Below are 115,343 nucleotides of genomic sequence, written 5' to 3' on the forward strand. Positions count from 1 at the left end.
AACGGGTGGAGCTGACTGGTACTAATAGGCCGAGGGCTTGTCCTCAGTTGCTCGCGTCCACTGTGTTAGTTCTGAAATAACGAACAGTCCTGTGAAAACAGCCAGGTGTTCAAATTTTCATAGTGTTTCGGTGGTCATAGCGTTAGGGAAACGCCCGGTTACATTCCGAACCCGGAAGCTAAGCCTTTCCGCGCCGATGGTACTGCAGGGGGGACCCTGTGGGAGAGTAGGACGCCGCCGAACAATCATTGCGAAGAGCCCCGTACCGGGGATACCGGTACGGGGCTCTTCTGCGTTCACCGGGCTTTTTCTGCGTTACGCGCCGGCGCGGGAAGCGGCCGAGGCCAGGCCCAGCCAGGTGTGGGGGTTGCCCTCCCAGCACCAGCCCAGCTTGGGGGCGCCCTTGCTGATCCAGAGGGCCGGGACCCGCTTGTCCTTGGTGCCGAGGCGGGAGCCGGAGAGGGAGTAGCACTTGTTCTTCGCGAGGGTCTCCGGGAAGAGGGTGAGGAGGGCGATGCCTTCCTCGATCGTGAGACCCGTACGGCCGCGGGAGGCGAGTGTGGCCATGGCGTCCAGCGGCACGACGTCGCAGAACTCTTCGCCGCGTTCGACATCGAAGACGACGTACGCCTCGCCCTCGGGGAGTCCGAGCGCGTCTATCGAGACGAACTGTTCCAGCTCGCCAGGCTTGTAGAAGCGCTCGATGACACCGGGCTTGGTGGACCTACCGGCCAGCGTCGTCAGCGGGACGGACTCCTCGACCGGTACCAGTGCGCGGGTGACGACCACGACGAAGGGGACATGGCTGTCGGACGGTGCGGCCATCGTCGACGCACGCTTCAGCACCGGCGCGCGCAGAGGTTCGAGCAGCTCGCGGAAGGCGGCTCCTGACCTGCCCGAGAGTTCGGCGTAGCCGAGGCCCAGCAGGGCCTCGACCTGGCGGTCGAACTCGGTGCCTGCGTCGAATGTGGTCATGCATACCTCCGTGTCGAAAACTTACGATGGACGTAAAGTTAGCCGCAGTGGTTGAGTGCGTCAAGGGTAAAGTTATGTCGGAGGTATGATTCTCGTATGGCCATCGATTCCGGAGGACTCCGCGAGTCCAAGAAGCAGGAGACCAGACAGCTGATCTCCGACCACGCGACCAGGCTGTTCGTCGAGCGCGGCTTCGAGGCGACCACCATCGCCGACATCGCCGCCGCCGCCCGGGTCGCCAAGAAGACCGTGACCAACTACTACGCCCGCAAGGAGGACATGGCGCTCGACCGGCACGAGGAGTTCGTGGCCGGTCTCGCGCGCACGGTGCGGGAGAGGGGGCCGGGGGAGTCCGCGCTGGCGGCCCTGCGGCGGGACTTCCTGGCGGGGGTGGAGCGGCGCGATCCCGTGATCGGTTTCTCCGGGCCGGTGTTCGCGCGGATGATCGCGGACAGCCCGACCCTGCTCGCCCGGCTTCGCGATCTGCACGACCAGCGCGAGCGGGCCCTGGAGGGGGTCCTCGCCGCGGAGACCGGGGCCGACACCGGCGACCTCGTGCCTCGGGCAGCCGCGGTTCAACTGGGCGGTGCACACCGGGTGTTGTTCCAGTGCGTGCTCGACATGACCCTGTCCGGGCTGGACAACGACCGCATCGCCGCCGAAGCGGCGGACGCGGGGCGTGCGGTCTTCGGGATGCTGGAGGGGGCGCTCGGGGAGTACGCCGTGCGGTGAGGGCCGCCGGGTGGGGGCCGGCCGCCGCGCCGGCGCCGGTGTGGCTCGGTCGGGTCAGTGGGTCGCGTCGAGGCGGGTCCGGTGCTCGGGTGACAGCTCGAGGGCCAATGCACCGAGGGTTTCGTTCAGTTGGGTAACCGATGAGGCACCCGCGAGCGGGATCAGCGGCAGCTGGTGACCCAACTGCCAGGCCAGAACCACCTGGTTGACTGTTGCACCGGTCTCCGCCGCGATGTCGCGCAGCACCGCCAGGCGGGCCGGTGTGCCCGGGTGGTCGTAGTCGTCCGGCACCGGCTTGTCCTCGCGGACGTACGCGCCGCCCAACAGCGGGGAGTACGCCACCAGTGTCAGGTCGGGCTCGGCGAGCAGATAGCTCGCCAGGTCCGGGCCGACGTGGCCGAGGCTGCCCTCGGGGAAGAGTGGGGTGGGGACGTCGAAGCGGGGGCGCAGATAACTGTGCTGGTACTGGAGGACCTCGTAGCCGGGCAGTCCGGCCGCCCTCGCCAGGGTGCGGGCGCGCTCGATCCGCCAGGCGGGGTGGTTGCTGACGCCGAGGAGGCCGACGGCCCCCTCCCGAACCGTCGCGCCCAACGCCTCGACGGTTTCGGCGAGTTCGACGGTGCGGTCCTCGATGTGGGTGTAGAGCAGGTCGATCTTCTCGATGCCGAGCTGGTCGCGGCTGCGCTCGACGGCTTCCCGGACGGTCTTCGCGGACAGGCCCTCCGGGTTGTCGATGAAGCCGGTGCCCGGGGCCTGCGGGCGGGCGCCCACCTTGGTGGCGACCACCATGCGGTCGGCGACGCCCCGGCTGCGCAGCCAGCGTCCGAGCAGCCGCTCGCTCTGGCCGCCCTGGCTGTCGTCGTGCCAGTAGGAGTACGTGTTCGAGGTGTCGAGGAAGGTGCCGCCGGCCTCGGCGTACCTGTCGAGGATCTCGTACGACGTTCTCTCGTCGGTGTACGTGCCGAAGAGCATCGCTCCGAGGGCCAGGACGCTGACCTCGCGGCGGGTGGTGGGGTCGGTGCCGAGGGTGCGGTAGCGCATGGGCGGGTTGGCGGATGTGGCGGTGGACATGCGAACTCCCCTTCCGTGGCCCGGGTTTCGGGCCACGCGCCTGGTGCTGGGCACTGCGTGCTCAGCGCTTCGGAGGGGAGTCTGCTTGTTGGAGAGCACTCCAGGTCAAGGCCCGGCGTCAGGGTCTCGCCAGGTCGTGGCGCAAGGAACGTGCCGCCGGTGACTCTCACATGCGCAGGAGATGTTCCGTGGACTCCTGGTAGTGGCGCAGGGCGAGGCGCAGGTCCTCGGTCGGCGCGTCGACCTCCTGGTTCTGGTCCTGCCAGGCCGCGCGCAGGGTGCGGCGCCGTTCCGCGAGGGTCTCGGTGAGCTGGGTGACGGTCTCGTCGAAGACGCTGTCGGCCTCCTGGACCGCTTTGCCCGGGTCGGCGACGAAGGTGTTGAGCGCCTGCTGGAGGCGGAGGGTGAGCTTGTCCCGGTCGCCCTGCGGAAGCAGGACGGCGCTCTTGGTGGGGTCGCTGCGGAGCCCCGGGGCAACTGGGTCGCGCGGGGGGTGGGCCGGGTCGGTACCAGGTGTGCCGGGCGGGGCGCCGGGGACCTGTGGGGCGTCAGGGGCCTGCGGGGCGCGCTGCTGTACGGCGCCCGGGGGGCCGGTCTGGGGCTGCTGTGCGCGTTCTTGGTCGTAGTGCATCAGTGGCTGCTTCCCGTCGGGTGGTGCGGGGCGGTACCTGGACGGTGCGCTGGGAGCGGCGGGCGACGTCTGCGCGGGGCGTGGCGCCGCCCGGGGCGATGTGAGGTCGGTGCGTGCAGGCAGCCTTCGCCTGGTCGCCTACCGGGCCGAGAAGGAGGACCCACCCTCGCCGGGCCTCCGCATCGCGGGAGCGTTCCGGAATTCCACGGGGACCGGGCGAAAGTGAGAAGCGGCATGCGTCGCCCGGAAGATCCGTAGCGCCATCGCCCGGAAAGTCCGGAGCGGCATCGTCACGCCGTGTCGTGTCTTGCCGTCAGTCAACGCCCGGCATTTCACCCTGTCAACGGCGCCTGGTGCCGGAGGGGCCGGGCATGCCGAGGCGGATGAAAGAGGCGGCAGGGAGACGGGAGAACGGCCCTCGGGCGGTTGGGGCGCCGCCGCGCGGGCACCCGGACCGCCGGGGAGGGCGAAGGCGCGCTCCGCCGCTTTCCGTAGCGGATGCGCACGACAGCGGACCGGCGGTACGACATGCCGGTCCGGCCGTAGGACAGGTCAAGGGAGCGATCATGATTCATGCGGCGGACGTACGGGAGTGGCGCGGACTTGACGTCCTTGACCCCGACTCGCACAAGATCGGCGTACTGGAAGCGGTCTACGTCGACACCACCACCGACGAACCGGCCATGGCCACTCTGCGCACCGGCCTGCCGACCCGTCACCGCCTGGTCTTCGTTCCCCTCACGGAGGCGGTCGTGGGCCCCGGATATCTCAGGGTGTCGTACGCGAAGGCGCTGGTGAAGGAGGCCCCTTCGATCGGCATGGACGACGTACTGCCGGCCGGGGAGGAGGAAGCGGTCTTCCACCACTACGGACTGCCCTACCGGCCGGGGACCGGCGGCGAGCGCTGTCTGGCCCGGCGGTGACCGGGGGTACGGCAGGGGCGGGCCGGTTCACCGCCGCGATGCGTGCGCGGGCGGCGTGAACGGGCCCAGGCCGAGAACCGTAGCCCTGGGTTCGATGTCGACAGTGAGCACGAGGTTGCTGAAGTCGGCCGGTCCCAGGCCGTCGCTGCACGCGAAGCGGTGCGAGGTGGGGGTGGGTGAGGTCAGGAGGAAGCCGGCGTTGCCGGTCCAGGAGTGGCGGACTCCGCGCTCGTCGCGCCAGCAGTTCCAGACGTTCAGGGTCGCCGGGACGGCTGCGGGCTTCAGGATTTCGAGGTGGACGAGCGGCGGTGTGGTGTCGGCCCACAAAGTGATCCCGGACGCCTGTAAGCCGTTGATCAGCAGGTCTCCTTCCGACATGTCGAGGCAGACGCCCTGAACCGGGCGACGGACGTACGCCACGAAGCGCAGCGTCACCCGCGCCGTGGCCCATGCGACGGGAGTGCCGAACGTGAGGTGCACCGTCCGGCCGTCCACCACGATGGGCCGGCCACGCGACGTCGCGAATTCCTGCTCGAACTTGGGGGGCCGGTGGGGGGAGTGCAGCATCGGATTCTCCTTGCGGTACGGGGTGCGGATGCTGCCGAGGGGCGGCGCCCGGCTGTCCCCTGTCACGGGTGGGCGGGCCTCGGCAGGTCGCGTCCCGGCGCCATGTATCCGGCGAGCCACAGGACGAGGGCGACAGCGGCGAAGCGGCGGCGCAACTGCCGCGCGGTGAAACCGAATCCGGAGGAGAGCAGGACGGCGAGGAGCAGCGGGATCCACAGCGGCATGGGCGGGCCTCCGGAAAGCGAACGGTACGTTCCTGGCTTCCGCGGGGTCCGGGCGAAGCGGACAGACGATGCGCCGCGCACCGTGACGGTGCGTGGTGGCACGGGCCTGTGCCGTACCTGTCAGTGAACGCCTCGCCTTCGGTCATGTCAACGCCCCTGCTCTAAAAGGAGGTTGAGAAGGCGAAGGCCTGTTGCCGTGAGGGAGGCGGGTGCGCGCGGCGGGCGTTTCCCGGCGCGGGCCGAGGGCCGGTACCGGGGGCTGAAGCGCGCGCTGCACCCTGCGAGGGGGCGATCGTGATGCGGTGCCGCCGGGGCCAGGGCCGCTGGTCGAACGCTCATGCTGCCGGGGGTTCGGGCCAGATGGGGACGGGGACCCGCGATCCGGCCGGACGGCAGGAGGGGGCGTGTCCTGGCCGGGCGGCGAGGGTTTCTGCGCCCACCTCAGTAGCCGTGTCTCCGTGCCGCCACCGGAGGACGCTCGATGGCGCTACGCTATGGGGTCAGGCCCCAGCCCCGGCTGCCAGCACTTCTCCGCGCCGGGAGGGCCTTCGTGAAGCTGCTTCTCCTTCTCGTCCTCGCCGTTCTTCTCGGTCTGGGATTCCTGAACTCGCTCTGGTGGGTGGCCGCCGCCGTCCTGGTGTTCGGCCTGCTCCGGTACGGCCGGAACGAGCGGCACCACCGCCGCGGCAGCTACCGGGACTACGAGGAGTACCGGGACCACCGGAACCGCGAGGACCACTGGGGGCGCCGGTACGCCAGAGAGCGCCGCTACGGCCGGCCGCGCCATGACCGTGAGCGCCAGGCCTGACGCCAGGTGAATCCGTGACCGACAGCACAAGGGCTGACGCAATGTGAATCGAGGAGCCGTGTCCCTGCCACAGTTGAACGCCTACCGGCACGACCGGGGGGACCGCGCGCTGATCACGCTGGCGGGTGAGATCGACCTGGACACCGTCCCGCTGGTCCGGGCGTCGGTGGAGAAGTGCCTGCGCGAGGGCATCCGCGTCATCGACGTCGACCTCACGACCGTGACCTTCTGCGACGTGAGCGCCCTCAACGCGTTCCTGGTCGTCTCGCAGCAGACCGTCGATGCCGGCGGCGCCTTCAGACTGCACCATCCGCCCCCGGTACTGGCCCGGGTCGTCGACCTCACCGGCAGCCAATTCCTCGTCGAAGGCCTGCCGTTCACGGAACACCGTGCGCCATTGCCCTCGTGGTCCGGTCAAGGGGACCGGGGCAGCCAGGTCGTCAGGTCGCGCGCGGACCGGTCGGTATCCAGGTGCAGCCGAGCCCGCGGGAGACCCGGATCTTGATCTCTGCGGGGCGACCATGGGCGTAGCCGGCGCGGAACCGCACCCCCGCCCTTGCGGTGATCCTCCTCGGGTGGCTGTTTCTCAGCACTCGATGACGTTGACCGCAAGACCGCCCCGGGCCGTCTCCTTGTACTTGACCTTCATGTCGGCGCCCGTCTCCTTCATGGTCTTGATGACCTTGTCGAGGGAGACCTTGTGGCTGCCGTCGCCGCGCATGGCCATCTTGGCGGCGGTGACGGCCTTGACGGCGGCCATGCCGTTGCGTTCGATGCAGGGGATCTGGACCAGGCCGCCGACCGGGTCGCAGGTGAGGCCGAGGTTGTGTTCCATGCCGATCTCGGCGGCGTTCTCGACCTGCTCCGGGGTGCCGCCGAGTACCTCGGCGAGGGCGCCGGCCGCCATGGAGCAGGCGGAGCCGACCTCGCCCTGGCAGCCGACCTCGGCGCCGGAGATGGAGGCGTTCTCCTTGAAGAGCATGCCGATGGCGCCGGCGGCGAGGAGGAAGCGGACGATGCCGTCCTCGTCGGCGTTCGGCACGAAGTTCATGTAGAAGTGCAGAACGGCGGGGATGATGCCGGCGGCGCCGTTGGTGGGGGCGGTGACCACGCGGCCGCCCGCGGCGTTCTCCTCGTTGACCGCCATCGCGTAGAGGGTGACCCACTCCATGGCGTGCGCCTTCGGGTCGCCGTCGGCGCGCAGCTGGCGGGCCGAGTTTGCGGCGCGGCGGCGGACCTTGAGGCCGCCGGGGAGGATGCCTTCGCGGGACATGCCGCGCGAGACGCAGGCCTGCATGACGCGCCAGATCTCGAGGAGGCCCTCGCGGATCTCCTCCTCGGTGCGCCAGGCCTTCTCGTTCTCCAGCATCATCGATGAGATGGAGAGGCCGGTCTCCTTCGCCATGCGCAGGAGCTCGTCGCCCGTGCGGAAGGGGTGCTTGAGGACCGTGTCGTCGGGGACGATCGGGTTCTCACCCGCCACCGCGTCCTCGTCGACGACGAAGCCGCCGCCGACGGAGTAGTAGGTCTTCTCCAGCAGGGGCGCACCGCCCGCGTCGTACGCGAAGAGGGTCATTCCGTTCGCGTGGTACGGCAGGGAGCGGCGGCGGTGGAGGATCAGCTCGTTGGGCTCGTCGAAGTCGATCTCGTGGGCCGAGCCGATCTCCGTCCCGAGCAGGCGCAGCTTGCCGGTGGCGCGGATGCGCTCGACCTCGGCGTCGGCCGTCTCGACGTTGACGGTGCGCGGGGAGTGGCCCTCCAGGCCGAGCAGGACGGCCTTGGGGGTGCCGTGGCCGTGCCCGGTGGCGCCGAGCGAGCCGAAGAGCTCCGCCCGTACGGCGGTGGTCTGGGCGAGCAGGCCGTCCTTCTTGAGACGTCCCACGAACATGCGGGCGGCCCGCATCGGGCCCACCGTGTGGGAGCTGGACGGGCCAATGCCGATCGAGAACAGGTCGAAGACCGAGATGGCCACAGCAGAACTCCTCAAAAAGGTGGCGGACGCCGTTGTCCGTCGGGCAGAACAGGGCGGAACAGGTGCGCGGGCTCGTCCCGGCCGGGAGGCCGGGGCAAGGGGCGGGGCACCGCGCTCACTGTCCAGTGTGCGCGGTGCCCCGTATTTACGTATTGCTGGGAGTCGCCTACCACGCGACGCCCAGATGAAGCCTACGTAACCGGACCGAATTACTTCAGGCCGGGGTAAAGCGGGTGCTTGTCGGCGAGGGCCGAGACGCGCTCCGACAGGGCCTTGACGTCGTACGAGGGCTTCAGGGCCGCCGCGATGATGTCGGCGACCTCGGTGAAGTCCTCCGTCTGGAAACCGCGGGTGGCAAGCGCCGGGGTGCCGATGCGCAGGCCCGAGGTGACCATCGGGGGGCGGGGGTCGTTCGGGATGGCGTTGCGGTTGACCGTGATGCCGACCTCGTGGAGGCGGTCCTCGGCCTGCTGGCCGTCCAGCTCGGAGTTGCGGAGGTCCACCAGGACGAGGTGGACGTCCGTGCCGCCGGAGAGGACCGAGACGCCGTGCTCGGTGACGTCGGCCTGCACCAGGCGCTCGGCCAGGATGCGGGCGCCGTCCAGGGTGCGCTGCTGGCGCTCCTTGAACTCCGGCGAGGCCGCGACCTTGAAGGAGACGGCCTTGGCCGCGATCACGTGCTCCAGCGGACCGCCCTGCTGACCCGGGAAGACCGCGGAGTTGATCTTCTTGGCCAGCTCGGCCGTGGAGAGGATCACGCCGCCGCGCGGGCCGCCGAGGGTCTTGTGGGTGGTGGTGGTGACCACGTGGGCGTGCGGGACCGGGTTGGGGTGCAGCCCGGCCGCGACGAGGCCCGCGAAGTGCGCCATGTCGACCATCAGGTACGCGCCGACCTCGTCCGCGATCTCGCGGAACCTGGCGAAGTCCAGCTGGCGCGGGTACGCGGACCAGCCGGCCACGATCAGCTTCGGCTGGGACTCCTTGGCGAGGCGGGCGACCTCGTCCATGTCGACCTCGCCGGTCTCGTCCACGTGGTAGGGCACCACGTTGTAGAGACGGCCCGAGAAGTTGATCTTCATGCCGTGGGTCAGGTGACCGCCGTGGGCCAGGTTCAGGCCCATGATCGTGTCGCCCGGCTTGATCAGCGCGTGCATCGCGGCGGCGTTGGCCTGCGCGCCGGAGTGCGGCTGGACGTTCGCGTGCTCGGCGCCGAACAGCGCCTTGATGCGGTCGATCGCGATCTGCTCGACCACGTCGACGTGCTCGCAGCCACCGTAGTAGCGGCGGCCCGGGTAGCCCTCGGCGTACTTGTTGGTGAGGACCGAGCCCTGGGCCTCCATGACCGCGACCGGAGCGAAGTTCTCCGAGGCGATCATCTCGAGGGTGGACTGCTGGCGGTGGAGCTCGGCGTCGACGGCGGCGGCGACGTCCGGGTCCAGCTCGTGGAGGGAGGAGTTGAGAAGCGACATCAGGCGAGTCCCTAGGGGTGTCAGTTGCCGGAGAGCGCGGAGTACTCGTCAGCGGAGAGCAGGTCGTCCGGCTCCGCGGTGACGCGCACCTTGAACAGCCAGCCACCCTCGAACGGGGCGGAGTTCACCAGCGACGGGTCGTCCACCACGGCCTGGTTGGCCTCGACGACCTCACCGGTCACCGGGGAGTACAGGTCGCTGACGGACTTGGTCGACTCCAGCTCGCCGCAGGTCTCGCCCGCGGTGACGCTCTCGCCGACCTCAGGGAGCTGGGCGTAGACGACGTCACCGAGCGCGTTGGCCGCGAACTCCGTGATGCCGACCGTCGCGACGCCGTCCTCGGACGTCGCGAGCCACTCGTGCTCCTTGCTGTAACGCAGCTGCTGGGGGTTGCTCATGGCTGAATTCTCCTGGATGCGGGGGAGTGCTGATGAACCGGGTCTTGACAGATGAGACGGGGGTACTTCCGCGAGTATGCGGCGTTCGTCACTTCTGGCGCTTGTAGAAGGGCAGAGCCACGACCTCGTACGGCTCGTGCGTGCCGCGGATGTCCACGCCGACGCCCTCGGTGCCGGGGGCCGCGAAGGCGGCGTCGACGTACGCCATGGCGATCGGCTTGCCGAGGGTGGGGGAGGGGGCGCCGGAGGTGACCTCGCCGATGACCCGGCCGTCGAAGACGACGGGGTAGCCGGAGCGCGGGACGCGGCGGCCCTCGGCGACCAGGCCGACCAGCTTGCGCGGCGGGGCGCTCTCGGCGCGCTCGGCGGCGGCCTTCAGGGCCGTGACGCCGACGAAGTCCGACTCGTGGGAGGTCTTCTCGAACTTCACGACCCGGCCCAGGCCCGCGTCGAACGGCGTGAGCGCGGTCGTCAGCTCGTTGCCGTACAGCGGCATGCCGGCCTCCAGGCGCAGCGTGTCGCGGCAGGACAGGCCGCAGGGGATCAGGCCGACGCCCGCGCCCGCCTCGGTCAGCGCCTGCCAGAGCTTCTCGGCGTGCTGCGGCTCGACGAACAGCTCGAAGCCGTCCTCGCCGGTGTAGCCGGTACGGGCGATCAGGGCAGGGACGCCGGCGACGGTGCCGGGCAGGCCCGCGTAGTACTTCAGTCCCTCCAGGTCGGCGTCGGTGACCGCCTTGAGGATGCCGGGGGACTCGGGACCCTGCACGGCGATCAGCGCGTACGCGTCGCGGTCGTCGCGGACCTCGGCGTCGAAGCCGGCCGAGCGGGCGACGAGCGCGTCCAGGACGGTCTGGGCGTTGCCCGCGTTGGCGACGACCAGGTACTCCTGCTCCTGGAGCCGGTACACGATCAGGTCGTCGACGATGCCGCCGTCCTCCTGGCAGATCATCGTGTACCGGGCGCGGCCGGGGCCCACGGTGCCGATGTTGCCGACCAGCGCGAAGTTCAGCAGGTCGACCGCCTGCGGGCCACTCACCGTGATCTCGCCCATGTGGGACAGGTCGAAGAGGCCCGCCCGGGTGCGTACGGCGTTGTGCTCGTCGCGCTCCGACGTGTACCGCAGCGGCATGTCCCAGCCCGCGAAGTCGGTCATGGTCGCACCGAGCGAGCGATGCAGGGCATCGAGGGCAGTGCGGCGGGTGGTGCTCATGAAATGACTCCCAAGGCAGAACGACGGCATGACGACGAGGACTGTCCTCCCCATCTGTCATCGGAACCTGAGAGGTTCGCCGACGCAACGCGTGCGTCAGGCTTGCACCTTGGGTGGGGCCCCGAATGCCGACTTGTCGACAGGGAGGGCCCGCTTTTCAGATCTGCCTCGCCCGCGCGGTACGGGGCCTGAGAGATTCAAGGGAGGAGCTTGCTCCTTCGGCGTCCCGGGCGCTGCGGCCCCGGACTCTCCCGCGCGGATTCATACGGCCGTTGTGAAGTTGGGGGTGCACAGGGGGTGCCTGGCGCGCACATCATTGCACGCCCCCTTCGGTGCACGCCCCCCTCGGTCGGCAAATCGCTTGTCCCGCATTACCTTTTCTTTACACTTCTTGGGCAAGGGTGAGGTGGTACCCAGCAGGGGGAGGGGTGAGGGCGTTGCAGCAATCCAGCGGTATTGCCACGGCGGGTGTGACGGGGGCGAAGCCGGGCGTGCGCGCGGCGCGGCCCGTGCCGGTGCCGGTCGTGCGCGACTGGCGCGAGCGGGCCGGGTGCAGTCCGCACCGGCTGATGTTCGCGGCCGGGGACGTGGTCGTGGTGTCCGGGCTTCCCGGCAGCGGCAAGAGCACGCTGATCGGGCGTACGGCGACGGGGGTGCGCACCATCGACTCGCAGGACGTGCGCGAGCGCTGGGAGAACAGGACGCCCGGCTGGCTGCCGTACGCCCTCTACCGGCCCCTCGTGCGGGTCGCGCACTACGCGGGGCTGCGCAAGGTGCTGCGCTCCGGACAGAGCGTGGTCGTGCACGACTGCGGTACGCAGACCTGGGTGCGGCGGTGGCTGGCGCGTGAGGCGCGGCGACGCGGGCGCGGGCTGCGCCTCGTGCTGCTCGACGTGACGCCCGAGGTGGCCAGGGACGGGCAGCGGGAGCGCGGACGCGGAGTCTCCGGTTACGCCTTCGCCCGGCACCGGCGGGCCGTGGGCACGCTGGTGCGCGACGCGGAGGGCGAGCGGCTGCCCGCCGGATGCGCCTCGGCGGTGCTGCTGGACCGGACGGCCGCGGGGGTGCTGAAGGAGATCGGGTTCGAAGCGGAGTGACGTGTGACGTCCTGGGCGCCCCGGCGCGGTCGGCCGCACCGGGAGCCGAGGGGGCCGGGCCCGCGCCGCTGCCGCGCGGATAGGGTCGTGCGCGCAGGACGGGGACGGGTGGAAGGCGAGAAGGGGACGGTCCGTGGAGATACCGGAGACGACGGGGCAGTACGGCACGGAGGGTGCGGGCGGGGCCCTGGGCCCTCAGGGGGTGAGCGGGGCCCAGGGTCTGGGAGGGCCGCAGAGTCCGGGTGGACCTCAGGGTCTGGGTGACCCCCATGGGCTTGGGGGCCCCCAGGACCTGGGTGACCCCCACGGGCTTGGTGGACCCCGGGTGTCGGGCGGCCCCCACGTGTCGGGCGGCCCCCACATGTCGGGCGGCCTCAGCGGTCCGGGCGGCCTCGGCGGTCCGGGGGCCGCTTCGCACGGCCCGGCCGGGGCCGGTGGCGGATGGCCCGGCAATGAGCTCGAAGAGGTGCTCGCGGCCTCGCTCGGCAACCCTGCCGCCGGGCCCCGCCTCGTCGAGGTGCTCGGCCGGAGCCCCCTGTGGATCCCGCTGCCGAACGGCGGCGGCCCCGACGGCGGCCCGCTCGACCTGCCCACCACCGAGCTCGAAGGACAGGCGTACGTGCCCGTCTTCAGCTCCGAGCAGCAGTTCCTCCAGTGCGTGGGCGCCCACATGTCCTTCGCGGTGGCGCCCGCCGTGGAGTTCGCCCGCGGGCTGCCTCCGCAGCTGGGCATCGTGGTGAACCCCGGCGGCGCCGTCGGCACCCCGCTGCCGCCGCTCGCCGTCGCCGAACTGTGCAGGACCGGCCGCACCCCGCTGGACGGCCCCGCAGGCGGCGGCCGGGTGCGGCTCTTCGAGCCGGACTGGCAGGACGAACCGGTCGACTTCCTCGCCGCCGCCGCGGGGGAGTTCCAGCAGAGCGCGGTCGTCGTCACCGCCCGGCGCGCGCTCGCGAGCGTCGAGGGCGACGCGCCCGTGCTGTTCGTCGGCGTACAGCTGTCGTCGTGGGAGGGTGCGGACCGCAACGCGCCCATGGACGCGCTCGGCCGGGCGCTCGGGCGCGAGTCCGCTCCGTGGCCGGTGCACCTGCTGCTGCTCGACATGGCCCAGGACCCGGTCGCCGACTGGATGCTGGAGCGGGTGCGGCCCTTCTACCAGAGGGAGCACTGAGGCCGGCGGGAATCCGGCACCTCGGGGAAGAAGTCTTCGAAACCGGTACCGGCTCGGTGTCAGTGCTGCCGCTTAAGCTGGTTTGATGACCTCGCCGCACGGGGGCGAATCGTTCGTGTGCGGCCGGCGTCGACACGGTGGATCGAAGAGGGGCGGGACCCAGGGTGAGCGTGTCAGGCACCGCGGCGGCCGGACAGGTCGAGCACATGCTGCGCCAGGTGACCCCCGGGCGGTACGACGCGTACGAGGCGCTGCTGCACGCCCTGGTCGACGGCAAGCTCTGGATGCTGCTCTGGCACGGCACCGCCGGATCACCCGACGCCCAGTACGGAAACATGGAGGTCGACGGTTTCGGCTACGCCCCCTGCGTGACCTCCGCCCAGGAACTCGCCGCCAGCGGCTGGAACCGGGCGCACGAGGTCGCCACCGGAGCGGAGCTGTCCCGCGCCCTGTTTCCCGACCGCTGGGGCGTCTGGCTCAACCCGCACGCCCCCGGCGGCGGCCTCGGCATCCCGTGGCTCGACCTCAGGCGCATCGCCACCGGTCTCGACCGGATGCCCGCCGGTCCGCTGCGGATCTCCGAACCCGCCCTGGAGATCCCGCAGTTCTACGCCCGCCTGGCACAGAACGCCCATCACACCCCGGCCGTGCGCGCGCTCAGCCGGGCCTGGGTGCAGCCCGCGCTCGGGGCGCCGTACCTCGCCATCGGTCTCGACCTGTACGACACCGGCCGGCAGTCGGTCGAGGCGGTGCGCGCGATGATGCAGCAGTCCATCGGGGTCGTCCCGGACGGTCTGCCGGTGTCCACGGTCGCCATGACCGACGAGCTCGACCCGGTCGGGATGTGGCTGCGCGCCAACGCCCGGCCCTTCTACACCCGTGACGCGCACGCCCCGGCACCGACCGGTGCGCCGGGGTACGGCTACCCGCCGTCGCGGGCGTACTGAGCGGGTTCTTTTCCGCGGCTGCTCGCAAATGCCCCTCTGGGGGTCAATTCGCATGTCCGCACGCTCAGTTCGACCCTCGGGGACGTGAAGTACACGTCTGCCCCAATTTCATTGCTCTGGACAGCAGTTGCGCGGTCTTGTCGGGCACTGCGCTCAATTGCCCACTGTTCGGCCCTGGTTAAGGGCCGTCCGGATAGCGGAAAACCGCAGAGAGCATCACGGTTGCGCATCCTTTGGCCGGGGGGGCTGGCGGGTCGGTACGCCCGCGTTGAAGACTCCCCGAACCAAGGGGCGTTCGCCCTGTGTTCGACAAGCTCCAAGCCGCCACAGCGGCGGGCAAGGGCCGACCACCGTCGGCCGAGAGGGGTCCCCACCACGATGACGGCACCATTGCACGACACCTCGCCGGACGCGGACAAGGCCGCTGCCGCCGACGTCGCCGCCGATGTTGCAAGGAAGTCGGTCGAGGGGCGGTCACTGCGCCAGATCGCCTGGACCAGGCTCAAGCGCGACAAACTCGCGCTGGCCGGCGGCGTGGTCGTCGTCCTCCTGGTGCTGACGGCAATCTTCGCTCCACTGATCGTGAGCATCCTCGGTCACCCGCCCGAGCAGTTCCACCAGGACAAGATCGACCCGCTGTTCGGTGTGTCCCCGGGCGTCGAGGACAGCATCTTCGGCGGTATCAGCTCGGACTTCCTGCTCGGCGTGGAGCCGGGCAACGGCCGCGACGTGTTCAGCCGCGTCGTCTACGGCGCCCGGATCTCCCTGCTGGTGGCCTTCCTCGCCGCCATGGTCGCGGTCGTCATCGGCACGGTGCTGGGCATCGTCGCCGGGTTCTTCGGCGGCTGGATCGACGCGGTCATCAGCCGCGTGATGGACATGCTGCTGGCCTTCCCGCAGCTGCTCTTCATCATCTCGCTGGTGTCGGTGCTGCCGGGCAACCTCCTGGGCATGACGGGCAGTACGGTCCGCATCTTCATCCTGGTGATGGTCATCGGCTTCTTCGGCTGGCCCTACATCGGCCGCATCGTGCGCGGCCAGACGCTGTCGCTGCGCGAGAAGGAGTACGTCGAGGCCTCGCGCAGTCTCGGTGCGGGGCGTGCGTACATCCTGTTCAAGGAACTGCTGCCCAACCTGGTGGCGCCGATCACCGTCTACACGACGCTGATGATCCCCACCAACATCCTCACCGAAGCGGCACTCTCCTTCCTGAACGCCGGTGTCAAGCCGCCGACGGCTTCCTGGGGGCAGATGCTCGACAAGGCCGTGGACACCTACCAGAGCGACCCGTTGTTCATGATCGTGCCTGGTCTGGCGATCTTCATCACAGTGCTCGCCTTCAATCTCTTCGGTGACGGGGTGCGCGATGCGCTCGACCCGAAGGGCACCCGCTGATCACGGGGCCGGTGGCCCGCGAGGGCCGCACAACCCCTTCCGTGCCGACCGGCCACAACGGCCGAACGGCTCCCCGCAGGTTCCCGGGCAACGCGCCGGAAACCGCACTCTCCCGGAGGTTGCAGAACCAATGAACACCCAGCGTTCGTCGGCGAGGATCAGGCAGGTCGCCGGAGCGGCGGTCGTCGTGGCCGCCCTCATGTCCACCGCGGCGTGCGGTGGCGGCGGTGGCAAGAAGGACGAGGGCGGCAAGGCCGGCAAGGGCGCGGGCTTCAACGCCGCAACCGCCGCTGTCGCCAACCCTTCGACGAAGAAGGGCGGCACGCTCAAGTTCATCGGCAAGCAGGACTTCGACTCGACCGACCCGACGCGTCAGTACTACGGCTTCACGTGGGACCTCGCCCGGTTCTACTCCCGTCAGCTCGTGTCGTACGCGCCCAAGCCGGGCCCCGCGGGCGCCGAGCTGGTGCCGGACCTCGCCAAGGCGAACGGTGTGATCACCAACGACGGCAAGACCTACACGTACGAGCTGCGTGACGGGATCACCTGGGAGGACGGTTCGCCGATCACCTCCAAGGACATCAAGTACGGCATCGAGCGCGTGTGGGCCGACAAGGTTTTGCCCGGCGGTCCGATCTACCTCCAGAAGGCCTTGGACCCGAAGAAGGAGTACAAGGGCCCCTACGAGGACAAGGACCCGGAGAAGCTCGGTCTGAAGGCGATCGAGACGCCGACCGACAAGAAGATCGTCTTCAACCTGGCGACGCCCAACGTCGACTTCGAGCAGATGCTGGCGATGCCGGCCGGTTCCCCGGTGAAGCGCGAGAAGGACACCGGCGCCAAGTACCAGCTGAAGCCGTTCTCCTCGGGCCCGTACAAGTTCGAGTCGTACACGCCCAAGCAGGGCGCCGTGCTGGTGCGCAACGACAAGTGGAAGAAGGAGTCGGACCCGATCCGACCCGCCCTTCCGGACAAGATCACCATCACGGTCAACACCAACATGGAAGCGATCGACAAGCTTCTGATGAAGGGTGACTACGACATCGACATGAACGGCACGGGCATGACCCAGGCCGGTCGTACCGAGGCGCTCAAGAAGCACAAGGAGAGCCTGGACAACATCCAGACCTCCTTCACGCGCTACGTCGACTTCACCCCCGTCGCGCCGCTGAACAACGAGCACTGCCGCAAGGCCGTGATGTACGCGACCGACTACAAGTCGCTCCAGGACGTGCGCGGCGGCGAGGCGGCCGGTGGCCCCATCGCGACCACCATGCTGCCGACCACGATCAAGGGCGCGGACGACTACGACCCGTACGGCGTGAAGTCCCGCGCCGGCAAGCCGGACCTGGCCAAGGCCAAGGACGAGCTGAAGAAGTGCAACAAGCCCGAGGGCTTCAAGACCGTCATCAGCGCGCGCAGCACCGCACCGGCCGAGAAGGAAGCCGCCGAGGCGCTCCAGGAGGCGCTGAAGAAGGTCAACATCTCGCTCGAGGTCGACACGATCGACGGTGCCGAGTCGTCGTCCATCACCGGCTCGCCCACGCAGGTCCGCAAGCGCGGCTACGGCATGATCATGACCGGCTGGGGTCCCGACTTCCCGACCGGCCAGGGCTTCTCGCAGCCGCTGATCGACGGCCGTTTCATCACGCCGAACGGTAACTACAACGGCTCCGAGACGAACGACCCGAAGATCAACGCTCTCTTCGACGACGCCCTCAAGGCGACTGACCCGGAGAAGGCCGCGGGCTACTACAAGGAGATCAACCACAAGACGGCGGACATCGCCGCCCAGATGCCCTTCCTCTACGAGAAGAACTTCTCGTGGCGCAGCCCGCGGGTGACGAACGTCTACTCCTCCGTCGCCTACAACGGCCGTTACGACTACTCCTCGCTGGGCGTCGTGAAGTAACGCCGAACCAGGACTCGTTGACCCCCACCATCGCCAACCCGCCAAGCCCGAAGGGCAGGTGAGGGCCGCGGGCAGTGGCCGGGAGACCCCGTAATCCGGAGAGTCTCCCGGCCACCGCCGGGCCGCGCACAGTGCTTGCTTACGTCATCCGGCGCTTGTTCGCCGTCGCCATGATGTTGTTGGTCGTCACACTGACGACCTTCGTCATCTTCTTCGTACTCCCGAAATGGGCGGGACAGGACATCGCGCTCCTGTTCGTCGGAAAAAATACCGATCCCGCGTCCGTCGAGGGCGTCCGGGAGAAGCTGGGTCTCGCCGATCCGGTCATCGTGCAGTTCTGGCACTTCGTCCAGGCGCTGTTCGTGGGCCGCGACTACTCCAGCGGCGTGGATGTCACGCGGTGCGCGGCTCCCTGCTTCGGCTACTCCTTCCGTACCGAGCAGGAAGTGTGGCCCCAGCTCACCGCTGCCATGCCGGTCACGCTCTCCCTCGCCGCCGGCGCATGCCTGCTGTGGGTCACCGGTGGTGTCGCGGCGGGCGTGCTCTCCGCGCTGCGCCGGGGCACCATCTGGGACCGCACCGCGATGACCGTCGCCCTCGCCGGCGTCTCGCTCCCCATCTACTTCACCGGCCTGCTCTCGCTGGCCGTCTTCAGCTTCCAACTGGAATGGATCGAGGGCGAGTTCACTCCCTTCGCCGACGATCCCGGGCTCTGGTTCCAGAGCCTGCTGCTGCCCTGGATCACCCTCGCCTTCCTGTACGCCGCCATGTACGCCCGGCTCACCAGGGCGACCATGCTGGAAATCCTGGGCGAGGACTACATCCGTACCGCCAGGGCAAAGGGCCTCACCGAGCGGGCGGTCATCGGCAAGCATGCGATGCGCTCCACCTGGACGCCCGTCATCACCCTGCTCGGCCTGGACCTCGGCGCCCTGCTGGGCGGCGCGATCCTGACCGAGAGCACGTACAACCTCCCGGGTCTCGGGCGCCTCGCGGTCGACGCGATCACCCAGAAGGACCTGCCGATCATCCTCGGCGTCACGCTGATCGCAGCGATCTTCATCTGTGTCGCCAACCTCCTCGTGGACATGCTCTACGCCGTCATCGACCCGCGAGTGAGGCTCGGATGACCAACCTCGACAAGTCCGGCACGTCCGGCACCTCCGACACGACGGACACCTCCGCCGCGACCGGCACCTCCGCGGCGTCCGGCACCCCCGCCGCGGCCGTGGGCGTGCCCCAGGCCGTCGGCTCCGAACCCTCGACGTCCTTCCTGGAAGTACGGGACCTGCGCGTCCACTTCCCGACCGACGACGGTCTGGTGAAGTCGGTCGACGGCCTCAGCTTCAAGCTGGAGAAGGGGCAGACCCTCGGCATCGTCGGCGAGTCCGGCTCCGGCAAGTCGGTCACCTCGCTCGGCATCATGGGCCTGCACACCACGGGCCAGTACGGCCGCAGCAAGGCCCGCGTCACCGGCGAGATCTGGTTCGACGGCCAGGAACTGCTCACCGCCGACCCGGACGAGGTGCGCAAGCTCCGCGGCCGCGAGATGGCGATGATCTTCCAGGATCCGCTGTCCGCGATGCACCCGTACTACACGGTGGGCAAGCAGATCGTGGAGGCCTACCGGGTCCATCACAAGGTCGACAAGAAGGTCGCGCGCAAGCGGGCGATCGAGATGCTCGACCTGGTCGGCATCCCGCAGCCGGACAAGCGGGTCGACTCCTACCCGCACGAGTTCTCCGGCGGTATGCGCCAGCGCGCGATGATCGCGATGTCGCTGGTCAACAACCCCGACCTGCTGATCGCCGACGAGCCGACGACCGCCCTGGACGTCACCGTCCAGGCGCAGATCCTCGACCTGATCCGCGACCTGCAGAAGGAGTTCGGCTCCGCGGTCATCATGATCACGCACGACCTCGGCGTCGTCGCGGAGATGGCCGACCAGCTGCTGGTGATGTACGGCGGCCGGTGCGTGGAGCGCGGCACGGCCGAAGAGGTCTTCTACAACCCGCAGCACCCGTACACCTGGGGCCTGCTGGGTTCGATGCCGCGCATCGACCGCGAGCAGACGGAACGGCTCATCCCGGTCAAGGGCTCGCCGCCGTCGCTGATCAACATCCCGGACGGCTGCGCCTTCAACCCGCGCTGCCCGTACGCCGACGTGCCCAAGGACAACGTCACCCGGACCGTACGCCCCGAGCTGGAGCAGGTCAGCACCGGTCACTACTCGGCCTGTCACCTCTCGACCGAGCAGCGGACCCGGATCTGGACCGAAGAGATTGCGCCGAAGCTGTGAGCGATAACGAAGTGAAGACGCAGGAGCAGCCGGAGGCCCCCGAGCCGGCGTCCCCCGCCGTCTCCCGGGGCGAGCCGCTGCTCAAGGTCGAGAACCTGGTCAAGCACTTCCCCATCAAGTCGGGGTTGATGCAGCGCCAGACCGGCGCGGTCAAGGCCGTCGACGGGCTGTCCTTCGAGGTGTACCCGGGGGAGACCCTGGGCGTCGTCGGCGAGTCGGGCTGCGGCAAGTCGACCATGGGCCGGCTGATCACCCGCCTGCTGGAGCCGTCGAGCGGCAAGGTCGAGTTCCAGGGCCACGACGTCACGCACATGTCGACCGCGAAGCTGCGCCCGCTGCGCCGAGACGTGCAAATGATCTTCCAGGACCCGTACTCCTCGCTGAACCCGCGGCACACGATCGGCACGATCGTCAGCGCGCCCTTCAAACTCCAGGGCGTCAAGCCCGAGGGCGGGATCAAGAAGGAGGTGCAGCGGCTGATGTCGCTCGTGGGCCTCAACCCCGAGCACTACAACCGCTACCCGCACGAGTTCTCCGGCGGCCAGCGCCAGCGCATCGGCATCGCACGGGCGCTCGCGCTGAAGCCGAAGCTGGTCGTGGCCGACGAGCCGGTCTCCGCGCTCGACGTGTCGATCCAGGCCCAGGTGGTCAACCTGCTGGACGACCTCCAGCAGGAGCTGGGGCTGACGTACGTGATCATCGCGCACGACCTCTCGGTCATCCGGCACGTCTCCGACCGGATCGCGGTGATGTACCTCGGCAAGATCGTCGAGCTGGCGGACCGCAACTCGCTCTACAAGGCGCCCATGCACCCGTACACCAAGGCGCTCATGTCGGCGGTGCCGGTGCCGGACCCGAAGCGGCGCGGCGTCAAGAGCGAGCGGATCCTGCTCAAGGGCGACGTGCCCTCGCCGATCTCGCCGCCGAGCGGCTGCCGGTTCCACACCCGGTGCTGGAAGGCGACGGAGATCTGCAAGACGCAGGAACCCCCGCTGCTGGAGCTCAAGCCGGGCCAGCAGGTGGCCTGCCACCACCCGGAGAACGCCGAGGACCAGGCGCCGGGCGAGAAGATCCTGGCGGAGGCGAAGGACGCGGTGAAGACCGTGGACGTCGCCAAGGACGCTTGAGGGACTGCGGGAGATCTGTGGGGGAGGGCCGTCCGGTCGAGCACCGGGCGGCCCTCGCCTTTTGGGCAGAGGTGCGGGGGCGCGGGGGTGCCGGGGTGCGGGTGGACGGAGGGGGACAAGCCGGCGGAAGGTGGCCGTTCCCGGGCTGTCCGGCCCGGCAGCGGGCTTGAGCGCCCCGTCGGGCCCGGCCGTAAGTAACAATGTCGGGTGCTCCAGGAACTCTTCAACCCCTCCGTCCACCACGTGCTGGACCTCGTCGGGATCTTCGTCTTCGCGATCTCCGGTGCCCTGCTCGCCGTGCGCAAGAACTTCGACGTCTTCGGCATGGCAGTGCTCGCGGAGGTCACCGCGCTGGGCGGAGGGCTGTTCCGCGACCTGATCATCGGTGCCGTGCCACCCGCCGCCTTCGTCGACCTCGGGTACTTCGTCACCCCGCTCGTCGCGACCGCGCTGGTCTTCTTCCTGCACCCGGAGGTCGAACGGATCCAGCTCGGGGTGAACGTCTTCGACGCGGCGGGCCTCGGGCTCTTCTGCGTGTCGGGCACGGCCAAGGCGTACGACTACGGGCTCGGGCTGACCGCGTCGGCGACGCTGGGCCTGGCCTCGGCGGTCGGCGGCGGCGTGCTGCGGGACGTGCTCGCCAACGAGGTGCCCTCGCTGCTGCGCTGGGACCGGGACCTGTACGCGGTGCCGGCGATCGTGGGAGCGGCCATGGTGGCCCTGTGCATCCGGTTCGACGTGCTGAATCCGTTCACCAGCGGACTGGCGGTGTTCACCGCTCTGTCGCTGCGGCTGCTCGCGCTGAAGTACCACTGGCGGGCGCCGCGGGCGTGGCACCGGTCCTCGGTGAAGGCGGACGAGCCGGATCAGGTGGGGTGAGGGGGAAGTGGAGGGGGCCTGCCCGGGGCCTGCCCGGGAGGCTTCGCGGTTGCTTCGCTCGGAAAGCTACCGCTTAGTAATGAGGCGGTGTAGCGTTCCTGCCATGGCACAGACACCCATCGGGTCCCTCGGGGACAGCGAGTTCGACCGCGACACCGCCGTGACCCGGCGCGAGCCCGGCGTGTACGACGCGGAGCTCTCCGCCGGCTGGACGATCATCAACGCCGTCAACGGCGGATACCTCCTCGCCGTCATCGGCCGCGCCCTCGCCGACGCCCTGCCGCACCCGGACCCGTTCACGGTCTCCGCGCACTACTTCTCCCCGTCGCAGCCCGGCCCGGCGGTGGTCCGGACCGAGACCGTCCGCTCGGGCCGCACCCTCTCCTCCGGCCAGGCCTCGCTCCTGCAGTACGACGAGGAGGGCCGGGAGGTCGAGCGCATCCGCGTCCTCGCCTCGTACGGCGACCTCGACGCCCTCTCCGACGATGTGCGTACGTCCGCCAAGCCGCCCGCCATTCCGCCGCTGGAGCACTGCCTGGGCGCCTCCGACGGTCCGGCCCCGAAGATCCCCGGCAGCAGTGCCATCACCGAGCGGCTCGACCTGAGGCTGGACCCGGCCACGGCCGGCTGGGCGGTCGGCGCACCCTCCGGCAAGGGGGAGATGCGCTCCTGGTTCGCTCTCGCGGACGGCCGCGACGCCGACGCGCTGTCGCTGTTGCTCACCGTCGACGCCCTGCCCCCGACCAGCTTCGAGCTGGGCCTCAAGGGCTGGACGCCGACCGTCGAGCTCACCACGCACATCCGCTGCCGCCCGGCACCAGGACCCCTGCGCGTCTCCATCGTCACCCGCAACCTGGCGGGCGGCTTCCTGGAGGAGGACGCGGAGGTCTGGGACAGCGCGGACCGGCTGGTCGCCCAGTCACGGCAGCTGGCGCGCGCACCGCGTCCGTAGGGGATGCGGGGCACGCGCCAGTTCTGGTGCGGTGTGCGGGCCGGAGTGCGGGGCCGGCCTCAGCGGCGGCTCCGGCTTCCGCCCCAGTTGGAGCCGATGCCCGCCACATGCAGGGCGAGGAAGGCGAGGCCGAGCAGCATGAGGCTGGTCGGCATGAAGATCTCGTTGGCGGAGATGTCCGCGGCGTTGATGATGAACGCGATGACGAAGAGCACGGCACCCACGATTGCCAGCATCACAAGTCCCCTTCCTTGACTGTCCGGTGACTCCTTACGGAATCCTTATGCAGCTGGTGCCCCGGCTCGCGGCACCCATGCGGGGGGCGCGGAAACCCGTGCGTGGCGGGCCCGCCGGACCTGCCACGGGTTCCGGGGGGACCGCGCCGGGGCGGGGGCCCCGGGTGGCCTCGTACAATTTGCGCACCATGGCTTACCTCGACCACGCCGCGACCACGCCCATGCTGCCGGAGGCGGTCGAGGCGATGACCGCCCAGCTGACCGTCACCGGTAACGCGTCCTCCCTCCACGCCGCCGGACGGCGGGCCCGCCGTACCGTCGAAGAGTCCCGGGAGGCCTTCGCCGACTCGCTCGGGGCGCGCCCCAGCGAGGTCGTCTTCACGGCGGGCGGCACCGAGGCCGACAACCTCGCCGTCAAGGGCCTGTACTGGGCGCGCCGCGCCGCCGACCCGCGCCGCACCCGCGTCCTGGCCAGCCCCGTCGAGCACCACGCGGTGCTCGACGCGGTCGACTGGCTGGCCACCCACGAAGGGGCCGACGTCGAGTACCTCGACGTGGACGCGTACGGCCGGGTGCACCCCGAGACGCTCCGCGCGGCAATTGCGCGCAACCCCGAAGACGTCGCGCTCGCGACCGTCATGTGGGCGAACAACGAGATCGGCACCATCATGCCGGTACGTGAACTCGCCGATGCGGCAGCCGAGTTCGAGGTTCCGCTGCACGCGGACGCCGTGCAGGCGTACGGGCAGCTGGAGGTCGACTTCGCGGCGTCCGGGCTGGCCGCCATGACCGTGTCCGGTCACAAGATCGGCGGGCCCTACGGGATCGGCGCGCTGCTGCTCGGACGGAGCTACGCCCCCGTACCCGTGCTGCACGGCGGCGGCCAGGAGCGCCATGTGCGTTCCGGCACCCTCGACGTGCCGGCCATCGCGTCCTTCGCCGTCGCGGGCGTGCTGGCCGCCGAACGCCGTGCGGACTTCGCCCGGGACATCGGCGCTCTCCGCGACGATCTGGTGAAGGCGGTACGGGAAGCCGTTCCCGACGCGATCCTCGGCGGCGACCCGGCCCCGGGCGGCCGGCTGCCGGCCAACGCGCACTTCACCTTCCCCGGCTGCGAGGGGGACTCGCTGCTGCTCCTGCTGGACGCGCAGGGCATCGAGTGCTCCACGGGATCGGCGTGCACCGCGGGGGTGGCCCAGCCCAGCCACGTACTGCTCGCCACCGGAACCGACCCCGACCTGGCGCGCGGCACCCTGCGTTTCACCCTCGGCCACACCTCCACGGCCGAGGACGTGGCGGCGGTCGCCGCAGTGATCGGCCCGGCGGTGAAACGGGCCCGCACCGCGGGCCTCAGCTGACCCGCCCGGCCCACGGAACCCTTGCTGACCTGCGGATCAGTACGGTGGACCGGGCAGTCACCGCAAAACGGAGGGTGTCTCGGTTTTGTGTAACGCTAGTCACGCTCAACCCTAGAGGCCCACAATCGCTCTTTATACTTGATGCCTCTGAAGTCCCTCAGAAGTCAAGGAAGTCCGCGCCGCGCGTTTGGGCCGCACGACGACCCATGGAGTCCACGTTGAAGGCGACCCTCCGTTCCCGCATCACCGCGCGGATCGGGCGCATGTACCTGGCCAGGATCCAGAAGCACGGCATCAGCTCCTCGCTGATCAACCGGCTGCCGGAGAACCTGCTGCTTCCCATGCGCCGCGACGGCCTCGACCCGGTGGCCAAGCTGTCCGCGCGGCAGGAACAGTCCCCGATCTACCAGGTGCCGCTGCCGTTCGGCATGGACGCCTGGGTGGTCACGGGGTACGACGAGGTGAAGGCGGTCCTCGGCTCGACCGACGGTTTCAGCAGTGACTTCACCAACCTCGCGGGCAACGCGGGTGTCGTCGCCGAGCACAACCCCGGCGGCCTCGGCTTCAGCGACCCGCCGGTCCACACCCACCTGCGCCGGATACTCACCCCCGAGTTCACGATGCGCAGACTGCGGCGGCTCACCCCGCGCATCGACGAGCTCATCGAGGCGCAGCTCGACGTGATGGAGGCGGCGGGCGCGGGCGGCGAGCCCGTCGACCTGGTGAAGGACTTCGCGCTGCCGATCCCCTCGCTGACCATCTGCGAGCTGCTCGGCGTTCCCTACGAGGACCGGCACGACTTCCAGCAGCTGGCCATGGAGCGGTTCGACCTGTTCTCCGGGGCCACCGCCCCCTTCGGCGCCATGTCGGAGTCCCTCTCGTACTTCCGCGACGTGGTCAAGAAGCAGCGCGAGAACCCGGGCGACGGCCTCATCGGCATGATCATCCGGGACCACGGCGACACCGTCGGCGACGAGGAGCTGGCGGGCCTCGCGGACGGCGTGCTGACCGGCGGCTTCGAGACCACGGCGAGCATGCTGGCCCTCGGCTCGCTGCTGCTCCTCCAGAACGACACCGCCTTCGCCCGGCTGCGGGACGACGACGCGGCCGCGGCGCCCTTCGTCGAGGAGGCGCTGCGCTACCTGACCGTGGTGCAGGTGGCCTTCCCCAGGTTCGCCCGGGAGGACACCGAGATAGCCGGGGTGCGGATTCCCAAGGGGGACCTGGTGCTGTGCTCGCTGGCGGGGGGAAACCGGGATGCCGGGTACACCCCGGACAAGGGGGGCTTCGACCCGGACCGCAAGGCGTCGGGCCACCTTGCCTTCGGGTACGGAATCCACCGGTGCATCGGCGCCGAGCTGGCCAGGATGGAACTGCGGGCGGCCTATCCCGCGCTGGTCAGGCGCTTCCCGGAGATGAAGCTGGCGGTGCGCCCCGAGCAGCTCGACTTCCGCAAGCTGTCGATCGTGTACGGGGTGGACTCCCTGCCGGTGCGGCTGCGCTAGCGGGGCGGCTGCTCTGGCCGTACGGGTGCGTGGGCCCGGGGACGACGGCCGGGCCGGACGACGGCCGTACAGGCGCGCCGGTCACGCCTTGGACGTCGAGGCGGCCCTCACCAGTTTGAGATAGCGGTCCCAGTCCCAGTACGGCCCCGGGTCCGTGTGGTCGGTGCCGGGGATCTCCACGTGGCCGATGATGTGCTCGCGGTCCACCGGGATCTTGTACCGGGCACAGATGTCGGCGGCCAGCCGGGCGGACGAGCGGTACATCACGTCGGTCAGGGTGCCCCTGCGGTGGGCGTACGCCTCGTGCTCGATGCCGATGCTGCGCTCGTTGAAACTCCGGTTGCCCGCGTGGTACGCCACGTCCAGCTCCCGGGCCATCTGCGTCACCTGGCCGTCCTTCGCCCGGATCACGTAGTGCGCGGCCGCCGCGTGCAGCGGGTCGCGGAAGACCCGTATCGCCGTGTCGTAGCTGCCCTCGGTGGTGTGGATCACGATGCGGTCGATGGTGTAGTCGTCAGGGCGGTCCGCCGTCCGGAGGTTTCCCGCCGAGGCCGCCACCCACCGGGCCCCCTTCTGGTCCACCGCCCCGTCCGTGCGCTGTTTGTCGACTCCCGGCACCTTCCACCACAGCCGGGACGCCTCGTCGCCCCACACCACGGCCGCGCCGGTCACCACCAGCCCCGTACCGATCAAGAAGCCCCGTCTGCTGGGTTTCTTCCTGGCCCCGTCGCTCATCTGCCGGCCCCCTGTCCCCGTCCTGTACGCAGGTAACGCTTGGGACTCCCGCGTTGGTTCCGATTACCCTGGACGAGCTATGACCGATACCCCGCGCCCCCTCCGTGTCCTCGCCGCCATGTCCGGCGGGGTCGACTCCGCCGTCGCCGCCGCCCGAGCCGTGGAGGCCGGGCACGACGTGACCGGTGTCCACCTCGCGCTCTCCGCCAACCCGCAGTCCTTCAGGACAGGGGCCCGCGGCTGTTGCACCATCGAGGACTCCCGGGACGCCCGGCGGGCCGCCGACGTCATCGGCATCCCGTTCTACGTCTGGGACCTCGCCGAGCGCTTCCGCGAGGACGTCGTGGAGGACTTCGTCGCCGAGTACGAGGCCGGGCGCACGCCCAACCCGTGCCTGCGCTGCAACGAGAAGATCAAGTTCGCGGCGCTCCTCGACAAGGCCCTCGCGCTCGGCTTCGACGCCGTGTGCACCGGCCACTACGCCACCGTCGTCGTGAACGAGGACGGCAGCCGTGAGCTGCACCGTGCCTCGGACATGGCCAAGGACCAGTCGTACGTCCTGGGCGTCCTGGACGAGAAGCAGCTCGCGCACGCCATGTTCCCGCTCGGCGACACCCTCACCACCAAGGAAGAGATCCGGGCCGAGGCCGAGCGCCGCGATCTGGCCGTCGCCAAGAAGCCCGACAGCCACGACATCTGCTTCATCGCCGACGGCGACACCCAGGGCTTCCTCGCCTCCCGCCTCGGCGGCAAGGCCGAGGGCGACATCCTCGACGAGGAGGGCGCCAAGCTCGGCACCCACGACGGCGCCTTCGGCTTCACCATCGGCCAGCGCAAGGGCCTGCGCATCGGCCACCCGGCCCCCGACGGCAAGCCGCGCTACGTCCTGGACATCTCCCCGGTCAACAACACGGTGACGGTCGGCCCCGCCGAGGCCCTCGACGTCACCGCCCTCACCGCCATCCGCCCCCGTTGGTGCGGCTCCACCCCGGCCGCCCCCGGCACGTACACCGCCCAGCTGCGCGCCCACGGCGGGGAGACCGAGGTGCACGCCGAGGTCGTCGACGGCGAACTCCACGTCACCTTCACCGGGGAGCCGATGCGCGGAGTCGCCCCCGGCCAGGCGATCGTGCTGTACGACGGCACGCGCGTGGTCGGCTCGGCGACGATCGCGACGACGGTGCGGCGCACGCAGACCGCGGAGGCGGACGCCACCGTCTGAGCGCTCCCGGCACCCCGGGGGTGGCGCCGCGACGTGAGGTCCCGCAGCCCCCGGTACCCCTCACGCGGCGGCCGAGAAGAACTCCTTCAGCACCGGTGCCAGCCGACCCGGGTCCACGTCGTGCGTCTGCTGCGGCAGGGTGCTCCGGCGGCCGTCCGGCAGGGCCGTCGCCGTCAGCCGGGCCGCGTCGCGCATCAGCGGCGGGCTCGCGCCGCCGTCCACGACCAGGACCGGACGGTCCAGTGCGGCCAGCCGGTCCGTGGGGACCGTCCCGTCGCCCATCACGGCGTCGTCGTACGCCAGCGAAGGCGCCAGACGCTCGAAGGAGCGCCACACCGGGGCCCCCTTCATCTGGGCGACGAACTGGCGGGGCATGCCGACGACCGACAGGAACAGCTCGACCGCATCGCTCCTGCGTCCCTCGCCCAGCGCCGCGGTGAGGCTCTCGGTGTACGCGGCCTTCTCGGCGCGGGTGTCCTCGCGGACGGTGAACGGCGGCTCGTAGACCGCGAGCCGCGGAGCGGCCAGCCCGGCCGATGCCGCGCGCAGCACCAGCGCGCCGCCGGAGGACATCCCGTACAGGAAGGCGCTGCCGCCGACCTCCTCGATCAGCGCCGCCAGGTCCTCGACCTCACGGGCCACCGCGTACGGGGCGGTGTCGCCGCTGGCGCCGCGGCCCCTGCGGTCGTACGTGACGACGTCGAAGTCCGCGGCCAGGAGCCCGGCCAGCGGCCCCTCCGCCGTACCCGTGCTGAACGCGCCGCCGACCAGGATCAGCGGGGGGCCTTCCCCCCTGCGCTCGTACGCGAGAGGGGTGCCGTCACGCGAAATCACTTTGCTCATACCGACTTGGACCGCGGGCGCGCACGGAACTCATCGGTCGGCGGGGCAAAGTCGCGAGAAGTTTTTCCGCGGGGCTCCGGGGCGCCTTTCCGGCCGCTTCCCGCGCGCCCCCGGGCGGCTGCGCACCGGGGGACCGGCGTTAGGTTGGGAGCCATGAACATCTGCGTCTTCCTCTCCGCCGCCGACCTCGACGAGCGCTACACCCGGCCCGCCCGCGAGTTCGCCGAACTCCTCGGCAAGGGCGGCCACACGCTCGTCTGGGGCGGCTCCGACGTGGGCCTGATGAAGGTCGTCGCGGACGGTGTCGAGGCGGCGGGCGGCCGGCTCGTCGGGGTCTCCGTCGACTTCCTGCACACCAAGGCACGCGCGCGTGCCGACGAGATGGTCATCGCCAAGGACCTCGCCGAGCGCAAGGCGCTGCTGCTCGGCAAGTCCGATGCCGTCGTGATCATGGTGGGCGGCACCGGAACCCTCGACGAGGCGACCGAGATCCTGGAGCTGAAGAAGCACGGACTGACCGACAAGCCGGTGGTGCTGCTCAACGCCGACGGTTTCTACGACGGGCTCAAGCAGCAGTTCCAGCGGATGGAGGCAGAGGGCTTCCTGCCCGTCCCCCTCGGCGACCTGGTCTTCTTCGCCGAGGACGGAGTGGCCGCACTGGCCTACCTGGAGGAGTCCACCGGAGTCCAGTAGCCCCTGGTGAGGTGCGGTGAGGGGGCCGGTGAGGTGCGAGCATGGGGCGCATGGCTACTCATGTGATCACCGGGGCGGGGTCGGGCATCGGCGCCGCCGTCGCCCGCCGTCTCCACGCGCGCGGCGACGACGTCGTCCTCATGGCCCGCGACGCGGGCCGCGCCAAGGAACTGGCGGCCCAGCTGCCCGGCGCCCACACCCTCGTCGGCGACCTGTCCAACCCCGACCGGCTGTCCTGGGCGTTCTCCCACCAGCCGATGCCCGAGCGGGTCGACACCCTGCTGCACATCGCCGGCGTCGTCGACCTCGGCAAGGTCGGTGAACTCGGTGTACGCGCCTGGCACAGCCAGCTCAACACCAACCTCATCGCCCCCGCGGAACTCACCCGGCTCTTCCTGCCCCAGCTGCGCCTCGACAAGGGGCACGTCGTGTTCGTGAACTCGGGCGCCGGCCTCTCCGCGGGCCCCGAGTGGAGCGCGTACGCCGCCAGCAAGCACGGGCTGAAGGCGCTCGCCGACTCGCTGCGCGCCGAGGAGCACGAGAACGGGGTGCGCGTCACCTCCGTCTACCCCGGCCGCACCGCCAGCCCCATGCAGGCGAAGGTGCACTCGCAGGAGGGCAGGGCGTACGACCCGTCGAAGTACATCGACCCCGAGTCGGTGGCGACCACCGTCCTGATGGCCCTCGACCTGCCGCGCGACGCCGAGGTCAACGACCTGACGGTGAGGCCCGGACGATGACCGGGAACGCGACGACGACCGAGGACGCCGGGAAGAAGTGGTGGGCGCCGGCCACCGGTGTCGGCTCCATGCCCGGCACCGACGCCCGGGAGACCGCCAAGACCGTCGTCGGCTCCTTCGAGGACTTCCCCCACCTCGCCGAGCTGCCCGCGCGCGGCCCCGGAGCGGACATGCTCGGCCGCACCGCGGGAATGCTCGCCGAGATGTACGTGCACCTGGAGCCCAGCGGCTGGCGCTTCAGCGACCGGCCGGGACGCGACACCCGGCGGGCCCGCTCCTGGCTGGGCGAGGACCTGGACGCCCTGGAGGAGTTCACCCAGGGATACACGGGACCGGTCAAGGTGCAGGCCGTCGGTCCCTGGACACTCGCCGCGGCCCTCGAACGGCGCGGCGGCGAGGCGGCGGTCGGCGACCCGGGTGCCTGCCGCGACCTGGCGGCCTCCCTCGCCGAAGGGCTGCGGGAACACCTCGCGGACGTGCGGCGGCGGATCCCGGGCGCGCAGCTGGTGCTCCAGCTCGACGAGCCCTCCCTGATCGCCGTACTGCGCGGACAGATCAGGTCCGCCAGCGGATACCGCACCTACCGGGCGGTCGACCGGCAGGTGGTGGAGAGCGCGCTGCGGGACGTGATGGCGGTGCACGAAGGACCCGTGGTCGTGCACTCCTGCGCACCCGACGTGCCGATCGCTCTGCTGCGCAGGGCGGGCGCGTCCGGTATCTCTCTCGACTTCACCCTGCTCACCGAGCGTGACGACGACGAGATCGGTGAGGCCGTCGAAGGAGGCACGAAGCTGTTCGCTGGCGTGGTGCCGAGCACGGAAGGGCCATTGTCAGACCCGGGCGGTAGCGTCATGGGTGTCAGGCAGTTGTGGCGCAGGCTGGGGCTGAATCCCGGACTTCTGTACGAGTCCGTGGTGATCACTCCGACGTGCGGGCTCGCCGGGGCTTCCCCGGCGCACGCCCGGGCGGCGCTCGCCCACAGCAGCCGGGCGGCACGGTCGCTCGCGGACAACCCAGAGTGACGAGAAATCCCCTCACGGGGCCAACGGGAGGATGAAGACGGTGGCTGGCGAACAGCACGCAGCGGTACCCGCAGAGGCACGGGAGAAGCACGCGCGGCTCGCTGAGCAGATCGAGGAGCACCGCTTCCGGTACTACGTCAACGACCAGCCGGTCGTCAGCGACGCCGAGTTCGACAAGCTTCTCCGCTCCCTGCAGGCGCTGGAGGAGGAGTACTCCGAGCTGCGCACGCCCGACTCGCCGACCCAGAAGGTCGCCGGGGCGTACGAGACCGAGTTCACCTCCGTCCAGCACCGCGAGCGGATGCTCTCCCTGGACAACGCCTTCGACGACGAGGAACTGGCCGCCTGGGCCGAGCGCCTGGCCACAGAGCTCCACGGCATCGAGTACCACCTGCTGTGCGAGCTCAAGGTCGACGGCCTCGCCGTCAACCTGACGTACGAGAAGGGCAGGCTGACCCGCGCCGCCACCCGTGGCGACGGGCGCAGCGGCGAGGACATCACGCCCAACGTGCGCACGATCTCCCAGATCCCGCAGACCCTGAAGGGCGACCGCATCCCGGACCTGGTGGAGATCCGGGGCGAGGTCTACATCCCGATGGAGGAATTCGGCGAACTGAACGCACGCCTGGCGGAAGCCGAGCGGGCGGCCAAGGCCGAGGGCAAGGCGGCCAAGGAGAAGCCCTTCGCCAACCCGCGCAACGCGGCGGCCGGTTCGCTGCGGCAGAAGGATCCCCGCGTCAGCGCCAGCCGCCCGCTGCGCATGGTCGTGCACGGCATCGGCGCCCGCGAGGGCCTCGACATCGCCCGGCTCTCCGAGGCGTACGCACTGCTGGGGGAGTGGGGCCTGCCCACCGCGCAAGCGAACCGGGTGGTCGACGGTCTCGACGGAGTACGGGAGTTCATCGCCGACATCGGCAGGAACCGGCACTCCGTCGCCGAGCACGAGATCGACGGCGTCGTGATCAAGCTCGACGAGATCCCCCTCCAGGGCAGGCTCGGCTCGACCTCGCGCGCCCCGCGCTGGGCCATCGCGTGGAAGTTCGCCCCCGAAGAGGTCAACTCCAAGCTGGTCAACATCCGCGTCGGTGTCGGCCGCACCGGCCGTGTCACCCCCTACGCCCAGGTGGAGCCGGTGACGGTGGCCGGATCCGAGGTCGAGTTCGCCACCCTGCACAACCAGGAGGTGGTGAAGAAGAAGGGCGTCCTGATCGGCGACACGGTCGTGCTGCGCAAGGCCGGCGACGTCATCCCCGAGATCCTGGGCCCCGTCGCGGACCTGCGGGACGGCACGGAGCGCGAGTTCGTGATGCCCGTCGACTGCCCCGAGTGCGGGACGGCGCTGCGCCCCATGAAGGAGGGCGACATCGATCTGCGCTGCCCCAACGCGCAGACCTGCCCCGCCCAGTTGCGCGAGCGGCTGTTCTACCTCGGCGGCCGCAAGAGCCTCGACATCGAGAACTTCGGATACGTCACCGCGACCGCGCTCACCAAGCCGCTGGAGCCCGCCGAGCCGCCGCTGCTCGACGAGGGCGACCTCTTCGACCTCACCATCGAGCAGCTGCTGCCCATCAAGTCCCATGTCCTGGACTCCGATTCGGGCCTGCCCAAGGTGGACCCGAAGACCGGTGAGGAGAAGGTCGTCACCGTCTTCGCCAACCAGGACGGCGAGCCCCGCAAGAACGCCCTGGCGATGCTGGAGAACATCAGGGCGGCCAAGGAGATGCCGCTGGCCCGCATCCTCACCGGGCTCTCCATCCGGCACGTCGGACCGGTCGCCGCCGAGGCGCTGGCCCGCGAGTTCCGCTCGGTCGACCGGATCCAGCAGGCCACCGAGGAGGAGATGGCCGGGGTCGACGGCGTCGGCGGGATCATCGCCGCCTCCCTCAAGGAGTGGTTCGCCGTCGACTGGCACCAGGAGATCCTCCGCAAGTGGCGGGCCGCCGGGGTCCGGATGGAGGAGGAGGGCGCCGACGAGGACCAGGGGCCGCGCCCGCTGGAGGGCCTGACCGTCGTCGTCACCGGGACGCTGGAGAAGTACACCCGGGATGGCGCAAAAGAGTCCCTGCAGAATCTCGGAGCGAAAGTGACCGGTTCCGTTTCGAAGAAGACCTCCTTCGTGGTGGTCGGGGACAGCCCCGGTTCGAAGTACGACAAGGCCATGCAGCTGAAGGTGCCGGTGCTCGACGAGGCCGGCTTTGGGGTGCTGCTCGCAGAAGGGCCGGAAGCCGCACGTGAAGCGGCGGTTCCGGTGCAGCCGTAACGGGAAGAACAGCGGCCGGAGGGCCACCCGTTCGGCGCATACCAGACGTCTGCGGGTGGTCGGGTCGCATTCGGGCAACAGCGGTCTACCGCTGCCCGGGAGAGCCTGCTGCGGCCTACTGTTGGGATGTGCGCCTGCCGTGCACCGCTGGGGAACCGTTTCCTGTCCCCGGAATGTCTGCTCCTGAGGAGACGTCCGGGGCGGCGGAGGCGGGGCGAGCCGTGGTGACATGGCAACGGGGCCATCTCGCGTGACACGGGCACCGCCGGCTGTGAGAGGGACGGAATGAAACCGACCGAGAGTGCCGACCCGGCCTCACGGCTGCGCGGTCTGGCAGGACGGGCCGGGCTGTCCGCAATGGCGGGCCGGTTCGGACGGGCCGGGCAGTCCGGCCGCGGGGCCGAAGGGCCCGCAGGGCCCGGCCACCGGACCCAGGCCCCCGGCCGGCCGTCGCCGCAGCCCTCACCCGCACGGCTGCAACAGCCCTACGGCGCCTACCCGGCGTACCCGGCCCGTGGCCCGCGGCCCGCACCGCCGGAATCCGGACACGGCGCGACCTGGCCCCAACTCTGGGGTCCGCTGCTCCCCGCGGTGCTGACCGGGCTGGCCGGCGTGGTCCTGGCCGGCGGCATCGCGCAGGCGGTCGGCGCCCAGCGCGCCCTGTTCCCCAGTGGCACCGCGGGCTGGTCCCTCGCCGCCCTGACGGGAATCGTCGTCGGTCACCTCGTCGCGCTCGGCAGGGACCGGTGGTGGGGCGGCACCGGATCGGGGGCGGCGCTCACCCTCGCCGTCCTGCTGCTGTACGGATGGCTTCCGGCCGGGCTGGTCAGCCTGGCCGTCGTCGTGCTGGTCGGCACCGCCCGCCGACGCCGCTGGCGACAGGGCGTGCTGCACGGCTCCGCCGACATCCTCGGCCTCGCGGCCGCGGCCCTCACCCTGAGTGTCTTCGGTCAGGTGCCCACGGTGGAGCGCCCCTGGCAGCCCACCGGCTGGGACTGGCAGGCCCTGCCCGAGGTGGTCCTGGCCGCTCTCACCTACCTCCTGGTCACCCGGCTGCTGCTGTGGTGCGTCCAGGCCCCGCAGACCGGACGGCTGCCGTCGGCCGCCAAGACCGCTCTGGTGCGGCAGGGACTCGTGGCCGGCGCGCTGCTGGGCATCGCCCCGCTGATCTGTGTCGTGGCGATATCGCTGCCGGTGCTGCTGCCCCTGTTCGCCGTACCGCTGATAGCGCTGGACTCCACGCTGTGGATAGCCAGGGCGCGGGCCGAGGAGCAGCTGCGGGACCCGCTGACCGGGCTGCCGAACCGGCAGTGGCTGCTGGAGCGCGCCCGGCCGGCGCTGGAGGAGGCCGAGGGGCTCGGGTCGCGGTCCGCGCTGGTGCTGATCGACATGGACCGGTTCCGCTCGGTGAACGACACCCTCGGCCATCTCGCCGGGGACCGCCTGCTGTTGCAGATAGCCGACCGGCTGCGACGTGCGCTGCCCAAGGGGGCGGAGGCCGCCCGGCTGGGCGGCGACGAGTTCGCCGTACTGCTGCCGAAGACCGAGTCCGCGACGGGCGCGCAGCGCATCGCCCGCCATCTGGTCGCGGAGCTGGGGTCCCCGCTGGACCTGGACGGGCTGACCTTGGTGCTGGAGGCAAGCGCGGGCGTGGCCGTCTTCCCCGACCACGCGCTGGACGCGGAGGGCCTGCTGCGGCGGGCGGACGTCGCGATGTACCAGGCCAAGCGGGACCGCAGCGGGGTCGAGGTCTACGAGTCCAAGCGGGACTCCAACACCCCCGACCGGCTCGGCCTGTTGGGAGACCTGCGGCGGGCCCTGGACGCGGGGGACGTGGAACTGCACTACCAGCCCAAGGTGCGCTTCGACGGGCAGGTTGCCGGTCTGGAGGCACTGGTGCGCTGGGTGCATCCGGAGCGCGGGCGGGTGCCTCCTGACGAGTTCATCGCCATCGCCGAGTCGTCGGGGCTGATGCCCCACCTCACCGAGTACGTACTGGAGACGGCGCTGGCGCAGGTCGCCCGGTGGCGCGCGCAGCAGCTCTACGTACCCGTGGCGGTGAACGTCTCGCCGCGCGACGTGCACACCCCCGGGTTCGCCGGAGCGGTGGCGGCGCGGCTGGCCAGGCACGGGGTCCCGGCCGGATCGCTCCAGCTGGAGATCACCGAGCACGTACTCCTCGAGGACCCGCAGCGGGCGGCCGACACCTTGGCCGGGCTGACCGGGCACGGCGTGAAGATGTCGCTCGACGACTTCGGGACCGGCTACTCCTCGCTGGTGCACCTGCGGCGGCTGCCGGTGAGCGAGCTGAAGATCGACCGGTCGTTCGTCGCCCGGCTGGCGGTGGACACCGAGGACGGCGAGATCGTCCGGTGCACGATCGACCTCGCCCACTCGCTGGGGCTGCTGGTGGTGGCCGAGGGCGTCGAGGACGACGAGACGTGGGAGCGGCTGCGGGACCTGGGGTGCGACGCCGTACAGGGGTGGCTGGTGGCGGCCGCCATGCCGCCCGAGGAGGCCACGGCATGGCTGCTGGCCCGCGGGTCGCGCGGCTGGCAGCGCCCGGCCGAGCTGGCCGCCGCGGCGGCCGCCGCGGAGGCCGAGCGGGAGTAGGAGCGTTCGGCGGCAGCGGGGGCCGTGCCCCCTCACCGCCGGCGGCGGCGCGGTCAGTGCCCCGGACCGGGTGGAAGCGAGAGGTGCGAGTGAGGGCCCCGGCGGCGGCGCCGGGGCCCTCACTCGTACCGCCCGCCGGAACTGTTTCGCAGGCATACGACCGTGCCCCATAGGATTGGGCGCAACAACCCACATCGCACACCAACCCCTGAGGATCGCTGCATGCCTGGCATCACGCGCGAGGAGGTCGCACACCTCGCTCGGCTGGCGCGTCTGGAGCTGAAGGCCGAAGAGCTGGAGCACTTCGCCACTCAGCTCGACGACATCATCGGCGCGGTCGCCCGCGTCTCCGAGGTCGCCGACCAAGACGTTCCGCCGACCTCCCACCCGCTGCCGCTGACGAACGTTATGCGCGCGGACGAGGTACGCCCGTCGCTCACCCCCGAGCAGGCGCTTTCCGGCGCCCCGGCCCAGGAGCAGCAGCGTTTCAAGGTGCCGCAGATCCTGGGGGAGGACTAAAACAGCATGACGACCGACATCATCAAGCTCACCGCGGCCGCGACCGCCGAGAAGATCGCCTCCGGCGAGCTCACGGCCGTCGAGGTCACCGAGGCCCACCTGGCCCGGATCGAAGCCGTCGACGAGAAGGTGCACGCCTTCCTGCACGTCGACCGCGAGGGTGCGCTCGCGCAGGCCCGCGCCGTCGACGCCAAGCGCGAGGCCGGCGAGAAGCTGGGCCCGCTGGCCGGCGTCCCGCTCGCGCTCAAGGACATCTTCACGACGGAGGGCATTCCCACCACCGTCGGCTCGAAGATCCTCGAGGGCTGGATCCCGCCGTACGACGCGACGCTCACCAAGCGCCTCAAGGCCGCCGACATCGTCATCCTCGGCAAGACCAACATGGACGAGTTCGCCATGGGGTCCTCCACCGAGAACAGCGCGTACGGTCCTACCGGCAACCCCTGGGACCTCACCAAGATCCCCGGCGGCTCCGGCGGCGGCTCCTCCGCCGCCCTCGCCTCCTACGAGGCCCCGCTCGCCATCGGCACGGACACCGGCGGCTCCATCCGCCAGCCCGCCGCCGTCACCGCCACCGTCGGCGTCAAGCCGACCTACGGCGCGGTCTCCCGCTACGGCATGGTCGCCTTCTCCTCGTCCCTCGACCAGGGCGGGCCCTGCGCCCGTACGGTCCTGGACGCGGCGCTCCTGCACGAGGTCATCGCCGGGCACGACCCGCTCGACTCGACCTCCATCGACGCCCCGGTCCCGCCGGTCGTCGAGGCCGCCCGCAACGGCAGCGTCGACGGCATGCGCGTCGGCGTCGTCAAGCAGTTCCGCGGCGAGCACTACCAGGCCGGCGTCCTGCAGCGCTTCGACGAGTCCGTCGAACTGCTGACGAAGCTCGGCGCCGAGATCGTCGAGCTGGACTGCCCGTCCTTCGACCTGGCGCTCTCCGCGTACTACCTGATCGCGCCCTCGGAGTGCTCCTCCAACCTGGCCCGCTTCGACGCCATGCGCTACGGGCTGCGCGTCGGCGACGACGGCACCCGCTCCGCCGAGGACGTCACCGCCCTCACCCGCGAGGCCGGATTCGGCGACGAGGTCAAGCGCCGCATCATCCTGGGCACGTACGCCCTGTCGAGCGGCTACTACGACGCGTACTACGGCTCGGCGCAGAAGGTCCGTACGCTGATCACGCAGGACTTCGAGAAAGCATTCGAGCAGGTCGACGTCATCGTCTCGCCGACGACGCCCACCACCGCCTTCCCGATCGGCGAGCGCGCCGACGACCCGATGGCGATGTACCTCGCCGACCTGTGCACCATCCCGACGAACATGGCGGGCAACGCCGCCATGTCGCTGCCCTGCGGGCTCGCGCCGGAGGACAACATGCCGGTCGGGCTCCAGATCATCGCCCCCGCCCTGAAGGACGACCGTCTTTACAAGGTCGGCGCTGCCGTTGAGGCCGCCTTCGTGGAAAAGTGGGGGCACCCGCTGCTTGAGGAGGCACCGTCGCTGTGAGCCCCATGCCCATCAAGGCCAAGGGATTCAAGAATTCCAAGGCTGCTACGTACCTGTCGATCGGCTCCACCGCATTCGGCGCGATCAGCGTCGTCAAGCAGGCCCGGATGGCCCGCAAGGACAACGACACGCTCCGTCTCGTCGACGCCGCTGTCTCCGCCGCCGCCATCGTCACCGGCCTCGCTCTGCTCTACCGCGAGCTGAAGAAGCTCGGCGACGACGACGTCCTGCTGGGCTGAGAGGGAAAGTTTCACCGTGACTGTCACTACCGACCTGGTGTCGTACGAGGATGCCCTCGCGACGTACGACCCCGTCATGGGTCTTGAGGTCCATGTCGAGCTCGGCACCCGGACCAAGATGTTCTGCGGCTGCTCCACGGAGCTGGGCCAGGACGCCAACACCCAGACCTGCCCCACCTGTCTCGGCCTGCCCGGCGCCCTGCCGGTCGTCAACGAGATCGGCGTGGAGTCGGCCATCAAGATCGGTCTCGCGCTGAACTGCGAGATCGCCGAGTGGTGCCGCTTCGCCCGGAAGAACTACTTCTATCCGGACATGCCGAAGAACTTCCAGACCTCCCAGTACGACGAGCCCATCGCCTTCAACGGCTACCTCGACGTACAGCTGGAGGACGGCGAGATCTTCCGGGTGCAGATCGAGCGCGCCCACATGGAGGAGGACACCGGAAAGTCCACCCACGTCGGTGGCGCGACGGGCCGCATCCACGGCGCCTCGCACTCCCTGCTCGACTACAACCGGGCCGGCATCCCGCTCATCGAGATCGTCACCAAGCCGATCGAGGGTGCGGGCGCGCGCGCTCCCGAGGTCGCCAAGGCGTACGTGGCCGAGCTGCGCGAGGTCATCAAGGCGCTCGGCGTCTCCGAGGCCCGGATGGACAAGGGCCAGATGCGCTGCGACGTCAACCTGTCGCTGCGCCCGCACGGGCGCGAGGAGTTCGGCACCCGCAGCGAGACGAAGAACGTCAACTCGCTGCGTTCCGTCGAGCGGGCCGCCCGCTTCGAGATCCAGCGGCACGCCGCCGTCCTCAACGGCGGCGGCACGATCATCCAGGAGACCCGGCACTTCCACGAGGAAGACGGCTCGACGACGTCCGGCCGCATCAAGGACAACGCCGAGGACTACCGCTACTTCCCCGAGCCGGACCTGGTCCCGGTCGCCCCGGCCCGCGCCTGGGTCGAGGAACTGCGCAGCGGCCTCCCCGAGATGCCGCGCGTGCGCCGCAACCGGTTGCGCGAGGAGTGGGGGGTCAACGAGCACGACATGCAGTCGATGCTCAACGCCGGTGCGGTCGACCCGATCGTCGCCACCATCGAGGCCGGTGCCGACTCGGCGTCCGCCCGCAAGTGGTGGATGGGCGAGCTGGCCCGCAACGCCAACGAGACCGGCCGGGCGATCGACGAACTGCCGATCACCCCGGCGCAGGTGGCCCGCGTCGCCGCTCTGGTCTTGGCCGGCGACCTGAACGACAAGCTGGCCCGCCAGGTCATCGAGGGCGTCCTCGCAGGTGAGGGCGGCCCCGACGAGGTCGTGGAGAAGCGCGGCCTGAAGGTCGTCTCCGACGACGGCGCACTGGGTGCGGCGGTCGACGAGGCCATCGCGGCCAACGCGGCCATCGCGGACAAGATCCGCGGCGGCAAGGTCGCCGCGGCGGGCGCGCTGGTCGGTGCGGTCATGAAGACCACCCGGGGCCAGGCGGACGCGGCACGTGTACGCGAGCTGATCTTGGAGAAGCTGGGCGTCGAGGGCTGACGCAGGCTGACGCACGGAGCGAAGGGCCCTGGCCGGGACACACCGGCCGGGGCTTTTCGGCATACGCCTGCGGAGTACCGTCACAGCCTTCCCCGTGTCCTCACCAGGAGCGGCGCACGGGACTGCACGCAACTACGGGGGAGCGCGGTGTCCAGGACGTACGGCAGGGACTTCGGCCACGGGGGTGACGTCGGCCTCGACCACAGGGGTGACGACGGCCCCGGCCACAGGGATGACGTCGGTCAAGGCCGCAGGGGTGACGACGGCCCCGGACCCGGCGGGGGTAGCGGCCCCGATGACGGTGACCGGCGGGAGTCCGGCCGTCGCGGGGAGCGCCCCGGCGACGCCGGGAGCAGGCCCCGCACCTGGCCCGGGGGTCGGCACTGGGGCGAGGACGGCAGGGGCCGCGGCTCCTGGCGCAGGGGCCGGCTGGTCGCCCTGTGCGCAGTGCTGCTCGGTCTGCTGCCCGTACTCCATCCGCTCGTCCCCCAGGTCCGGGGCATGGGCAGCCTCTTGGAGACCCTGCTGCCCTGGGCGGGCCTGCTCGTCCTGCCGCTGCTGATGCTCGCGTGGCGGCGGCGCTCCGCCCTCGCACTGGTGGCACTGCTGGTGCCCGCCGGGGCGTGGGGCGGCATGGTCGGCGGGGCGGTCACCGCGTTCGACGCCGACCCGGTGCACGACTTCAGCGTGGTGCAGCACAACATCGCCGACGACAACCCCGATCCGGCGGGCGCCGCCCGGGCACTGGCGGCGACCGGGCCCGCGATGATCGCGCTGGAGGAGGTCACCGGAGAGGTGGCGGCGAAGGTCTCCGGCGTACTCGGCGCGAAGTACCCGCACCACGCGGTACGGGGGACCGTCGGGCTCTGGTCGGCGTACCCGCTGCGGGACGTGCGCCCGGTCGACATCAAACCGGACTCGATCGCCGGGCCGTGGCAGCGCGCTCTGCGGGCGACGGCGTCCACCCCGCAGGGGTACGTCGCGGTGTACGTCGCACATCTGCCCTCGGTACGGGCGTCCTGGCCACAGGGGCTGAGGACGGGACCGCGCGACGAGGCGGCGCGACGGCTGGGCGCGGTGCTGGAGGCGGAGAGCGTGGACCGGGTGATCCTGCTGGGCGACCTCAACGGCACCTCGGACGACCGGGGGCTCGGCCCTGTGGTCACCCACTTCGACGATTCCGGGAAGGGGTTCGGCTTCAGCTGGCCCCGGAGGTTCCCGGTGGCACGGCTGGACCACGTGATGGTGCGCGGCGGCGAGATCCTCCACTTCGCCACCCTGGCCACCACGGGCAGCGACCACGTCCCGGTGCGCGCGAAGCTGGCCTTCTAGCGCGCCCGCCGTGGCGCCCCGACCGCAGTCACCAGGGCTTCGCCGGCGCTTGGACTGCCGTCACCAGCGCTTGGACTCAAGCCCGCCGCCACCTGGACGTTAACCGCCAGTCCTGTCGCAGTACTTCTCCTTGCCACGCCGCCTCAGTACTTTCCCGGCATCACCACTGACTCGGGAGGAACCCCTTGGCCACTGACCTCACACGGCGCCGGCTCTTCGCGATCGGCGGCGGGGCGCTGGGCGCCGCCGCGGCGGGATCGCTGCTGCCGCCGTCGTTGCAGGCCGCGATCGCCGCGGAGAAGCCGGCCTCCGGCGGGCTGCGGGCGATCAAGCACGTCGTCGTACTGATGCAGGAGAACCGGTCCTTCGACCACTACTTCGGCACCCTGCGCGGCGTCCGTGGCTTCGGGGACCGCAACGCCATCGAACTGCCCGACGGGAAGCCGGTGTTCGAGCAGCCGGGGCCGCTGAAGAGCGTGCTGCCGTTCCCCATCAGGGACGCGGCGGCCGCGCAGAAGAAGGACCTCCAGTACATCGGCGACCTCGACCACTCCTGGGACGGCGGGGCCAAGGCCTGGGGTCAGGGCTGGATGAACGGCTGGGTGACCGCCAAGACCGGCGCGACCATGGCCTACTACGACCGGCGCGACCTCCCGCTGCACTACGAGCTCGCGGACACCTTCACCATCTGCGACGCCTACCACTCCTCCATCCACACCTCCACCAGCCCCAACCGCAACCATCTGTGGTCCGGCTGGACGGGTTACGAGGCCAACGGCAGCCGCGCCGTGACCAACGCGGCGTACGCCGAGGGCACCCACCCCGGCTACCCCTGGCCGACGTACGCCGAGCGGCTGGAGAAGGCGGGCAGGAGCTGGCAGACGTACACCGAGTGGGAGAACTTCACCGACAACAACATCGAGTTCTTCACCAGCTTCAAGACGATCGCCCGTAAGGCTCTGGCCAGGACCGGCGGCCACACCTTCATGGAGTCCTTCTACGCGGCGGTGCGCGACACCAAGGACGCCGCCGAGCGGACCCGGCTCCTCGCGCTCCTCGAAGAGGGCGTCGCGACTCTCGACAAGCACGAGCGCTCCCTCTTCGAGCGGGGACTGCGCCGGGGCGAGACCGGCAGCCTCGCCAAGAACTTCCGCGCGGACGTGGCCGCCGGGAAGCTGCCCGAGGTCTCCTACCTGGTGCCCTCGGCGATCGACTCCGAGCACCCCGGCTCCTCCTCGCCCGTCGCCAGCGCCTCCCTCGTGTACCAGGTGCTCGACGCGCTCGCCTCGCACCCCGACGTCTGGCGGCACACCGCCGTCCTGATCAACTACGACGAGAACGACGGCTTCTTCGACCACGTGCCGCCGCCCGTCCCGCCGGAGAACAACACGGACGAGCGGTGGAAGGGCAGGCCGACGGGGCTCGGCATCCGCGTTCCGATGCTGGTCGTCTCGCCGTGGACGGTCGGCGGCCACGTGTGCTCGGAGACCTTCGACCACACCTCGGTGATCCGTTTCCTGGAGAAGTGGACGGGGGTGCGCGAGCCGAACATCACCCCGTGGCGCAGGCAGGTGACCGGTGACCTCACCTCGGCCTTCGACTTCCGCAGGTCCTACCGGCAGCCCGCGGTGGACCGGCCCGGCGCCGTTCCGCCGTTCACCGGCAGGTGGCGTCCTGTGCCGCCGCTGCAGCAGCACATGCCCGTGCAGGAGCCGGGGCAGCGGCGCGCGAGGGCCCTGCCGTACCAGCCGGACGTGGACGGGAAGGTGGCACCGGGCGGATCCTCGCTGCGTCTTTCGGTCCGCAACTCCGGGCGTGCCAGCACCCACTTCGCGCTCTACCCGTACGCCGGTGAGTTCGCCGTGCCCCAGCACCTGGACGTCGAGGGCCGGGGCGAAGCGGCCTGGACGGTGCCGCTGGCCCAGGACGCGTACCGCTTCACCGTCACCGGACCGAACGGCTTCCGCCGCGAGTTCGCCGGTACGAAGGCGGGGACGGCCGAGGTGTCCTCGCGGATCGAGGCACGCGACCGGGACCTGCACCTGACCCTGACGAACCGGGGACGCAGGGCCGTCACCTTCACCGTGCAGCCGCTCGCGTACGCCGACGAGGACGACCTCGACGAGCGCCGCCCGCGCCGGATCAGCGTCCGGCCGGGCCGCAGCCGCAGCATCGTGCACTCGGCGGACGACGCGCACGGCTGGTACGACCTCGCGGTCACCGTGGAGGGCGAGCCGGGCTTCCGGCGCCGGCTGATGGGCCACATCGAGAACGGGCGGCCCAGCGTCTCGGGCTGACCCGCTCCCGCGCGGCGCCGGCGTACGCGGAGCCGGCGCACCCCCGCGCGGAAATGAAGTGCCGGGCAGGGTGCCGGACATGCGAGGATCCCCGCAACCAGAAGGCGAACGGGAGCGCGAACGACAGCACGCGCGCGCGAACGGGAGCACGAACGAGAACGGGGAGCAGCATGTTCGGCACAGACCTGGCCGGCCGGGGTGACGGCGAGAAGGCGGTGCTGCGACCGCTGGAGCCGTGGCGGGCCGAGGAGTTCCTGGCGCACATCGACCGGGGCCGGGCACACATCGGCAAGTACATCGGCATGCCCGACGTCAACAAGGACCTGGAGTCCGCGCGGGCCTTCCTCCAGCGGTACGCGCAGAAGACCGCCGACGACGCGGGCGGGATCTTCGGGATCTGGCTGGACGGAACGCTCGTCGGCGGGGTGATGTTCCGGCTCTTCGACGCGGCGGCGGGCACCTGTGAGGTGGGCTGCTGGCTGGAGCCCTCGGCCACCGGGCGCGGGCTGGTCACCCAGGCGTGCCGGGTACTGATCGACTGGGCGGTCGAGGAGCGCGGCATCCACCGCGTCGAGTGGCTCTGCGACGCGGAGAACACCGGCAGCATCAACACCGCGAAGCGGCTCGGCATGCGCATGGACGGGGTGTTGCGCGAGGCGTACCTGTACCGGGGGGTGCGGCACGACGAGGAGATCTGGTCGGTGCTGGCGCCGGAGTGGCGGGCGGCGCGGGACGGCTCGGGGGCGGGGGCGGGTTCGCGGTGACGCGCGGGGGTGCGTCGGTCTGCGAGCGACGCGTTAAGAGGACTCTCAGATACGGGACCTAGCGTGCGGCACATGGACGCCACGACCCGTACCGGGAGCAAGACCACCACGACCGAGGCCACGGCCGACGAGTCCGCAGCGACGGGCACCGTCACCGCGGACTCCACCTCGAAGGAGACCGCTTCGGAGGCCTCCACTTCGAAGGAGACCGCTTCGGAGGCCTCCACCTCGAAGGACGCCGTCTCCAAGAGCACCAACCTGCCGCCGCAGGGCGGCGCGTCGAAGACCTCCCTGGCGAAGGACGTTCCCGCCGCGGAGTCCGCCGAGGGCGAGCTCACGGAGGAGGAGTCCGCCGAGCTGGAGGCCGAACTCGATGCCGAGGAGGCCCGGGCAGCCGCGTCCTCCGCCGGGGTCGGGGCGGGAGCCGGAGCGGTCGTCTCGGCCGGTCTGGGTCTGGTCGCCCTCACCGGCGGCTGGATCGGGCCGGTGCTCGGTGACCGCGAGAAGCTCGTCAGCCAGCTGACGCTGTCGCAGTCGAGCTCCCCGACCGCGCAGATCGACGGACTGTACGGCAACGTCTGGCACATGACGGCGCTGGTCAACGGCGGATTCGCGCTGCTGGCGCTGGTGTGCTGCTGGCACTGCGCGCGGCCACCTCCACCTCCTCGCCCGCCTCGCCCACCGGCGTGGCCGGGCGGCCCGTGTGGATGCGGTCGGTGGCCTGGGGCGGTGTGATCCTGGGCATCATCGGGCTGCTGCTCTCGACGGGGATGTACTTCGACCTGTTCGCCGCCATCCCCACCCCGCCGTCGGCCTGACCCGCCCCCGGCCGCGCGTGGGGCAACCCGACCGCCCCTCGGCCTCCTCTGCGGCAAGGGGCGTGGGGACTAAGGCCCTCCGGCCGTACCCGGGCTTCGCCTAAGGCCCCCTGAGGACCCGGCGGGGCCCGCGGCGGCCCCCGATATCCGGCAGTCTCCCGATGTGGCGGCACCCCCTGGGAAGCGAAGGTTGAGGCATCGCAAGAACCGCGATGCACAGCCAATTCACTCCGGGGGAGCCCCAGATGTTCGAGTACGAGATGCACCAGAGCCGCCACGCCCACCTCGTGGAGGAGGCCCGCAGGGACCACCTCGTCCGCGAGGCCCGCGACGGCGCCCGAGCCGCCCGCGAGGACCGGGCGGCCCGTACCGGCGGCACCGGTCCGCAGACCGAGGGCCCGGCGGGGCAGCGTCGTTCGCTCCGTTCGCACTTCACCCGCGCCGCGTGACCGGCGGTCCGCCGTGCGGACAGTGGGAGTGGGTACGGACTCCTCGCAGCGGGACTTCCCGGAGGCGGACGCCTCCAAGCGGAGCTCCTCGCAGCGGGACTTCCCGGAGGCGGACGCCTCCAAGCGGAGCTCCTCGCGGCGGGACTTCCCGAAGCCGGACTCCTCGAAGCCCTGTGCGATGCTCAGCGGCGTGGAGACCAGGTCTGTCAGTCCCGTGTTCGTCGGCCGTACCGGCGAACTGAGCATCCTCACCGACGCGCTCGCCCGTGCCACCACGGGCGAGCCGCAGGCGTTGCTGCTCGGCGGCGAGGCGGGGGTCGGCAAAACCCGTCTGGTCGAGGAGTTCCTGGCACGCGTCACGGGCACCGCGAGCAGCCCCGCGTCCGCGAGGCCGGGCCCGGCACCGGACACCTCCGGTACCGCGGCCGGCGCGGGCACCGCGGACCAAGACCCCGCCGCGAGCCCGCACCCCGCACCGGACGCCCCCGTCGTGGCCGTGGGCGGCTGCGTCGAGATCGGTGCCGACGGCCTTCCCTTCGCACCCTTCTCCGCGGCCCTGCGCACCCTCTACCGCCAGCTCCCCGAGGAGATGGCCCACGCCGCCGCAGGCCAGGAGGACGAGCTGGCCCGGCTCCTCCCGGAGCTCCACGAAGCCCCCTCGTACCCCTACGGCACACCTGGCCCCACGAGCAGCCAGGACCTCTCCGGCCCCACTGGACTCACCGGCATACCGGGCCTGCCGGGCCCCCGTACCCCCACCGAGGACGCCCCGGCCCGGCTCTTCGAGGTCGCCGCCAGGCTGCTGGAGCGGATCGCCGCCGTCCGTACCGTCGTTCTCGTTCTGGAGGACCTGCACTGGGCGGACGCCTCCACCCGCAACCTCCTCTCCTACCTCTTCCGCACCCTGCGCACCGGCCGTCTCGTCGTCGTCGGCACCTACCGCGCCGACGACATCCACCGGCGTCACCCGCTGCGCCCCCTGCTCGCCGAGCTGGACCGGCTGCGTACCGTGCGGCGCATCGACCTGCCGCGCTTCACCCGCGACGAGGTCGACCGGCAGCTCACCGGCATCCTGGCCGGCGCGCCCCGGCCCGACCTGGTGGACGAGGTGTTCGGCCGCTCCGACGGCAACGCCTTCTTCGTCGAGGAACTGGCCGTCTCGATGGGCAGCGGCTGCCGCACCGGGCTCACCGACTCCCTGCGCGACCTCCTCCTGGTACGCGTCGAAACGCTGCCCGAGGACGCCCAGCACGTCGTGCGGATCGTCGCCGAGGGCGGCTCCACCGTCGAGTACCGGCTGCTGCTCGCCGTCGCCCAGCTCGCCGAGGACGACCTGATCGGGGCCCTGCGCGCCGCGGTCGGCGCGAACCTCCTCCAGGCCGCGCCCGCCGACGACGGCTACCGCTTCCGGCACTCCCTCGTCCGCGAGGCGGTCAGCGACGACCTGCTGCCGGGGGAGCGGTCCCGGCTGAACCGGCGGTACGCCGAGGCCCTGGAGGCCGACCCCTCGGCCGTACGGAGCGGGGAGCGCGCCACCCGGCTCGCCAGTTACTGGTACGCCGCCCACGACGCGGCCAAGGCGCTGCCCGCCGTGCTCAGTGCCGCCGTCCAGGCCCGCAAGAGGCACGCCCGCCTCGAACAACTGCGACTGCTGGAGCGGGCCATGGAGTTGTGGGACGAGGCGCCGCGCGAGGTGCGTGCCGTGCTGCGGCCGATCGACTTCGCCGAGGTCTACCCGCCCTGCGGCTGCGACCCGGCCGCCACCCCGCTGCGCTATCTCGACCTGATGGCAGAGGCCACCGTCGCCGCCCGCCTCGGCGGCGAACGCGAACGCGCCCTCAAGATCGCCAAGCGGGCGCTGCGGCTCCTCGCCGAGGACGCGGCACCGGGCCAGGACGGCAGCCCCCGCTACGACGAACCGGCCGCCCTGCGCGCCGCCTGGTTCTGGCTCCAGCGCGCCAAGGTGACCTCCGCCCTCGCACGCGGTGACGGCCGCACCGAACTGGTCACCGCCCAGGAGCTGGTGCGCGGCCTGCCGCCGTCCGCGGTGCACGCCGACATCCTGGCCTACGCCGCGGCCTGGGCCATGCTCCACCAGCCAGGACCCGAAGCCCTCACCACCGCCGAACAGGCCGTCGGGTACGCCGGGATGGTCGGCGCCGAGGAAACCGAACTGAACGCCCGCCTCACCCTCGGCGGCCTCATGGCCGACGCGGGCGACATCGACGACGGCCTCGCCGCGATGCGGGCCGTACGGGAGACGGCCCTGGCCCGCAAGCTGGTCACGCTCGCCAACCGCTGCCACGCCAACATCCCCTCCGTCCTGGAGGCCGTCGGCCGCTCCCGTGAGTCCGCGGAGCTCTGCGCGGAGGGGCTGGAGTACGCCCGCGCGCACGGCCTCGTCGACAGCGAGCACTGGATCCTCGCCAACCAGTCCGAGTCCTACTTCTCGCTCGGACGCTGGGACGAGGCCGCCGCCAACTGCCTGCGCACCGAACGCGCGGCCCCCAGCGCCAAACCACGCGGCAGCTCCGCGCTGCGCCGCGCCGAACTCTCCCTCGTCCGCGGCCATCTCGACGACGCGAAGGCCCAACTCGCCGCCGCGGCGGACCACTACGGCCTGCGGGACCTGATGCCCCAGCACACGGTCCCCCTGCACCGGGTCGCCCTCGCCATCGCCGCGCACGAGGGCCGCGTCCTCGACGCCCGCGCCGAACTGGAGCGCGCGGCCGAGGGCGGCTTCCGCCTGGGCACGCACCGCTACGCCTGGCCGCTCCTCCTGGAGGCCGCCGCCCTGGAAGCCGACGCCCGCTCCCTCGCCGCAGCGGAGCCGGGCCGCACCGCGGCACTTCAGCTGATCAGGGACCAGACAGGACGGCTGGCGACCGGGGTGCCCCTGTGGCAGGCGTACGACAGGTGGGTGGGGGCCGAACTCCGCCGCGCAGAATGCCGCGACACCCCCGAGGACTGGTCCGCCATCGCGACGGCCTTCGCTCCCCTGGAACGGCCCTTCGACCTGGCCAGGGTCAGGCTCCGCTGGGCCCAGGCCCTCCTGGAATCGGGCCCGCGCGCCACCGCCCGGACCCCGGACACCGGCCGGGCGGACAGAGCGGGCGCGCCCGACACCGCGGACGCGACCGCCACCGCCGACGCGACCGCCGACGGGCCCGACATCGCCGACGGGCCGGGCGGCACCGACGGGCCGGGCGGCACCGACCGGGAGCGCGGGGCCGACCGCGAGCGAGCCGCCGAGCTGCTCCGGCTGGCGGGTGCCACCGCCGCACAGCTCGGTGCCCGGCCGCTCGCCGACCGGGTCGCCGACCTCGCCCGGCGCACCCGGCTGGCACCCGCCGCCGGGCTCTCCCGTACGGACGGGGACGACTCCTCCGGCACCCCGGCCTTCCATCTCACCCCGCGCGAACGGGACGTGCTGCGGCTGGTCGCGGCGGGCCGCAGCAACCGGCAGATCGCCGAGGAACTGTTCATCTCGCCCAAGACGGCCAGCGTCCACGTCTCGAACATCCTGGCGAAGTTGCAGGTCGCGGGCCGGGGCGAGGCGGCGGCAGTGGCACACCGCCTCGACCTGTTCGGCGGGGAAGCGGCCCCCGGCCCGGCGCGCGAGGCCGGTGCCACGGCCGGGTGACCCCGCGGAGCCGCCCCGGACCGTGGGCGTTGGCCCGTGGCCGCCGGGCTCGTGGACGCCGACCCGAGGACGCCGGCCCGAGGGCGCAGTCCTGCGGACACCGGGCCGGTGCCGTGGCTAGGTGACCGTCACCTTCAGGATCCGGTCGTCGCCCGTTTGGGGCGAACCCCGGGAGTCCGTCTCGTTGGTGACCAGCAGCAACTGGTCGCCGCCGACCGCCAGTACCGTCCGCAGCCGCCCGTACTTCTCCTCGAAGAAGGCCTGCGGCTCCGCCACCGGCTTCGCGCCCGCCAGCGGCACCCGCCACAGCCGCTCACCGCCCAGAGCGGCCACCCACACCGAGCCCTCGGCGACCGCGATGCCGCTGGGGGAGGCGTCGGATGTCTTCCACTGCGCGACCGGGTCGACGAAGCCCGGCTTGCCCGCCTTGCCCTCGGCCGTGGGCCAGCCGTAGTTCTTGCCTGGCTCGATCAGGTTCAGTTCGTCCCAGGTGTCCTGGCCGAACTCGGCCGCCCACAGCCGCCGGTCCGCGTCCCAGGCCAGGCCCTGCACATTGCGGTGACCCAGCGAGTACACCACCGAGTCCGCCGACGGGTTGTCCTTCGCCGGGTCGCCCTCCGGCGTCATCCGCAGGATCTTCCCGCCGAGCGAGGCCGGGTCCTGGGCGAGACCCCGCTCGCCCGTCTCGCCGGTACCCGCGTACAGCATCTTGTCCGGGCCGAAGGCGATCCGCCCGCCGTTGTGCGTGTGCCCCTTCGGGATACCCTTGAACACCGTGTCGGGGGCGCCCAGCTGCTGGCCGGCCGGGCGCTTCTCGTCGTAGATCATGCGGGCGATGCGGTTGTCCGACTCGGTCGTGAAGTACGCGTAGACCTGATGGTCGGTGGCGTACGTGGGGGACAGCGCGAGCCCCATCAGACCGCCCTCGCCCGCGGGCGACACACCCACCACCTTGCCGACCGCGGTGACCGCGCCCGACCGCGCGTCGACCCGGGTGAGGGACCCCTCGTCGCGTGACGACACCAGCAGGTCGCCGTCCGGCAGGGCGACGAGCCCCCACGGCGACTTGAGGTTCTTCGCGACGGTGGCCGTCACCGCGGCCGAACCCTTCGCGGGCGCGCCCGAGGGGCTCGGGGCGGCCGACGGGATCGCGCTGCCGGTCGGCTCGGCGCGGCCGGGCGCCGAACCGCCGTTGCTCTCCGGAGGTCTGGGGGCACCGCCCGGACCGCCGTCGGAGCACCCCGCGGTGAGCAGGAGCGCCGCGGCGGCCAGGACGGCTGTCACAGCAGGACGTCGCACGATGTGATCCCTTCGATTCGCTTCGAGCGGGAGAGCTCCCTTGAGTTCATACACCGACTTCCCCTGTTCGTGTCCCGTCGCGGACCTCGCGCGGCGCGCCCCGGGGACCGCCCGCGCCGCCGCCGCGCGGCACACCTCAGTCCCACGACCCCTGCGCCGCGGGCAGTTCTGCGATCGCCGCCAAATCCCTTTCGGTCAGCACCAGTTCGCAGGCCGCCGCGTTCTCGGCGACCCACCGCTCGTGCTTCGCGCCCGGCACCGGGATCACGTGCGGGCCCCGGGACAGCACCCAGGCCAGCGCCACCTGCCCCGGAGTGACCCCGGGCCCGTGCCGCTCCGCGATCCGCCGCAGGCCGGCCACCAGTGGCTGGTTCGCCGCCATCATCTCGGCGGTGAACCGCGGGTGGCGGGCCCGTACGTCCTCCGGTTCGAACCCCTGACCGGGTGTCAGCGTGCCGCTCAGAAAGCCGTTCCCGAGCGGCATCGCCGCCACGAACCCGACCCCGCGCGCCTGGCACCACGGCAGCAGCCGGGTCAGCGCCTCCGGCGACCACACCGACAGCTCGGCCTCCACCGCCGCCACCGGGAACACCTGCTGCACCCGCTCCAGCTGACGGACCGTGTCGTCGTGCAGCCCGCCCGTCAGCGGCCGTCCGATGCCGGTGCCGGAACGCCGCGAGGCCCGCGCGCCCACCGCGCACAGGCCCAGCGCCCGCACCTTCCCGGCCCGCACCAGTTCGGCCATCGCCCCCCAGGTCTCCTCGACGGGTATCTCCGGGTCCGCGCGGTGCAGTTGGTAGAGGTCGATGACATCCGTCTGGAGGCGGCGCAGCGAGGCGTCGCAGGCCCGGCGGATGTAGGAGGGCCGCCCGTTGGCGACGATGTGCTGCTCACCCACCAGCAGTCCGGCCTTGGTCGACACGAAGGCGTCCCGACGGCGCTCCCGCAGCACCCGCCCGATCAGCAGCTCATTGGTGAACGGGCCGTACATGTCGGCCGTGTCGAGCAGATTCGCCCCCAGGTCGAGCGCCGTGTGCAGGGCCCGCAGCGACTCCTCGCCCCGCTGCCGGGAGGCGGTGTACGCCCAGCTCATCGGCATGCAGCCGAGCCCGATCGCGCCCACTTCGAGCGCTGTCGCCCCGATTGTCCTGCGCTCCACCTTGCCCGTACCCCTCCGTATGACGCACCCCCCGACGCACCCCCACCAAACTAGCCGCTGCTGGTCAGAGCAGTTCGCATAGCCTCCTGACCATGACTGCTGACGTATGGCTGCCCATGGAACCCGCCGAGATCGACGGCCTCCCCGACCCGGCCGCCGTCCCCCTGGCCTACCGCGTCTGGGACGGCCACGCCGACTACCCCGCCGACCCCGCGGACTGCGTCTTCTACGTCGTTCCTTACATGCTGGAGGCCCGGGTCGCCCAGCAGCCGCTGGAGCGGATGACCTCGCTGCGCGCCGTCCAGACCCTCACGGCAGGCGTCGACCACGTCCGCGACGGACTGCGGCCAGGACCGCACACGGGCGTGACGCTGTCCAACGCCCGCGGGGTCCACGAGGCCAGCACCGCCGAACTCGCCCTCGCCCTGACTCTCGCCCAACTGCGCGGCATCCCCGGCTTCGTCGAGGGGCAGCGGCACGAGGAATGGCGCTCCGGCTTCTACCCGGCGCTCGCCGACAAGTCCGTCCTGATCGTCGGATACGGAGCCATCGGCGCGGCCGTCGAGGACCGGCTCGCCCCCTTCGAATGTGCGCGGGTGGCGCGCGTCGCGCGCTCCGCACGCACCACGGAGCGCGGCGCCGTGCACGCGTTCACGGACCTGCCCGCGCTCCTGCCGGACGCGGACGTGGTGATCCTCTCGACGCCGCTCACCGAGGACACCCGGGGTCTGGCCGACGCGGGGTTCCTCGCCCTGATGAAGGACGGCGCCCTGCTGGTGAACGTCGCACGCGGCCCCGTCGTGGACACCGCCGCCCTCCTCGCCGAGACGGAGCGGGGCCGGCTGCGGGCCGCGCTCGACGTCACGGACCCGGAGCCGCTGCCCGCCGGCCACCCGCTGTGGCACGCGCCCGGTGTGCTGATCAGCCCGCATGTGGGCGGCAGCACCTCCGCCTTCCTGCCGCGCGCGAAGCGGCTGCTGGCCGCCCAGCTGACCCGGTTCGCGGCCGGCGAACCGCTCGCCCATGTCGTCCGCACCGTGGCCTGAAGAGCCTGCCGGGCGCTCGCCCACGTCGTCCGCACCGTGGCCTGAGGAGCCCGCCGGGCGGGTGCCCCGTACGCCCGGAAGCACCCTGCGGACACGCTCCGGAGCCGCCCGACAGCGCCCAGTTCCGGTAATGCCGCAGGTAGTTACTGAGCGTAGAGGAGCTATGTCCCTGAGTGACGAGTCTGGTGTATCGTCCCGACCTAGGGGCTGCGCCGTGCACCACGACGGCGCGGGGGAGCACGACGGACAATGCGAGGGGGGCGACGGGCGATGCACCACGGCCAAGGGAGAGACGATCCGACGCGGCTCGGACACCGGCCCGGTGACCGAGGGCCGGGAGTCCGCCGCAAACCCCCGTGCGGGGAGGTCCGGTGAGTGCCTCGGGGGCCCTGCTGGCCCCTCACTCGGCCGCCGAGGAGTACGACAGCGGCGGCGGGTCGAGCCTGCTGACCCAGCTCGCCCTCGCGGTGGTCTGCGGAGGATACGCCGCCGGATCCGCCCTCGGCTGGGGATCCCCCCGACTGGCGCTGATCATGGGCGACTTCGGACTCGCCGCGGCAGCGCTGGTCGCCGCGGTCTCCTGCTTCCTCTACGCCAGGTCCCGGGAGAGCGGCTTCAAGCCCGCTTGGCTGCTGTTCTCGGCCTCCTCGCTGATGGCGGCCGGCGGCAACGCGGTCTGGGGCTGGTACGAAGTGGTGCTCGAGCGCCCCGTGCCGGCCCCTTCGTTCGCCGACTTCTTCTTCCTCTGTTTCGGGCCGCCCGCCATCGTCGGCCTGCTGGTGCTCGCCAAGCGGCCCGTCACCAGGGCGGGCTGGCTCTGCCTGGCCCTGGACTCCTGGCTGATCGCGGGCTCCCTGCTCACCCTCTCCTGGAGCCTGGCCCTCGCGCACTCCACGGCCTTCCAGGGCGCCAGCGTGGCGCACGCCGCACTCTCGCTGGCCTACCCGCTCCTGGACATCGCCCTGGTCAGCATGGTCCTGGCGCTGCACTTCCGGCGCTCGTCGGCCAACCGTGCGGCGATCAACACGGCGATCGCGGCCCTCGCCATGACCGTGCTGTGCGACGCCCTGTTCACCTCGCCGCTGCTGCGCGAGAGCTACCACTCGGGGCAGATCCTCGACGCGGGCTGGTTCGCGGGCTCGCTGCTGCTCGCGTACGCCCCGTGGGGCGCCCGCCGGGCCGCGAAGCCGTGGACCGGCACCGCGAAGGCACCCGGCCGCCCGGCCGGCCAGGACCGGCCCGCACCCCACCCGCCGCACGCACCGGCCCCCCACCCGCAGCGCGGGGCCGCCGCCCATCCCGCGCGAGGCGCCGCAGGCCACCTGCCGTACGCCCGGTCGGCCGTCCGCAGCCCCAGCCGCCCCATCGCCGGGTCGCTCGCCGCACTCACCCCGTACCTCGCCGCGGCCGTCTGCGTCCTGGGGATCCTCTACAACGTCATGGACGGCCACAAACTCGACCGGGTGGTGCTCTTCACCGGCTGCACGGTCGTGCTGGCCCTGGTCGTCCGCCAGGGCATCATGCTCGTCGACAACATCGCCCTCACCCAGGAACTGGCCCAGAAGGAGAACCACTTCCGCTCCCTGGTGCAGGGCTCCAGCGACGTCATCATGATCGCCGCTCCCACCGGCATGCTGCGGTACGTCAGCCCGGCCGCCTCCGGGGTCTACGGGCGCGACGCGGACGAGCTGGTCGGCTCCGAGCTGGCCTCGATCATCCACCCCGCCGACCTCGGCCAGGTCGTCCACGAGGTACGCCGCTTCCTCGCGGCATCGCCCCTCGACGAGCCCACCACCCGCATCGAGTGCCGCTTCAAGTCCGGCACCGGCGACTGGCTCAACGTCGAGTCCACCGTCAACCGGCACCAGGGCGGTCTCATCTTCAACAGCCGGGACGTCACCGAACGGGTGCGCCTCCAGGCCCAGCTGCAGCACAACGCGGAACACGACCCGCTCACCGACCTGCCCAACCGGGCGCTGTTCACCAAACGGGTCCGGCAGGCGCTGGCGGGCCGCCGCGCCACCGATCCCGGCACCGCCGTCCTCTTCATCGACCTGGACGGCTTCAAGGCGGTGAACGACCGGCTGGGTCATCAGGCGGGCGACGAGCTGCTCATCCAGGCCGCCCGCCGCCTCCACGACTCGGTCCGGGCCGGCGACACCGCCGCCCGCCTCGGCGGCGACGAGTTCGCGGCCCTGATCCTCGGCGACGGCACCCGCGACCAGGCCGCCCGCGAGTACCAGGTGCACGAGATCGCCGACCGGCTCCGCCTCACCCTCTCCCAGCCCTACCGGGTGGACGGCAACGATGTCCGGGTCGCCGCGTCCATCGGCGTCGCCTTCGCGGAACCAGGCATCAGCCCCACCGACCTCATGCGCAACGCGGACCTCGCCATGTACCGCGCCAAGGCGGCGGGCAAGGACCGTGTCGAGCTCTACGCCCCCCAGATGCAGGCCGAGGTGGTACGCCGCACCGAACTCGCGGCACGCCTGCGCTCCGCCCTGCACGACGGCGAGTTCGCCCTGCTGCACCAGCCGGTCGTCAGCCTCGCCACCGGGCGGATCACCGCCGTCGCCGCCCAGGCCCGCTGGCGCTCCGCGCAGGGCATCCTCTTCACCCCCGCCGAGTTCCTGCGGGTCGCCGACGACAGCGACCGCACCGCCGAACTCGGCCGCTGGCTCCTGTCGGAGGCCGTCGAGCAGGCCGCCGAGCGCTACCACGCGGGCCACCCCGTGCCGGTCACCGTCCGGATGACCGCCCGCCGGCTGCTCGACAGGTCCCTGCCGCTCGGCTCCGTGGAGTCCCTGCTCACCCGGCACGGGCTGCCGTCGGGGGCCCTCGTCATAGAGATCTCCGACAGCGACCCCAGGGTCTCCTTCGACGACCTGGAGCAGCGCCTGGCGGCCCTGCGCAGGCTCGGCGTACGGATCGCCCTGGACGGCTTCGGCAGCGGGTACGCGGCCGTCAACGCCCTGCGCAGGCTGCCCATCGACATACTCAAGCTCGACCGCGGCCTGGTCGAGGGCGTCGTCGAGTCGGCCCGGCTCTACAAGATCACCAGTGGGCTGCTGCGGATCGCCACCGACCTCGGCATGCAGTCGGTCGCCGAGGGCGTCGACCTTCCCGAACAAGTGGTCGCCCTGCGCACGATGGGGTGCACGCACGGGCAGGGCATGGCGTTCTCAGGACCCCTCGACGAGTACCGGCTGCGCCGGGCCCTGGCCCGCGGGGACTTCCCCGTACCGGGCGGCACCGGCGGCGGACTCCCCGTCCTGACCGGCGGGGCGCTGCCCGTACGGCACACCGGAACCCCCGGCGCGGACTCGTTCACACATCCGCCATTGCGCTCACATTCTGAGACGCCCGTCCCACCCACTTGACACACCCGGTGCGCCGGAGGGAGGGTCAATGCCATGCGCACCCGAATTCTCGTACTTGGAAAGCGCGTCGGCTGAAGCAGGGCTCCTCATCGGACCCGCTTGTCCCGCCCCGACGCGCTCCCCTCGCTTGCCTCACGGCACGGGGGGTTTTTTGTTGCACCGGCACCGCCCAAACCCGCATAAAGCACCCTCAGACACACGTAGAACCTCGCTTCACCTCAGCAGCTCCCACCCTCAGCTTCGAGAAGAGAATGCCGATGACCGAGCAGGCCTCCGGGGCCCACCATCCGCAGCCCCGACCCCGTAACACCGGATCCCAGAGCAGCCCGATCGAGCACGTGACCGGCGCGAAGTCGCTCATCCGGGCGCTCGAAGAGGTCGGGGCCGACACGGTGTTCGGCATTCCGGGCGGAGCGATCCTGCCGGCGTACGACCCGATGATGGACTCCACCCGGGTCCGGCACGTGCTGGTGCGGCACGAGCAGGGCGCGGGTCACGCGGCCACCGGTTACGCCCAGGCCACCGGCAAGGTCGGCGTCTGCATGGCCACCTCGGGGCCCGGCGCCACCAACCTGGTCACCCCGATCGCCGACGCCCACATGGACTCGGTGCCGCTGGTCGCCATCACCGGCCAGGTCGCCTCCAAGGCCATCGGTACGGACGCCTTCCAGGAAGCGGACATCTGCGGCATCACGATGCCGATCACCAAGCACAACTTCCTGGTCACCGACCCGGCCGACATCCCGCGCACCATCGCCGAGGCCTTCCACATCGCCTCCACCGGACGCCCGGGACCGGTCCTCGTCGACATCGCCAAGGACGCCCTCCAGGCCCAGACCACCTTCTCCTGGCCCCCCGTCAACGACCTGCCCGGCTACCGGCCCGTCACCAAGCCGCACGCCAAGCAGATCCGCGAGGCCGCCAAGCTGATCACCGCCGCCAAGCGGCCCGTGCTGTACGTCGGCGGCGGCGTCCTCAAGGCGCGGGCCACCGCGGAGCTGAAGGTCCTCGCAGAGCTCACCGGAGCGCCCGTCACCACCACACTGATGGCGCTCGGCGCATTCCCCGACAGCCACCCGCTGCACGTCGGAATGCCGGGCATGCACGGTGCGGTCACCGCCGTCACCGCGCTCCAGAAGGCCGACCTGATCGTCGCCCTCGGCGCCCGCTTCGACGACCGCGTCACCGGCAAGCTGGACAGCTTCGCCCCCTTCGCGAAGATCGTCCACGCCGACATCGACCCGGCCGAGATCGGCAAGAACCGCGCCGCCGACGTGCCCATCGTCGGTGACGCCCGCGAGGTCATCGCCGACCTGGTCCAGGCCGTCCAGGCCGAGTACACCGAGGGCAACACCTCGGACTACACCGCCTGGTGGAAGGACCTCAGCCGCTGGCGCGACACCTACCCGCTGGGCTACGACCTCCCCGACAACGGCCAGCTCTCCCCGCAGCAGGTCATCCAGCGGATCGGCGAGCTCGCCCCCGAGGGCACCATCTACGCGGCGGGCGTCGGCCAGCACCAGATGTGGGCCTCGCACTTCATCCAGTACGAGCAGCCCGCGACCTGGCTCAACTCCGGCGGCGCCGGAACCATGGGCTACGCGGTCCCGGCCGCCATGGGCGCCAAGGCCGGCATGCCGGAGCGCACCGTCTGGGCGATCGACGGCGACGGCTGCTTCCAGATGACCAATCAGGAACTCACCACCTGCGCCCTGAACAACATCCCCATCAAGGTCGCCATCATCAACAACGGCGCGCTGGGCATGGTCCGCCAGTGGCAGACGCTCTTCTACAACCAGCGCTACTCCAACACCGTCCTGCACAGCGGCCAGGACTGCGAAGGCAACGAGGCCAAGGGCACCCGCGTCCCCGACTTCGTCAAGCTGTCCGAGGCGATGGGCTGCTACGCGATCCGCTGCGAGCGCCCCGAAGACCTCGACAAGTGCATCGAAGAGGCCAACTCCATCAACGACCGCCCGGTCGTCGTCGACTTCATCGTCCACGAGGACGCCATGGTCTGGCCGATGGTCGCCGCCGGCACCTCCAACGACGAGGTCATGGCCGCCCGGGGCGTGCGCCCCGACTTCGGCGACAACGAAGACGACTAGAGCCAGAGAAGAGCAGAGAGAGAATCATGTCCAAGCACACGCTCTCCGTCCTGGTGGAGAACAAGCCCGGCGTCCTCGCCCGCATCACCGCCCTCTTCTCCCGCCGCGGGTTCAACATCGACTCCCTCGCGGTGGGGACCACCGAGCACCCCGAGATCTCGCGCATCACCATCGTGGTCAACGTGATCGAGGCGCTGCCGCTGGAGCAGGTGACCAAGCAGCTCAACAAGCTCGTCAACGTACTGAAGATCGTCGAACTCGAACCGGCGGCCGCCATCCAGCGCGAACTCGTCCTGGTGAAGGTCCGCGCCGACAACGAGACCCGCTCCCAGGTCACCGAGATCGTCCAGCTGTTCCGCGCCAAGACCGTCGACGTGTCGCCCGACGCGGTGACCATCGAGGCCACCGGCGGCGCCGACAAGCTCGAAGCGATGCTCAAGATGCTGGAGCAGTACGGCATCAAGGAGCTCGTGCAGTCCGGCACCATCGCCATAGGGCGTGGCGCCCGGTCCATCACGGACCGCTCGCTGCGGGCGCTGGACCGCAGCGCCTGACCGCTCCGCCGGGGGCGCCCCGCCCGGGGCGCCCGCATGGCGAGACCCCAGAACTTTCCGCCCGAAGCCCGCCGTACGGTGGGACGCACAACACGCACACCTAGGAGATTCCCAGTGGCCGAGCTGTTCTACGACGCCGACGCCGACCTGTCCATCATCCAGGGCCGCAAGGTCGCGGTTCTCGGTTACGGCAGCCAGGGCCACGCCCACGCGCTGTCCCTCCGCGACTCGGGCGTCGACGTGCGCGTCGGTCTGCACGAGGGCTCCAAGTCCAAGGCGAAGGCCGAGGAGCAGGGCCTGCGCGTCGTCACCCCGGCCGAGGCCTCGGCCGAGGCCGACGTCATCATGATCCTCGTCCCGGACCCGATCCAGGCCCAGGTCTACGAGGAGTCCGTCAAGGACAACCTCAAGGACGGCGACGCCCTCTTCTTCGGCCACGGCCTGAACATCCGCTTCGGCTTCATCAAGCCCCCGGCCGGCGTCGACGTCGCCATGGTCGCCCCCAAGGGCCCGGGCCACCTGGTCCGCCGCCAGTACGAGGAGGGCCGCGGCGTTCCGTGCATCGCCGCCGTCGAGCAGGACGCCACCGGCAAGGGCTTCGAACTGGCCCTGTCGTACGCCAAGGCCATCGGCGGCACCCGCGCCGGCGTCATCAAGACGACCTTCACCGAGGAGACCGAGACCGACCTGTTCGGTGAGCAGGCCGTGCTCTGCGGTGGCGCCGCCGCCCTGGTCAAGGCCGGCTTCGAGACCCTGACCGAGGCCGGTTACCAGCCGGAGATCGCCTACTTCGAGTGCCTCCACGAGCTGAAGCTCATCGTCGACCTGATGTACGAGGGCGGCCTGGAGAAGATGCGCTGGTCGGTCTCCGAGACCGCCGAGTGGGGCGACTACATCACCGGCCCCCGCATCATCACCGCCGACACCAAGGCAGAGATGAAGAAGGTCCTGGGCGAGATCCAGGACGGCACCTTCGCCCAGCAGTGGATGGACGAGTACCACGGCGGCCTGAAGAAGTACTCCGAGTACAAGAAGGCCGACGAGAACCACCTGCTGGAGACCACAGGCAAGGAGCTCCGCAAGCTCATGAGCTGGGTGAACGACGAAGAGGCGTAGGCCTCACGGGAAGAGGGGCCGCGCGCGGGGACGCCGCGGCCCCTCTTCCCGCCCGCCGGGGACCGTACAGAACGTCGAGCCCCGGACGGGTGATTCTTACGAAGAGGCGGACACGGGGTCCGCCGACAGCACTACACTGCTGAACCAATACACGCGTCAGGCCCACAGCGTCGTGCGTCTTCCACGCGGCTCGGGGGGCACCTGCATGCCCCACCCCCTCCACCGCCTGCGGCCGTCGGGACGGCCGTCCGCAAAGGACCAGTGAGGACTCACGTGAGCACTGCCAAGCCTGTCGTACTCATTGCCGAAGAGCTGTCGCCCGCCACCGTCGATGCCCTCGGGCCGGACTTCGAGATCCGGCACTGCAACGGGGCCGACCGCGCCGAACTCCTGCCCGCGATCGCCGACGTGGACGCGATCCTGGTCCGCTCCGCGACCAAGGTCGACGCGGAGGCCATCTCCGCCGCGAAGAAACTGCGGGTCGTCGCCCGCGCCGGAGTAGGCCTCGACAACGTCGACGTCTCCGCCGCCACCAAGTCGGGCGTGATGGTCGTGAACGCCCCGACCTCCAACATCGTCACCGCCGCCGAGCTCGCCTGCGGCCTGATCCTGGCCACCGCCCGGAACATCCCGCAGGCCAACTCCGCGCTGAAGAACGGCGAGTGGAAGCGCTCGAAGTACAGCGGCGTCGAGCTGGCCGAGAAGACCCTCGGCGTCGTCGGCCTCGGCCGGATCGGCGCGCTGGTCGCCCAGCGGATGTCCGCCTTCGGCATGAAGGTCGTCGCCTACGACCCCTACGTGCAGCCCGCCAGGGCCGCGCAGATGGGCGTCAAGGTCCTCACCCTCGACGAGCTGCTCGAAGCCTCCGACTTCATCACCGTGCACCTGCCCAAGACCCCCGAGACGCTGGGTCTGATCGGCGACGAGGCCCTGCACAAGGTCAAGCCCGCGGTACGGATCGTGAACGCGGCCCGCGGCGGCATCGTCGACGAGGCCGCGCTGTACTCCGCCCTCAAGGAGGGCCGCGTCGCCGGCGCCGGCCTCGACGTGTACGCGAAGGAGCCCTGCACGGACTCCCCGCTCTTCGAGCTCGACCAGGTCGTCTGCACCCCGCACCTCGGCGCCTCGACCGACGAGGCCCAGGAGAAGGCCGGCGTCTCCGTCGCCCGCTCGGTGCGCCTCGCGCTCGCCGGCGAGCTGGTCCCCGACGCGGTCAACGTCCAGGGCGGCGTCATCGCCGAGGACGTACGGCCCGGCCTGCCGCTCGCCGAGAAGCTCGGCCGGATCTTCACCGCGCTCGCGGGCGAGGTCGCGGCCCGGCTCGACGTCGAGGTGTACGGCGAGATCACCCAGCACGACGTGAAGGTCCTCGAACTCTCCGCGCTGAAGGGTGTGTTCGAGGACGTCGTCGACGAGACCGTCAGCTACGTCAACGCCCCGCTGTTCGCGCAGGAGCGCGGTGTCGAGGTGCGGCTGACGACCTCCTCGGAGTCCCCCGACCACCGCAACGTGGTGACCGTACGGGGCACCCTCACCGGCGGCGAGGAGGTCTCGGTCTCCGGCACGCTGGCCGGTCCGAAGAACCTCAAGAAGATCGTCGCCATCGGTCAGTACGACGTGGACCTGACGCTCGCCGACCACATGGTCGTGCTGCGCTACCAGGACCGTCCCGGCGTCGTCGGCACGGTCGGCCGGGTCCTCGGCGAGGCGGGCCTCAACATCGCGGGCATGCAGGTCGCCCGGGCGGACGTCGGCGGCGAGGCCCTCGCGGTGCTGACCGTGGACGACACGGTTCCGCAGACGGTGCTCAACGAGCTGGCCGAGGAGATCGGGGCGGCCTCGGCGCGCTCCGTGAACCTGACCGACTAGGTCCCCGGCGCGGTGCGGCGGCCGTCGCACGTACGCAGGTGAAGTCCCTGAGCACCCCCTCCCTCGCGGAGGGGGTGCTCTTGTGCGTGTACGGGGGGCCGGTGCGGGGGAGCGGGATGGGCCCCGGGTAGGGCCCACGGGCCCATGACGCCCACCCGGGGCAGCCCTAGCGTGAGCCGTCCTCCGCTGTGCGTTCCGCCTGCGGAGTACGGCGGTTGGGGTGGCGCATGTCGGCGATCGGTGGCATACCCGTGGGGCCGGTAGCGGCAGGTGCCGGGCGGGCACCCCGGCCACCGCTGCCCGGACCGCTGTACGCGGTGCGCGGGCTGGTCCTGCTCCTGTTCGCGGTCACCGTGCTCGGCGGACTCGGCCTGCTCGGCTCCGCGCTCGCGGCGGACGGGCCGTTCGCCGGGGTGTTTGGCCTCGTGCTGTACGGGGCCGCGCCCGGGGTCGCCGGATTCCTGTTCTCGCGGCGACTGTGGACCGGCGGGCGGCGGGTGTGGGCCGGACTGATCGGCGTACAGGTCTGGCTGGTCCTCGGGGGCATCGGCAGCATCGGCGGCGGGTCCCTGCGGGGGTTCAGCCAGTTACTGGTGCCGCTGGTGGTGCTGTGGCTGCTGACGCGCGCGGAGAGCCGGGCGTGGTTCGCCCGCCCGGACCGGCCGGCGCCGCCCGCACGCCGCTGGGACTGGCGCTTCTCCCTGCCCCGGATGATCACCTGGCGGCGGGACCGGGGGCAGTCCACGGCCGAGTACGCGGGTCTCGTCGTGATCCTCGCGGGGATCGTGCTGGCGCTGACCCTGACCGGGTTCGGCGGCCGGATCGCGGAGGGGATCGGACAGGCGGTCTGCTCGATCACGGGCGGGACGGACTGCGGGGGAGCGGACCCGGCGGACGGCGCGACCGGGGGAAAGGGCGGTGACCAGGGCGGTGACCAGGGCGGTGACCAGGGCGGTGTGCGGCCGTCGGCGGGCGGGGTGGACGGGGGAGCCGGAGGGGCCGGGGGAGCGGGTGGGCCTGGAGGGGCCGGGGGTGATGCGGGGGGTGCCGGGGGACCGGATGGAACTGGCGCTGCCGGAGGTGCAACCGGGGCCGGCGGGGCTGGTGATTCCGCAGGTGCAGCCGGCGCGGGTGGCACGGGCGGGCCCGGCGGGACCGGGGGTGTGGGCGACACCGAGGACGGAACACCTGTGCCCGGTGGCCCCGGTGGGCCCGCTGGCCCCGGTGGTCCCGGTGGGCCGGGCGACACTCCGGTCCTGGCGGGCCCCGAGACCGAGGCTGAATACGACGAGATGCCCGCGCCCGGCGAGGAGGCCGAGGAGCCCCCGCGGGAGGAGAAGCAGGAGGAGCCCGAGGAGGAGGACTGCTCCGGCTGGGGATTCTTCTCCTGCGCCGGAGACCGCATCACCCAGGTGGTCAAGGGCGTTGCGGTGGACGGTGTGTGGGGCGACGTCACCGGGTTCTTCGACCTCTTCAAGGGCGAGACCTGGGAGGGCATCGGCGCGTACGGCAAGCAGCTCGGCGGCCAGTGGCTCCAGGACTCCAAGGACGCGGCCGGCAAGTGGGACGACGGCGACTACCCCGGTGCACTCGGCGACTGGGGCAAGGCGTCCTGGAACACCGCCTTCCGCGTCGGCGACGACCTCTTCGTCGGCGACGAGGTGCGCCGGCGCTGGAACAACGGTGAGAAGACCCGCGCCGTCACCGACGTCGTCTGGAACGTCGGCTCGCTCTTCATCCCCGGCTACGACGTCGCCAAGGTGGCCGGCAAGTTCTCCCACCTGGGCAAGGCGGCCAAGGGAGTTGCCGAGGCGGCGGAGGCCGCCGACAAGGCGGGGGACGCGGCGAACCGCGCACGCAAGGCCGCGGACGCGGGGGACGTGGAGGGAGCCCGCAAGGCCGCCAAGGAAGCGGACGAGGCGGCGGACCTCGCGGAGGACCGGGCCCGCAGCACGGGCTGCCCCATCGCGAGCGGTCCTGGCTCGGGCGGGGTCCCCGGCTCCGGTACGGGCCTGATCGCCGCAGGCCCCGCGCCCGGGGTCCGCTACCTCGCCGACGACGGCTGCGACACGACCGCCAAGGCCGAGGCGGAGAAGGCCCGCAAGGCGGAGCGGGACGCCTGGGTGGCGAAGAAGCGCGCGGAGGAGCCCGCCCGGGCCGCAAAGGCGGCGGCGAAGCGCAAGCAGTGGCCCGCACCCGAGCACAACGACGCGATGGACCCGCGCAACTTCGAGAAGCCCGACTGGGCGGCCGGTCTGAAGGCCCCCACGCTGGGTTCGGCGGACGGTGGGGACGGCTACTGGGCGTCGCGCGACCGCAATCCCCAACCGGTCCAGAAGAACGAGTCGTGGCTGCGCTACCAGGAGCAGGTGACCGGCACGGCCCGCGGCCACGAGTACATCGTGCCGCACCCCGGGAAGAGCAAGCCCCCGGTGGAGTACGACGGATGGGACTCCTCGCGGCAGACGTTCCTGGAGGCAAAGAACGGCTACGGCGACAACGCGAAGTTCGTGGCCCCCGACACCGGCAAGCTCACCGAGTACGGAAGGAAGAAGTTCCTGGACGAGGCCCAGCGGCAGGTCGACGCGGCCGATGGACGTGCCGTCGAGTGGCACTTCTCCAACGAGCGTGCGGCGAACGCGACTCGCGAGGCGTTCGAGAAGGCGGGGCTCGACATCGAGGTCGTCTGGAGCAAGCCGAAACAGGGAGGACCCAGGAAGCCCGGGGCGTTTGACTAACCTGCCCGGGAACGCAACCGGCCGGACGTTCGGCGCGCACGCACATCGAGGGTGGAGGCATCGGATGGAACGAATGGTGCGGGGATTCTGGGGCCCCCGCCGGCAGCCGCTGGAGGAACTGGCCGCCGCCTGGAAGGCAACGCTCGACGCGGTCGCCGGGCTGCTTCCCGCCGCGTGGAGCGAGCCGGGCGGGGCGCGGTGGCTGCTGATCCGCAGTGACGGCGGCTCCGACGAGTTCGTCGCGGACGAACCCGCCCTCCTCGCCGTGCTCAGCGAGGAGGAGGCGGGCGAGGGCTGGACCGAGCGGACGGGTGTCGGACCGAGTCTGGTCGCGGCGAGTGCGCCGGGCTGGGAGATCTCGGTGAGTGGCCGGACCGGCGGCGCGTCGCCGAACCTGCTGCAGGCGATGCTGATCGAGATCGGGTCCCCGGAGGGCGCCGCCGTCCCGGAGGCCGCACTCCTGCGTGCCGTTGCGGAGGTGTGGAATCCGGACTTCGGGGACGTCGTCGACGGCGCGGAGCGCGACGCACTGCGGGGAGCGGGAGCGCGGGTGGCCAGGCCGGCCGTGGGCCGTATCGGTTACCTGTCGCCGGCCCGCGCGGCCTTGGTCCCGGCCGACCTGAAGGCGGTACGCACCCCCCTGCCGACCGGCGGCGCGCTGCTGGACATCGCCCCGCCCGGCGCCCCCGGCACCGTGGCCGCCGCCCATCTGCGGCTACGCGATGCGGGCGCCCTGGAGCCCCTGCCCAAGCCCATGGACCGGAGCATCCTGTGAACACACACGGCGGCGGGACCTTCGACGCCGCCCGCGCCCTCGCCGAGGTCGACGCGCTGCTCGCCGCGGAGATCCCGGCGAGCGGGCCGCCGGAGTACGCACGTAAGCCGCACACCGGGGAGTTCCTCTCGGTGCGCGGCGAGGGATACGCCCTCGCCGAACTCTGGTCGGGCGAGGACCTGCTCGGGGTGTACGAGAAGGAGTGGGAAGAGGCACAGGAGCGGGCGTACGGGTACCTCGGCGAGCTGGTGAAGCAGCTGGACACCCGCTGGGGCGCCCACCGGGACCTCGGCAACCGGGTGGCCGTCCGGTGGTCGGAGGGCGACCCGGCCCTGCCCCCGCTCTTCGAACAGCTGCGCCATCTGGACGCGTTGGGCACCCTGCACGTCTGGGGCCCCGTCCGTCCGCCCGGCGGGGACGCGGACCGCTGGGTCGCCCTCTCCGTCCACCAGATCGACGGGGACTGCCCGTTCTTCCTGACCGCGGTGGTGAGCGACCGGCCGATCGAGGAGCTGGAGGACTGACGGGGGCAGCCCCCGGAGCCGCTACAGCCTGGCCGCCTTCAGCGACATGTGCAGCAGCAGCCGGTCCTCGCCGTCGTGCAGGTCGAGGCCGGTGAGCTGTTCCACCCGGGACAGGCGGTAGTAGAGGGTCTGGCGGTGGATGTTCAGGGCGGTCGCGGTGCGGCCCGCCTGGCCCGCGCAGTCGAGGAACACCTCGGCGGTGCGGGCCAGTTCCGTGTGCGCGGGGGTGAGGAGCGGGGCGACGGCCGGGTCCACCGGGTGGCCGGGGCCGCTGTCCGGGAGGGCGGCCAGCAGGCGGTACGGGCCGATGGCCGACCACTCGGCCACCGGGCCGAGGTGCGGGCGGGCCAGTGCGGCGCGGGCGGCGGCGGATGCCTCGCGCCACACGGCGGGGAGGTCGGCGAGGGTGCGCACCGCCGTACCGATGCCGACGACGACGGGGGAGGCGGGGGAAGTGGCGGGCGGGGCTCCGGTGGCGCCCGCCAGCAGTGTCTTCGCCGCCGCCACGGCCGGCCCCGGGTCCGCCCCCGCCCCCAGCCTGACCAGTACCGCCAGCCGGGGCCCGGCCGCCCCCGGCACCGGTACGAGGGTGAGTGCCGAGGCGCCCGGCACCGTACGCAGACCGGGCAGGGCGGCCGTCCAGGGCGCGGCGCACAGCAGGGCGTGGGGCCCGCCCGCCGCCAGGGGGCCGGTCAGTGTGGTGAGCGCGGCCTCCCTGCGGTCCTCGGAGTCCGAGGTGAGCAGGGTGTTCAGGTGCGGGCCGAGGTCGGCGCGGGCACGGGCCTCGTCGGCGAGCTGCGCCCCGATCCGGCCGCACACCGCCATCGCCGCGTCCAGGTCCGCGTCCGCCAGTTCGGTGTAGGGCAGCGTCGGCACGGGTGCGTCCCCCGCCAGCAGCCACACGTACCCGAACACCGTCCCCCGGTGCCGCACCGGCAGGCACAGCCGGCCGCGCAGCACCCCGGCGTCCGGGTCGGCGGGGATGCGCACAGGTCCTGGGGCCGTCGCGATGCCGAAGCGCTCGAACCAGGCCCTGACCTCCGCCGTGGAGCGGCGGGTGAGGATCGAGCGGGTGCGGACGGGGTCCATCGCGCCCGCGTCGTCGCTGTCGTGCGCACCGAACGCGATCAGCCGGAAATCCCGGTCCTCCAGGGTCGCGGGCGCGCCCAGCAGGGCGGAGATCTCATCGACCAGGTCTTGGTAATCGGCGTTCACGGCGCCATTCTCGCACCGTTTCAGACATATGTATGAGGTGAGGCCTCCGGATGCGTGACAGCTGTCGATAGTCCAGGGTCGGCGCGCTACCTAGATTTCACCGTGGTTATCCGTGCCGTCCCAGTTCTGTCACAAAAGGGCTGGTCACGGCCCCTTCGATGAATTTTTTGTGGAGGTGCCCCGTGCTGGGTCCCGTGATCCTCGCCGCGTCGCGCAGCGACCGGATGCGCCGTTTCGTGTCGGCCGCGCCGGGCACCAAGCAGGTCGTGAGCCGGTTCATCGCCGGTGAGTCCGTCGACCAGGTCCTGCCGATCGTCCGCGAGGCCGCCGACAACGGTCTGGAGGTCACACTCGACGTCGTCGGCGAGGACATCACGACCGTCGAGCAGTCGCACGCCGCCCGCGACGCGTACCTCGACCTGATCGCGCACCTCAAGGACCTCGGCCTGGGCACCGCCGCCGAGATGTCCGTGAAGCTCTCCATGTTCGGACAGTCCCTCCCGTCGCCCGCCGCCACCCTCGACGGAGAGCCCTCCGGGCTCGACCCCCGGTTCCCGGGCGGCCACGAGCTCGCCCTCGCCAACGTCCGTCCCGTCGTCGAGGCCGCCGCCGCGATCGGCACCACGGTGACACTGGACGCCGAGGACCACACCACGCTGGACTCGATGTTCGCCATCCACGAGGAGCTGCGGAAGGACTTCCCGCAGACCGGCTGCGTCATCCAGGCGTACCTCTTCCGCACCGAGGACGACGCGCGCAGGCTCGCCGCCGCGGGCAGCCGCGTACGCATCGTGAAGGGTGCGTACAAGGAGCCCGCGTCCGTCGCGCTCCAGGACAAGGGCGAGATCGACAAGGCGTACGTCCGGATCACGAAGATCCTGATGGAGGGCGACGGCTACCCGATGATCGGGTCCCACGACCCGCGTCTGATCGCCATCGCGCAGGAGCTCGGCCGCCGCGCCGGGCGCAAGCTGGACGAGTACGAGTTCCAGATGCTGTACGGGATCCGCAGCGAGGAGCACATCCGGCTCGCCGCCGAGGGACACCGGATGCGCGTGTACACCGCGTACGGCACGGACTGGTACGGATACTTCATGCGCCGCCTCGCCGAGAAGCCGGCCAACCTGCTCTTCTTCGGCCGCTCCATCATCACCAAGAACTGACGACCGACGACTGAGGCAGAGCCTCCCAGTCTCCCCACCCCTCACGAAGGAGCCACGGAAACCATGGACGCCGTAACCCAGGTCCCCGCCCCGGTCAACGAGCCTGTGCACTCCTACGCCCCCGGCTCGCCGGAGCGCGCCCGCCTGGAGGCCAAGCTCAAGGAGCTGGCCGAGAACCCCATCGACCTCCCGATGACCATCAACGGGGAGAAGCGGATGGGTGGCGGCGAGACCTTCACCGTCGTACAGCCCCACCACCACAAGGCCGTGCTCGGCACCGGCGCCCACGCCACGAAGCAGGACGCCCAGGACGCCGTCGACGCCGCGCTCGCCGCCGCTCCGGCCTGGCGCGCGATGTCCTTCGACGACCGCGCCGCGATCATCCTGCGCGCCGCCGAGCTGCTGAGCGGGCCGTGGCGCGAGACGCTGGCCGCCTCCACCATGCTCGGCCAGTCCAAGACCGCCCAGCAGGCCGAGATCGACACCCCGTGCGAGCTCATCGACTTCTGGCGCTTCAACGTCAAGTACGCCCGTGACCTGCTCGCCGAGCAGCCCCCGGCGAACGCGCCCGGCGTGTGGAACCGGCTGGACCACCGCCCGCTGGAGGGCTTCGTCTACGCGATCACGCCGTTCAACTTCACGGCCATCGCGGGCAACCTGCCCACCGCACCGGCGCTGATGGGCAACGTCGTCGTCTGGAAGCCGTCCCCGACCCAGACGCACGCCGCCGTCCTGCTGATGGAGCTCCTCGAAGAGGCGGGACTGCCCAAGGGCGTCATCAACCTGGTCACCGGCGACGGCATCGCCGTCTCCGAGGTCGCCCTCACCCACCGCGACCTGGCCGGTATCCACTTCACCGGCTCCACCCCGACGTTCCAGTACCTGTGGAAGACGGTCGGCGAGAACATCGCCAACTACCGCACGTACCCGCGCCTCGTCGGCGAGACCGGCGGCAAGGACTTCGTCGTCGCCCACCCGAGCGCCGACCGCGCCATCCTGAAGACCGCGCTGACCCGCGGCTCCTTCGAGTTCCAGGGCCAGAAGTGCTCGGCCTCCTCGCGCGCCTACGTCCCGGCGTCGATCTGGAACGACGGCTTCAAGGAAGAGTTCGCCGCCGAGGTCGACTCGATCACCATGGGCGACGTCACCGACCTGGACAACTTCATCGGTGCCGTCATCGACGAGCGTTCGTTCGCCAAGAACAAGGCGGCCATCGACCGCGCCAAGGCCGACGACTCCTGCACGATCGTCGCCGGCGGCACCTACGACGACTCGGTCGGCTACTTCGTCCGCCCGACGGTCATCGAGTGCACGGACCCGGCCAACGAGGTCTTCACCACCGAGTACTTCGGCCCGATCCTCGCCGTCCACGTGTACGAGGACGAGAAGTACGACGCCATGCTGGAGCAGATGGAGTCGGTCTCCGACTACGCCCTGACCGGCTCGGTCATCGCGGGCGACCGCGCCGCCGCCGCCCACACGATGGACAAGCTGCGCTACGCCGCGGGCAACTTCTACATCAACGACAAGTCGACGGGCGCCGTCGTCGGCCAGCAGCCGTTCGGCGGAGGCCGCTCCTCCGGTACGAACGACAAGGCCGGCGCCCCCCAGAACCTCCAGCGCTGGACGCTGACCCGCGCCATCAAGGAGACCCTGGTTCCGCCGACCGACTACCGCTACCCGCACCAGGGCTGATACCGGCCCTGGGGGCAGCCACCCCCTGATCCCCGCCCCCGTCCGGCCCCACATCGGACGGGGGCGGTGCTGTGTCCGCAGCGGGGGCTACATCTTGCGCCAGCGGGCCATCGCGAAGGAGAAGACGCCGAACAGCATCAGCCCCACGGCCAGCACCACCAGCAGCCACGGTCCCACCGGGGTGTCCCGGAACGACTTGATCGTGTCGTCCATGCCCTTGGCCTTCTCCGGGTCGAACGTCACCGCCGCCGCCAGCGCGAAGCCGCCCGTCACCGCGAAGACCAGGCCCCGGGAGACACCGCCGCCGACGCCGGTGACATCCACCAGCTTCCGCGTCCGGGGCGACATCTCGCCCATCCTCATCTCCTTGTGGTACTTCCGCCTGGCGGCGTTCACGGCGATCCACACACCGGCGCCGGCGATCACCAGCGCGACCGCGCCGACCAGCCACTGCCCCGCGGGGAGGTCCATCACCTTCGCCGTGACGTCGTGGGACTGCTTGTCGCTCTTGCCGTCGCCACTGCCCTTGCTGCCGACCGCGAAGGCCAGCACCGAGTAGGAGACGAAGCCGTAGAAGACGAACAGTCCTGCGGCCAGCAGCCGCTTCTTCGGCTTGTTCCCGTCCGGGCCCACCGAGCCGAACAGGGCCTCCGTCAGCTGCCACAGGGCCATCGCGACGAGCCCGATGCCCAGCGCCCACAGCAGGACCTTGCCGAACGGCTTCTCCGCCAGTTCCGCCAGCGCCCCGCCCTGGTCGGCGGACTTGCTGCCGCCGCCCAGGGCTATCTGAAGCGCCAGTATCCCGATGAGCAGGTGGATGACGCCCCGCGCGGTGAAACCCGCCCTGGCCGCGTACTTCATGGTGTCGCTGCGGGCCGCCCGCCTTGCCGTTCCGGTCGCACTCGTGGCGTTCATCGGGTTCGCCTCCAGCTTCTTCTCGTCGGCAGGCGTGTGCCCCGGGCGGGGGTGCGGAAACGAAAAGGTGGACGGGCGGTGGGGGACGGGTGGTGGACGGACCGCGCGGGTGCACGCGGTCTTGTGAGTTCGTGATGAGCATGTCAAATTCAACGCGGGTGTCCCCCACGGCACCAAGGCGCTCCACGGGTGTCCCCTACGGCACCACAGCGCTCCACCGGTGTCCCCGCGACACCACAGCGCTCCGCCGCCGCCCTCAAGGCAATGCGGCGTTGTGCTGTCCTCCGCACGGCGCCCCCCGCACGCGTACCTCCCTCGGCCGGACAGCCCAGAAGGAGATCCCCACATGCGCATCAGACGTCACGCCGCCCTGCCCGCCCTGCTCCTCCTCGCCACCCTCGGCCTCGGCGCGACCCCCGCCGGGGCCGAACCCACGCCCGCCGCCGCACCCTCCCTCTACGCCCGCGACTCCGCCGCCCGTGCCGAACTGGGCGCCGACAGCGCGGGTACCTACGTGGACGCGAAGACCGGCGCCCTGGTCGTCACCGTCACGAGCGAGCAGGCCGCCGCGAAGGTGCGCGCCACAGGCGCCACACCGGAACTGGTCGCCCGCAGCGCCGCCCAGCTCTCCGACGCGATGCTCCGGCTGGAGCAGCAAGCGAAGATCACCGGCACCTCCTGGGGGCTGGACCCCCGTACCAACCAGATAGCCGTCGAGGCCGACACGTCCGTCTCCGCCCGGGACATGGCCAGGCTGCGCAAGGTCGCGGACTCGCTGGGCGGTGCGGTCCGGATTGCCAGGGCGCCCGGCGTCCTCACGAAGGAAGTGCTGGGCGGCGACGCCATCTACGGCGGCGGCTCCCGCTGCTCCGCCGCCTTCAACGCCAAGAAGGGCACGGCCACCTACTTCGTCACGGCGGGCCACTGCACCAACCTGGCGGCCAGTTGGTCGGCGTCCTCCGGCGGAGCCGCGGTGGGCACCCGCGAAGGCACCAGCTTCCCGACCAACGACTACGGTCTTGTCCGCTACACCAACGGCTCCAGCCCGGCGGGCACCGTGAACCTCTACAACGGCTCCGCCCAGGACGTCTCCTCCGCAGCCAACGCCGTGGTCGGCCAGGCCCTCAAGAAGAGCGGCTCGACCACCAAGGTCACCAGCGGCACCGTCACCGCCGTCAACGTCACCGTCAACTACGGCGACGGACCGGTCTACGGCATGGTCCGCACCACCGCCTGCTCGGCCGGCGGCGACAGCGGCGGCGCCCACTTCGCGGGCACGGTCGCGCTCGGCATCCACTCGGGCAGCTCCGGCTGCACGGGTACGAACGGTTCGGCGATCCACCAGCCGGTGAAGGAGGCGCTCTCGGCCTACGGAGTGAGCGTGTACTAGGCGCACCGCCGGGCCACTGCCTCCCGGCCCTGGGCAGTGGCCCCCACGCGGAAAGGGCGCACCTGGCTCACCGCGATACTGAGTACCCGTCACGGCCGGGGCCTGCGAGAGTGCTGGGCATGACTGAGTACGGGACGACCCTGCGCACCGTCCACACCGCCCACCTCACCCCCGCCGAGCTCACCGCGATCCGCGCGCTCCTCGACGTCGCCTTCGACGGCGACTTCGCGGACACGGACTGGGACCACGGGCTCGGCGGAATGCACGCCCTGATCACCGAGGGCGGTGAACTGCTCGCGCACGGCAGCCTCGTCCAGCGGCGGGTGCAGCACCGGGAGAGTTCGCTGCGGACCGGTTACGTGGAAGCGGTGGTGGTGCGGGCCGACCGCCGCAGGGAGGGCCTGGGCGGCCGGATCATGGCGGCGCTCGAAGAAATCGTCGACCGTGCCTACGCGCTCGGCGCGCTGTCCGCGTCCGACGCCGGGGCCGCGCTCTATGACGCACGCGGCTGGCAGGTGTGGCCCGGCGCGCTGGCCGCGCTCAGCCCGGTGGGCCTCGTACCGCTGCCGGACGAGGAGGGCTCGACGTACGTGCGGCCGGCGGCCGGGCGGAGCCTGCCGGACGCCGGGGCGGCGCTGATCTTCGACTGGCGGGACGGTGACGTGCTGTGACTGCCGGAGTGGCGGGGGCGGCGGGCTGCGGCACCCCGGCGGAGCCGGGCAGCGGCAGGACCACCCGCCGGGAGTGACCGCCCCCGGGGCTACTCCTCGACGCCGCGCGCCACGTCCCGCCTGACGCCGCGCCACGCGGCCACCCCGCCGGCCGCTCCCGCGGCCCCCCACACCGCCGGCATCCACGGGTGCTCCGCCACGAAGTCCCCGTAGCCACAGAGGAAGAGCACCGCCAGCGCCAGGACGCACAGCCCGAACACCAGCAGCATGCGGTGCACCCGCCGGCCGAACATGTGGTGCGCCGTGGGCACAGGAGCCACCGTGTCCAGGGCGCCCGCCGGGCCCGCGCTCGCCGCCTTCGGGCGCTTGAAGTACATGTAGAACGTCCAGTGCCCGCACGGCTCCCAGGCGTCCGGCGCCAGCTCGGCGCTCCGGGCCGCCCGCTCCTGCGCGTCGTGCGCCAGGTCACGGCGGTACTCCCAGCGCAGGGCCGCCGACGGGTCGCGGCGGCACACGAACCGGCCCAGGCGGTCGACGCGCTCGACCTCCCAGCCCTGGTCGCCGTAGTGGTCCAGCAGTCTGCGGTCGTTGTAGATGTCGGTCGTCCACCGCCAGGACTCGGCACCGGCGGCCGGTTCCGTCACCGCCGCCCCGCCCCGCAGCCGGGCCGCGAACTCCTCCGGGTCGCCGAACTCCGCCACCGGATCGGTCCCCTCGCCGTCCGTGACGTACGCCGTCAGGTCGGCGACGGTCGCCGTGACCTCGTCCTCGGGCATTCCGGCCGCGCGCAGAGCGGCGCCGAGCCGGACGAAGTACGTGTCGTGGGCATTGCTCATGATTCCCCCGTGCGGTGCGATGCGGTGAGCGTGTGCGAGACGGTCGCGTGGAACTCCAGCCAGGCGCCGGTCTGTTCGGACAGCGCGGCCCGCCCCTGCTCCGTCAGCCGGTAGTAGCGGCGGCCGGGGCCGCGCTCGGCGACCCGGAACTCCCCGACGACGTACCCGGCTTCCTCCAGCCGGTTCAGGACCGGGTAGAGCGTGCCGCCCTTGATGTCCCCGAGGCCCGAGCCGGCCAGTGCCTTGGAGATTTCGTACCCGTAGCTCTCACCACCGGTGAGGCAGGAGAGGACGAGGAGGTCAAGGACACCCTTGAGCCAGCTGGATCTGCGGTCTGCGGCCATGGCCGGAGTTCACCACTATCTAGATAGGAATGCAACCTAGGTGGGGAAGTTGATTCCGGCGCGCACAAGGGATCCGCGGTGATCGCGTCTCAGATAGTAGGAAGTCCGAGTAATTGTGGAGACAGCTGCCCGGACCTGTCCTAGCTTTGTAGGAGCCGAACGTCTCGCTCCATCAGCGAACGGCGGTCGCGAGCCGGTGCCCCGAAGCAGGCAATCCCTGCGGCGCCCGCTCCCCGCCTCATTCCGGCGCCTCACAGATGCAGCAAGCCCCTCCAGCACGTCCATGCCTCTGAAGGAGTCGATCCCTCATGTCCGAGACCTCGATGACCATGCACTCCACCACCTCCCGCCGCGTCCGCCACGCCTCCCGCTCCGCCGAGGCGGCCGACCGCAAGCAGGCCGCCGCCGCCCTCCAGCGGGCACTGGACCGCCGTGACAACGGCGGCGAGAGCGGCCACTGAGGTTCCGCGGGAGGGTGGTGCGAGCGTCCACATGGCGGACGCGACGTGTCATGTGCTGGGACGCGGAGTAGGGTCCCAGCCATGTCTCGCAGCATCAATCTCGCAGTGATCCCCGGTGACGGCATCGGCCAGGAGGTCGTGGCCCAGGGCCTGAAGGTCCTCAACTCCGTCCTTGCGCAGGACGTGAAGCTGGAGACCAAGGAGTACGACCTCGGCGCCCAGCGCTGGCACCGCACCGGGGAGACCCTCCCGGACGCGGAGATGGACGCGCTCAAGCAGCACGACGCGATCCTGCTCGGTGCGATCGGCGACCCGTCCGTGCCGTCGGGCGTACTGGAGCGAGGGCTGCTGCTCAAGCTCCGCTTCGCCTTCGACCACTACATCAACCTCCGCCCGTCGAAGCTGTTCCCCAACACCTCGACCCCCCTCGCGGGCCGCCCCGAGATCGACTTCGTCGTCGTCAGGGAAGGCACCGAGGGCCCGTACACCGGCAACGGCGGCAGCCTGCGCACCGGCACCCCCGCCGAGGTCGCCACCGAGGTCTCCCTCAACACGGCGTACGGCGTGGAACGCGTGGTCCGCGACGCCTTCGAGCGCGCGGCCGCCCGCCCCCGCAAGAAGCTCACCCTCGTGCACAAGAACAACGTGCTCGTCTACGCCGGCCACCTGTGGAAGAACACCTTCGACCGCATCGCCGCCGAGTACCCGTCCGTCACCACGGACTACCTGCACGTCGACGCCGCGACGATCTTCTTCGTCACCCAGCCGGAGCGCTTCGACGTCATCGTCACCGACAACCTCTTCGGTGACATCCTGACCGACCTTGCCGCCGCCGTCTCCGGCGGAATCGGCCTGGCCGCCTCCGGCAACATCAACCCGACGGGCGCCTTCCCGTCCATGTTCGAGCCCGTGCACGGCTCCGCGCCCGACATCGCGGGCCAGGGCAAGGCGGACCCGACGGCCACCATCCTGTCCGTCGCGCTCCTGCTCCGGCACCTCGGTCACGAGGCCGAGGCCGCCCGCATCGAGGAGGCGGTCACCGCCGACCTCGCCGAGCGGGACCCCGCACAGGTCCGCACGACGGACGAGATCGGCGACGCGCTCGCCGCACGAGTAGCGGGCTGACCCGGCGACTCACCTCACGACAGCCGCCGGGTTCCGACACCCGGCGGCTGTTCCTGTGCGGCCACCGGGTGCGACCATCGACCTCCTGGGCCGCACTTCGCACCGCACGTCGGAACACGCCGTTTCGTACCCGCCCCCGCACGCGCGATAATCGAACGCAGGGTCGCGGTATGAGAGGAAGCTCGGACGTCCTACATGTGACCGCAGAGACGCGCATGTGACCGAAGGCGTGGCGCGGCCCTCCCCAGACAACCGGTGAAGGACACGCACTCATGACGACGCCCCTGACGATCGAGCTCAAGCCCTCCTCCAGCCCGCTGGCCGACGCCGAGCGCGCGGCGAACATGGCGAACCCCGGGTTCGGCCGCTACTTCACCGATCACATGGTGACCATCAAGTGGACCGAAGGACGCGGCTGGCACGACGCCCAGCTCGTCCCGTACGCGCCGCTGTCCATCGACCCGGCGAACATGACCCTGCACTACGCGCAGGAGATCTTCGAGGGCCTCAAGGCCTACCGCCGCCCCGACGGCTCGGTGGCCACCTTTCGGCCCGAGGCCAACGCCAGGCGCTTCCAGACGTCGGCGAAGCGCCTGGCCATGCCGGAGCTGCCGGTCGAGACCTTCATCGCCGCGTGCGACGCGCTGGTCAAGCAGGACCAGGCCTGGGTGCCGCCGCACGGCGGCGAGGAGTCCCTCTACCTGCGCCCCTTCATGATCGCGACCGAGGTCGGGCTCGGTGTCCGGCCGGCCAACGAGTACCTCTTCCTGGTCATCGCCTCCCCGGCAGGCGCCTACTTCCCCGGCGGCGTGAAGCCCGTCTCGGTCTGGCTCTCGGAGAACTACGTCCGCGCCGTGCCCGGCGGCATGGGCTTCGCCAAGACCGGCGGCAACTACGCGGCCTCCCTGCTCGCCCAGGCCGAGGCCGCCGAGAAGGGCTGCGACCAGGTCGTCTGGCTCGACGCGATCGACCACAAGTGGGTCGAGGAGATGGGCGGCATGAACCTGTACTTCGTGTACGGGGACAAGATCGTCACACCGGAGCTGACCGGGTCGCTGCTCGCGGGCGTCACCCGTGACACGCTGCTGAAGCTCGCCGCCGACCTCGGCTACACCTCCGAGGAGGGGCGCATCTCCACAGACCAGTGGAAGCGCGACGCCGAGTCCGGCGCCCTCACGGAGGTCTTCGCGTGCGGCACGGCGGCCGTCATCACCCCCGTCGGCCATGTGAAGTCGGCCTCCGCGGAGTGGACGACGGCGGACGGCGAGCCGGGCCGCGTGACGATGGCGCTGCGCAAGGCGCTGCTGGAGATCCAGACGGGCAAGGCGCAGGACACCCACGGCTGGATGCACGAGCTGGCCTGACCCGCCGGGCGGACGGCGAAGGTGGTGCGTGGCGTTGGGCGTCCCGGGAGTTGACGGGACGCCCATCCCGCATGCCCCCGCGCCCGCCGACCCTGCCCCCGCACGCCCCCGCACCGGCCCCTCCTCCGCATGCCCCGCCCCCGCCGGCCTCACCCCCGCACGACCCGCCTCAGGCGAGCACGGCCTCCAGCTCGCCCGCCCAGGCCAGTAGCTGCTCGTCCGCGCCGGCCGCCGCCACGCACTGCACGCCCAGCGGCAGCCCGTTCCCGGCCCGCCCCGCAGGCAGCGACACCGAGGGCAGGCCCGCGTTGCTCCACGGCAGGGACATCACGGCGGAGCCCGTCGTGGTCAGACCGGCCGGGGCAGGACCCGTCGCCGCCGGGGTGATCCACAGATCCACCCCGGCCCCGTCCATCGCCTCGGCGAGCTGCTGCCTGAAGACCTCGCGCCGGGCGCGGGCCGCCGCGTACGCCGCGCGGTCGATCGACGCGCCCTCGCGGAGCACGGCGATCGTCTCCGGCCGGTAGAGGTGGCCGTACTCCTCGAACCACGGCTCGTGCGAGCGCACCACCTCGTACCGGTTCATGGTGAACAGCTGGCGGCGGATCTCCTCGAAGCCGGCCATCACCGGCACCCGCCGTACCTCGTACCCGGCCGCCCGGAGCGACTCCACCCGCGCCTCGAAGGACGCCAGCGCCGCCGCCTCGGTCTGTGCGAGGTACGGGCCCTCCGGGACCGCGAGCACCGGCCGGCCGGGCGGTCCCGGCAGGGGCTGCCAGGCGTCGCAGACCACCGCGGCAGCCGGTCCGACACCGGCCACCTCCCGCGCGTACAGCCCCAGGGTGTCGAAGGACGGGGCGTTCGGGATGACGCCGTCCACCGGGATGCGGCCGAAGCTGGGCTTGAAGCCGACGACTCCGCAGTAGGCGGCGGGGCGGATCATCGAACCGACCGTCTGCGTGCCCACCGCGAGCGGCACCATCCCCGCCGCGACGGCCGCCGCCGAGCCGCTGCTGGAGCCGCCCGGGGTGTGGTCCCGGTGGTGCGGGTTGCGGGTGGGACCCGGGGCGAGGATCGCGAACTCCGCCGTCACCGTCTTGCCCGCCACGTAAGCACCGGCCGCCAGCAACCGGCTCACCACCGTGGCCTGGGGTCCCGCCAGGGCGCGGGGCGGCAGTGCCGAGCCGCCGCCGGTCGGCAGTCCGTCCACCCGGACGATGTCCTTCACCCCGACCGCGATCCCGCTGAGCGGGCCGGGAGCGGGAATCTCCGGCGGGTCGGCGAGCGTCACGAAGGCCCGCAGGGCGGCGTCCCGGTCCGCGATCTCCGCGCGCCTCATACCGGCACCTCCCTCAGGTCCACCCGTACGCCCGCGTGGTCCGAGGGCCACACGCCCTCCACAGCGCCGTGCCCGAACCGGGCCACCGCGCTCACCGAGCCGAACCCGCCACGGCCCGGCACACCCACGTACACATAGTCGATCCGGGTGCTCGGGCCCGGGGCGTGGTAGGCGTTCGAGGAGTCCCAGGTGGCCCACGCGGCTCCCGGTTCCGCGAACTCCCACGCGTCCACGAAGACCTGCCCCGGCACCGGCGGCGCGGTCCGGTAGCCACCCATCAGCCGCATCTCGTCCGAGTCGGGCCAGGCGTTGAAGTCCCCGGCGACCACCGGCGGGAACGCCCCCTCGCCCCGGTGCTCCGCCACGAAACGGTGCAGCGCGCGCACCTGCGCGCAGCGTGCCGCGGAGTCGTACACCGCCGAGTTGAGATGCGTGGTGAACACCGGGACCGGCCCGAACGGGGAGTCCACCCGGGCGTACAGCGCCATCCGCCCGTTGTCCACGGCCCCGGCGGCGGGCAGCCGCTCCGCCGCCTCCTCACCGATCGGCCACCGGCTGAGGACGGCCACGCCGATGTCCGAGGTGTCGCCGCCGGTCCGCCGCTGCCAGTGGTGCGGCTCGGCGAACCGCATCCACGTCCAGTGGAGCAGTCCGAGCTCCTCGGCCAGCCACCCCGCCAGGTTCTCCTGATCGTTGGCCCACACCTCCTGGAGCGCGACGACGTCAGGCCGTTGCTCCCGCAACACGTCGAGGACGGCCTTGCGGCGGGCGTCCCACGGACCGAACCGCCACCAGAGATTCCATGTCAGTACGCGCATGGGCCCGAACCTACCCGGACGCCCACCGCCCGGCCCCGGGGGCGTGAATCCCCGGGCACGGCACGGGGGTTGTCCGTCGCACCGGCCCAAGTGACCTTTCCCGGGAGCGAACCAATCGCGTCCAGGCCGCGTCCTTCTGTTCCGTACGGCTCAACGACCGCACAAAAATCGGGGAGTTCCACCATGCGCAGCACCACCCGCACCACCCTGGGCGCGGCTCTCGTCGCCGCCCTGACCGTCCTGACCCTGCCCGCCGCGTCCGCAGGACCGCTCGCGCCCCACACCGAGAAGGTCAGCACCGCGCCCGGCGGCGCGCAGGCCGACAACTCCTCCAGCGACCCGGTGCTCAGCGGCGACGGCAAGGTCGTCGCCTTCGCGTCGGACGCCACGAACCTGGTGGCGGGGGACACCCCGCACACCTTGGACGTCTTCCTGCGGCCCGCACCCGGCGCCCCGCTCCAGCGGGTGACCGTGGCCGGGGCGTCGACCTCGGGGGCCTCGCTCAGCCGTGACGGCCGGGTCCTGGCCTTCGTCTCCAGCAGCAACGACACCAACGAGTACGGCGTCCACCTGCGCGACGTGCGCACCGGCCGCACCGAGCGCCTGGCGCCGGCCCTCGGCGACGCCTACGCCGTCTCGTACGGCAAGCCCGCGCTCAGCGCGAACGGCCGGTTCGCGGCCTTCACCGCCCGCCCCACCGACGCCACCCCGGCCGCCGCCGACGACGGCCCCCGGGTCTACCTCTACGACCGGACCACGGGGAAGGCCGAGCGGATCAGCCACTCGCCCGACGACGCGGACGGGGCGCGCGGCTGCTTCGTCGGGTCGGTCAGCGACGACGGCACGAAGGTCGTCTACCAGGACTCCTACCTCAACGGCCCGCGCGGCGACGACTGGGGCGACATCTTCGTGTACGACCGCACCAGCAAGAAGACCGTGCAGGCCGACGCCACGTACAACGGCGCCGAGGCGGACAAGGCGTCCACCACCCCGCTGCTCAGCGCAGACGGCCGGACGGTCGCGTTCCAGTCGTTCGCCACCAACCTGGTGCCCGGCACCGACCCCAACCGGGGCTGGAACCCCTTCGTGTACGACCTGCGCACCAAGAAGCTGACGCGTGTCGACGCACCCACGCCGACCGACATCAGCGCGGTCCAGGGTCTCTCCGCCGACGGGAGCAAGCTGCTGTACTCCCGCTCGGGCAGCGCCGAGGGCCACTACGTGCGCGATCTGCGCACCGGCAAGGACGTCCTGGCCACGCCGGGACTGGACGGCAAGGGCAAGGGCGCGGGGAGCTCCGTGCTGAGCGCCGACGCGTCGGCCGTCGCCTTCTCCGGATACGACGAGAGCCAGTTCGTCGCCGGGGACACCAACGGCGAGGCGGACGTGTTCCTGCGCCGGCTGAAGTGAGACCGGGCCCCGGGCGGCCCGCATCCTGAGACGCCCTGAGACGCGGGGGCAGTCGTGTGCCAGACTGCCCCCGTGTCCTCGTTCGCCATGATTATCGGCAGCAGGCGCGCCGGTCCGCAGTGACCGTCCCGTACCCACCACCCCGTACGGCGCGGCCACCGAGCTCCAGACCCGCGCGCAGACCTCTCGCACCCGCGAGGGGTTTTTTCGTTTTCCGGCCCCGACCGGGCCGGGAGCGAGGCGCACGCGAAGATGGGGGCAAGTGGAGCAAGCCATTCCGACTGTGTTGAATTCACCGCCCGGGCGCAGCCCCGGGCCCTGACAGGAGTCAGACGCATGACGACCGCAGACAGCCCGGGCAGTGCAGGCAGTGCAGGCAGCACGGACGGTCCCGACGACGGTTTCCACGTCTTCGACACGACGCTGCGCGACGGCGCGCAGCGCGAGGGCATCAACCTCACCGTCGCGGACAAGCTGGCCATCGCCCGTCATCTGGACGACTTCGGGGTGGGCTTCATCGAGGGCGGCTGGCCGGGCGCCAACCCCCGCGACACCGAGTTCTTCGCCAGGGCGCGGGGGGAGATCACCTTCCGCAACGCCCAGCTGGTGGCCTTCGGCGCCACCCGGCGGCCCGGTGCCACGGCCGCGGAGGACCCGCAGGTCCGTGCGCTCCTGGAGTCCGGGGCCCCGGTGATCACCCTGGTCGCCAAGTCGCACGACCGCCATGTGGAACTGGCCCTGCGCACCACCCTCGACGAGAACGTGGCGATGGTCGGCGACACCGTCTCCCACCTGGTGGCGCAGGGCCGGCGGGTCTTCGTCGACTGCGAGCACTTCTTCGACGGCTACCGGGCGAATCCCGAGTACGCGAAGGCGGTCGTGCGGGCGGCGAGCGAGGCGGGCGCGGACGTCGTCATCCTCTGCGACACCAACGGCGGCATGCTCCCCGCCCAGATCCAGGCCGTCGTCGCCACCGTCATCGCCGACACCGGCGCGCGTCTGGGCATCCACGCCCAGGACGACACCGGCTGCGCCGTGGCCAACACCCTCGCCGCGGTGGACGCGGGCGCCACCCACGTCCAGTGCACCGCCAACGGCTACGGCGAACGGGTCGGCAACGCCAACCTCTTCCCCGTGGTCGCCGCCCTGGAGCTGAAGTACGGCATGCGGGTCCTGCCCGAGGGCTCGCTCCGTGAGATGACCCGGATCTCGCACGCGATCGCCGAGGTCGTCAACCTCACGCCCTCCACGCACCAGCCGTACGTCGGCATCTCCGCCTTCGCCCACAAGGCGGGACTGCACGCCTCCGCCATCAAGGTCGACCCCGACCTCTACCAGCACATCGACCCCGAACTCGTCGGCAACCGGATCCGGATGCTGGTCTCCGACATGGCAGGCCGCGCCTCCATCGAGCTCAAGGGCAAGGAGCTGGGCGTCGACCTCGGCGACGACCGCGAACTGGTCGGCCGGGTGGTCGCCCGGGTCAAGGAGCGGGAGCTCCGGGGCTACACGTACGAGGCCGCCGACGCCTCCTTCGAGCTGCTGCTGCGCGAGGAGGCGGAGGGCCGTGCCCGCCGCTACTTCCGCGTCGAGTCCTGGCGCGCCATCGTCGAGGACCGCCCCGACGGCACCCACGCCAACGAGGCGACGGTGAAGCTGTGGGCCAAGGGCGAGCGCATCGTCGCCACGGCGGAGGGAAACGGCCCGGTCAACGCCCTGGACCGGGCGCTGCGGGTCGGCCTGGAGCGGATGTACCCGCAGCTCGCCAAGCTGGAGCTGGTGGACTACAAGGTCCGCATCCTGGAAGGCACGCACGGCACCGAGTCGACCACCCGCGTCCTGATCACCACCGGCGACGGCGGGGGCTCCGGCGGGGACTGGTCCACGGTCGGCGTCGCGGAGAACGTCATCGCGGCGTCCTGGCAGGCGCTGGAGGACGCGTACACCTACGGACTGCTGCGGGCGGGCGTCGAACCGACCGAATGAGGGCCGCCCGGCCGGGGGCCGGCGGGCATAGGCACCCCGAATATGTACAACATGCAACGAGTAAGCGCTCGTTCACCCTCCGTCAAGGGGGAGGAATGCGCCAGTCCCGCTGTTGATCAAGCCACAAACGGTGGCTGGGGGTGCACAGGGGTGTGCGGACTGCGATCAACTGTCCCAGGCCGTCACGGAGTTCACACGGGTCACACCGTTCACTTCCGCAACGGCTTTCCTATTGCTCGGTATACCCCTACTCATGGAGAGGACGTGACGAGGATGAAGAAGACCTACGTCAAGCCGTCGCTGTTCAACCAGGGCGACTTCAGCAAGAAGACCGCGGGCATGTTCTATGCCTCCTGCAAGGAGTTCTGGTCCCGTCGGCTCTGCATCTGAGTCAGCGGGTAACTGAGCGATGAAGATGCCCGGTCACCTGCCTCTGCGTGACTTCTTCGTGGTCCTTCCCGACACGGCCGAAGGCGAGGCGGCGGCCGGGCATCTTCGCTCGGCGGCCGATGCCGCCCCCGGCCCGGCGGACAGGGGAAGCTGGCACACCGCCGCCCACCCGTCCGGCCGCCCCTGGATCCTCGCCCGCCTTCTCGTGCGCAACCTGGTGAAGGTCACCCGGGGCGACGACGCCCTGGTCCTGATCGGCTCCCACCGCACCCCGGCCGTGACCCTGGACGCCGTCCTCGGCCCGGCCCGCGACACCCTCGATCTGCACCGCAGGCTCACCGCCCTGCCGGGACTCGGCCACGTCGTCTCCCGGATCGCGGGCGAAACCTGCGTACGGGGGACCGCTTCCGGCCACCGCCGCGTCTACCACGCCGCGCACGCCGGCCACCGGGTCGCCTCCGACCGCCCCGCCGTGCTCGCCCACCTCACCGGCGCCGCACTCGACGAGGGAGCCCTCGCCCTGCGGCTGCTCGACTACGTACCGCACCCGCTGCGCGAGAGACCCCTGTGGCACGGCATCGAGGAGATCGACCCCGCGTACGCGCTGCTGCTGGCCGGCGGCGCCCCTGGAGCGGTTCCCGGTTTCTCGGTACGCCGCTGGTGGCAGCCGCCCGTACCCCGCCTCACCGCGGCCGAGGGCGCCCCGCTGGTCGCGGCCGCGCTCGCCGCGTCCGTCGCCGCGCACCTGGAGGGACGTACCAAGGTCAGCGGCGAACTGTCCGGCGGGATGGACTCCACCTCCGTCACCTTCCTCGCCCAGCGGGCCGGGGCCCCCGACACCACCCTGCTGACGGTGGCCGCCAGGGACAGCAGGTCCGAGGACGAGGTGTGGGCCGAGCGCGGAGTGCGCGAAGCGCGCCGAGCCGCCGAGAGCGAGGGCGGCACGCGCAGAATCGAGCACACCGTCGTCCCCGCCGAAGAAGCCCCGCTCTTCTACGCCGACCTGCGCGGCACCGGCGGCGAACTCCTCGACGAGCCCTTCCCCGTGGCCCCCGCACGGGCCCGCGCCGCCATGCTGCTGGGGCGGGCCGCCGCCACCGGATCCGAGTACCACCTCACCGGCTACGGCGGCGACGAACTCTTCAACGGTCTCGCCTCCGCCTGCCAGGACCTCCTGCCCGGCAAGCCCCTCAAGGCCTGGAACCGGATCAGCGCCCTGCGCCACCAGTCCGGCTGGCCCCTGCTGCCCACCCTGCGCGGCATGCTCTTCCCGCCCGCCTTCGGCAACTGGCTGGCCGGCTCCCTCATCGACACCGCGACCGCCGACTCCCGCACCCCGCAGGTCTCCTGGGGGATGCGGCAGGCGATGCGGCCCTGGCTCACCCCCAAGGCCAAGGAGCTGATCCGGGAGGAGTTCCGCCGGGCGGCACAGCGCGCCCAGCCCATCGCACCGAGGCCAGGACGCCACATGGACCTGGACACCGTGCGGCTCGGCGCCCGCTACTTCCAGGCGATGGAGGACGTGGGCGCGGGCCTCGGGCTGCCCGTCGCCGCACCCTTCTTCGACGACCGGGTCGTCGAAGCGGTCCTGGCCGTACGGGTCGAGGACCGCGTGGTGCCCTGGCGCTACAAGCCGCTCCTGGTGGAGGCCCTGCGCGGGGTGGTCCCCGACGGGCTGCTCTCCCGCACCACCAAGGACCACATGTCCGCCGACGACATCCAGGGGCTGCGCGAGCACGCCCCACAGCTGCGGGAACTGTGGGAGGGCTCGCTGCTCGCCGAGCGCGGACTCATCGACGCCGGCCAGCTGCGCAAGCTGGCCGACGACCCCTACTCGCCGCTGCTCCAGCAGCACCCGATCGACTCCACGGTGTCCTGCGAGGCCTGGCTGCGCACCGCCCAGGACGCCTGGCCCGCACCCGGTCCCGCCCTCGCACCCGCACCCACCCCCGCACCCGACTCCGAAGCGAACAGCGAGGCACCCGCATGAGCCGGCAGCTCCAGCCCCCACTCCAGCTCCGCAAGGGCATAGCCGTCACCACCACCGAGTACGGCGGCGTCCTGCTCGACGAGAAGGACGGCACCTACTGGCAGCTGAACGAGTGCGGCACCCTCGTCGTCACCGCCATCTCCGAGGGCCGCTCGCCCGCCGACGCGGTGGAGCGCCTGCTCGCCGAGTACGACGTGGAGCGCGCCGAGGCCGAGGCGGACGTCGCGGAGCTGACCGACCAGCTGATCAGGGCCAAGATCGTGGTGCGGGGCGGTGCCCGGTGACCACCGAGATGACGATGCCCCGACGCGGGGCAGGACCCGGCGGACTCAAGCTCCGCGCGGCCGTCGCGGCGGCCCTGCTGCTCGCCAGGCTGAAGCCGGGCAGACTGCGCAAGGTGCTCACCCGGCTGAGCGCGGGCGCGCGCCCCGCGAGCTACGACCGGACGCTGGAGACCTACGAGAGCGTGGTCGCCACCAGCCGCAAGTGCGCCGGCTGGTACGGGTGCCTGCCGCGCTCGATCGCCATCGCCCTGGTCTGCCGGATGTCCGGCACCTGGCCCGACTGGCACGCGGGGGTCCGCAACGCCCCGCCGTTCCAGCCGCACGCCTGGGTGGCGGCCGGGGGCCGCACCGTCGGCGAACAGAACGTCACCGACTTCCGCCCCCTGATGAAGGTGGCAGTGGGTGGCGACTGAGCACGACCGGGCCGGCAACCGGGAGGGGCGTCCGGCGGCCGCCGGACGCGACCCCGGCGCCACCACCCCCCAGCCGCCCCACCAGCTCCTGCTCGCCCGCATCCGCCCGCACTGGAAACTGCTCCTCGTGGGCAGCGTCCTCTCTCTCGCGGGATCCGGCGCGAGCCTCGCCATGCCCCTGATGGCCAAGTACGCCGTCGACGCCTTCGGCAGCGGCCGGCCGACCACAGGGCCGCTGATCGCCCTCACCGCCGTCGTGATCGCCGGCGCCCTGCTCGCGGCGGCCGGCCGCTATCTGATGGCCCGCACCGGCGAGGCCGCCGTGCTGCGGGCCCGTCGGCGGCTGGTCGAGCGGATGCTCCGGCTCAAGGTGGCGGCCGTCGACCGGCTCACCCCCGGCGACCTGCTCTCCCGGGCCACCAGCGACACCACCCTCCTGCACGGGGTCCTCTCCCGCAGCGTCGTCGACGCCGTCACCGGGGTGCTCACGCTGATCGGCACCATCGTGCTGATGGCCGTCGTGGACCTGTTCCTGCTGGGCGTCACCGCCCTGGTGCTGCTGCTCAGCATCGGCGTGCTCGCCCTGCTCATGCCGCGCATCCAGCGCGCCCAGCTCCAGGCACAGGAGGCCGTCGGCGCGATGGGCTCGCTGCTCGACCGCGCGCTGCAGGCCTTCCGTACCGTCAAGGCCAGCGGCATCGAGGACCGCGAAGCGGCAGGCATCGGCGCGGCGGCGCAGCGGGCCCACGACAGGGGGCTGAGCGTCGCGCGCTGGACCTCGGTGTCGGAAGTGGCGATGTTCCTGACCACCCAGCTCGCCTTCCTCGCCGTCCTCGGCGTCGGCGGCGCGCGGGTCGTCTCCGGTGCGATGGAGGTCTCCTCCCTCATCGCCTTCCTGCTGTACGTGTTCGGCCTGCTGGGCCCGCTCGGGCAGATCACCGAGGGCTGGACAGGACTGAACACGGGACTGGCCGCCGTCCGCCGCATCGCGGAGATCGAATCGCTGCCGGGGGAGGAGCCCGCGGAGCCACCCGCCGGCCTCCACCACCCGCCGCTGGGCGTCGAGTTCACCGACGTCGTCTTCGGCTACGGCGGTGACGGGACGGAGGACACCCCGGCCCGCACCCCGGTGCACCGCGGCGTCACCTTCAGCGCCCCGCCCGGCAGCCTCACCGCACTCGTCGGCCCGTCCGGCGCGGGCAAGACCACCGTCTTCGCCCTCCTGGAACGCTTCTACGACCACGGCGGGGGCACCCTCACCATCGGCGGCCGGGACATCCGCGACTGGCCGCTCGCCGAGCTCAGGTCCGCCCTGGCGTACGTGGAACAGGATGCCCCCGTCCTGGCCGGCACGCTCAGGGACAACCTCCTGCTCGCCGCCCCGCACGCCACCGACGACGAGGTGGCGCACGCCGTCACCCGCACCCGGCTCGACGACCTCGTCGCACGTCTCCCCGAAGGCCTCGGCACACAGGTGGGCCACCGCGGCGTGATGCTCTCCGGCGGCGAACGCCAACGCATCGCCCTGGCAAGGGCGTTGCTCCGCAAACCGAGCCTGCTGCTGCTCGACGAGGTCACCTCCCAGCTGGACGCCGTCAACGAGGAACGGCTGCGCGAGGTCATCGTCGAACTCGCCGCCGACACCACGGTCCTGGTCATCGCCCACCGCCTGTCCACCGTCGTACGGGCGGACCGCATCGTCGTCATGGAAGCGGGCCGGGTCCGCGCGGCGGGCACGCACGCCGAACTCGTCCAGCAGGACAGCCTGTACGCCGAACTGGCGGCCACTCAGTTCAGCACTGAATTCGGCGGGAAAGCCTCGGTCACGCTGAGCTGACCGGATGTAACCCAGGGCAACAGGTGCATGTCCGAACACTTCGGGTAGCGTCGAACATATGAGGACCAGGTCGTTTTCCGTCATATCGGCCTTCGCCGGGTCGACGTTGCTCGTGCTGCTCTCCGTCGCCCCGGCCGCGGTCGCCGCCTCCGGTACGACCGAGGCCGGTAATGCCCTCAGGGCGGGGCCCGTCTATGTCGCCCCGGAGGCCAGGAGCCAGCTCTCCCAGGCCGACCAGGACGCCCTGGCGAAGAAGATCAAGGATGCGGACAAACCGCTGTTCGTGGCGGTGCTGCCGCGCAGCGCCGAGTTCCCTCCGGACACCGTCCGGCAGAATCTGCGCACCGCGACCGGCGTGACCGGCGTCTACGCGGTCCGCCTCGGCGACGGCTTCAATGCCGGAGCCGACCCCCGCGCGCTGTCCCACGCCGCGGTCCGCAACCTGGTGACAGCGGCCAAGACCCCCGCCGGACTGGATGCCGCCACCCAGCTCAACGCCTTCGTCGACCAGGCACTCCCGTCGGTCAAGGGGCGCGGCCCCGCCTCCTGGGACGGCGGCGGCGACTCGAACGACTCCGCCACCGTCGTCCTGGTCGGCCTCGGCGCCGCCGCGCTCGCGGCGGGCGCGGGCGGCTACGCGCTGGTGCGCCGCAGCCGCCGCCGCAAGGAGGAGGAGCGCCAGGAGGCGCTGCGCAAGCTGACGGTGGTCGTCGACGAGGACATCACCGCGTACGGCGAGGAACTTGACCGCCTCGACTTCCACCCCTCCGAGCCGGGTGCCACCGACGAGATGCGCACCGACTACGAGCGGTCCCTCGACAGCTACGAGACGGCCAAGTCGCGGATGGCGGCCGTGCAGCAGCCCAACGACGTGCGCGGGGTGACCGAGGCACTGGAGGAGGGGCGCTACTCCCTCGCGGTGCTGGCCGCACGCCGCAGCGGCGAGGCGCTCCCCGAGCGGCGCTCGCCCTGCTTCTTCGACCCCCGGCACGGCCCCTCGGTCGCCGACGCGAGCTGGGCCCCGGCGGGCGGCGCACCCCGCGAGGTACCCGTGTGCGCGGCCGACGCTGCCCGTCTCGCCGACGGTCTCGACCCGGCCGTCCGTCACGTCGACACGGCCGAGGGCCGCCGCCCCTACTACGACGCGGGCCCGGCGTACGGCCCCTGGGCCGGCGGCTACTTCGGCGGCGGCATGCTCCCCGCCCTGCTGGTCGGCACGATGATGGGCTCGATGCTCGCCACCCCGGCGTACGCGGCGGACTACGGCGCGGGCACCGGCTTCGACGAGGCGGGGGCGGGCTTCGAGGGCGGTGACGTCTCGGGCTCCGACTTCGACTCGACCGGCTTCGGCGGGGGCGACTTCGGCGGCGGCGGGGACTTCGGCGGGGGAGGGGACTTCGGGGGCGGAGGCGGGGACTTCGGCGGCGGGAGCTTCTGACCCGCCGGGGCCCGTTGGGTGGGCGCGGCGGCAGTGCTGTGCCGCCGCCCACGGACCTCGGTCAGGCCTTCTTGATCGCCGAGATGTCGAACGTCAGCTTGACCTTGTCGCTGACCATGACGCCGCCCGTCTCCAGTGCCGCGTTCCAGGTCAGGCCCCAGTCGGAGCGCAGGATGGTGGCGCTGCCCTCGAAGCCCACCCGCTCGTTGCCGTAGACGTCGGTGGCCACGCCGTTGAACTCCAGGTCGATGGAGAGCGGGCGGGTGACGTCCTTGATGGTGAGGTCGCCGGTGATGCGGTAGTCGTCGCCGCCCAGCTGCTCGGCCCCGGTCGAGCGGAACGTCATCGCGGGGTAGGTCTCCGCGTCGAAGAAGTCGCCGCTGCGCAGGTGGTTGTCGCGGTCGGCGACGCCCGTGTCGATGCTGGCGATCTTCACGTCGATGCTCGCCTCGGAGGCGGCGGGGTGCGCGCCGTCCAGCTTCAGGGTGCCCTCGTGCTCGGCGAAGGTACCGCGCACATTGGTGACCATGGCGTGCCGGACGGTGAACCCGATGCTGCTGTGGCTCGGGTCGATCGAGTACTCGCCGGTCAGGGCGGCCAGCGCCGGGTCCACGGCGGCGGGGGCGGTGGTGGGGGTGCTGCTGCGGCCGAAGAAGCCCATGACGTTCCTCCTGGGGACGAGAAAAAAGCGGCGCGAAGATTGTTGAACCTTCAACGTGTTTCGGTATGCACGACCTTAGGGCAAGGAAGTTCAAAGTTCAACCTTTACAGTCGGGCAACTGGGCGGATTCAGCCGTCCGGGGGAGCGCGCGCCCGCTTGGACTTCCGCGCGGGGGTTCTTGGACTGACGGGGCCCACGGTGCCCGGGGACGTTGACGGAGCCGTGGGGGACGGGCTTACTCAGGGCCCATGTCACCCAGATTCCGAGTGGCGTGCGGGGTCGCCGCCGCCTCCTCCGTCGTCTTCGCGCTGGCCGGGCCCGCACTGCCGACGACGGCCGCACCGGCGCCCGCCGCCGGCAGTGCCGTCCTGCTCTCGCCCCAGCTGTCCGTCACCGTCGCCAAGGACTTCCCCCGCGTCCTGTCGTACACCGAACGCGCGGGCGGGGCCCGGCTCCTCGGCAGTACCCGGCCCGTCACCTCGATCGTGCTCAACGGGACCGCCCGCCCGGTCCGGGTCGCCGCCGAGCCCCGGATCCTGGCCGACTCGGCCGCGTACACCCTGCTCGTGCCCTCCCTGCCAGGCGTCGGGATCGACGCCACGCTGTCGGTGAGCGGGCGGGCCACCACCTTCAAGGTGACGGCGGTACGGGACACCGAGTCCTTCCGGGTCGGCACGATCGACATACCCGGGCACGACCTCGTCTCGGTCGGCAGCGGGGAGCAGGGGGCGGAAACCGCCTTCACCCGGCTCGACCCCGACTCCACCCGCACCGCCGACGTCTTCGCGAAGGTCACCGCGTCGACCCCGGCGGAAGCGGCCCCCGTCGGCGCCTCGTACGGCATCGTCAACACCGGAGCGCTGGCCGCCGCCGTCGAGTCCAACTCCTCGTACGACAAGCCAGCCGGGGCCACAGGACGTGACGGCGCCCGCTTCTGGCACCGGGCCACCCGGGCCGACGACGGCAGCGTACGGGTCGCTGTGTGGTCCGGGCAGTGGACCTACCGGGGGGAGGGCGCGCCGAAACCGGCGAGCGGCAAGGACCTGCCCTGGGCCAAGGTCGTCGTGACACCGGACGCCAACGGCGACACCACGGTCGACTGGCAGGACGGCGCCCTCGCGTTCCGCTCCATCGGCGTCCGGGCACCGGGCTCCGAGGAGACCCCGGAGAGGGTCGTCACCCACATCCCGTTCAACTTCGCCAGCCAGGCCACCCACCCCTTCCTGCGCACCCTCGACGACGTCAAGCGCGTCTCGCAGGCCACCGACGGGCTCGGCCAGCTCGCCGTGCTCAAGGGATACGGGTCCGAGGGACACGACTCCGCCCACCCCGACTACGGCGGCAACTACAACAAGCGCGCCGGCGGGCTCACCGACCTCAACAAGCTGCTCAAGGCCGGCCAGAAGTGGGGCGCCACCTTCGGCGTGCACGTGAACGCCACCGAGTCGTACCCCGAGGCCAAGGCCTTCGACGAGAAGCTCGTCGACAAGAACAGGCCCGGCTGGAACTGGCTCAACCAGAGCTACTACATCGACCAGCGCCGCGACCTCAACAGCGGCGACCTGGCCAGACGTTTCCAGCAGCTGCGCGACGAGACCGACCGCAACCTCGGCTTCCTCTACATCGACGTCTACTACACGCACGGCTGGATCGCCGACCGGACGCTCCAGGAGGTGCAGAAGCAGGGCTGGCACGTCGGCACCGAGTGGGCGGACAAGTTCGAGCAGGCCTCCCTCTGGTCGCACTGGGCCAACGACCTCGACTACGGCGGCAAGACCAACAAGGGACTCAACTCCCAGATCATCCGCTTCATCCGCAACAGCGAGAAGGACATCTGGAACGACCACCCGATCCTCGGCCAGAGTGCCCTGGAGGAGTTCGAGGGCTGGACCGGCGAGAGCGACTGGAACGCCTTCTATGCCAACATCTGGCAGCGCAACCTCCCCGCCAAGTTCCTCCAGCACGAGCGGATCCAGCGCTGGTCCAAGGACCGCATCGACTTCACCGGGGGAGTGCGCGGAACCGTCGAGAACGGCAAGCGCGCCTTCTACGCGGGAGACGCCAAGGTCCTCGACGGGGAGAACTACCTCCTCCCGTGGGACGGCAACAAGAAGCTCTACCACTACAACAAGGCCGGTGGAACGACGACCTGGACCGTCCCGGCGGCCTTCGCACGGGCCACCTCCTTCACCGTCGGCAAGCTCACCGACAACGGCCGGGTGCAGACCGCCACCGTTCCCGTCAGGGACGGCAGGGTCACCCTGGAGGCAACGGCCGGACAGCCCTACGTCCTGTACCCGAAGGGCCGCACCCCCGCCGCACGTGACGCCGGCTGGGGCGAGGGCGGCAAGGTCGCCGACCCCGGCTTCAACTCCGCCGCGCCGGCCGACAACTGGCGTACGACGGGCAGGGCCGTACGGGACACCGACGGCCAGGGACGCAACAGCGCCGCCCTCTCCGGCACTGCCGCCGCGGGACTCTCGCAGCGCCTCACCGGTCTCACGCCGGGGCAGCGCTACACCGCGTCGGCCTGGGTCGAGGTCCAGCCGGGCAAGGAGCGCCGTACAACCCTGGCCATCGGTGGCAAGGAGGTCGCCGTCGAACGGTCCACGGCGCGCGAACAGACCGCCGCCAACGACTGGCACGGCACCTACTTCCAGCGCGCCAAGGTCACCTTCACAGCGCCCCGCGACGGGGTGGCGACCCTGGACATCCGGGCGGCGCGGGCCACTTCGGACATCCGTGTCCGGATCGACGACGTACGGCTGGTCGCCGGCGCCCCGGCCACCAGGCCCGGCGCCCTCGTGCACGACGACTTCGAGGCCGTCGACCAGGGCTGGGGCCCCTTCCTCAAGGGCGACGCGGGCGGCGCCACCGACCCGCGCACCCACATCGCCCAGAAGAACGCGCCGTACACCCAGGCCGGCTGGAACGGCAAGCGCGTCGACGACGTCCTCGGCGGCCGGGAATCACTGAAGTCGCACGAGGAGAACACCGGACTCGTCTACCGCACCGCCCCGTGGACCGTCCCCATGAAGGACGGCCACCGTTACCGCGTCGAGTTCGACCACCAGTCGAGCCACGCGGGGGCCTACGAGTGGGTCACCGGCTACGACCGCACCGGCGCCGACGGCATGCCCGCCTCCGTCGAGGCCCGCCGCACCCCACTCGCCGAACAGCGCACCACCGCCCGCTTCTCCGAGACCGTCACGGCGGGCTGCGGCGACACCTGGGTGGGGCTGCGCAAGAAGTCCGGCGCACCCGAAGGCGCGGACTTCGTGCTGGACGCCTTCACCGTGACCGACCTGGGCCCGGCCCCGGCCCCGGAGAAGGCCGCCTGCGGCACGGGAGGGGCCGGGACGGGGTAGCCGCCGGACCACTCCCGGGAGCGGGACCGTAGGGCGCAGCCGGGGCGGGGGCCAACGGGCGCGGCCCCGCCGCCCAAGGGGCGGGGCCGTCGGGGCGCGCCATCAGCGCGCGCCGCGCATGACGGCGGCCCCCTTGCCACGCAAGGGAGTAAGCGCTTGCGGGAAATGCCGTCCCATCCATTGAACCCCCCTCCCGCCCGTGCTACACCAACGCCCAACCGGTCTGCACCACCCGTCCCCGGGAGGCCCCGTGCCCCGCGCCATCACCCGCCGCACCTTCCTCACCGCCGCCACCGCGACCCTCACCGCCCTCTCCCTCCCCGCACACGCACACGCCTCCCGAGGCAGAGCCGCGAAGGCCCCCGCCGCCCCGGCCGCCGACGAGTTCGAAGCCCTCCGCACCCGCTGGACCACCCTCCAGCTCGGCGAGGGCTACGACCCGCAGACCGAGCCCTACGCGTCCCGCCTGCGCGAGACCGGCGGGCGCGCCGCCTCCGCACGGGCGTCCATGGCCCCCACCGACACCTCCCTCTGGCCCGGCGCCCCCTTCGACCCGCCGGCCGGCATCACCCAGAGCTACTCCCGGCTGTGGACCATGACGCAGGCCTACGCCCAGCCCGGCACCGGCCTCACCCGCGACCCCGGCCTCCTCGCCGACATCCTGCGCGGCCTCGACCACCTCACCGCCCGCGTCTACCACCCCGGCACCACCCGTTACGGCAACTGGTGGGAGTGGCAGATCGGCAGTCCCCGCCTCCTGATGGACATCACCGCCGTCCTGTACGCGGAACTGGGCGAGGCCCGCATCGCCGCCCACTGCGCCGCCGTCGACCACTTCATCCCCGACGCCCTGCTCCGCACCTACTCCGGCACCTCCACCGGAGCCAACCGCGTCGACCTCTGCCGCTCCGTGGCCCTGCGCGGCGTCCTCGGCCGCAGTCCGGCCAAGCTCGCCCTCGCCCGTGACGCGCTGTCCCCCGTCTTCCCGTACGTGACCAAGGGCGACGGGCTCTATGAGGACGGCTCGTTCATCCAGCACACCACCGTCGCCTACTCCGGCACCTACGGCCAGGTCATGCTCGACGGCCTCGGCCGCCTGTTCACGCTCCTCGCGGGCTCCAGCTGGGCGGTCACCGACCCGAACCGGCAGATCGTGCTGGACTCCGTGGAGAAGGCCTACGCCCCCTTCCTCTTCAACGGCCTCATGATGGACAGCGTCAACGGGCGTGCCATCAGCCGCGGTTACCTCAAGAGCGACGACCTCAAGGTCATGCGCAGCGACCACTTCCACGGCCAGGGACTGATCGCCGCCATCCCGCTCCTGGCGGGCGGCGCGTCACCGGCCGAGCGCGACCGCTGGACCGCGATGGTCAAGGGCTGGATCGCGCGGGATGCGACCGTGCCGATCCTCACCGCCCGCCAGTTCGCCGTCGCCGACCTCGCGCGCCTGCACGCCGTCGCCCGCTCCCCCCTGCCCGCCGCCCCGGAACCCACCGAACAGCACCGTCTCTTCCCCGCGATGGACCGTGCCGTGCACCGGGGCCGCGGCTGGGCGGCCGCCCTCTCGATGTCCAGCGAGCGCATCTCCGCGTACGAATGCGGCAACGGCGAGAACCCGCGCGGCTGGCACACCGGTGCCGGAATGCTCTACTGGTGGCCCGGCGCCCGGGCCAATGACCAGTACACCGACTGGTTCTGGCCCACCGTCGACCCCTACCGGCTGCCCGGCACCACCGTCTCCACCAAGAGGCTCCCGGACCGCGCGGGCGGCGAGTGGGGCGCCTGGCGTCCCGCCACCCGGTGGACGGGCGGTGCCACCGACGGCCGGTACGCCGCCGTGGGCCAGCACCTCAAGGGGCTCGGCTCGACGCTGGAGGCCCGTAAGTCCTGGTTCTGTGCCGGCGACACGGTCGTCTGCCTCGGCGCCGGCATCACCGCCACCGACGGCGTCCCCGTCGAAACGGTCGTCGACAACCGCAACCTCGGCCCCGCCCCCACTGCCCGCTTCAGCACCGAAGGAGGCAGCCGCCCCCGCTGGGCCCACCTGGAGGGCCACGGCGGCTGGATCTTCCCCGACGGCACGGCGCCGCGCACGCTCCGCGAGGCGCGCACCGGGGCGTGGTCCGACATCAACACCACCAGCACCACCGACCGGCAGACCCGCCATTACCAGACCCTCCTGTTCGACCACGGCACCGACCCGAAGGGCGCCGCCTACCGCTATCTGCTGATGCCCGGCGCCGACCGCAGTGCCCTCGCCCTGCGCGCCGCCGACCCCTTCTGGCTGCGCGTCCTGGCCAATACGGCGGCCGTCCAGGCCGTCCGCATCGATTCCCTCGGCCTGCTCGCGGCCAACTTCTTCGCCGCCGCCACGGCCGGCCCCCTCACCGTGTCCGCCCCCTCAAGCGTGCTGATTCGCGGCACAGGCGGCGGCCACACCCTTGCCCTCAGCGGCCCCGACCGCACCGGGACCCCGTACGAGCTGACCTGGGACCGCCCGGTGCGCCAGGTGGAGAAGGCCGGGCCCGGCGTGGAGGTGCTGGCCACCGGACGTACCCTCCGGCTGTGGATCACGCCCGGCACGGCAGGCGCCTCACTGCGCTGCGAGGTGCGCTGACCGGCCGGCGGCCGACCCGCCCGCGTGCGCGGCAGCGTCGATCGGCCGGGCCCGCACGCACGCCGGCCCCGCGCGACCGTCCGTCCGCGCGCGGGCACACCGCACACCCCGGTCCCGCGCCGGGGTGTGCAGCACGCCACACCCGGCGGCTTTGTGCGACCTTTACAAAGCGCGGTGCCCAGGACCTGCGGTTGTCCCCTTCGTGCGCCCTGGTTCTGTCCGGCCCTCACAGGAGATGGGCCCGGAGACTGTGCAGAGTCGACGGACCGTTTTCTTGTCGATGTTCGTAGGGTCGGTACATGACCGTTGTGGACGAGACCCCGGGTGAGCAGACCGACGCACGTGGCCGGGTGGCCGAGCTGCACGCACTGCGCGAGCAGGCCGTGCGCGGGCCGAGCGAGCGCGCGACCGAGGCGCAGCACGCGAAGGGCAAGCTGACCGCCCGCGAGCGCATCGGGCTGCTGCTCGACCCGGACTCGTTCCAGGAGGTCGAGCAGCTGCGCCGGCACCGGGCGACCGGTTTCGGCCTGGAGAACAAGAAGCCCTACACCGACGGCGTCATCACCGGCTGGGGCACCGTTGAGGGCCGCACGGTCTTCGTGTACGCCCATGACTTCCGGATCTTCGGCGGCGCGCTGGGCGAGGCCCACGCCACGAAGATCCACAAGATCATGGACATGGCCATCTCGGTCGGCGCCCCGCTGGTCTCGCTGAACGACGGCGCCGGCGCCCGTATCCAGGAAGGCGTCTCGGCGCTGGCCGGCTACGGCGGCATCTTCCAGCGCAACACCCGCGCCTCCGGTGTCATCCCGCAGATCAGCGTGATGCTCGGCCCGTGCGCGGGCGGCGCGGCCTACAGCCCGGCCCTGACCGACTTCGTGTTCATGGTCCGCGAGACCTCGCAGATGTTCATCACGGGACCGGACGTCGTCCGCGCGGTGACCGGCGAGGAGATCACCCAGAACGGTCTGGGCGGCGCGGACGTGCACGCCGAGACGTCGGGCGTCGCGCACTTCGCGTACGACGACGAGGAGACCTGTATCGCCGAGGTCAGGTACCTGATCTCGATGCTGCCCTCCAACAACCGCGAGAACCCGCCGACCGTTGCCTCCGAGGACCCGGCCGACCGCCGCGGCGAGGTCCTGCTCGATCTGGTCCCGGCCGACGGCAACCGCCCGTACGACATGCGCAAGGTCATCGAGGAACTCGTCGACGACGGCGACCACCTGGAGATCCACGAGCGCTGGGCCACCAACATCCTGTGCGCGCTGGCCCGCCTGGACGGCCAGGTCGTCGGCATCGTCGCCAACCAGCCGCAGTCGCTCGCGGGCGTCCTGGACATCGAGGCCAGCGAAAAGGCTGCCCGGTTCGTCCAGATGTGCGATGCTTTCAATATTCCCATCGTGACGCTGCTCGACGTCCCGGGCTTCCTGCCGGGTGTCGACCAGGAGCACGGCGGGATCATCCGGCACGGCGCCAAGCTGCTCTACGCGTACTGCAACGCCACGGTGCCGCGCATCTCGCTGATCCTGCGGAAGGCGTACGGCGGTGCGTACATCGTGATGGACTCGCAGTCCATCGGTGCGGACCTCACCTACGCCTGGCCCACCAACGAGATCGCGGTGATGGGTGCCGAGGGCGCGGCCAACGTGATCTTCCGCAGGCAGATCGCCGAGGCCCAGGACCCGGAGGCCATGCGCTCCCGCATGGTCAAGGAGTACAAGGCCGAGCTGATGCACCCCTACTACGCGGCCGAGCGCGGTCTGGTCGACGACGTGATCGACCCCGCGGAGACCCGTTCGGTGCTCATCGCCTCGCTGGCGATGCTGCGCAACAAGCACGCGGACCTGCCGTCGCGCAAGCACGGCAACCCGCCCCAGTAACCACCCGACGGATTCCGCCGAGGAATCCCTCGTGCCGAAGACGACGTGACGGAGACGACGAACTGATGAGCATCCCCGCCGATACGAAGAACCTGCTGCGCGTGGAGAAGGGCGAGGCCGCCCCCGAGGAGCTGGCCGCGATCACCGCGATCCTGCTGGCCAGGGCCGCCGCCCGGCCCGCCGAGGTCGCCGCCCCGCACGGCCGCACGGCCGCCGGCTGGCGTCGCCTGGAGCGCACCCCCGGCTTCCGCGCCCCGCACAGCTGGCAGGGCTGACCCAAGCCCTTGCAGGAGGCGCCCTTCAAGGGGGGCGCCCTCCAGGGGCGCGGGGCACTGCGCGATCAGCCACGAGGCTCCCGCATGAGAGTCACCGGCCCGTGGCCCACGCGAAGGGCCCGTCCTGCTGAGGATTCCTCAGCAGGACGGGCCCTTTCGCGCACCCTGTACGGACGTGTTACCGCAGCCGCGCCATCAGCGCGTGCTCGACCAGCGTGATCAGCGCACTCTTGGCGTCCGCGCGGTGGCGGGCGTCGGTGGTGATGATCGGGGTGTCCGGACCGATCTGGAGGGCCTCGCGGACCTCTTCCGGGTTGTACGGCTGGTGTCCGTCGAAGCCGTTGAGGGCGATGACGAAGGGCAGGCCGCTGTTCTCGAAGTAGTCGACCGCGGGGAAGCAGTCGGCGAGGCGGCGGGTGTCCACGAGCACGACAGCCCCGATCGCACCGCGCACCAGGTCGTCCCACATGAACCAGAAGCGGTCCTGGCCCGGCGTACCGAAGAGGTACAGGATCAGGTCCTGGTCCAGGGTGATGCGGCCGAAGTCCATGGCGACGGTGGTCGTCGTCTTGTCCCCGGTGTGGGTGAGGTCGTCGATCCCGGCCGAGGCGGAGGTCATCACGGCCTCGGTGCGCAGCGGGTTGATCTCCGACACGGCTCCGACGAACGTCGTCTTGCCGACGCCGAAGCCGCCCGCCACCACGATCTTCGCGGAGGTTGTGGAGCGGGCTGCTCCGCTGCTAGAGCTTGCGAAGTCCACTGAGCACCCTTTCGAGCAGTGTCACATCTGGCTGACCGCCCGCGGCTTCGTCGCCGCCGGGCTGGTGAATGGCGACGAGTCCGGCCTCTGCCAGGTCGGCGACGAGGATTCGGGCAACGCCGAGGGGGATGGAGAGAAGTGCCGAGATCTCGGCGACCGACTTGATCTCGCGGCACAGCTGGCAGATCCGCTGGTGCTCGGGCAACTGCCCTTGCAGCCGGGCGGGTTCCGCCGTGGTGTGCACCAGCGCCTCGATGGCGAGCTGATAGCGGGGCCTGGTCCGGCCGCCCGTCATCGCGTACGGACGCACCAGAGGGTTGTGTGCGCCGATAGGAGCGGACGAGGACGAACCGGACATCCGGCCCCTGCTGCCCTGCGTACGCGGCGCCGCCGGCTGGGCGTTGGGCTGCTGCGCATGGCGGGGGGCCTGCGGCGGCTGCTGGTAGGGGCGCTGCTCGTACGGTGAACGGCTGGGCGTGGAGGGGAAGTTGAACCGGTTCTGCGAGGGGTCGCCGGGACCGCCCTGCTGACCACCCTGACCCTGGACCGGACCGCGGCCGTAGGGCCAGTCGGCCGACGAACCGTTTGGGGGCGTTGCCACGTTCTCCTCCTCCGACTGCACTGCGGGCACCATGCACTGTGGAGCCACATCCCCGAACCCTAAAGCCCGGGGACGTCCATACGCACGGGGTGTCTGCTAGTTGAGAACACTTGTGTCTGCTTGTTCGACTCTTCGGTTAGTTGAGCAGACTTCCCTGAAGCTCTGCCCGGAGGTCCGGGGTGAGGACGGTGCCCGCACGGTCCACGAGAAGTGCCATCTCGTAGCCTACGAGGCCGATGTCCGCGTCGGGGTGCGCGAGCACCGCGAGCGAGGATCCGTCGGAGATGGACATGATGAAAAGGAATCCTCGCTCCATCTCCACCACGGTCTGGTTGACGGCGCCGCCCTCGAAGATCCGAGAGGCGCCGGCCGTCAGTGACGTCAAACCGGAGGCGACGGCCGCCAGCTGATCGGCACGGTCACGGGGGAATCCCTCGGACATCGCCAGCAGGAGTCCGTCGGCGGAGACCACCACCGTGTGGGAAACACCGGGGGTGTTGTCCACGAAGTTGGTGATCAACCAGTTCAGATTCTGCGCCGCCTGGCTCATCGGGCTCACACTAACGCTCCTGGTTGTAGGTACTACCCGGTCCACTGTGCTGATCGTAAGTGGCCGCTTGGTTCTGGTCTGTTCCCGCGTTGCGTCCCTGCTGGACACCGCGCCTCAGGTTGCTGAGCCTGCCCCGGACGTCCTCCGGCGCACGTGAGACCTGCGGGCCGCCCTGCGGGGTCTGCTCCGCGGCGCCCTCGACCAGGTTGGCCTTGGGCACCCGCTTCGGGAGGCCGGAGGGGGTGACCCCGCCCGCCTTCGGGTCCTTGAGCTTCTCGGCACGCTGCCAGCGCTCGTCATTGGACGTGCGCCAGTCGCTGTCCCCTTCGCGCCCCTGCGGAGCACCGCCCGGAGCACCGTCCTGCGCCGCGCCGTCCTGTGCCGCCCCGCCCTGCCCCGCGGCAGGCCGCTGCGGGAGCCGGCCCTGCGGGGTGCCGGAGCCCTGCGCCCGGGGAGCCGGTGCCTGCGGTGCCTGCTCCTGCTGCTCGGCGCGGCCCGACGTCTTGCTGTGCCGGCTGAGCATGCTCTCCGGGCCCGACTGGCTGCCGCGGCGCGGCAGCCCCGCGTTGGTCAGGTCGTGACCGGCGCCCGGTGCGGGGGAGTGGGGTTCGAGTCGGTCGAAGCCTATGCGCTCCGAGCCGTCCGCAGGAGGTTCCTGGGGGGAACGGGATGATTCCGTTTCGGTCTCGTACGCATTCCCGTACGAGCCCTGGAAGCCGTTCTGGTCCTGCCAGTCGCCCTGCTGGGACTGGGCGCCGTAGTTCTCGCCGAAGCCCTGCTGGGTCGACTGCGGGTCCTGGTACTGGGGTTCCGGATAGGACTGCTGCGGCGGGGTCTGCGCGCCCTGGCGGGGCTCCTGCGCGAAGCGCTCGGTCGACCCGAAGGAGTCCCGGGGGCCGAAGCCGTCGAAGCCGTTCGTCTGCGGCGCATCGGTGACCGGCGGCAACTGCGCCGTCGGGTAGCCGTTGTGGTCGTACGACACGTCCGGGGAAGCGGGGTCCTGGTACTGCTGCTCCGGGTAGCCGGCTTCCTGGTACGGCTGCTCCTGGTACGGCCGGCCCTCCTGGGCGGCCGGGTACGCGGGGTCCTGGAAGCCCTGCTCCTGGTAGCCGGCCTGCGGGTCGCCCGTCACCTCGTCGCGGAACAGCGGCCGCTCGTCGTCCTGCGGGCTGCGGCCCTCCAGGGCGGCCCTGCGCTCCTCGCGGAGCCGCGAGCGGTTCACCGGATCGAGGGGCATCCGGGTCTGGCCGCCCTCGTACTGCGAATCGTCGAAGCCGAGTTCGGCCGCGGTCCGCATCGGGGCGGACTCGAAGGACGGCTGCTCCGGCGCGGTCTGCTGGTCGCCCATGATCGAGGAGACGGTGAAGTCGCCCTGGACGTCCTCGCCGCCGCCACCGTGCGTGATCGCGTCCGGCAGCATGACCAGCGACGTCGTACCGGCCTGCTCACCGGAGGGACGCAGCTGGACGCGGATGCCGTGCCGGTCGGCGAGGCGGCCGACCACGAACAGGCCCATGCGCTGGGAGACCGCGGCGTCCACCGTCGGCGGGTTGGCCAGCTTGTGGTTGATGTCCGCGAAGTCCTCGGCGGTGAGGCCGATGCCCTTGTCGTGGATCTCGACCATCACACGGCCGTCGGGCAGCCGGGTCGCGGCGACGCGGACCTTGGTCTGCGGGGAGGAGAACGTGGTGGCGTTCTCCAGCAGCTCGGCGAGCAGGTGCACGAGGTCGGTCACGGCCTGGCCGTGGATCTCCGACTCAGGCACCCCGGTCAGCTCGATGCGCTCGTAGTTCTCCACCTCGGAGGAGGCGGCGCGCAGCACGTCGACCAGCGGGACCGGCTGGTTCCAGCGGCGGCCGGGCTCCTCGCCGGCGAGGACCAGGAGGTTCTCGCCGTTGCGGCGCATCCGGGTCGCGAGGTGGTCCAGCTTGAAGAGGTTCTCCAGCTGGTCGGGGTCGGCCTCGTTGTTCTCCAGGTCGGTGATCAGGGTCAGCTGGCCCTCGATCAGAGACTGGCTGCGGCGCGAGAGGTTGGTGAAGATCGCGTTGACGTTGCCCCGGAGCATGGCCTGCTCGGCAGCGAGCCGGACCGCCTCGCGGTGCACCTGGTCGAAGGCGCGGGCCACTTCCCCGATCTCGTCGTGCGAGGTGATCGGGATGGGTTCCACCCGGGTGTCGACCCGGCCGGGGTCGGTACGGGAGAGCTGGTCGACGAGCATCGGCAGCCGCTGCTCGGCGATGGAGAAGGCGGCGGTGCGCAGGCGCTTCATCGAGCGGCTCATCTGGCGGGCGATCATCCCGGCCAGGATGAAGGCGGCCAGCAGCGCGATCACGACGACGGCACCGTTGATGATGGCGTCGTTGCGGGCGTCCGCGGAGATCCGGGCGGCCTCGTCCACCGCCTTGGTGACCAGCTTGCCCTCGACCTCGGTGTAGCCGTCGAACTTGGCGGTGGAGGCCGCCATCCAGGTCGCCGGAACGATGCCCTGCCGGGCCAGCTGCTGCGGGGACCTGCCCGAGCCGATCGCCTCGGCCATGCCGGTCAGCAGGGAGCCGTCGGCGCCACGCGGCGTGGAGGGGACGTCCTTGCCCGCGGCGGTGGCCTGTGCCCTGGCGGCGGCGAGCTTCTCCTCGCCCTCCTTGGTCTTGCCCGCCATGACGTCCCGCAGGAGCTGCTCGTCCTCGGGCGTGCTGCCGGACACGAACTCCAGGAGTGCGATCCGCTCCAGGTAGTTGTACGACGTGAAGGCGACGGTCTGGGCCCGCTTGGTGTCCGCCTCACCGTTCGGCCGCACCAGCAGGTGCGTGCCGATGGAGCGCTGGAGGGATCCCGCGGCCTTGGAGAGCTGGATGGCGTAGACGGACCTGCCGTAGCTGGTGACGTTGCCGGTGTTCAGGCTCAGCTCGTTGGCGAACTCCATCAGGGAGTGCTGCACGAGGACGTAGCCCTCTTCGGTGGCCACCGGGCCGAGGCCCTTCTGGTCGTTCTTCACCGCCGTCTCGACCTGCGCGGTGAACGCGGTCTTGCGGATCGACGCCAGCTTCGGCTCTTCTTCGCGGAACTTCTTCAGGCGGCGTTCGAGGCCCTCGCTCGGCAGGTCCGTGGCCACTTCCGCGAACTTCTTCGCGGCCGCGTCGGTCTCGGCGTAGGCCTTCGCGATGACCGGGCTGTTGCGCTTGTTGCTGAGCAGCGGCTCGGCCGTGAGGTCGCGCTCGTTGAGCAGCGCGTGCCCGTACTCGCCGGCGGCGCGCACGATGAGCGCGGTCTTCTCCGCGTCCTGCGCCTGCCGCCACGTGTTGATGGAGCCGTTGACCTGGAAGCCGCCCATGACGAGGGCCACCAGGACGGGTATGAGGAGAATCGCGTTCAGCCGGGTGGCCACCCGCCAGTTGCGGGGAGCCATCCGGCTGGAACTGCCGCCCCGCGCGGGGGCGGCGGACGCCTCAGCGGCAGGCGGCGCCGCAGTGCGCGACGGCGGGGTGAAGTTGCCCCTCGTCTGCTGCTCCGCGGAGCCGTTCTTGCTTCGCCTCACTCGACCAACAACCTCTCGGCGTCGGCACCTACGCTGTGCCGTTTTTTCGTTCAGGGCGGTACTTACTCAGGAGTTTCGCCGAATTCCAGCACGGCCGAAGGGTATGGGCCAAACAGCCGGAACACCGCCTCCCCAGTGGCCCATCCCTCAGATAAAACGGGCATAAAGAACGAGCCCCGCCAAAAGGCGGGGCTCGTGTGAGCACAGTGAGACCAAGCGAATGCGCCGGGTTGCCTTGCTCCTGCAATTCTCATTCGAAACGTTATGAACAACGGGGCCCGGAGTGGCGGACGCCACAGGCAGTCCCTGTTTGCCTACGACAACTGCCGTATGCGAAGCGCTACTTGTGTACCGGTCGATCCCGCTACTTGAGGCGTGCCATCAGCGCGTGCTCGACCAGCGTGATCAGACCGCTCTTGGCGTCCGCGCGGTGGCGGGCGTCGGTGGTGATGATCGGGGTGTCCGGACCGATCTGGAGGGCCTCGCGGACCTCCTCCGGTGTGTACGGCTGGTGTCCGTCAAAGCCGTTGAGGGCGATGACGAACGGCAGGCCGCTGTTCTCGAAGTAGTCGACCGCGGGGAAGCAGTCGGCGAGGCGGCGGGTGTCCACGAGCACGACAGCCCCGATCGCACCGCGCACCAGGTCGTCCCACATGAACCAGAAGCGGTCCTGACCCGGCGTACCGAAGAGGTACAGGATCAGGTCCTGGTCCAGCGTGATGCGGCCGAAGTCCATCGCCACCGTGGTGGTGGTCTTGCCCCCGGTGTGGGTGAGGTCGTCGATCCCCGCCGACGCGGAGGTCATCACGGCCTCCGTGCGCAGCGGGTTGATCTCGGAGACCGCGCCCACGAACGTGGTCTTGCCGACGCCGAAGCCGCCCGCCACCACGATCTTCGCGGACGTGGTGGAACGGGCCGCGCCCGTCGCCCCGTCAGAGCTTCCGAAGTCCACTGAGCACCCTTTCCAGCAGCGTGACGGCCGGCGTTCCGTCGGCGTCCGCGCCCTCGCCCGGCTGGTGGATGGCGACCATACCGGCTTCCGCCAGGTCGGCGACGAGGATCCGGGCGACACCCAGCGGCATCGCCAGCAGCGCCGAGACCTCGGCCACCGACTTGACCTCGCGGCACAGGTGGCAGATCCGCTGGTGCTCGGGGAGCAGCGTGGACAGGTGCGCGGGGTCGGCCGTGGTGCTGACCAGCGCCTCGATGGCGAGCTGGTAGCGCGGCCTGGTACGGCCGCCGGTCATGGCGTAAGGACGTACCAGCGGCTGATCGCCCTCGTAGGCGTCGTACGGGGCGTCGGTATGGGCGCCGCCGTACGAATCGTGAGAGGCAGGGGGCGGGGTCATGGGTCCTCCGGGCATGACAGCAGGGTGTCGGCGTGCCGTCTGACTGGGCCGGTGGGGGGATTCGGTTGCGGCCGGACGGTGTGGAGCGGGGGTGCGAGGGGTGGTGCGGCGGCCTAGTGGAGCAGGCTGCCCTGGAGTTCCGCGCGGAGGTCCGGGGTGAGGACGGTGCCCGCACGGTCGACCAGCAGTGCCATTTCGTAGCCCACCAGGCCGATGTCCGCGTCGGGGTGCGCGAGCACCGCGAGCGAGGACCCGTCCGAGATCGACATGAGGAAGAGGAAGCCGCGCTCCATCTCCACCACGGTCTGGGCGACCGGGCCCCCCTCGAAGATCCGGGAGGCTCCCGCCGTCAGCGAGGTGAGCCCGGAGGCCACCGCCGCCAGCTGGTCGGCACGGTCACGGGGGAAACCTTCGGACATGGCCAGAAGGAGTCCGTCGGCGGAGACCACCACTGTGTGGGACACCCCGGGGGTGTTGTCCACGAAGTTGGTGATCAACCAGTTCAGATTCTGGGCCGCCTGGCTCATCGGACTCAACTAACGCTCCTGCTGGTGAGTGGGGTCGACAGCGCGGAACGTGCCAGTGGTGCCATTGCTTCCGGCCTGGCGGCCCTGCTGAATACCCCGACGAAGATTGGTCAGCCGGCCGCGCACGTCATCGGGCGCACGGGAGACCTGCGGACCTGTCTGGTGGTTCTGTTCCTGCGCGGTGCCCGGGACCAGGTTGGCCTTCGGTACACGGCGCGGAAGTCCTGAGGTGGTGATACCGCCGGCGGCGGGCTTGCGGACCCGCTCGGCCTGCCGGACGAGGTCGTCGTTCGGCGAGGGCCGCCAGTTCACCTCGGCCTCCCGCTCGGGAGCGGAGGCCGACGGCTGCTGCGGCACGGCGGGAGCGGACTGCGGCCGGCCCTGCTGGTCGCCCGGCTGCTCGCCGTGGAACCAGTTCGACTCCAGCGTGTCGAAGAGCGGCGTACGGCCGTCCCCGGGACCGGCGGCCGGCGGCAGCGAATCGGCGTGCTGCTGCGGCTGACGGTCCTGCTGGTGCTGCGGCTGCTGCGCGGGACGGACCGGGCGCTGCGGGGCCTGCTGCGGCGAGGGCTGCGAGGGCAGGCTCGCCACCGGGCGCGGCGCACCGAAGTCGTTGCCGCCCCGGCCGCCTTCAGGACCGCGCGGACGCGGTGCCTCCGGCAGCCCGGCGGGCGGCGCCGGAGTGGCACCGGTCCCGGGACGCTCGTACTGACCTCTCTCGTACTGCCCGCCCTGGTACGCGCCCTGCTGACGCTCCTGCTCGAAGGGGCCGTTCGGCCGACCGCCCTGGGACTGGCCCGTCCGGTGCTGGCCGGTGTCGTACGGGCCGGCCTGGTGCTGACCCGTACGGTACGGGTCCACCTGGTGCTGGCCCGTGTCGTACGGGTCCACCCGGTGCTGCCCGGTGGTGCTGTTCTGCGCCTCCCGGGCATCCCCGCGCGAGAACTGGCCGGTGGCCGCCTCGAAGTCGGGCCGCGCGAACTGGCCGGTCGCCGAGGGGTCCTGCGCGGGGCGGCCCGCCTGCGGGAACTGACCCGTGCTGCCGGGCCCCTGGGAGCCGCGCACATCCGGGCGCTCGAACTGGCCGGTGGCCGCCGGGTCCTGGAAAGCACGGGTGTCGGCCTGTGGGAACTGCCCCGTCGCCGCCGGGTCCTGGAAGCCCTGCGGCGCCTGCGGGAACTGGCCGGTCGCGGCCGGGTCCTGGCGCACGTCGGGCCGCTCGAACTGACCGGTGGAGGCGGGGTTCTGCCGTACGTCGGGCCGCTCGAACTGGCCCGTCGCCGAGGCGGAACCGGGCGGCGGCGCCTGGAAGTCGGGGCGCTCGAACTCGGCCGTGGCGCCGGGGCCCTGACGGTCCTCCGCCTCCTCGTGGCCGCGCGGCGCGTCCGGGTTCTGCCGGGCACCCCAGCTCGCGGCCTGCGGCTCGGGGCGCTGCCCGCCCGCCGGGCCGCCACCGGGCAGCTCGGCGCGAGGGCCGCCGGACCTGGGCAGCGGAGCGGGCGCGTTGCCCTGCGAGGCGTTGCTCTGCTGGACGTCCTCACGGCCGCCGCGGGCACCGCCGAAGGCGCCGGCGAGACCGCCGCGCTTGGCGGGGGCGGGCGGAGCCGCGTTGCCGAGACCGGCGCCGGGGGTGCGGCCGGGGAGTGCGGCACGCGGGCCGGAACCCGCGCCGACCTCACGGCGCGGCCCGTCGCCGCCGAGCAGCCCGGGGCCGCCCTGGGGGGCGCCGGGACGGCTGCCGGGGCCGCCGCCCGCACCGGGACCCGCGGGCAGACCGGGACGCGCGCCGGGGCCCGAGGACATCTGCGGGGCGCCGGCCTGGGCGCCGGGCCCGCCGGGCTTGCCGGGAATCTTCTTGCCGCCCTGTGCGACGTCGACGGGGAGCATGACCAGTGCGGTCGTACCACCGGAGTCGGAGGGGCGGAGCTGGATGCGGATGCCGTGTCGCAGGGACAGCCGGCCGACCACGAACAGACCCATCCGGCGGGACACCGAGACGTCCACGGTCGGGGGAGCGGCGAGCCGCTCGTTGATCGCGGACAGGTCCTCGGGGGACAGGCCGATGCCGGTGTCGTGGATCTCCACGAGGACCCGGCCGTCGGGCAGCGCGTGACCGGTGACGCGCACCTTGGTCTGCGGCGAGGAGAACGAGGTGGCGTTCTCCAGCAGCTCGGCGAGCAGGTGCACGAGGTCGTTGACCACGCGGCCCGCGACCTCGGTCGAGGGCACGGAGGAGAGTTCGATGCGCTCGTACTGCTCCACCTCGGAGGCGGCGGCACGGAGCACGTCGACCAGCGGGACCGGGCGGGTCCAGCGGCGGCCCGGCTCCTCACCGGCGAGGACGAGGAGGTTCTCGCCGTTCCGGCGCATACGGGTCGCGAGGTGGTCGAGCTTGAAGAGCGAGGACAGCTGGTCCGGGTCGGCCTCGCGGGCCTCCAGCTCGGAGATGAGCGAGAGCTGACGCTGGATGAGGCCCTGGGAGCGGCGCGAGAGGTTGGTGAACATCGCGTTGACGTTGCCTCGCAGCAGCGCCTGCTCGGCGGCGAGCCGTACCGCCTCGCGGTGCACGTCGTCGAACGCGGAGGCCACACGGCCGATCTCGTCCCGGCTGTGCACACCGACCGACTCGACGGAGGTGTCGACGTCCTGCGGGTCGGACTCGGAGAGCTGCTTGACGAGCTCGGGCAGCCGGTCCTGGGCGACCCTGGTCGCGGTGTCCTCCAGGCGGCGCAGCGAGCGGATCATGGAGCGGGCCACCACGAAGGCGCCGACCAGCGAGACGCCGAGCACCAGGAGGATGACCGCACCGGAGATGACCGTCGAGCGCTCGGAGTCGGTCTTGAGCTCACGGGCCTTCTGGTCCATCTCGCTGAGCAGCGTCGCCTCGATGCGCTTCATCGCTTCGATCTCGTTGCTCGCCTGGTCGCTCCAGTCCATGTAGGACCGCTTGGGCACCTGGTTGATGCCCTCCGCGTTGTCCAGGACCTTGTCCGCGTACTCGGTCGCGCGCTTGGAGTCCGGGTTGCCGTCCCTCAGGACCTCCAGCAGCTCCTGGGCGGCGGGGCCGTAGATGCGCTGGAAGGTGGCGAGCGCCTTGTCCTCGTTGCCCTTCGCCGCCCTGGCGAACAGCCGGTCGCTCTCGCGGAGAGAGGTCTTCGGGTTCTTGTTCTCGGGGCTGTCGGGCAGCGAGGCGGCGATGACGGCGCGCTGGATCGACGCGTACTCCTTGGCGGAGGAGAACGCTGCCAGGGCACGGGTGCGCTGGATCATCTCCGGGCTGGAGGTGGCCTGGGCCATGTCCTGGGAGAGGTTGAGCAGCGAGGTGATCAGCGAGCCGTAGGCGCTGACGGTCTGCGAGTGGCCGGCCGCGGTCTGGTTCGTGTACGCCGCGTTACGGATCTTCGTCAGCTCGTTGAGACCGGCCGCGATGTCGGTCAGGCTGCCCCGGATGTTCTCCAGGGCCTGGTCGGACTCGTCGCCGAGCTCCACGCCGCCGGTCTCGCGCAGGAACGCGGCCTGGACGCGGTCGGTCTTGTCCGTCTCGGCCTTGACGCGGGAGTCGGTGGGGGCGGCGCCGTTGGCGAGCGGGCCCGCCGTCTTGTCGCGCTCGTTCTGCAGGGCGGCGGCGAGCTCGGTCGCCTGGCGGGTCATGTTGGTCAGCAGCTGCATGTGTTCCAGCTGCTGCATGTCGCTGAGGGACTCGTTGATACGCAGTCCGCCGAGCGCGGTCGCCGCGACCACGGGAAGGGCCAGCAGCGACACCAGTCGGGTGCTGATGCTCCAGTTGCGCAGGGATATTCGGGTGCCCGCGCTGATCGGCTTCGGGGTCTTGACCGCCTTGGCCGCGGGCTTGCCGGCACCTGCCGGGCCCTGCGGGCCGCCGCCGTTGCCGCTGCCCGCGCCGAAGGCGCCGCCGCCGCCGAACGCGTTGCCGGGGCCCCCCGCGCCGCCGGCCGGTCCGGGCCTGCCGGGTGCGCCGGACTGCGCCGGTCCCTGGTTCTGGGCGTGCTGAGGCTGGGGCGCTGAGCCACGGTCGGTCCCGCCGCGCGGCTCCTGCTCCGCCGCAGCGCTGCCATCCCTCTTGAAACGTCCCTGCACTAGCGTCGCAACCTCTGGACCAGGCGTCCCACCGCAGAGCGGCCGAACGGTGTCGAGTCTTGGGGTACCGGATCATCCCCATGGGGTGGTCGTGAGTGACCGCGGTCCGGGGAATTCCAGCACAGTGCAGGATCTCCAACAAGGCCCGTGGGACGCGGTGCGATGGGAGTGACGCTTTGTGTCGAGGGAGTCACCAGCCGTAGAATCTTTCCCGTACTAAACGGGCATTCAAGGACGAGTCGCTTACGGGTGGGGGGTGCCCCAGGTGAGGGGATCAGGAGCGGAATGAATCCTTCAGGCATGCAATGTCCGTTTCTGCCCACAAGATCATCAGACCGAAATGCCGCATTTGCCCGACAACTCGTGAGCAAACTCACACGAAGATCCCGGCACATTCCCGGCTTTGGCCGGGAAGCGGATGTTTAGCCTGACGCTTTACAGGGATTGCGAATCCGACCACCGGCGCCCGCCCGGCGCCCCCACGACAAGGCGCGAGCACTCACATGCAGACCACGAAGACGGCGAAGAAGACGGCCCCGGCGATCCGCAACCTGGCCAACCCGCAGCGCACCACCCTCGCCCACCTGGACGCCTCCGGCACCCCCAAGCCGGCCGCCCTCGTGGAGTACGCGCAGGAGCTGCCCACCGTCACCGCCAACACCCGCCGCACCATCCTGATGGTCGCCCCGGAGCAGGCCGAAGCGGTCGCCGCGTAACCGCCCCGGCGCGAAGCCGCGGGCCGGTGCGGGCGCACCCGCCCGCACCGGCGCCGAGCTGCCGCACCCCCCGCCCGCGTTAGCCTGGAGCGTCAGACTCCAGCCAGCTCAGTTAAGGGGCGCAGGCATCCCGTGCGCATCGCCAGATTCTCCATCGACGGCAATGTCGCCTTCGGCGCGGTCGAGGGCGAAGGAACCGTTGACTCCGGTGACCTCGTCCTCGACATCATCAAGGGCATTCCGTACGCCGACTTCGAACTCTCCGGCGTCAAGGTCCCGCTGAACAAGGTGCGGCTCCTGCCGCCCGTGCTCCCCAGCAAGGTCGTGGCCATCGGCCGCAACTACGCGGAGCACGCGGCGGAGCTCGGCAACGAGGTCCCCGAGGTCCCGGTCGCCTTCTTCAAGCCGTCCACCTCCGTCATCGGCCCGGGCGACTCGATCGCGTACCCCTCCTTCTCCTCCGAGCTGCACCACGAGGCGGAACTCGCCGTGGTCATCGGCCGCATGTGCCGCGAAGTGCCGCCGTCGCGCGTCAAGGACGTGGTCTTCGGCTACACCTGCGCCAACGACGTCACCGCCCGCGACGTCCAGCAGCGCGAGAAGCAGTGGGCCCGCGCCAAGGGCTTCGACACCTCCTGCCCGCTCGGCCCCTGGGTCGAGACCGAGGTGGACCCCGCCGACCTCACCATCCAGTGCACGGTCAACGGCGAACAGCGCCAGCTCGGCCGTACCAGTGACATGGTCCGCTCGGTCGCCGACCTGGTCGCGCACATCTCCGAAGCGATGACGCTGCTCCCGGGCGACGTCATCCTCACCGGCACCCCCGCCGGTGTCGGACCCCTGAACGTCGGCGACGAGGTCGCCGTCACCATCGAAGGCATCGGCACTCTCACCAACAAGGTGATCAAGCGTGGCTAACACCCCCTCGTCCCCCGTCCGCGTGCGGTTCTGCCCCTCCCCGACGGGCAACCCGCACGTGGGCCTGGTCCGCACCGCCCTGTTCAACTGGGCCTACGCCCGGCACACCGGCGGCACCATGGTCTTCCGCATCGAGGACACCGACGCCGCGCGGGACTCGGAGGAGTCCTACCAGCAGCTCCTCGACTCCCTGCGCTGGCTCGGCCTCGACTGGGACGAGGGCCCGGAGGTCGGCGGCCCGCACGCCCCGTACCGCCAGTCCGAGCGCATGGACCTCTACAAGGACGTCGCCGAGAAGCTGCTCGCGGCCGGCCATGCCTACCACTGCTACTGCACCACCGAGGAGCTGGACGCGCGCCGCGACGCCGCCCGCGCCGCCGGCAAGCCGTCCGGCTACGACGGCCACTGCCGCGACCTCACGGATGAGCAGAAGCAGGGTTACGAGGCCGAGGGCCGCCCGGCCATCGTCCGCTTCCGGATGCCCGACGAGGCGATCACCTTCACGGACCTGGTCCGCGGCGAGATCACCGTCCAGAGCGAGAACGTCCCGGACTACGGCATCGTGCGCGCCAACGGCGCCCCGCTGTACACCCTGGTCAACCCGGTCGACGACGCGCTGATGGAGATCACCCACGTCCTGCGCGGCGAGGACCTGCTCTCCTCCACCCCCCGCCAGATCGCTCTCTACCGCGCACTGATCGACCTGGGCGTCGCCTCCTCGATCCCCGCCTTCGGCCACCTCCCCTACGTCATGGGCGAGGGCAACAAGAAGCTCTCCAAGCGCGACCCGCAGGCGTCCCTCAACGTCTACCGCGAGCGCGGCTTCCTCCCCGAGGGCCTCCTCAACTACCTCTCCCTCCTGGGCTGGTCCTTCTCCGCCGACCAGGACATCTTCACGATCCCCGAGCTGATCGAGAAGTTCGACGTCGCCGACGTCAACGCCAACCCGGCCCGCTTCGACCTCAAGAAGGCCGAGTCCATCAACGCGGACCACATCCGCCTCCTGGACCCCAAGGCCTTCGCCGAGGCCTGCGAGCCGTGGCTGAGCGCCCCGCACGCCAACTGGGCCCCCGAGGACTTCGACCGCACCGCCTGGGAGGCCATCGCGCCGCACGCCCAGACCCGCGTCACGGTCCTCTCCGACATCACGGCCAACGTCGACTTCCTGTTCCGCAAGGAGCCGGTCGAGGACGAGGCCTCCTGGACCAAGGCCATGGGCAAGGGCGACCCCGCCGCCCTCCTGACCACGGCCCGCGCCCACCTCGAAGCCGCCGACTGGTCGGACCCCGAGTCCCTCAAGAACGCGGTCCTCACTGCCGGCGAGGCCCACGGCCTCAAGCTCGGCAAGGCCCAGGCCCCGGTCCGTGTCGCCGTCACAGGACGCACGGTCGGCCTGCCCCTGTTCGAGTCCCTCGAGATCCTGGGCAAGGACAAGACCCTGTCCCGCATCGACGCCACCCTCGCGAAGCTCGCCGCATAAGGGTTACCGGCAGTGACGAGGAGGGTCGGCAACCGGTCCGGTTGCCGCCCCTCCTCGCGTCGTTGTGCCGGAGCCGCCCCGCACGGCGGGAACGAGGTCTAGCCTGGCCCCATGCCCATCCGCGCGGTCCTCTGGGACATCGACGACACGATCTTCGACTACACCACCGCCGACCGCACCGGCATGAGCCGCCACTTCGAGGCCGAGGGCCTGCCCGACGGGTACGACACCGCCGAGCAGGCCCTCGGCCGCTGGCAGGAGCTGACCGAGCTGCACTGGGGGCGGTTCGCGGCGGGGGAGGCCACCTTCGACGAGCAGCGCCGGGACCGGATCCGGGACTTCCTCGGCGCCCGGATCGCGGACCGCGTCGCGGACGACTGGTTCGCCCGGCACGTGAGCCACTACGAGGCCGCCTGGGCGCTCTTCCCGGACGCCGTGCCCGTCCTGGACGCCCTGGCCGGCGACTACCGGCACGCGGTCCTCTCGAACTCCAGCATCCGCAACCAGGAGCGCAAGCTCCGCGTCCTGGGCGTGCGCGACCGCTTCGAGGTCGTGCTGTGCGCGGCCGAGCTGGGCGTCTCCAAGCCCGCCCCGGCCGCCTTCCACGCCGCCTGCGACGCCCTGGGGCTGCCGCCCGGCGACGTGGCGTACATCGGCGACCAGCCGGACATCGACGCACGTGGAGCGGTGGAGGCCGGGCTCACCGGTATCTGGCTGGACCGCTCGGGAGCGGGCGGGCGGCCCGAGCTGATCAGCGTCTCGGGACTCGATCAGCTGCCTGAGCTGCTGCGCGGCAATACCCGTTTTGGAGCCCCGGACACCTTCGGGTAATGTTCTGTCTGCGCCGCCCGAGAAGGCCGAAAGGTCCGGCCGGGAGGCGCAAGCCGAACAAAAACCCTCGCACAGGGGGTTGTGTTCCGGTGGGCTATGGTGTAATTGGCAACACTACGGTTTCTGGTACCGTCATTCTAGGTTCGAGTCCTGGTAGCCCAGCTTGCGAGAGCTGTTGAAGTTCATATCAGATGCAGCTCAGCTAGGGCCCCCGTTGTGTAGCGGCCTAGCACGCCGCCCTCTCAAGGCGGTAGCGCCGGTTCGAATCCGGTCGGGGGTACAGATCCTTTCTTTCCGACACCTTCAGGTCGCTCCTGGGTGTGTCGACGCAAGGATCGCTAGGGCCCCCGTTGTGTAGCGGCCTAGCACGCCGCCCTCTCAAGGCGGTAGCGCCGGTTCGAATCCGGTCGGGGGTACTGGTAGAAACCAATTCAAAATGGTCTCAACCACCATGGGCTATGGTGTAATTGGCAACACTACGGTTTCTGGTACCGTCATTCTAGGTTCGAGTCCTGGTAGCCCAGCGCAGTAATCAGCAGCAAACAGGCCCCCGTTGTGTAGCGGCCTAGCACGCCGCCCTCTCAAGGCGGTAGCGCCGGTTCGAATCCGGTCGGGGGTACAGCGAGAAGAAGCCCTCCGCATCGATGATGCGGAGGGCTTCTTCGTGTATCCGTACATCCGCGCGCTTCGTGTATCCGTACATCCGCGTGCCTTGTGTGTCCGTACTCCCGCGTGCCTTGTGTGTCCGTACTCCCGCGCACGGTAGGCCAGTTGAACGGTCGGAGCCCCGAACCCCCGCGAGTGCGGCGGGGGTTCGGGACTTCGGGGTGAAGTGCCTTACACCGAGACGGTGTTGACGGGGTGTCAGCTCCCGCCGGAGCGGCGCAGTGCCTCCGAGAGGCGGGCCGCCGCGTCGATGACCGCCTGGGCGTGCATCCGGCCCGGGTGCCGGGTCAGGCGCTCGATCGGCCCGGAGACCGAGACGGCGGCGACGACCCGGTTGGAGGGGCCGCGCACCGGGGCGGAGACCGAGGCCACGCCCGGCTCGCGCTCACCGATCGACTGGGCCCAGCCCCTGCGGCGTACGCCGGAGAGGGCGGTGGCGGTGAAGCGGGCGCCCTGCAGGCCGCGGTGCAGTCGCTCCGGCTCCTCCCAGGCCATCAGGATCTGCGCCGAGGAGCCGGCCTTCATGGTGAGCGTGGAGCCCACCGGGACCGTGTCCCGCAGTCCGGACAGGCGTTCCGCCGCGGCGACGCAGATGCGCATGTCGCCCTGGCGGCGGTAGAGCTGGGCGCTCTCGCCCGTCACGTCCCGCAGATGGGTCAGTACCGGTCCCGCCGTGGCCAGCAGGCGGTCCTCGCCGGCCGCCGCGGCCAGTTCGGAGAGCCGGGGGCCGAGGATGAAACGGCCCTGCATGTCCCTGGCCACCAATCGGTGGTGTTCCAGTGCCACGGCCAGCCGGTGGGCCGTGGGTCGTGCGAGTCCGGTGGCCGCGACCAACCCCGCGAGGGTGGCCGGACCGGACTCCAGGGCGCTCAGCACGAGCGCCGCCTTGTCGAGAACGCCGACGCCGCTAGAGTTGTCCATGCGTCGATACTCGCGTCTCACTCTGTGAAACGCAAGTTCAATTTTCCAACGAACTTGCAACGCTGTACCGGCGGCCGCACAACGGCCCGCGGTCACCGCTCCGTACGGGGGTTCGGGCGGGGTGGACCGACGTCTCGAGTTGAGCCGGCAAAGCCGCCGGCCGGAGGGAAAGCGATGGGTAGGACACTCGCGGAGAAGGTCTGGGACGACCATGTCGTCCGGCGCGCCGAAGGGGAGCCCGACCTGCTCTTCATCGACCTTCACCTGCTGCACGAGGTCACCAGCCCGCAGGCCTTCGACGGCCTCCGCAAGGGCAACCGTGCGGTACGGCGCCTCGATCTCACCATCGCCACCGAGGACCACAACACCCCCACTCTCGACATCGACAAGCCCATCGCGGACCCGGTCTCGCGCATCCAGCTGGAGACGCTGCGCAAGAACTGTGCCGACTTCGGGGTGCGGCTGCACCCGCTGGGCGACGTCGAGCAGGGCGTCGTCCACGTGGTGGGGCCGCAGCTGGGACTGACCCAGCCGGGCACCACGGTGGTCTGCGGCGACTCGCACACCTCCACGCACGGCGCGTTCGGCGCGCTGGCCTTCGGTATCGGAACGTCCCAGGTGGAGCACGTGCTGGCCACCCAGACGCTGCCGATGGCCCGCCCCAGGACCATGGCCATCACGGTGGAGGGCGAACTGCCCGAGACCGTGACCGCCAAGGACCTGATCCTGGCGATCATCGCGAAGATCGGTACCGGTGGGGGACAGGGGTACGTCCTGGAATACCGCGGTCCGGCCATCGAGAAGCTGTCGATGGAAGCGCGCATGACCATCTGCAACATGTCGATCGAGGCCGGTGCCCGCGC

General features: G+C 71.3%; 95 protein-coding genes, 5 tRNA genes, 1 rRNA gene and 1 riboswitch (1 of these 102 running past the window's edge). Of the genes, 71 read left to right on the top strand and 30 right to left on the bottom strand.

Features of this window, described 5'->3' with window-relative positions; all coding sequences use genetic code 11:
* Positions 1–126 precede the first annotated feature (126 nt).
* A 5S ribosomal RNA gene (gene rrf / locus ACFWVV_RS02850) occupies positions 127–243 on the top strand.
* Between the two features lie 72 nt (positions 244–315).
* On the opposite strand, the gene ACFWVV_RS02855 is transcribed toward rrf, so the two are convergent.
* A complete protein-coding gene (locus ACFWVV_RS02855) occupies positions 316–975 on the bottom strand; it encodes a DUF5701 family protein (RefSeq protein WP_384344163.1) in 660 nt (219 codons plus the stop codon).
* A gap of 96 nt (positions 976–1,071) precedes the next feature.
* Between ACFWVV_RS02855 and ACFWVV_RS02860 the strand changes: the two genes are divergently transcribed.
* Positions 1,072–1,707 (top strand): TetR/AcrR family transcriptional regulator, encoded by a 636-nt coding sequence (locus tag ACFWVV_RS02860; RefSeq protein WP_384344166.1) that lies wholly within the window; start codon positions 1,072–1,074, stop codon positions 1,705–1,707.
* Between the two features lie 54 nt (positions 1,708–1,761).
* Here the strand turns inward: ACFWVV_RS02860 and ACFWVV_RS02865 are convergent, their stop codons facing one another.
* Positions 1,762–2,748: an aldo/keto reductase gene (locus ACFWVV_RS02865; protein ID WP_384344642.1), complete on the bottom strand. Its 987-nt coding sequence runs from the start codon at positions 2,746–2,748 to the stop codon at positions 1,762–1,764.
* 196 nt (positions 2,749–2,944) lie between these two features.
* Positions 2,945–3,409, bottom strand: a complete 465-nt coding sequence (locus ACFWVV_RS02870; RefSeq protein ID WP_384344169.1) for a hypothetical protein — start codon at positions 3,407–3,409, stop codon at positions 2,945–2,947.
* A gap of 566 nt (positions 3,410–3,975) precedes the next feature.
* Between ACFWVV_RS02870 and ACFWVV_RS02875 the strand changes: the two genes are divergently transcribed.
* Complete coding sequence (locus ACFWVV_RS02875; protein WP_384344171.1) at positions 3,976–4,332, top strand: PRC-barrel domain-containing protein; 357 nt, start codon at positions 3,976–3,978, stop codon at positions 4,330–4,332.
* Positions 4,333–4,359: 27 nt separating this feature from the next.
* On the opposite strand, the gene ACFWVV_RS02880 is transcribed toward ACFWVV_RS02875, so the two are convergent.
* The gene (locus ACFWVV_RS02880) at positions 4,360–4,899 is read right to left on the bottom strand and encodes a hypothetical protein (RefSeq protein ID WP_384344174.1); all 540 of its coding nucleotides are present in this window, start codon (positions 4,897–4,899) and stop codon (positions 4,360–4,362) included.
* 62 nt (positions 4,900–4,961) lie between these two features.
* The gene (locus ACFWVV_RS02885; RefSeq protein ID WP_384344177.1) at positions 4,962–5,123 is read right to left on the bottom strand and encodes a hypothetical protein; all 162 of its coding nucleotides are present in this window, start codon (positions 5,121–5,123) and stop codon (positions 4,962–4,964) included.
* A 550-nt stretch (positions 5,124–5,673) separates the two neighbouring features.
* Here ACFWVV_RS02885 and ACFWVV_RS02890 point away from each other — a divergent pair.
* Positions 5,674–5,931 (top strand): hypothetical protein, encoded by a 258-nt coding sequence (locus tag ACFWVV_RS02890; RefSeq protein ID WP_384344180.1) that lies wholly within the window; start codon positions 5,674–5,676, stop codon positions 5,929–5,931.
* A gap of 58 nt (positions 5,932–5,989) precedes the next feature.
* Positions 5,990–6,436 (top strand): STAS domain-containing protein, encoded by a 447-nt coding sequence (locus ACFWVV_RS02895; protein WP_384344182.1) that lies wholly within the window; start codon positions 5,990–5,992, stop codon positions 6,434–6,436.
* A gap of 81 nt (positions 6,437–6,517) precedes the next feature.
* On the opposite strand, the gene ACFWVV_RS02900 is transcribed toward ACFWVV_RS02895, so the two are convergent.
* The 4 genes from ACFWVV_RS02900 to gcvT form a co-directional block, all read right to left on the bottom strand.
* Positions 6,518–7,903, bottom strand: a complete 1,386-nt coding sequence (locus ACFWVV_RS02900) for an L-serine ammonia-lyase (protein WP_384344185.1) — start codon at positions 7,901–7,903, stop codon at positions 6,518–6,520.
* 209 nt (positions 7,904–8,112) lie between these two features.
* Positions 8,113–9,372: a serine hydroxymethyltransferase gene (gene glyA / locus ACFWVV_RS02905; RefSeq protein ID WP_384344188.1), complete on the bottom strand. Its 1,260-nt coding sequence runs from the start codon at positions 9,370–9,372 to the stop codon at positions 8,113–8,115.
* A 20-nt stretch (positions 9,373–9,392) separates the two neighbouring features.
* The gene (gcvH, locus tag ACFWVV_RS02910) at positions 9,393–9,770 is read right to left on the bottom strand and encodes a glycine cleavage system protein GcvH (protein ID WP_384344190.1); all 378 of its coding nucleotides are present in this window, start codon (positions 9,768–9,770) and stop codon (positions 9,393–9,395) included.
* 88 nt (positions 9,771–9,858) lie between these two features.
* The gene (gcvT, locus tag ACFWVV_RS02915) at positions 9,859–10,980 is read right to left on the bottom strand and encodes a glycine cleavage system aminomethyltransferase GcvT (protein ID WP_384344193.1); all 1,122 of its coding nucleotides are present in this window, start codon (positions 10,978–10,980) and stop codon (positions 9,859–9,861) included.
* A gap of 167 nt (positions 10,981–11,147) precedes the next feature.
* Positions 11,148–11,244, bottom strand: a riboswitch (glycine riboswitch).
* A 164-nt stretch (positions 11,245–11,408) separates the two neighbouring features.
* Here gcvT and ACFWVV_RS02920 point away from each other — a divergent pair.
* The 10 genes from ACFWVV_RS02920 to ACFWVV_RS02965 all read left to right on the top strand — a co-directional run bounded on the left by ACFWVV_RS02920 (position 11,409) and on the right by ACFWVV_RS02965 (position 22,756).
* Complete coding sequence (locus ACFWVV_RS02920; protein ID WP_384344196.1) at positions 11,409–12,077, top strand: AAA family ATPase; 669 nt, start codon at positions 11,409–11,411, stop codon at positions 12,075–12,077.
* Positions 12,078–12,438: 361 nt separating this feature from the next.
* On the top strand, positions 12,439–13,245 hold the full coding sequence (locus tag ACFWVV_RS02925) for an enhanced serine sensitivity protein SseB (RefSeq protein WP_384344198.1): 807 nt from the start codon (positions 12,439–12,441) through the stop codon (positions 13,243–13,245).
* A gap of 164 nt (positions 13,246–13,409) precedes the next feature.
* Positions 13,410–14,192: an enhanced serine sensitivity protein SseB C-terminal domain-containing protein gene (locus ACFWVV_RS02930; protein WP_384344201.1), complete on the top strand. Its 783-nt coding sequence runs from the start codon at positions 13,410–13,412 to the stop codon at positions 14,190–14,192.
* Between the two features lie 378 nt (positions 14,193–14,570).
* Positions 14,571–15,587, top strand: coding sequence for an ABC transporter permease (locus tag ACFWVV_RS02935; protein WP_384344204.1), 1,017 nt, complete (start codon positions 14,571–14,573; stop codon positions 15,585–15,587).
* A gap of 130 nt (positions 15,588–15,717) precedes the next feature.
* Positions 15,718–17,499 carry an ABC transporter substrate-binding protein gene (locus tag ACFWVV_RS02940; protein WP_384344207.1) on the top strand — a complete coding sequence of 594 codons (1,782 nt, stop codon included), beginning with the start codon at positions 15,718–15,720 and terminating at the stop codon, positions 17,497–17,499.
* Between the two features lie 131 nt (positions 17,500–17,630).
* Positions 17,631–18,629: an ABC transporter permease gene (locus ACFWVV_RS02945; RefSeq protein ID WP_384344210.1), complete on the top strand. Its 999-nt coding sequence runs from the start codon at positions 17,631–17,633 to the stop codon at positions 18,627–18,629.
* Positions 18,626–19,798, top strand: a complete 1,173-nt coding sequence (locus ACFWVV_RS02950) for an ABC transporter ATP-binding protein (protein WP_384344213.1) — start codon at positions 18,626–18,628, stop codon at positions 19,796–19,798. The genes ACFWVV_RS02945 and ACFWVV_RS02950 overlap by 4 nt, the downstream gene beginning before the upstream one ends.
* The gene (locus ACFWVV_RS02955) at positions 19,795–20,925 is read left to right on the top strand and encodes an ABC transporter ATP-binding protein (RefSeq protein ID WP_384344216.1); all 1,131 of its coding nucleotides are present in this window, start codon (positions 19,795–19,797) and stop codon (positions 20,923–20,925) included. Before ACFWVV_RS02950 ends, ACFWVV_RS02955 begins: the two co-directional genes overlap by 4 nt.
* A 207-nt stretch (positions 20,926–21,132) precedes the next feature.
* Positions 21,133–21,804, top strand: a complete 672-nt coding sequence (locus tag ACFWVV_RS02960; protein WP_384344219.1) for a trimeric intracellular cation channel family protein — start codon at positions 21,133–21,135, stop codon at positions 21,802–21,804.
* A gap of 79 nt (positions 21,805–21,883) precedes the next feature.
* Positions 21,884–22,756, top strand: coding sequence for a thioesterase family protein (locus tag ACFWVV_RS02965; RefSeq protein WP_384344222.1), 873 nt, complete (start codon positions 21,884–21,886; stop codon positions 22,754–22,756).
* Between the two features lie 59 nt (positions 22,757–22,815).
* Here ACFWVV_RS02965 and ACFWVV_RS02970 read toward each other — a convergent pair whose 3' ends face one another.
* A complete protein-coding gene (locus ACFWVV_RS02970; RefSeq protein ID WP_384344225.1) occupies positions 22,816–22,992 on the bottom strand; it encodes a hypothetical protein in 177 nt (58 codons plus the stop codon).
* A gap of 188 nt (positions 22,993–23,180) precedes the next feature.
* Between ACFWVV_RS02970 and ACFWVV_RS02975 the strand changes: the two genes are divergently transcribed.
* Entirely contained in the window at positions 23,181–24,350 is a 1,170-nt protein-coding gene (locus ACFWVV_RS02975; protein ID WP_384344228.1) for a cysteine desulfurase family protein, read from the top strand.
* A gap of 206 nt (positions 24,351–24,556) precedes the next feature.
* Positions 24,557–25,855: a cytochrome P450 gene (locus ACFWVV_RS02980; RefSeq protein ID WP_384344231.1), complete on the top strand. Its 1,299-nt coding sequence runs from the start codon at positions 24,557–24,559 to the stop codon at positions 25,853–25,855.
* An 81-nt stretch (positions 25,856–25,936) separates the two neighbouring features.
* Here the strand turns inward: ACFWVV_RS02980 and ACFWVV_RS02985 are convergent, their stop codons facing one another.
* Positions 25,937–26,590, bottom strand: coding sequence for an N-acetylmuramoyl-L-alanine amidase (locus ACFWVV_RS02985; protein ID WP_384344234.1), 654 nt, complete (start codon positions 26,588–26,590; stop codon positions 25,937–25,939).
* 79 nt (positions 26,591–26,669) lie between these two features.
* On the opposite strand from ACFWVV_RS02985, the gene mnmA reads away from it, so the two are divergent.
* Positions 26,670–27,812 carry a tRNA 2-thiouridine(34) synthase MnmA gene (gene mnmA / locus ACFWVV_RS02990; RefSeq protein ID WP_384344237.1) on the top strand — a complete coding sequence of 381 codons (1,143 nt, stop codon included), beginning with the start codon at positions 26,670–26,672 and terminating at the stop codon, positions 27,810–27,812.
* Positions 27,813–27,872: 60 nt separating this feature from the next.
* On the opposite strand, the gene ACFWVV_RS02995 is transcribed toward mnmA, so the two are convergent.
* The gene (locus ACFWVV_RS02995) at positions 27,873–28,655 is read right to left on the bottom strand and encodes an alpha/beta fold hydrolase (protein WP_384344241.1); all 783 of its coding nucleotides are present in this window, start codon (positions 28,653–28,655) and stop codon (positions 27,873–27,875) included.
* A gap of 153 nt (positions 28,656–28,808) precedes the next feature.
* On the opposite strand from ACFWVV_RS02995, the gene ACFWVV_RS03000 reads away from it, so the two are divergent.
* From ACFWVV_RS03000 to ACFWVV_RS03070, 15 genes are all read left to right on the top strand, one after another.
* The gene (locus ACFWVV_RS03000) at positions 28,809–29,348 is read left to right on the top strand and encodes a TIGR00730 family Rossman fold protein (protein ID WP_384344244.1); all 540 of its coding nucleotides are present in this window, start codon (positions 28,809–28,811) and stop codon (positions 29,346–29,348) included.
* Between the two features lie 50 nt (positions 29,349–29,398).
* Positions 29,399–30,088: an SDR family oxidoreductase gene (locus ACFWVV_RS03005; protein ID WP_384344246.1), complete on the top strand. Its 690-nt coding sequence runs from the start codon at positions 29,399–29,401 to the stop codon at positions 30,086–30,088.
* Complete coding sequence (locus ACFWVV_RS03010; protein ID WP_384344249.1) at positions 30,085–31,110, top strand: methionine synthase; 1,026 nt, start codon at positions 30,085–30,087, stop codon at positions 31,108–31,110. Before ACFWVV_RS03005 ends, ACFWVV_RS03010 begins: the two co-directional genes overlap by 4 nt.
* 31 nt (positions 31,111–31,141) lie before the next feature.
* Complete coding sequence (ligA, locus tag ACFWVV_RS03015) at positions 31,142–33,370, top strand: NAD-dependent DNA ligase LigA (RefSeq protein WP_384344252.1); 2,229 nt, start codon at positions 31,142–31,144, stop codon at positions 33,368–33,370.
* 285 nt (positions 33,371–33,655) lie between these two features.
* Positions 33,656–35,983: a putative bifunctional diguanylate cyclase/phosphodiesterase gene (locus ACFWVV_RS03020; RefSeq protein ID WP_384344255.1), complete on the top strand. Its 2,328-nt coding sequence runs from the start codon at positions 33,656–33,658 to the stop codon at positions 35,981–35,983.
* A gap of 222 nt (positions 35,984–36,205) precedes the next feature.
* Positions 36,206–36,502, top strand: coding sequence for an Asp-tRNA(Asn)/Glu-tRNA(Gln) amidotransferase subunit GatC (gatC, locus tag ACFWVV_RS03025; RefSeq protein WP_384344258.1), 297 nt, complete (start codon positions 36,206–36,208; stop codon positions 36,500–36,502).
* A 6-nt stretch (positions 36,503–36,508) separates the two neighbouring features.
* Positions 36,509–38,005, top strand: a complete 1,497-nt coding sequence (gatA, locus tag ACFWVV_RS03030; protein WP_384344260.1) for an Asp-tRNA(Asn)/Glu-tRNA(Gln) amidotransferase subunit GatA — start codon at positions 36,509–36,511, stop codon at positions 38,003–38,005.
* Positions 38,006–38,010: 5 nt separating this feature from the next.
* Positions 38,011–38,244 carry a hypothetical protein gene (locus ACFWVV_RS03035; protein WP_138894630.1) on the top strand — a complete coding sequence of 78 codons (234 nt, stop codon included), beginning with the start codon at positions 38,011–38,013 and terminating at the stop codon, positions 38,242–38,244.
* 16 nt (positions 38,245–38,260) lie between these two features.
* Complete coding sequence (gatB, locus tag ACFWVV_RS03040; RefSeq protein ID WP_384344263.1) at positions 38,261–39,772, top strand: Asp-tRNA(Asn)/Glu-tRNA(Gln) amidotransferase subunit GatB; 1,512 nt, start codon at positions 38,261–38,263, stop codon at positions 39,770–39,772.
* Positions 39,773–39,919: 147 nt separating this feature from the next.
* A complete protein-coding gene (locus ACFWVV_RS03045) occupies positions 39,920–41,104 on the top strand; it encodes an endonuclease/exonuclease/phosphatase family protein (protein ID WP_384344266.1) in 1,185 nt (394 codons plus the stop codon).
* Positions 41,105–41,289: 185 nt separating this feature from the next.
* Positions 41,290–43,401, top strand: coding sequence for a phosphocholine-specific phospholipase C (locus tag ACFWVV_RS03050; RefSeq protein WP_384344269.1), 2,112 nt, complete (start codon positions 41,290–41,292; stop codon positions 43,399–43,401).
* 170 nt (positions 43,402–43,571) lie between these two features.
* Positions 43,572–44,165 (top strand): GNAT family N-acetyltransferase, encoded by a 594-nt coding sequence (locus ACFWVV_RS03055; protein ID WP_384344271.1) that lies wholly within the window; start codon positions 43,572–43,574, stop codon positions 44,163–44,165.
* 72 nt (positions 44,166–44,237) lie between these two features.
* Positions 44,238–44,900, top strand: coding sequence for a hypothetical protein (locus ACFWVV_RS03060; protein WP_384344274.1), 663 nt, complete (start codon positions 44,238–44,240; stop codon positions 44,898–44,900).
* A 328-nt stretch (positions 44,901–45,228) separates the two neighbouring features.
* A complete protein-coding gene (locus ACFWVV_RS03065; protein WP_384344277.1) occupies positions 45,229–45,432 on the top strand; it encodes a hypothetical protein in 204 nt (67 codons plus the stop codon).
* A 178-nt stretch (positions 45,433–45,610) separates the two neighbouring features.
* Positions 45,611–49,075, top strand: a complete 3,465-nt coding sequence (locus ACFWVV_RS03070; RefSeq protein WP_384344645.1) for an AAA family ATPase — start codon at positions 45,611–45,613, stop codon at positions 49,073–49,075.
* A 117-nt stretch (positions 49,076–49,192) separates the two neighbouring features.
* On the opposite strand, the gene ACFWVV_RS03075 is transcribed toward ACFWVV_RS03070, so the two are convergent.
* Both ACFWVV_RS03075 and ACFWVV_RS03080 read right to left on the bottom strand, forming a co-directional pair.
* Positions 49,193–50,374 (bottom strand): PQQ-dependent sugar dehydrogenase, encoded by a 1,182-nt coding sequence (locus ACFWVV_RS03075; RefSeq protein WP_384344280.1) that lies wholly within the window; start codon positions 50,372–50,374, stop codon positions 49,193–49,195.
* A 136-nt stretch (positions 50,375–50,510) separates the two neighbouring features.
* Positions 50,511–51,533 (bottom strand): aldo/keto reductase, encoded by a 1,023-nt coding sequence (locus tag ACFWVV_RS03080; RefSeq protein WP_384344282.1) that lies wholly within the window; start codon positions 51,531–51,533, stop codon positions 50,511–50,513.
* Positions 51,534–51,625: 92 nt separating this feature from the next.
* On the opposite strand from ACFWVV_RS03080, the gene ACFWVV_RS03085 reads away from it, so the two are divergent.
* The 9 genes from ACFWVV_RS03085 (at position 51,626) to ACFWVV_RS03125 (ending at position 65,643) form a co-directional block, all read left to right on the top strand.
* Positions 51,626–52,579 carry a 2-hydroxyacid dehydrogenase gene (locus ACFWVV_RS03085; RefSeq protein WP_384344285.1) on the top strand — a complete coding sequence of 318 codons (954 nt, stop codon included), beginning with the start codon at positions 51,626–51,628 and terminating at the stop codon, positions 52,577–52,579.
* Between the two features lie 371 nt (positions 52,580–52,950).
* Entirely contained in the window at positions 52,951–55,959 is a 3,009-nt protein-coding gene (locus tag ACFWVV_RS03090) for a putative bifunctional diguanylate cyclase/phosphodiesterase (RefSeq protein ID WP_384344288.1), read from the top strand.
* A gap of 251 nt (positions 55,960–56,210) precedes the next feature.
* Entirely contained in the window at positions 56,211–58,067 is a 1,857-nt protein-coding gene (locus ACFWVV_RS03095) for an acetolactate synthase large subunit (protein WP_384344291.1), read from the top strand.
* 26 nt (positions 58,068–58,093) lie between these two features.
* Positions 58,094–58,621: an acetolactate synthase small subunit gene (gene ilvN / locus ACFWVV_RS03100; protein WP_185034274.1), complete on the top strand. Its 528-nt coding sequence runs from the start codon at positions 58,094–58,096 to the stop codon at positions 58,619–58,621.
* Positions 58,622–58,735: 114 nt separating this feature from the next.
* On the top strand, positions 58,736–59,737 hold the full coding sequence (gene ilvC, locus ACFWVV_RS03105; RefSeq protein ID WP_384344294.1) for a ketol-acid reductoisomerase: 1,002 nt from the start codon (positions 58,736–58,738) through the stop codon (positions 59,735–59,737).
* A gap of 273 nt (positions 59,738–60,010) precedes the next feature.
* Positions 60,011–61,606: a phosphoglycerate dehydrogenase gene (gene serA / locus ACFWVV_RS03110; RefSeq protein ID WP_384344297.1), complete on the top strand. Its 1,596-nt coding sequence runs from the start codon at positions 60,011–60,013 to the stop codon at positions 61,604–61,606.
* A 227-nt stretch (positions 61,607–61,833) separates the two neighbouring features.
* Complete coding sequence (locus tag ACFWVV_RS03115) at positions 61,834–64,344, top strand: Tox-REase-5 domain-containing protein (protein ID WP_384344300.1); 2,511 nt, start codon at positions 61,834–61,836, stop codon at positions 64,342–64,344.
* A 64-nt stretch (positions 64,345–64,408) separates the two neighbouring features.
* Complete coding sequence (locus tag ACFWVV_RS03120; protein ID WP_384344303.1) at positions 64,409–65,119, top strand: hypothetical protein; 711 nt, start codon at positions 64,409–64,411, stop codon at positions 65,117–65,119.
* Entirely contained in the window at positions 65,116–65,643 is a 528-nt protein-coding gene (locus ACFWVV_RS03125; RefSeq protein WP_384344306.1) for a hypothetical protein, read from the top strand. The genes ACFWVV_RS03120 and ACFWVV_RS03125 overlap by 4 nt, the downstream gene beginning before the upstream one ends.
* A gap of 21 nt (positions 65,644–65,664) precedes the next feature.
* Here ACFWVV_RS03125 and ACFWVV_RS03130 read toward each other — a convergent pair whose 3' ends face one another.
* Positions 65,665–66,858: a PucR family transcriptional regulator gene (locus tag ACFWVV_RS03130; protein ID WP_384344309.1), complete on the bottom strand. Its 1,194-nt coding sequence runs from the start codon at positions 66,856–66,858 to the stop codon at positions 65,665–65,667.
* A gap of 182 nt (positions 66,859–67,040) precedes the next feature.
* Here ACFWVV_RS03130 and ACFWVV_RS03135 point away from each other — a divergent pair, with 182 nt between their 5' ends.
* Both ACFWVV_RS03135 and pruA read left to right on the top strand, forming a co-directional pair.
* Positions 67,041–68,021 carry a proline dehydrogenase family protein gene (locus ACFWVV_RS03135; RefSeq protein WP_384344312.1) on the top strand — a complete coding sequence of 327 codons (981 nt, stop codon included), beginning with the start codon at positions 67,041–67,043 and terminating at the stop codon, positions 68,019–68,021.
* 63 nt (positions 68,022–68,084) lie between these two features.
* On the top strand, positions 68,085–69,716 hold the full coding sequence (pruA, locus tag ACFWVV_RS03140) for an L-glutamate gamma-semialdehyde dehydrogenase (protein WP_384344315.1): 1,632 nt from the start codon (positions 68,085–68,087) through the stop codon (positions 69,714–69,716).
* A gap of 87 nt (positions 69,717–69,803) precedes the next feature.
* Here pruA and ACFWVV_RS03145 read toward each other — a convergent pair whose 3' ends face one another.
* Positions 69,804–70,631: a DUF1206 domain-containing protein gene (locus tag ACFWVV_RS03145; RefSeq protein WP_384344318.1), complete on the bottom strand. Its 828-nt coding sequence runs from the start codon at positions 70,629–70,631 to the stop codon at positions 69,804–69,806.
* 346 nt (positions 70,632–70,977) lie between these two features.
* Between ACFWVV_RS03145 and ACFWVV_RS03150 the strand changes: the two genes are divergently transcribed.
* Both ACFWVV_RS03150 and ACFWVV_RS03155 read left to right on the top strand, forming a co-directional pair.
* The gene (locus ACFWVV_RS03150) at positions 70,978–72,021 is read left to right on the top strand and encodes a S1 family peptidase (RefSeq protein WP_384344321.1); all 1,044 of its coding nucleotides are present in this window, start codon (positions 70,978–70,980) and stop codon (positions 72,019–72,021) included.
* A gap of 119 nt (positions 72,022–72,140) precedes the next feature.
* Complete coding sequence (locus ACFWVV_RS03155) at positions 72,141–72,692, top strand: GNAT family N-acetyltransferase (RefSeq protein ID WP_384344324.1); 552 nt, start codon at positions 72,141–72,143, stop codon at positions 72,690–72,692.
* Positions 72,693–72,781: 89 nt separating this feature from the next.
* On the opposite strand, the gene ACFWVV_RS03160 is transcribed toward ACFWVV_RS03155, so the two are convergent.
* Positions 72,782–73,528, bottom strand: a complete 747-nt coding sequence (locus ACFWVV_RS03160) for a hypothetical protein (protein ID WP_384344326.1) — start codon at positions 73,526–73,528, stop codon at positions 72,782–72,784.
* The gene (locus ACFWVV_RS03165; RefSeq protein ID WP_384344329.1) at positions 73,525–73,872 is read right to left on the bottom strand and encodes a PadR family transcriptional regulator; all 348 of its coding nucleotides are present in this window, start codon (positions 73,870–73,872) and stop codon (positions 73,525–73,527) included. Before ACFWVV_RS03165 ends, ACFWVV_RS03160 begins: the two co-directional genes overlap by 4 nt.
* Positions 73,873–74,180: 308 nt before the next feature.
* Here ACFWVV_RS03165 and ACFWVV_RS03170 point away from each other — a divergent pair, with 308 nt between their 5' ends.
* The 3 genes from ACFWVV_RS03170 (at position 74,181) to ACFWVV_RS03180 (ending at position 76,822) form a co-directional block, all read left to right on the top strand.
* Positions 74,181–74,333: a hypothetical protein gene (locus ACFWVV_RS03170; protein WP_384344672.1), complete on the top strand. Its 153-nt coding sequence runs from the start codon at positions 74,181–74,183 to the stop codon at positions 74,331–74,333.
* Positions 74,334–74,414: 81 nt separating this feature from the next.
* A complete protein-coding gene (locus ACFWVV_RS03175) occupies positions 74,415–75,458 on the top strand; it encodes a 3-isopropylmalate dehydrogenase (RefSeq protein WP_384344332.1) in 1,044 nt (347 codons plus the stop codon).
* Between the two features lie 272 nt (positions 75,459–75,730).
* Positions 75,731–76,822: a branched-chain amino acid aminotransferase gene (locus ACFWVV_RS03180; protein WP_384344335.1), complete on the top strand. Its 1,092-nt coding sequence runs from the start codon at positions 75,731–75,733 to the stop codon at positions 76,820–76,822.
* A 169-nt stretch (positions 76,823–76,991) separates the two neighbouring features.
* On the opposite strand, the gene ACFWVV_RS03185 is transcribed toward ACFWVV_RS03180, so the two are convergent.
* Together ACFWVV_RS03185 and ACFWVV_RS03190 are read right to left on the bottom strand one after the other, a co-directional pair.
* Positions 76,992–78,161, bottom strand: a complete 1,170-nt coding sequence (locus tag ACFWVV_RS03185; protein ID WP_384344338.1) for an amidase — start codon at positions 78,159–78,161, stop codon at positions 76,992–76,994.
* The gene (locus ACFWVV_RS03190) at positions 78,158–78,979 is read right to left on the bottom strand and encodes an endonuclease/exonuclease/phosphatase family protein (RefSeq protein ID WP_384344341.1); all 822 of its coding nucleotides are present in this window, start codon (positions 78,977–78,979) and stop codon (positions 78,158–78,160) included. The genes ACFWVV_RS03185 and ACFWVV_RS03190 overlap by 4 nt, the downstream gene beginning before the upstream one ends.
* 183 nt (positions 78,980–79,162) lie before the next feature.
* Between ACFWVV_RS03190 and ACFWVV_RS03195 the strand changes: the two genes are divergently transcribed.
* From ACFWVV_RS03195 to ACFWVV_RS03230, 8 genes are all read left to right on the top strand, one after another.
* Positions 79,163–80,389, top strand: a complete 1,227-nt coding sequence (locus ACFWVV_RS03195) for a TolB family protein (RefSeq protein WP_384344344.1) — start codon at positions 79,163–79,165, stop codon at positions 80,387–80,389.
* A 336-nt stretch (positions 80,390–80,725) separates the two neighbouring features.
* Positions 80,726–82,375: a citramalate synthase gene (cimA, locus tag ACFWVV_RS03200; protein ID WP_384344347.1), complete on the top strand. Its 1,650-nt coding sequence runs from the start codon at positions 80,726–80,728 to the stop codon at positions 82,373–82,375.
* Positions 82,376–82,648: 273 nt separating this feature from the next.
* Positions 82,649–82,765 carry a keywimysin-related RiPP gene (locus ACFWVV_RS03205; RefSeq protein WP_380837121.1) on the top strand — a complete coding sequence of 39 codons (117 nt, stop codon included), beginning with the start codon at positions 82,649–82,651 and terminating at the stop codon, positions 82,763–82,765.
* Between the two features lie 19 nt (positions 82,766–82,784).
* A complete protein-coding gene (locus ACFWVV_RS03210) occupies positions 82,785–84,755 on the top strand; it encodes an asparagine synthase-related protein (protein ID WP_384344350.1) in 1,971 nt (656 codons plus the stop codon).
* Entirely contained in the window at positions 84,752–85,039 is a 288-nt protein-coding gene (locus ACFWVV_RS03215; protein ID WP_384344353.1) for a lasso peptide biosynthesis PqqD family chaperone, read from the top strand. The genes ACFWVV_RS03210 and ACFWVV_RS03215 overlap by 4 nt, the downstream gene beginning before the upstream one ends.
* Positions 85,036–85,452 carry a lasso peptide biosynthesis B2 protein gene (locus tag ACFWVV_RS03220; protein WP_384344356.1) on the top strand — a complete coding sequence of 139 codons (417 nt, stop codon included), beginning with the start codon at positions 85,036–85,038 and terminating at the stop codon, positions 85,450–85,452. The genes ACFWVV_RS03215 and ACFWVV_RS03220 overlap by 4 nt, the downstream gene beginning before the upstream one ends.
* On the top strand, positions 85,442–87,289 hold the full coding sequence (locus ACFWVV_RS03225; protein WP_384344359.1) for an ABC transporter ATP-binding protein: 1,848 nt from the start codon (positions 85,442–85,444) through the stop codon (positions 87,287–87,289). Before ACFWVV_RS03220 ends, ACFWVV_RS03225 begins: the two co-directional genes overlap by 11 nt.
* Before the next feature lie 58 nt (positions 87,290–87,347).
* The gene (locus ACFWVV_RS03230) at positions 87,348–88,727 is read left to right on the top strand and encodes a hypothetical protein (RefSeq protein WP_384344362.1); all 1,380 of its coding nucleotides are present in this window, start codon (positions 87,348–87,350) and stop codon (positions 88,725–88,727) included.
* A gap of 61 nt (positions 88,728–88,788) precedes the next feature.
* Here the strand turns inward: ACFWVV_RS03230 and ACFWVV_RS03235 are convergent, their stop codons facing one another.
* Positions 88,789–89,388 (bottom strand): YceI family protein, encoded by a 600-nt coding sequence (locus ACFWVV_RS03235; protein WP_384344365.1) that lies wholly within the window; start codon positions 89,386–89,388, stop codon positions 88,789–88,791.
* Positions 89,389–89,636: 248 nt separating this feature from the next.
* On the opposite strand from ACFWVV_RS03235, the gene ACFWVV_RS03240 reads away from it, so the two are divergent.
* The 4 genes from ACFWVV_RS03240 to ACFWVV_RS03255 all read left to right on the top strand — a co-directional run bounded on the left by ACFWVV_RS03240 (position 89,637) and on the right by ACFWVV_RS03255 (position 97,531).
* On the top strand, positions 89,637–92,756 hold the full coding sequence (locus ACFWVV_RS03240) for an endo-alpha-N-acetylgalactosaminidase family protein (protein WP_384344368.1): 3,120 nt from the start codon (positions 89,637–89,639) through the stop codon (positions 92,754–92,756).
* Between the two features lie 250 nt (positions 92,757–93,006).
* Positions 93,007–95,373 carry a polysaccharide lyase 8 family protein gene (locus ACFWVV_RS03245; RefSeq protein ID WP_384344371.1) on the top strand — a complete coding sequence of 789 codons (2,367 nt, stop codon included), beginning with the start codon at positions 93,007–93,009 and terminating at the stop codon, positions 95,371–95,373.
* 299 nt (positions 95,374–95,672) lie between these two features.
* Positions 95,673–97,256 carry an acyl-CoA carboxylase subunit beta gene (locus tag ACFWVV_RS03250; protein WP_384344374.1) on the top strand — a complete coding sequence of 528 codons (1,584 nt, stop codon included), beginning with the start codon at positions 95,673–95,675 and terminating at the stop codon, positions 97,254–97,256.
* A gap of 65 nt (positions 97,257–97,321) precedes the next feature.
* Complete coding sequence (locus ACFWVV_RS03255; RefSeq protein WP_384344376.1) at positions 97,322–97,531, top strand: acyl-CoA carboxylase subunit epsilon; 210 nt, start codon at positions 97,322–97,324, stop codon at positions 97,529–97,531.
* Between the two features lie 178 nt (positions 97,532–97,709).
* On the opposite strand, the gene ACFWVV_RS03260 is transcribed toward ACFWVV_RS03255, so the two are convergent.
* The 8 genes from ACFWVV_RS03260 to ACFWVV_RS03295 all read right to left on the bottom strand — a co-directional run bounded on the left by ACFWVV_RS03260 (position 97,710) and on the right by ACFWVV_RS03295 (position 108,948).
* Complete coding sequence (locus tag ACFWVV_RS03260; RefSeq protein WP_185034326.1) at positions 97,710–98,291, bottom strand: ATP/GTP-binding protein; 582 nt, start codon at positions 98,289–98,291, stop codon at positions 97,710–97,712.
* Positions 98,272–98,892, bottom strand: coding sequence for a DUF742 domain-containing protein (locus tag ACFWVV_RS03265; protein ID WP_384344380.1), 621 nt, complete (start codon positions 98,890–98,892; stop codon positions 98,272–98,274). The genes ACFWVV_RS03260 and ACFWVV_RS03265 overlap by 20 nt, the downstream gene beginning before the upstream one ends.
* 136 nt (positions 98,893–99,028) lie before the next feature.
* The gene (locus ACFWVV_RS03270; protein WP_030980891.1) at positions 99,029–99,442 is read right to left on the bottom strand and encodes a roadblock/LC7 domain-containing protein; all 414 of its coding nucleotides are present in this window, start codon (positions 99,440–99,442) and stop codon (positions 99,029–99,031) included.
* A 10-nt stretch (positions 99,443–99,452) separates the two neighbouring features.
* The gene (locus ACFWVV_RS03275; RefSeq protein ID WP_384344382.1) at positions 99,453–102,974 is read right to left on the bottom strand and encodes a nitrate- and nitrite sensing domain-containing protein; all 3,522 of its coding nucleotides are present in this window, start codon (positions 102,972–102,974) and stop codon (positions 99,453–99,455) included.
* Between the two features lie 364 nt (positions 102,975–103,338).
* Positions 103,339–103,926, bottom strand: coding sequence for an ATP/GTP-binding protein (locus ACFWVV_RS03280; protein WP_362416163.1), 588 nt, complete (start codon positions 103,924–103,926; stop codon positions 103,339–103,341).
* A complete protein-coding gene (locus tag ACFWVV_RS03285; RefSeq protein WP_362416166.1) occupies positions 103,907–104,323 on the bottom strand; it encodes a DUF742 domain-containing protein in 417 nt (138 codons plus the stop codon). The genes ACFWVV_RS03280 and ACFWVV_RS03285 overlap by 20 nt, the downstream gene beginning before the upstream one ends.
* A gap of 113 nt (positions 104,324–104,436) precedes the next feature.
* A complete protein-coding gene (locus ACFWVV_RS03290) occupies positions 104,437–104,850 on the bottom strand; it encodes a roadblock/LC7 domain-containing protein (protein ID WP_185034582.1) in 414 nt (137 codons plus the stop codon).
* A 9-nt stretch (positions 104,851–104,859) separates the two neighbouring features.
* Positions 104,860–108,948: a nitrate- and nitrite sensing domain-containing protein gene (locus ACFWVV_RS03295; protein WP_384344386.1), complete on the bottom strand. Its 4,089-nt coding sequence runs from the start codon at positions 108,946–108,948 to the stop codon at positions 104,860–104,862.
* A gap of 503 nt (positions 108,949–109,451) precedes the next feature.
* Here ACFWVV_RS03295 and ACFWVV_RS03300 point away from each other — a divergent pair.
* From ACFWVV_RS03300 to ACFWVV_RS03340, 9 genes are all read left to right on the top strand, one after another.
* Positions 109,452–109,664, top strand: a complete 213-nt coding sequence (locus tag ACFWVV_RS03300; RefSeq protein ID WP_384344389.1) for a hypothetical protein — start codon at positions 109,452–109,454, stop codon at positions 109,662–109,664.
* 132 nt (positions 109,665–109,796) lie between these two features.
* Positions 109,797–110,582, top strand: a complete 786-nt coding sequence (locus ACFWVV_RS03305) for a fumarylacetoacetate hydrolase family protein (RefSeq protein WP_384344392.1) — start codon at positions 109,797–109,799, stop codon at positions 110,580–110,582.
* Positions 110,575–112,062, top strand: coding sequence for a glutamate--tRNA ligase (gene gltX, locus ACFWVV_RS03310; protein ID WP_384344395.1), 1,488 nt, complete (start codon positions 110,575–110,577; stop codon positions 112,060–112,062). The genes ACFWVV_RS03305 and gltX overlap by 8 nt, the downstream gene beginning before the upstream one ends.
* Before the next feature lie 111 nt (positions 112,063–112,173).
* Positions 112,174–112,893: an HAD family hydrolase gene (locus ACFWVV_RS03315; protein ID WP_384344399.1), complete on the top strand. Its 720-nt coding sequence runs from the start codon at positions 112,174–112,176 to the stop codon at positions 112,891–112,893.
* A gap of 90 nt (positions 112,894–112,983) precedes the next feature.
* Positions 112,984–113,055, top strand: a tRNA-Gln gene (locus ACFWVV_RS03320).
* A gap of 45 nt (positions 113,056–113,100) precedes the next feature.
* Positions 113,101–113,173: transfer RNA gene (locus ACFWVV_RS03325), tRNA-Glu, on the top strand.
* Between the two features lie 63 nt (positions 113,174–113,236).
* Positions 113,237–113,309 (top strand) — tRNA-Glu (locus ACFWVV_RS03330).
* Positions 113,310–113,345: 36 nt separating this feature from the next.
* Positions 113,346–113,417, top strand: a tRNA-Gln gene (locus tag ACFWVV_RS03335).
* Between the two features lie 22 nt (positions 113,418–113,439).
* Positions 113,440–113,512 (top strand) — tRNA-Glu (locus ACFWVV_RS03340).
* 245 nt (positions 113,513–113,757) lie between these two features.
* Here ACFWVV_RS03340 and ndgR read toward each other — a convergent pair.
* Positions 113,758–114,480 carry an IclR family transcriptional regulator NdgR gene (gene ndgR / locus ACFWVV_RS03345; RefSeq protein WP_384344401.1) on the bottom strand — a complete coding sequence of 241 codons (723 nt, stop codon included), beginning with the start codon at positions 114,478–114,480 and terminating at the stop codon, positions 113,758–113,760.
* 174 nt (positions 114,481–114,654) lie between these two features.
* Here ndgR and leuC point away from each other — a divergent pair, with 174 nt between their 5' ends.
* A protein-coding gene (gene leuC / locus ACFWVV_RS03350) for a 3-isopropylmalate dehydratase large subunit (protein WP_384344404.1) crosses the window boundary here: on the top strand, positions 114,655–115,343 show its beginning. The gene runs 742 nt beyond the window's last position; only the first 689 of its 1,431 coding nucleotides appear in the window; the start codon lies at positions 114,655–114,657; its stop codon lies beyond the right edge, outside the window.

Source organism: Streptomyces sp. NPDC058663 (assembly GCF_042716745.1).
Classification (GTDB): domain Bacteria; phylum Actinomycetota; class Actinomycetes; order Streptomycetales; family Streptomycetaceae; genus Streptomyces.

Coding starts and splice junctions, on each gene's coding strand:
- ACFWVV_RS03270 (WP_030980891.1), bottom strand. CDS start 99,442: ATGAGCCAGGCGGCGCAGAATCTGAACTGGTTGATCACCAACTTCGTG.
- ACFWVV_RS03065 (WP_384344277.1), top strand. CDS start 45,229: ATGTTCGAGTACGAGATGCACCAGAGCCGCCACGCCCACCTCGTGGAG.
- ACFWVV_RS03010 (WP_384344249.1), top strand. CDS start 30,085: ATGACCGGGAACGCGACGACGACCGAGGACGCCGGGAAGAAGTGGTGG.
- ACFWVV_RS02935 (WP_384344204.1), top strand. CDS start 14,571: ATGACGGCACCATTGCACGACACCTCGCCGGACGCGGACAAGGCCGCT.
- ACFWVV_RS03160 (WP_384344326.1), bottom strand. CDS start 73,528: ATGAGCAATGCCCACGACACGTACTTCGTCCGGCTCGGCGCCGCTCTG.
- ACFWVV_RS03240 (WP_384344368.1), top strand. CDS start 89,637: ATGTCACCCAGATTCCGAGTGGCGTGCGGGGTCGCCGCCGCCTCCTCC.
- gcvT (WP_384344193.1), bottom strand. CDS start 10,980: ATGAGCACCACCCGCCGCACTGCCCTCGATGCCCTGCATCGCTCGCTC.
- ACFWVV_RS03180 (WP_384344335.1), top strand. CDS start 75,731: ATGACGACGCCCCTGACGATCGAGCTCAAGCCCTCCTCCAGCCCGCTG.
- ACFWVV_RS02860 (WP_384344166.1), top strand. CDS start 1,072: ATGGCCATCGATTCCGGAGGACTCCGCGAGTCCAAGAAGCAGGAGACC.
- ACFWVV_RS02965 (WP_384344222.1), top strand. CDS start 21,884: ATGAGGCGGTGTAGCGTTCCTGCCATGGCACAGACACCCATCGGGTCC.
- ACFWVV_RS03060 (WP_384344274.1), top strand. CDS start 44,238: ATGGACGCCACGACCCGTACCGGGAGCAAGACCACCACGACCGAGGCC.
- ACFWVV_RS02975 (WP_384344228.1), top strand. CDS start 23,181: ATGGCTTACCTCGACCACGCCGCGACCACGCCCATGCTGCCGGAGGCG.
- ACFWVV_RS03000 (WP_384344244.1), top strand. CDS start 28,809: ATGAACATCTGCGTCTTCCTCTCCGCCGCCGACCTCGACGAGCGCTAC.
- cimA (WP_384344347.1), top strand. CDS start 80,726: ATGACGACCGCAGACAGCCCGGGCAGTGCAGGCAGTGCAGGCAGCACG.
- ACFWVV_RS02875 (WP_384344171.1), top strand. CDS start 3,976: ATGATTCATGCGGCGGACGTACGGGAGTGGCGCGGACTTGACGTCCTT.
- ACFWVV_RS03035 (WP_138894630.1), top strand. CDS start 38,011: ATGCCCATCAAGGCCAAGGGATTCAAGAATTCCAAGGCTGCTACGTAC.
- ACFWVV_RS03095 (WP_384344291.1), top strand. CDS start 56,211: ATGCCGATGACCGAGCAGGCCTCCGGGGCCCACCATCCGCAGCCCCGA.
- ACFWVV_RS03120 (WP_384344303.1), top strand. CDS start 64,409: ATGGAACGAATGGTGCGGGGATTCTGGGGCCCCCGCCGGCAGCCGCTG.
- ACFWVV_RS02870 (WP_384344169.1), bottom strand. CDS start 3,409: ATGCACTACGACCAAGAACGCGCACAGCAGCCCCAGACCGGCCCCCCG.
- ACFWVV_RS03020 (WP_384344255.1), top strand. CDS start 33,656: ATGAAACCGACCGAGAGTGCCGACCCGGCCTCACGGCTGCGCGGTCTG.
- ligA (WP_384344252.1), top strand. CDS start 31,142: ATGAAGACGGTGGCTGGCGAACAGCACGCAGCGGTACCCGCAGAGGCA.
- mnmA (WP_384344237.1), top strand. CDS start 26,670: ATGACCGATACCCCGCGCCCCCTCCGTGTCCTCGCCGCCATGTCCGGC.
- ACFWVV_RS02980 (WP_384344231.1), top strand. CDS start 24,557: ATGGAGTCCACGTTGAAGGCGACCCTCCGTTCCCGCATCACCGCGCGG.
- ACFWVV_RS02880 (WP_384344174.1), bottom strand. CDS start 4,899: ATGCTGCACTCCCCCCACCGGCCCCCCAAGTTCGAGCAGGAATTCGCG.
- ACFWVV_RS03115 (WP_384344300.1), top strand. CDS start 61,834: ATGTCGGCGATCGGTGGCATACCCGTGGGGCCGGTAGCGGCAGGTGCC.
- ACFWVV_RS03165 (WP_384344329.1), bottom strand. CDS start 73,872: ATGGCCGCAGACCGCAGATCCAGCTGGCTCAAGGGTGTCCTTGACCTC.
- ACFWVV_RS02970 (WP_384344225.1), bottom strand. CDS start 22,992: ATGCTGGCAATCGTGGGTGCCGTGCTCTTCGTCATCGCGTTCATCATC.
- ACFWVV_RS03300 (WP_384344389.1), top strand. CDS start 109,452: ATGCAGACCACGAAGACGGCGAAGAAGACGGCCCCGGCGATCCGCAAC.
- ACFWVV_RS03170 (WP_384344672.1), top strand. CDS start 74,181: ATGTCCGAGACCTCGATGACCATGCACTCCACCACCTCCCGCCGCGTC.
- ACFWVV_RS03155 (WP_384344324.1), top strand. CDS start 72,141: ATGACTGAGTACGGGACGACCCTGCGCACCGTCCACACCGCCCACCTC.
- ACFWVV_RS02995 (WP_384344241.1), bottom strand. CDS start 28,655: ATGAGCAAAGTGATTTCGCGTGACGGCACCCCTCTCGCGTACGAGCGC.
- ACFWVV_RS03235 (WP_384344365.1), bottom strand. CDS start 89,388: ATGGGCTTCTTCGGCCGCAGCAGCACCCCCACCACCGCCCCCGCCGCC.
- ACFWVV_RS03185 (WP_384344338.1), bottom strand. CDS start 78,161: ATGAGGCGCGCGGAGATCGCGGACCGGGACGCCGCCCTGCGGGCCTTC.
- ACFWVV_RS03195 (WP_384344344.1), top strand. CDS start 79,163: ATGCGCAGCACCACCCGCACCACCCTGGGCGCGGCTCTCGTCGCCGCC.
- ACFWVV_RS02885 (WP_384344177.1), bottom strand. CDS start 5,123: ATGCCGCTGTGGATCCCGCTGCTCCTCGCCGTCCTGCTCTCCTCCGGA.
- gcvH (WP_384344190.1), bottom strand. CDS start 9,770: ATGAGCAACCCCCAGCAGCTGCGTTACAGCAAGGAGCACGAGTGGCTC.
- glyA (WP_384344188.1), bottom strand. CDS start 9,372: ATGTCGCTTCTCAACTCCTCCCTCCACGAGCTGGACCCGGACGTCGCC.
- ACFWVV_RS02940 (WP_384344207.1), top strand. CDS start 15,718: ATGAACACCCAGCGTTCGTCGGCGAGGATCAGGCAGGTCGCCGGAGCG.
- ACFWVV_RS02855 (WP_384344163.1), bottom strand. CDS start 975: ATGACCACATTCGACGCAGGCACCGAGTTCGACCGCCAGGTCGAGGCC.
- ACFWVV_RS02865 (WP_384344642.1), bottom strand. CDS start 2,748: ATGCGCTACCGCACCCTCGGCACCGACCCCACCACCCGCCGCGAGGTC.
- ACFWVV_RS03085 (WP_384344285.1), top strand. CDS start 51,626: ATGACTGCTGACGTATGGCTGCCCATGGAACCCGCCGAGATCGACGGC.
- ACFWVV_RS03230 (WP_384344362.1), top strand. CDS start 87,348: ATGAGGACCAGGTCGTTTTCCGTCATATCGGCCTTCGCCGGGTCGACG.
- gatA (WP_384344260.1), top strand. CDS start 36,509: ATGACGACCGACATCATCAAGCTCACCGCGGCCGCGACCGCCGAGAAG.
- ACFWVV_RS02925 (WP_384344198.1), top strand. CDS start 12,439: ATGTCGGGCGGCCTCAGCGGTCCGGGCGGCCTCGGCGGTCCGGGGGCC.
- ACFWVV_RS03150 (WP_384344321.1), top strand. CDS start 70,978: ATGCGCATCAGACGTCACGCCGCCCTGCCCGCCCTGCTCCTCCTCGCC.
- ACFWVV_RS03175 (WP_384344332.1), top strand. CDS start 74,415: ATGTCTCGCAGCATCAATCTCGCAGTGATCCCCGGTGACGGCATCGGC.
- ACFWVV_RS03190 (WP_384344341.1), bottom strand. CDS start 78,979: ATGCGCGTACTGACATGGAATCTCTGGTGGCGGTTCGGTCCGTGGGAC.
- ACFWVV_RS02950 (WP_384344213.1), top strand. CDS start 18,626: ATGACCAACCTCGACAAGTCCGGCACGTCCGGCACCTCCGACACGACG.
- ACFWVV_RS03290 (WP_185034582.1), bottom strand. CDS start 104,850: ATGAGCCAGGCGGCCCAGAATCTGAACTGGTTGATCACCAACTTCGTG.
- ACFWVV_RS03250 (WP_384344374.1), top strand. CDS start 95,673: ATGACCGTTGTGGACGAGACCCCGGGTGAGCAGACCGACGCACGTGGC.
- ACFWVV_RS03285 (WP_362416166.1), bottom strand. CDS start 104,323: ATGACCCCGCCCCCTGCCTCTCACGATTCGTACGGCGGCGCCCATACC.
- ACFWVV_RS02985 (WP_384344234.1), bottom strand. CDS start 26,590: ATGAGCGACGGGGCCAGGAAGAAACCCAGCAGACGGGGCTTCTTGATC.
- ACFWVV_RS03255 (WP_384344376.1), top strand. CDS start 97,322: ATGAGCATCCCCGCCGATACGAAGAACCTGCTGCGCGTGGAGAAGGGC.
- ACFWVV_RS03055 (WP_384344271.1), top strand. CDS start 43,572: ATGTTCGGCACAGACCTGGCCGGCCGGGGTGACGGCGAGAAGGCGGTG.
- ACFWVV_RS03145 (WP_384344318.1), bottom strand. CDS start 70,631: ATGAACGCCACGAGTGCGACCGGAACGGCAAGGCGGGCGGCCCGCAGC.
- gatC (WP_384344258.1), top strand. CDS start 36,206: ATGCCTGGCATCACGCGCGAGGAGGTCGCACACCTCGCTCGGCTGGCG.
- ACFWVV_RS03215 (WP_384344353.1), top strand. CDS start 84,752: ATGAGCCGGCAGCTCCAGCCCCCACTCCAGCTCCGCAAGGGCATAGCC.
- pruA (WP_384344315.1), top strand. CDS start 68,085: ATGGACGCCGTAACCCAGGTCCCCGCCCCGGTCAACGAGCCTGTGCAC.
- ACFWVV_RS03210 (WP_384344350.1), top strand. CDS start 82,785: ATGAAGATGCCCGGTCACCTGCCTCTGCGTGACTTCTTCGTGGTCCTT.
- ACFWVV_RS03315 (WP_384344399.1), top strand. CDS start 112,174: ATGCCCATCCGCGCGGTCCTCTGGGACATCGACGACACGATCTTCGAC.
- ACFWVV_RS03070 (WP_384344645.1), top strand. CDS start 45,611: ATGCTCAGCGGCGTGGAGACCAGGTCTGTCAGTCCCGTGTTCGTCGGC.
- ACFWVV_RS03205 (WP_380837121.1), top strand. CDS start 82,649: ATGAAGAAGACCTACGTCAAGCCGTCGCTGTTCAACCAGGGCGACTTC.
- ilvN (WP_185034274.1), top strand. CDS start 58,094: ATGTCCAAGCACACGCTCTCCGTCCTGGTGGAGAACAAGCCCGGCGTC.
- ndgR (WP_384344401.1), bottom strand. CDS start 114,480: ATGGACAACTCTAGCGGCGTCGGCGTTCTCGACAAGGCGGCGCTCGTG.
- ACFWVV_RS03005 (WP_384344246.1), top strand. CDS start 29,399: ATGGCTACTCATGTGATCACCGGGGCGGGGTCGGGCATCGGCGCCGCC.